Raw genomic sequence first — 115,343 nt, forward strand, 5'->3', positions numbered from 1 at the left:
GTTATTATCTACCTTAATTTCTGGAATGAAAACCTAAAAGCGACAGAAGAATTAAGTTACACCCTTGGCGGAAGTACGTTTCAAACCTTTAAAAAAGTACTTTTCCCATTATCGAAAAATGCCATCCTATTGTGTTTTTTCCAAGTGTTTTTAATCTCTTGGTTTGAATACGGCTTGACCAACTTAATAGGAATCGGGAAGGTACGTACCCTCACCGTGAGTGTGTTCAATTTTGTGAATGAAGCCAATATCTTTTACGCAGCATTAGCTTGCTGTTTATTGGTTGTTCCTCCAATGATACTAGTCTATATAAATAAGAAGTTTATCTTTTTTGTTGAAAAAAACGAAGCATGAAGCCAATTTTAAACATACAAGATGTGAGTAAATCGTTTGGCAAGGAACAAATCTTGTCGCACATAGATCTTACATTAGAACAAAATACTGTGTTGAGTTTAGTAGGCTCTTCGGGTAGTGGAAAAACAACTTTACTGAAAATTATTGCCGGACTCGAAACACAAGACAGTGGCACTATTTACCTTCATGGTGAAGAAGTTAGCAACATGAAGCCACAACACAGAAATAGCATTTATTTATACCAAGAAGCCTTGCTTTTTCCACACTTGAATGTTTTTGAAAACATTGCCTTTGGTTTACGACTAAGAAAAACTCCAGAAGCCCTTTTAAAACAAAAAGTGACTGAAATGGTATCGTTTTTAGGAATGGAAACACACGCCACCAAGATGTCGCATCAGCTTTCGGGCGGACAACGACAGCGCGTTTCTTTTGGGAGAGCCATGATTATCGAGCCATCGTTATTGTTGCTCGATGAGCCTTTCGGCGCTTTAGACAGTGTAACGAGAGAGAAAATGCAGGTGCTTTTTAAAGATTTGGCAAAGCAGATGCAAATTTCAGCAGTGTTTGTAACGCACGATTTGAAAGAAGCCATTGTGATGGGTGACAGTATTGGAAAAATTACCAAAGGAGAATTAACACAATTTTCAGATTTAAAATCTTTTTATAACGACAAAGATTCTGGAATTAAGAAAGAAGTTGAATTCTGGAAACAGTTTAATTAGAGAACAATTATGACGCAAAATTTTAACCACATGCAATCCATTTATTGGGTATTCACTCAATTATGCAACGACGACTGCGATCATTGTTACAATGATTCTAGTCCCTTCGGAAAGCGAATTAGTGAAGCAGATTGTTTGGCTATAATCGACAATCTTCCCGATAAAATAGATCGCCTTATTTTAAGTGGTGGAGAACCCTTGGCAGACCGGAAATTGCTCCACGCTATTTTAGACAAATTGAAGGAGCGGTATCAAGGGAATATTCAAATAATGATTCAGACCAACGGTGATCTTTTAAATCCGGAAAGACTTCAAACCTTAATCGACAAAGGCGTTTCTCGTTTTGATATTGCGAGTATCGATCGCTATCATAAAAAAGCCGGTGGACGTCTTATGGAGCTTGCCGATATTTTTGAAAGTTGCGGCGTAATTGGAACTGAAAAAGACCCGTTAATTGAAGGCGGACACTACCTTGCCGAAAACCCACTGAGTTGGGGGTATTGGGGTGCAAGTGAAGACATGTGGTTGGGTGGAAACTGGGCACGAGGTAAAGCGATGAAGCACGATATCTGGTTAAAAGATCCAGAGCATAATTTTTGCACCATTTTAAGTGGTGCTCGTAACTTTTTAGGCGGGTATGAGGACATTCCGCAGGAAATTAGCATTCAACTTTGGCGTATCAATCCGTGCTGTCCTGGAACGCATTTCCCGATGGGCGATGCCCGTAAACAAAAAGTTTCCGAAGTATTAGAAAGAGCTTCAAAAAATGCTGTTTTTAAAATGCTAAACGAAGGGAATCCCTTAGAAATGGGACTTAGCCTTGGGGTTACGAAAGAGGAAGCAACAGCTAAAAATGAAGAACTTAAGAATATCTGCTTATATTGCGATCATTTTTTAAAGTGCCATAAAGATGAAATTTTTGACAAAAACGGTGTGTTAGCAAATGAAGTTTAATAGTAAATACAGTATAATTCTCGTGGTGTTATTTCCTTTCTTTGCTTCAGGGCAAAATACAATTAACGATGTGCTTCAAAAGTACAATACGAGAAGTATCCCCTATATTTCGGTAGAAGAATTGCGAATGCTTCAGTTACACGATACGATTCAAATTTTAGACGCTCGAGAGCCCGATGAGTTTCTGGTAAGTCATATTGCTTCAGCGATAAACGTAGGCTTCAATACATTTTCTTCCGAAGAAATTTCAGAAAAAATAACGGACAAAACTACACCAATCATTGTATATTGTTCGCTCGGAATTCGTTCCGAAGAAATTGGCGAAAAACTGAAAAAAGCAGGGTTTACCAATATAAAAAATCTCTACGGTGGTATTTTTGAATGGAAAAACAAAGAATTTCCCGTTTTAGACACAACAGGAATAGAAACTGAAAAAGTACACACCTTTTCCAAGCCTTGGAGTAAATGGCTTTTAAAGGGTGAAAAAGTTTATTAATGGCATTATTAGCAAATAAAAATACAGACGGAGAAGATCGTTTTACTACAGATTTTCATTTTCCAACTTCCAAAAAAGCATTACTAATTTTTACACGAAATCCTGAATTAGGAAAGTGCAAAACACGCTTAGCCGCTACTGTTGGTGATGAAAAGGCGCTCGAGATTTATGTTTTTTTACTGAAACATACTGTTGAAATCACAAAATCACTCGCCGTAGATAAATTTGTATTTTATTCTGAAAACGTTCAAAAAGAAGATCTTTGGGATGCTGAAATTTTCAGAAAGAAAGCACAATCGGGTGACGATTTAGGCTTCCGAATGGAAAATGCCTTTGCCGAAATGTTTCAAGCAGGCTATGAAAAAGTGATCGTTATTGGAAGTGATATGTACGACTTATCTAAAACCGATATCGACAATGCCTTTGATGCGTTAAACACCAATGATCTTGTAATAGGTCCTGCTGAAGATGGCGGGTACTATTTACTAGGAATGAAACAAGTACACAAGGCTGTCTTCAAAAATAAAATTTGGGGAACCAATACTATTCTAGAAGACACACTTAAAGATTTACAAAACAAAACTGTGGCAATGTTAGAAGAGCGTAATGATGTAGATTATTATGAAGACATTAAAGATATTGCTATATTTAAGCAGTTTATTAACTAACCAAGCATACCAAATTATTTTATGATAAATTACATTGAAGAATCTGCCAACTTCCTAAAGGAACGCGGTTTTGGAACACCAGAAATCGGAATCATTTTAGGTACCGGTCTTGGACAAATACTCGATAAAGTTGAAGTTGAAGCGGAAATGAGTTACAATCACATTCCTAACTTTCCAACAGCAACCGTCGAGTTTCACAAAGGAAAATTGATTTACGGGTCACTTTCAGGAAAAAAAGTAATTGTCATGCAAGGGCGTTTCCATTTGTATGAGGGCTACACTTTACAAGATGTAACATTCCCAGTTCGTGTAATGCGCGCATTAGGAATTGAAAAACTATTGGTAAGCAATGCTTCAGGAGCCATTAATAGTACCTTTAAAAAAGGGGAAATCATGTTGATTGACGACCATATTAATCTACAGGGAGGTTCTCCTTTAGGATTTAGAGGTGTTGAAAAAATGGGCGAACGTTTTGTAGATATGAGCGCGCCATACGACCCTACAATGAATAAACAACTTGAAGATATTGCTTCAGAAAATAATATAAAATTACACAAAGGGGTTTACGTAAGTGTTTTTGGCCCACAGCTAGAAACCAAAGCAGAATACCGCTATTTAAAAATAATTGGAGCCGATGCTGTGGGAATGAGTACCGTTCCCGAAATTATTGTTGCCAATCATTTAGGCCTTCCTGTCGCGGCATTGTCTGTATTAACCGACGAGTGTGATCCAGAACGCTTAAAACCGGTAAACATTGATGATATTATTGCACAGGCCAAAAAAGCAGAACCCAACATGATTACCCTATTTACTGAATTAATTGGTCAATTGTAATACCTATTGGGCGTAAAAACACGTTCCCAATAGTAGAAGCTATTTTAACGGATCTACCTTTCATTACCATAAAGGTACTTGCAGTTAAATAATTAAAAAAAATGTAATTTTAAAGTCCGTAGTGCGACTAGTACAACAGACTTTTTTTATGGACAAGTATTTAGACATATTTAGAACCTCTCATTCTGGCTACTGGAATTATTTAGTAAGCGAAGTAACTAGTTTTCATTGGGAGAATTATTTCTACGGACTTATTATTGTCTCTTTAGTTGTTTGGGGATTAGAACTTCTTTTTCCGTGGCGAAAAAACCAGAAAGTATTTCGAAAAGACTTTTGGCTGGATACATTTTATATGTTTTTCAATTTTTTTCTTCTGAATTTAATTGTTCTTATTTTTCTTTCCAACACGGCTGAAGCATTATTTAATGACGTATTAAGTCTCGTTAATTTAAACGTTTCAGATTTTGAACTTATAGACATAAATGCGTTACCATATGGGTTAGGGTTACTTGTGTTTTTTTTAGTTTCAGATTTTGTACAATGGAACACACACAGATTATTACACAGATTCCCTTTTCTGTGGAATTTTCACAAAGTACATCATTCCGTAAAAGAAATGGGCTTTGCCGCGCACTTGCGATACCACTGGATGGAACCGATTGTATATAAGTCACTTCTTTACATTCCTATTGCGATTATTGGAGGCTTTAATGCTGAAGATGTAGCGATTGTCCACTTTTTTGCCTTAACGGTCGGACATCTTAACCATGCAAATTTAGGGTGGGATTATGGCGTATTACGCTACGTATTAAACAATCCTAAAATGCACATCTGGCATCACGCTAAAGAACTCCCAGAGCATACCAAATACGGTGTTAATTATGGAATTTCATTAAGCATTTGGGATTATCTTTTCAAAACCGACCACGTCCCTTACAACGGACGCGATATCGAATTAGGTTTTGAAAATGACGAAACATTTCCACACGATTTTATACATCAGGAATTATACCCATTAAAAACCAAGGAGTAATTCCTTTCGTATATATTAATACTTAATAAAAATACAATGAATTACTTATTAAAAACAGTAGCTGTTATCACGGCTGCATTTGTATTTCAAAGTTGCAATCTTCTTTCTGCCGCAGGCGTAAGCAGTCAAGGACAACCTACAAAATCTGTAAAAGGAGAATTGACTTCAACAACAGCGAATTCTAGCGTAAATTTAGACCATTCGAAATGGGATGCTTTACTCAAAGAATATGTCGATAGTAAAGGACTTGTTAATTATAAAGGTTTTGTCAAAAATCAGGAGGAACTGTCGAAGTACCTAACGTTTCTATCGTCTCAAAACCCTACAGACCAATGGAGTGTACAAGAGTTATTGGCATACTATATTAACTTATACAACGCATACACGGTTCAATTAATCGTGACAAATTATCCTACCAAAACCATTAAAGATATTGATGGTAATTGGACCAAAGGCTTTGTTCCTGTCGGTTCTAAAAATTTATCCCTTGGAGGAATTGAAAACGGAATTCTTCGAAAAATGGACGAACCTCGCATTCACTTCGCAATAAACTGTGCTTCTATTTCGTGTCCAAACTTATTAAATGAAGCTTTTACAGCTTCAAAAATAAACGAACAGTTAGATCGTGCTACAAAGCAATTTATTAATAGTGACAAAAACGATATTGATGCTAAAAACCCGAAATTGTCTTCCATTTTTGATTGGTATCAAAAAGATTTTAAGGTAAATGGAAGCCAAGATGTGATAGGCTATATTAATCAGTACTCTTCAGAAAAAATAAATAAAGACGCTGTCATTACCTATAAAAACTACGATTGGAATCTAAATGAGCAAAATTAATTTGTAAGTTTAACCTATGATAACCATTGTAATTCCAGTTTTAAACGAATCTAAATCTATTAACGATTTATTAATTCATATAACTGAAAATGCTTCCGAAAAGAACATTACTGATATTCTTGTTATTGATGGTGGAAGTACAGATGCAACGCGTTCTATTGTTGCCGAATGTATTGAGACGACTGCATTTCCCATTCGGTTGCTGTTTTCAGAAAAAGGGCGCGCTAAACAAATGAATACAGGAGCTCGTGCTGCCAAAGGAAGTGTTTTATACTTTTTACATGCCGATTCATTTCCTCCAAACAACTTTGACACCGATATCCTTTCCGAAGTAGCAAAAGGAAACTTAGCAGGCTGTTTTTCTATGAAATTCGACAGTACACATTGGTGGTTAAAACTGGTAGGTTGGTTTACAAAATTTAGCTGGAGAGCATGCCGAGGCGGTGATCAGAGTCAGTTTATTACCAAAAATCTATTTACAGAAATCGGCGGATTTGACGAAAATTATGGCATTTACGAAGACAACATTTTAATCAATGAATTGTATGCCAGAAACGAGTTTACTGTCATCCCAAAACGACTTACGACGTCGGCGCGATTGTACCATGAAAAAGGGGTTTGGAATATTCAGTATCATTTTTTAGTAATCTACTTTAAAAAATGGATGGGTGCCGATGCTACCGAATTACAAACGTATTATTGTGCTAAGGTTCGTGGAACTAAAAAAAATTCAAAAAGAAGTATCTCCAACGTGTTTTCAGACAAGTAAGCTTAGAAGAGCTTAGTTATTTCCATACATTTTAGTAATCGTTGCTTCAACAGGCTTGTTTTGTGGCGTAAATTGGCTGTTATTTATTCCACCAACTTCTGGGTGTGCTATAAACCATTTCCATAAAAAACCACCTGCAAACCACGACTCATTCCACACCTTATCAAACAACCCTTGCGTTAAATTGACTTGCGCTTCTAGATTCACATCTTTCATTTCACGATCGCTTACCCAAGGTTCTTTTCCAGCAAAATCGACACTTCGATAGCCGTATTCCGTAAAAATAATTTGCTTTTGTTCTTTTTCAGAAAAAAGCTTCAGTTCATCTTTCCATGGCTTCCAACCTGCTTTGGCATCTTCTAATGTCGGTGTTTTCTGATCTGAAATTGGAAAATACGCGTCCACTCCAATATAATCTAACTTGTTCCAAAAAGGAACGCGTTTGTACTCATCCCAATTGGCTGCATAGGTTAGTTTTCCTTTGTAAATCAATCTAATTTCAGCAATAAGTGTTTCCCAAAAAGCCGGGCGATGCATCACAAATTGTTCTAATTCGGTTCCAATACAGAATAAATCTACTTCAGCTTCCGCAGCCATTGCAGCGTATTCCAGTATAAAATTGCGATACGAATCTTCTAATAATTTCCAGTTTTCTTCCGAAGTCATTTTTAAATAGCCCGTAAATTCACCGCGCCACACCCAAATTTGAGGCTTTACCAGTACTTTTATGTTGTTTTTATGCAACAACTCGATGTATTGTTTGGCACCATTACGAGTTTCACCAAACCACTGCCGATCTGTGTTAAATATAATTTCAGGATGTTCTAAGGTCTTTATAAAACCAAAAGGCATAATAGCCGCATAATTCGTATGAATATTTAACACCGGAGTGATATGGTGCTGTTGAATCGTATCGCGAGAAGCTACAAAACTAATCCCATTCATTTTTCGGGGAGTTTCTTCTTTTTTAGCCTCGCCTTGTGCGCAACTATAAAAAAATGGAAGACAAAAAAGTGGTAGAAGAAAACGGAATTTCAAAAGCATAATCCTTTCAATTTTTACTGAAAAATACAACAATTACAGAAGGGTTAGCCTAATTAGTTTTGAGCGTTCAGTTTCCAATTGTACGGATAGTAAGTAACAGATGCAGTTACAGGTACTTTCTGATTTCGATAGGTATTTAAAAAATCGATTTCGGTCTGTCCGTTTCCCACAAAATCTTCTTTATACCATTTAAATATTTCTGAAAAAGCCACCGAACCTTCCGTCACTTTTATAAAAGTGGGATTGTTTAATGCAATTTCTGTTTGGTGTTGTAACTGCGCTTCTACCTTTGAAGGTGTATACGCTTCAGAAAGTAACGGCGGACACCCTTTTGCGCCACAAACCAATACAAAATGAAATCGTGGATCTTTAAAAACCGCTCGTAACTTTTTATTTTCAATATCGTTCAGTGTGATTTCAGTACCGCCCAAACTATAGGTTTTTGTGTCGAAAAACCCTTTGGTATCGAGTGGCGATGCAGTAGGATACACGTCTATAATTCCTTTAATCACAGCTAAATTATAAGCGTTGATCCAAAATGCTTGGTATTGTTTTGCTTCGGAAGCTGCTACCTTAGTGTTTTTAGCTATTTCTAATATTGAAAGTAAGTCTTCAGGATGCTTATGTATTTTATCGTACGCTACGTTTCCTTCTGAAACATACGTGGCGAAGAACGTGTCTGCTTTGTCAAGAAATGAAGTAAGCGATTGCGAAAAACTTTCCGAAGAAAAAAGAACAACAAAAACGAAAATAACTGAAAATTTAAAGCGCATAGGAGTAATTTATATTGCTTAGGTCGGACGATTGTGTATTAAACTTACAAAAGAAGTATAATAGATATTCGCTTCAAAAGACCCGAAATACTTAAAGTTTCCAAAATAATTTCTATAAAAAAGCGATTTCACTGTAATGTTAGTAACTTTAAGTGCGACAGACTTAGCAACCACATCAATTTATGGAACACATAGTTATTATTGGTAACGGAATATCGGGCGTTACAGCTGCGAGGCATATTCGGAAACTTTCAGACAAAAAAATTACAATTATCTCTGCGGAAACTGATCATTTCTTTTCGCGTACCGCGCTCATGTACATTTATATGGGACATATGAAGTATGAGCATACCAAACCGTATGAAGATTATTTCTGGAAAAAGAACCGAATAGAATTAAGACGCGGTTTTGTAGAAAAGGTCCATACCGATAAAAAAGAAGTTCAGTTTAGCGACAACACAACACTAGCGTACGACAAACTTATTATTGCGGCAGGTTCTAAATCGAATAAATTTGGATGGCCTGGACAGGATCTTAATGGCGTTCAAGGGTTGTACTCAAAGCAAGACTTAGATGCGTTAGAACAAAACGCACCCAATAATAAAATCTGTAAAAGAGCGGTGATTGTAGGTGGCGGATTGATAGGTATCGAGTTTGCCGAAATGTTGAGCACTCGTAATATTCCTGTTACTTTTCTAGTTAGAGAAAATAGCTTTTGGAACGGTGTTCTTCCGAAAGGCGAAAGTGAACTATTGAACCGTCATATAAAAAGTCATCACATTGATTTACGGCTTTCAACCAATTTAAAAGAAATTCTTTCCGACGACAACGAAAAAGTAAGAGCAGTCGTTATTGAAGAAACGGGTGAGGAACTACCATGTGATGTTGTTGGGCTTACCGCAGGGGTAACTCCCAATATTGATTTTTTAAAAGACAGTGGTATTGAACTTGGAAGAGGCGTAAAAGTAAATCGCTTTTTAGAAACAAATGTAGATTCTGTGTACGCAATTGGCGACTGTGCCGAACAACACGAACCCATTGGAAATCGCCGTCCTATTGAAGCCGTTTGGTACACAGGGAGAATGATGGGCGAAACATTAGCACAAACTATTTGTGGCAACAAACTCGAATACAAACCTGGACATTGGTTTAACAGCGCCAAGTTTTTTGACATCGAATACCAAACCTATGGCTGGGTATTTAGTGAAAGAAGCAAAAAAGATACAGAAGCACATTTTCATTGGAAACATCCCGATGACAAAAAGTGCATTACGATAGCTTACCATAAAGACTCTAAACTATTTTTAGGGATTAATACCTTCGGAATACGAATGCGACACGAAGTATTTGACCGTTGGCTTTCAGAAAAAAGAGGTCTCGATTATGTTATTGAACATCTCCCAGAAGCAAACTTTGACCCAGAATTTTACAGAAGCTTTGAAAAAGATATTTTAAAAGCTTTTCATTCTGAAACTGAAGTTACTGCCCATTAAAACAGTAACTAGTAATTGAGTCTTTATTCTAATTTACGAAACACCAAAATATGAGCACAGTACAACAAAATATATCACTTACCGGAGAACCACCAAAAAGTTTAAACGGCACACAAAAAATAGCGACGTTTATAGGCTTGTTTGGCTTAGTGGTGTTAGCCTTAGCAGGGTTTAACGTAAACTTTCCGAACAAAGGTTTGTGGCTTACAATTGCTTTACTTTCTATCACGGCAGGAATTATCTTGTTTGCAAAAGGAGCGTATGCCCAAAAGCAAGAAGGTATTAAAAATGACGGCGTTTGGTTTAAATCAATTTCAAGTCGTGGATTTGTAGCTTGGATTGCTGGGATACTTCTTACTAGTTTTTATATTGTTTTGTACTTTTTTCCTCAGTTTTTAGGATTAAATAGCGAAGGAAGTAATACGGGTGTAATCGCCCTTTTTGACCCCTTAAGCAGATTGTTAAGTGGGAATCCGGCGAGTCAATGGTTTGTGTACGGTACGTTATATACGATTGCCATCTTTGCCTTCGGAGTAAAGTTTATCTGGAAATACCGCCACAACAGGTACGAGCGTATTCGTACCATTAGTGTGATGGTTTTTCAAACCGCTTTTGCCTTTTTGATTCCTGAGTTTATGGCACGTTTAAACAGCGACTCTTTTAACCTTCCGTATTACGATCTTAAAAACATTTGGCCTCTTAATTATTATAATTTTGAACAGTATCGTGTCGATAGTTTTATCTCTTCGGGTTCGGTGGGTGTCGGACTTTTAATCTTCGGAGTGGTTTCTATTTTTGTCATTACCCCTATTCTAACTTACAAATACGGAAAACGTTGGTATTGTAGTTGGGTATGTGGTTGTGGTGGCTTGGCTGAAACAGCTGGTGATTCGTTTCGACAATTAAGCGACAAAAGCATGAATGCATGGAAGGTGGAACGTTGGGTAATTCACAGTGTATTAGTTTTTGTGGTAGTGATGACAACGGCTGTAATTTCTACATATTTAGGATACGACTCAACAAAATACTGGCTAACAAAGGATGTGTTTCTTATTGGTGTTGGTGTGTTTTTAACCTTGTTATTTGCTGGAATTTGGTATTTCAAAAAAGAAGAATTACAAAAAGATGCCCGTTACGGTGCTATTGGATATTTAGTGATTGTTATTTCTTTAATCGCTATGCACTATGCGACAGGAAAAACCTTATTTCTTTTTGAAGCAGAAACCCTTCGGAAAACCTACGGGTTTTTAATCGGTTCTATTTTTAGCGGTGTTATTGGAACAGGCTTCTACCCTATTTTAGGAAGTAGAGTTTGGTGTAGAATGGGTTGCCCTATGGCAGCTATTTTAGGAATGCAACAACGTTTGTTTTCAAAATTCAGAATTACAACCAACGGTGGTCAATGTATTTCTTGCGGAAACTGCTCAACCTATTGTGAAATGGGAATTGATGTTCGTGCATATGCACAAAAAGGAGAAAACATTGTTCGTTCTAGCTGTGTAGGCTGCGGAATTTGTTCTGCTGTTTGCCCAAGAGGGGTATTAAAACTTGAAAACGGACCTCTAGAAGGACGTATTGAAAGTAAAGATGTATTGTTAGGAAACGATGTTGATTTAATGAACTATGTGTCTAAAAACTAAAAACCGTTTCATTTAAAATCGGAAGTACTGTTAGGTCTTCGAGATTGTTCGTCTAAACCTTCAGAAACAGTAACCTATATTTTACCGACCTTTGCAATCTTATTTGCGATCCTAACATCATAATGAAGCACAACATAAAAGTTATTATCCCCGCGTACAACGAAGAAGGGTCTATTGGTAAAGTGATAGGCGATATTCCTGCGACTGTTTCCGAAGTAATTGTTGTAAGTAATAATTCTACCGACACGACTGAAGCTGTAGCCCAAAAAGCTGGAGCAACGGTACTTTCAGAAAAAAGAAAAGGATACGGCTATGCCTGTTTAAAGGGAATGGAATACATTGCCAACCAACAAGAAAAACCAGACATTGTCGTTTTTTTAGATGGCGATTATAGCGATTATCCCGAAGAACTTTCAAAAATTGTTGCGCCCATCCTTGAACAAGATATCGACTTTGTAATTGGAGCCAGAACTAAGGAGCTTCGTGAAGCTGGATCGATGACGATTCCGCAGGAATTTGGAAACTGGTTGGCCACAAACCTTATGAAATTGTTTTTTGGAGCCACATTTACAGACTTGGGGCCTTTTAGAGCCATAAAATACGACAAATTACTAGCCTTACAAATGGAAGACAAAACCTATGGCTGGACCGTTGAGATGCAATTAAAAGCACTTAAACGAAAATATACCTATATCGAGGTGCCTGTGCACTATCGAAACAGAATAGGTGTTTCAAAAGTTTCAGGAACGGTAAAAGGTGCTATCTTTGCAGGCGTAAAAATCCTAGGTTGGATCTTTAAATACAGCATAAAAAAATGATATTAGAGTGGCTTATTATTAGTGTTTATTCGATTGCCCTTATACTAATTTTCATGTATGCGCTGGCACAACTTAATCTTCTTTTTAATTATTTAAGTGCGCGAAAAAAAGAAGATACCTCTGAGACATTTGACTTTTCAAATTCTGAAGAAATTCCTTTCGTCACCATTCAGTTACCCGTGTATAACGAGCTGTATGTGATGGAGCGGTTGCTGAATAACATTGCTGAATTAGAATACCCAAAAGACAAATTAGAGATCCAAGTATTAGACGACTCTACCGACGAGTCTTTTGCTTCAACGGAAGCACACGTTAAGCTATTAGAAGCAACAGGACTTGACATTAAACACGTAAGCCGAAAAGACCGCGTTGGTTTTAAAGCAGGCGCGTTAAAAGAAGGTTTAAAAACAGCCAAAGGTGAGTTTATCGTTATTTTCGATGCCGATTTCCTTCCGAAGAAAAACTGGTTAAAGAAAACCATTCCGTATTTCAAAGACCCTAAAATTGGCGTGGTGCAAACCCGTTGGGGACATCTAAACCGAAACTATTCCATTTTAACCAAAGTACAAGCATTTGCTTTAGACGCTCACTTTACCTTAGAACAAGTTGGAAGAAACAGCAAAGGGCATTTTATCAACTTTAATGGTACCGCAGGTGTTTGGCGTAAAGAATGTATTCTAGATGCTGGAAACTGGGAAGGTGACACGCTTACTGAAGACCTTGACTTAAGCTACCGAGCACAATTAAAAGACTGGAAATTTAAATACCTAGAAGAAGTTGAAACTCCTGCCGAATTACCTATTGTAATTAGCGCAGCACGTTCGCAACAGTTTCGATGGAATAAAGGTGGCGCTGAAAATTTTCAGAAAATGGCGAAGCGCGTGCTGAAAAGTGAAAATGTTCCTTTTAAAACAAAAGTGCACAGTTTACTTCACTTACTGAATAGTACTATGTTTTTAAACATTTTTATTGTTGCTATTCTAAGTATTCCGATGTTGTACATCAAAAATGAATACGAACACTTAAAAATGTACTTCTACGTGATGAGCTTTTTTGTGTTTAGTACCATCATTTTCTTTATCTGTTATTGGGTGATGTACAAAATCATGTATGGCGGCGGCTTTAAAATGTTTGTGAAGTACACAGGTATGTTTTTTACTTTTTTCACCATTGCTATGGGCTTTGCGCTACACAATTCAATTGCGGTATTGGAAGGACATATGGGGAAAAAAAGTGATTTTATTAGAACACCAAAGTTTAACATTACTTCGCTGAAGGACAACTGGAAAGACAACAAATACTTAGCGAAAAATGTGTCACCGAATGTGATTATTGAAGGAATCTTAATGTTGTATTTCGGCTTCGGAATGTACAGTGCCTTCGTAGTAGGTGATCAAGGTGGCGATTTCGGATTGTTTCCGTTCCACTTGATGCTTTTTATAGGCTTCGGATATGTGTTCTTTAAAAGTCTTACCTCTAAAGTTTAGCGCCCTAATGAAAGTTTAAATTGCTGCGGCGTCATAAACTCCAACTTTTTAAACTGTCGGTTAAAGTAACTCACATTATTAAAACCTGATTTGAAAGCAATTTCAGAAATAAGCATTTTATTGTTTTGCTTCATTAGCTTCTTTGCAAACTTAATTTTTTCAGAATTAATAAAATCGATGGGCGAAATCCCTAAGGTATTTTTAAACTTTTTATGAAAGTTAGAAGTACTCATGTAGGCTTTTTCAGCCAACAAATCGACACTTATACTTTTATCGGTAAGATTTTCTTTTATGTATTTTACAACAAAGCCAATTCGGGTGTCGCTAAAAATTTCTAAGGAATCGTTTAAGATGCTATACTTCGCTTTTGTTTGCAATAAACGTACAATCAGCTCTTGAATCATTAAATCTAAAAGCACATCTTTTGAAGCGGTATTGTGTGTAAACGTTGTCACCAATCGCTCTATCAAATAGTTTACTTCTACTTGATTTGTTAAATGCGAGGCCAACCCTTCTTGTAAATTCCACTTGTTGTTTTCGTTTTCTATTTCAACCTGCTGGTTGAACTTAAAAGCGACTTCGTTTATTTTTTGAGGATCGATTCCTAAAGCAAGACACTGCGTTGGACTTTCCTTAGTAGCGATTGGAAAATCGATTACCATTTCTTCATAGGCAGGCATTACAACCGATTCGCCAGGCAAAAAATCGAATTGCGGTAAATCTTTTAAATGCATAATCTTCTTTCCTGTAAGCATGCTTGCAATGACAGGAAAATCAAACGTGAGCGAAATTTTATCGGCAACCTTATGTGTTTCAAAAATATTTAATTCTGAATACTCCGCGTTGTACGTAGTTCGATTCTCAACCAAGGTGAGGATTTTTCGACTCTCTTTATGTTTCGATAGGGAATGATTCATACCCAATAATACTAAAAATTAAACACATTAAAACAAAACAATAGAAATGTGTTATGTTTCTACAGGATTGTTCAAGATAATACATTATTAACATTAATACCTTTATAGAAATAAATTTTTAACAAAATAACTATTAAAATATTAGCATTATGAGCAATGTAGAGACTGCATCCGGAAAGGCCATCGAAAAGCCTAAATTTAAAGATCAATACGACAATTTTATTGGAGGAAAATGGGTCGCACCCGTAAAAGGAGAATATTTTGAAAGTATTTCGCCTGTTGACGGAAACACATTCACTAAAATTGCGCGTTCTACAAAAGAAGACATCGAACTTGCTTTAGATGCTGCTTGGATTGCTGCGGAATCTTGGAATGCCTCTTCGGCAACAACTCGTAGTAATGTTTTATTAAAAATTGCTGATGTCATAGAAAATAACATTGAAGTATTAGCAAGAGCTGAAACTTGGGACAATGGAAAACCAATTCGCGAAACCATGAATGCCGACTTACCATTGGCTGTAGATCATTTCCGTTACTTTGCAGGCGCTATTAGAGCGGAAGAAGGAGGTGCTAGCGAGTTAGACGAAAATACACTTTCATTAAATATTTGGGAACCTCTAGGTGTGGTTGGTCAAATCATCCCTTGGAACTTCCCACTTTTAATGGCTGCTTGGAAACTAGCTCCTGCGTTAGCTGCTGGTAACTGTGTGGTATTAAAACCTGCTGAACAAACACCCGTAGGAATCATGATTCTTGCCGACTTAATTAAAGACGTACTTCCAGACGGTGTTTTAAACATTGTAAACGGATTTGGATTAGAAGCAGGGAAACCATTGGCTTCAAACCCACGAATTGATAAAATTGCATTTACAGGTGAAACCACAACAGGACAACTTATCATGCAATACGCTTCAAAAAACATTATTCCTGTTACGTTAGAACTAGGAGGAAAATCTCCAAACATCTTCTTTAAAAGTATCATGGATGCCGATGACGATTTCTTCGATAAAGCGATTGAAGGTGCTGTCATGTTTGCCTTCAACCAAGGAGAAGTATGTACGTCACCTTCTCGAATTTTGATTGAGGAGAGCATTTATGACGATTTCATTAAGCGTGTAGTAGAACGCACCAATGCAATAAAAATTGGTCACCCATTAGATCCTGAAACAATGCAGGGAGCACAAGCTTCTAGCGATCAATATGAGAAAATTTTAAATTATATTAAAATTGGTAAAGAAGAAGGTTGTGAAGTATTAGCGGGTGGAGGTGCTGCCTATAACGAAGGATTAGAAGGTGGATATTACGTTCAACCAACTATCTTAAAAGGAAACAACAAAATGCGCGTTTTCCAAGAAGAAATTTTTGGCCCTGTAGTATGTGTGACCACCTTTAAAGATGAAGAAGAAGCTATAGAAATTGCAAACGACACACTTTACGGTTTAGGTGCCGGTGTTTGGACACGCGATACACACCAAGCATACCAAGTGGCTCGTAAAGTAAAAGCGGGTAGAGTTTGGGTAAACAACTACCACGCATATCCAGCACACGCTCCATTTGGAGGGTATAAAAAATCGGGAATTGGTCGCGAAAATCACAAAATGATGTTAGATCATTACCGTCAAACTAAGAACATGCTTATCTCTTACGATAAGAAAAGACTTGGTTTCTTTTAATAGATAAATGAGTAACCTTATAGGGTCAGAATATTGGTTTTCTGGCCCTATTTTTTTTAGAAAAAATTATGGAAAAGTCAAGAGTAACTATAACTGAAGATGCTGCAACTATTGTACGCAAAATGAAAGCAGAACACGGCGAATTAATTTTTCATCAAAGTGGCGGCTGTTGCGATGGCTCGGCCCCCATGCTTTTGACCAAAGATGATTTTTATTTAGATGATAGCGATATTCTCCTTGGAGAAATTGAAGGGGTAAAATTTTACATGAGCCAAGATCAATATGAATATTGGAAACACACCCATTTAACTATTGGAATCACAAAAGGGAGAGGTTCTAGTTTTTCGGTCGAAATTCCGTTGGGATTGCGATTCCTTACAGAATCTAGACTCTTCACCGATGAAGAAAACGCTTATTTTTCAGCAATAGAAAAAGAAAAAAACATCTAGAAAGTAACTTCTACTTCTAGTTGTTTGCCTTCTCTTTCCACAGTAACGATAGTTGTTTGCCCTTTATCAAACTTAGACAAAGCCTTCATATAGCTCATCATATCAAACGTTTCAAACGCTCCTAATTTAACAACCACATCCCCTTTTAATAATCCTGCTTTTTGAGCGGGCTTTTCTTCACTAACTCCATCAATTCGCATTCCCTTTCCTGCATACAGATAATCGGGAACAACGCCTAAAGCAACTTTAAACGCTGGCACATCTTCACTTTCATTTTTGGTTTTTCGGAAGGCTAATTTCCCCTTATCATTCAAGTCGGTAATAATCGCTTCAATGTAGTTAGAAATAGCTTGCATTCCTTCATAATTCAACTTTTCAGAATCGTCACTCGGCTTATGATAATCGCTATGTTGCCCTGTAAAAAAGTGTAACACTGGAATGTCCGACAAATAAAACGAGGTATGATCGCTAGGTCCAATACCCGATTCGTGAGACACAATGTTTAACGAATCTTTATTGGCAAACAAAACTTGCTTAAAAATTGGTGACGTCCCTACGCCGTGCACTGCAATAGTTCGCTCTTCATTTAAACGTCCCACCATATCCATATTAATCATGTAGCTCACCTTTTTAGTGTCTATGGTTGGATTTTTAACAAAGTAATTAGAACCCAAGAGTCCCATTTCTTCACCAGAAAAAGCGATAAACAGATAATTGTTTTGATTGTTTTTTTCGGAAAGTTTTTCGGCCAGTTGTAACAGGACTGCTACACCACTCGCATTATCATCTGCTCCGTTGTGTATTGCTTTTCCTTCGCGATACAAAGAACCTTCTCCCCCCATTCCTAAATGATCGTAATGTGCTCCAATGACTACGGTGTTTTCTGCTTTATTATCAATAAATCCAATAACGTTTCGTCCAGAAATAGTACTATCTCCTTCCGAAGCATTAAAAACAGCTTCTTCATGCGGATTTGAACTCGGTTTAAACGAAAATTCTTGGTAATACCCATTGCTTCCTTTGGGTTGCAATCCTAGACCTTCAAAACGTTGTTGTATATACGCTGCTGCCAAACGTTCTCCTTCCGTTCCCGTTTCTCTTCCTCCTAATGAATCGGATGCCAATATCGTAACATCATCTTCCATTGTATATACCTTTACTTTTTCAGAAGTACATGAAAAAAAGAGAACTAAAACAAAAACTATTATAACTGAACGCATATCCTTATTTTTGCGTAAAAATAACGAAATATGAGATTGATTACCACCCTTTTGCTACTTGTCGTTGTATATTCTTGTAAAAACACGTCTGAAGCAGAAAAAACAACTGAAAACACTTCCGAAGTAACTACAGAAATTCAGCAAGAAACAGTAACTGATAGTCTAATCTATCCTGAAGAAAAACACTTTAAAAGCATACGCCAAGTAACCTTTGGAGGCGACAATGCAGAGGCATATTGGAGTTTTGATGACAAACAATTGGTGTTTCAATCAAACTATAAAGATTGGGACGTAGAATGTGATCAAATGTTTTTAATGAATGCTTCGGAAAGTTTTCCAGAAAGCAAACCACCTATGATCAGTACCGGAAAAGGACGTACAACTTGTGCGTATTTTTTACCCGATAACAAACATTTTGTATATGCTTCTACCCATTTGGTAGACGAAAATTGTCCAGAAGTGCCGTTGCGATCTAACGGAAAATACGTTTGGCCTGTGTACGACTCGTTCGATATTTTTGTGGCCGACTTAGAAGGAAATATCACCGCACAACTTACGAATGAAAAAGGGTATGATGCAGAAGCAACCGTATCCCCAAAAGGTGATAAAATTGTATTTACATCAACTCGTAGCGGTGATTTAGAGTTGTACACCATGAATATTGACGGAAGCGATGTGAAACAAATCACCGACGAATTAGGTTATGACGGAGGCGCTTTCTTTTCGCCAGATGGCACCCAATTAATCTTCCGTTCGTCGCGTCCTAAAACACCCGAAGCGATTAAAGAATACAAAGATTTATTAGCACAAGGATTGGTACAACCTACCGAAATGGAACTGTATATCTGTAATGCAGATGGGAGTGATTTACGTCAGCTTACCAACTTAGGAAACGCCAATTGGAGTCCATTTTTTCATCCATCGGGAGAGAAAATATTGTTCTCAAGTAACTTTGAAGCCGAACGCGGATTTCCATTTAACTTATACTTAATCGATTTGGATGGGAAAAATTTAGAGCGTATTACACACGGAGAAACCTTTGATGCCTTTCCTGTGTTTTCAAACGACGGAAAATATTTAGCATTTTCTTCCAACCGAAACAATGGCGGCGGTCGCGACACCAACCTTTTTATTGCCGAATGGCAAGACTAATAGGTTTTGAAACTCTAATCCATGTCCCTAAACACCCTTGTAGGCCAACTTAAAGCACATAAAAACATACTTCTGTTTGCGTTGGCGGTCGGACTTTTATATTTTGTTTTTGGGCACTATTTAGAGCGTTCTAGTTTTACAAAACTCCTTTTTCTATGGAGTAGTTTATGTTTTAGTAGCTACTACTTAGTCAAAGTTGGCAAAAACCATTTTTGGTGGTTAGTAGGCATTGGAATTGCAGTTCGATTCATTTTCATAGGGGCTATCCCCAATTTATCGCAAGACTTTTATCGCTTTATTTGGGACGGACGGTTATTGATTCAAGGCATAAATCCGTATTTATTTACACCTCAACTATATGCTGCCAATCCTGAAATTGGCGTCACGGTTTCGCAAGCAACTGCTTTAATGAATGGGATGGGTGCGTTAAATGCGAGTCATTTTAGTAATTATCCGCCCGTTAATCAATTCTTTTTTGCCATTGCAGCACTATTTAGTAGTAAGAGTATTTTAGGCTCTGTAATGGTATTGCGTTGTATTATGATTGGTGCCGATATTGGTATTTTATACTTCGGAAAGCGATTGCTAGAAAAATTACAGCTTCCTCCCAATCGTATTTTTTGGTATTTCCTAAACCCGTTTATTATTATTGAATTAACAGGCAACTTACATTTTGAAGGCGTCATGTTATTTTTCATGATTTGGGGCTTGTATTTACTTCACAACAAAAAATGGATTTGGGCAGGAGTACTTCTCGGACTCTCAATTTCGGTGAAGTTATTGCCTTTATTATTGCTTCCGATATTCTTAAAATACTTTTTCAAGAAGGAAGCTTCATTCTTACAGAATCTAAAAATTCCAGTTGCTTTTTATTTGATTGTGTTAGGAACAGTTTTACTCACCTTCGCCCCTTTTTTATCTTCAGAATTTATCTCAAATTTCTTTGCAACCATTAGTCTTTGGTTTCAAACGTTCGAGTTTAATGCGAGTGTGTACTACCTCATCCGTTGGATTGGTTTTCAAACAGTAGGGTGGAATATCATTGCCGTTGCTGGCAAATCGCTTGCTTTTGTCGTTGTAACTATTATAATTTTGTTCGGCTTTTTCAGAAAAAATAAAACCACGCCACAGCTTATTACAACCCTCCTTTTGGGAGTTTCTTGTTACTTTTTATTAGCGACTACAGTGCATCCTTGGTATGTAGCTACGCCTTTATTGCTTTCTATTTTTACAAAATATAAGTTTCCGCTCGTTTGGAGTTTTATGATTGTATTTAGCTATTCAGCATATAGTATGGAAGGTTTTTCTGAAAACTTGTGGTTTGTTGCTCTAGAATACTTTGTAGTAATAGGGTTTGCTACTTGGGAACTTTTCAGAAAAGAAAAGGAAGATCTGAAGCCGGTAGAAATAATTTAAAATTCAGTAAAAAAACACCCTACAATCGTATTTTTAAATACAAGTGTAGGGTGTATACTTTATTAAAAAAATCGTTATTTAGATTTTACCCGAATCACATCGTAGACATCTTTTCTACGGTCTTTTAGGTTTTTAACAGCTCCAAATGAGTGTAGTTCACGTAACAAACTAATATCCACATCGGCTACCAAAATCATTTCAGTATTGGTGGTTGCTTCTGCTTTAATACCGTTGCTAGGAAACGCAAAGTCGCAAGGCGTAAACACAGCCGATTGTGCATATTGAATGTCCATATTTTCAACATTCGGCAGGTTTCCAACACTTCCAGCGATGGCTACATAACATTCATTTTCAACGGCTCTAGCTTGCGCGCACAAACGCACACGAGAATATCCGTTTTGTGTGTCGGTTAAGAAAGGTACAAATAAAATGTCCATTCCCTCATCAGACAGTAAACGCGATAATTCTGGAAACTCAGAATCGTAGCAAATAAGGATTCCGATTTTACCACAATCCGTCTCAAAGGTTTTTAGCTCACTTCCGCGTTGCATTCCCCAAACTTTTGCTTCGTCTGGAGTCACATGAATTTTTTCGTAACGCTCCACACTTCCATCTCTTCGACATAAATACCCCACATTGTAAAGAGTATCACCAACCAATTCTGGCATACTTCCAGAAATAATATTGATGTTGTACGAAATTGAAAATGCTGAAAGACGCTTCTTTATTTCTTCCGTGTATTTAGCGAGTTCACGAATGGCATCAGACTCTTTCAAGTGATTGTATGCTGCCATTAAGGGTGCATTAAAAAACTCAGGAAACACTGCAAAATCACAACGATAGCCCGAAACCGTATCAATAAAATACTCCACCTGTTGCATCAACTCTTCCAAGTCGGCATACGGGCGCATTTGCCACTGAATCAAGCCTAATCGTACAATTGTTTTTACTGAAGACGGTGATTTGGTGGGTTTGGTATAATAAATATTATCCCATTCCATCAACACCGCAAACTCTCCTGAATCTGAATCCCCTTCCAAATAGCCTTTAATCACTCGAACAGGGTGAAAATCGTTTGAGATCTGAAAATTTAGTACAGGATCACTAATTTCCTTGCGTTTTACAGCATCAATATACTCTTTAGGCGTATAATGCTCTTTGTATTTATGATAGTTCGGCATTCTTCCGCCAAACACAATACTCTTAAGATTTAGGTTTTCACAAAGCTCTTTTCGATAATCATACAGACGTCTTCCCAAACGCAAACCTCTAAAGTTTGGTTTGATAAATACCTCAATCCCATACAGCACATCACCATTCATTTGATGGTTTTTAAAGGTGCTTTTAGTAATGATATCGGCATAGGTATGATTGTCGTCAAACTGGGTGTAATCAACCACAATAGATAATGCACAGCCAGCAATTTCGCCATCAATTTTAATGAGTACTTGTCCTTCAGGAAAAATATCAATTAACTTTTGAATGGCAGTTTTTGGCCAATACGAGTTTTCCAAACCACTGTAAGATTCCTGCGTTGCTTCTTTAAGCTCTTGGTAATCTTGGATAGTTAAGTAAGAAAGCTCAATGTTTTCTATTTCTTTATCTTGCATTTTACATGCCTAACAAGTAGGCGAATATTAGAGGCGCCACTATGGTCGCATCACTTTCTATAATAAACTTAGGAGTATTAATATCTAATTTACCCCACGTAATTTTTTCGTTAGGTACCGCTCCTGAATAACTTCCGTAACTTGTAGTAGAATCACTTATCTGACAGAAATAACTCCAGAATGGTGTTTCTGTACGCTCCATATCTTGGTACAACATAGGCACCACACAAATTGGGAAATCACCTGCGATTCCTCCTCCTATTTGGAAGAAACCAATTCCGTTTTTAGAATTTTCGGTATACCAATCGGCAAGAAATGTCATGTATTCAATTCCGCTTTTCATGGTCGAAGCTTTCAATTCTCCTTTAAGCACATAGCTTGCGAAAATATTCCCCATCGTGCTATCTTCCCATCCTGGACAGATAATAGGTAGGTTTTTTTCAGCAGCAGCATACATCCAAGAATCCTTCAAATCGATTTCGTAATACTCTTCTAGCACCCCACTTAAAAGTAGTTTGTACATGTACTCATGTGGTAAATAGCGTTCACCTTTTGCTTCAGCATCCATCCAAATTTTCACAATATGCTCTTGAATTCTTCGGAAAGCTTCTTCTTCAGGAATACAGGTATCGGTTACACGATTTAATCCTTTTTCCAACAACTCCCATTCGTCTTGTGGTGTTAAATCGCGGTAATTCGGAACACGTTTGTAATGTGAATGTGCCACCAAGTTCATGATATCTTCTTCCAAATTGGCTCCTGTACAAGAAACAATTTGAACTTTATCTTGCCGAATCATTTCGGCAAAAATTTTCCCTATTTCCGCAGTACTCATTGCTCCTGCTAGCGATACTAACATTTTAGCACCGTTGTTTAATTGATCTTCGTATCCTTTCGCAGCATCTACTAACGCCGCAGCGTTAAAGTGTAAATAATACTTTTGAATAAATTCTGAAATTGCTCCTTTAGTACTCATCTTCTTCTTCGTTAGATTTAGTAATTCCTTTTTTAGTATCGTGAAAATTACTCTCGTACATATCTGCTTCTTCTGTTTCAGCAAATTTATAACTCAACATTTTATAGTATAATTTAGCCGCTAAGAAGTCTGAAGATTTATCAGCTTCATTAGGGCATAATTCAACGATATCAAACCCTACTACATTTCTTTCAGCAAACACTTGCTTTAAAAAATCTAATGTTTCGTACCAGAATAAACCTCCTGGTTCTGGTGTTCCTGTTGATGGCATAATGGAAGGATCTAACGCATCTAAATCGAAAGTGATAAATACATTTTCTCCTAATGCTTCAACCACTGTATCCATCCAGTACTCATCTTTTGCCATTTCGTGTGCAAAAAATGTTTTTTCAAGATCCATTACACGTGTTTCAGCAACATCCATACTGCGAATTCCAACTTGTACTAAATTGGTTGTTTGACTCGCTTCGTACACGGCGCAAGCGTGATTGCAAGTTGTTCCTTGGTATTCTTTTCTCAAATCTGCATGCGCATCGATATGCAATACAGTAAGGTTATCAAAACACTCATTAAACGCACGAATTGTTCCAATAGAAATACTGTGTTCTCCACCAAAAACAGTTACAAACTTGTTTTTAATAATGTATTCCTTAGTAGTTTTGTGTACTGCATCTACCATTGCTTCTGGCGATGAACTTTCAGTAATAGGTTCCGTTAAATGGATTCCCTGTTTGTAAACTTCACTTTCAGTTTCAATGTCGTAGAGCTCCATGTTTTCTGACGCATGTAAAAAAGCATCAGGACCTTTGTCTGCTCCTTTTTGAAAGGTACTTGTTCCATCGTAAGGAACTGGAATTAATACAATTTTTGAAGTTTCTAGAGCCGCATTTTTTTGCGGGATTCCAGCATACGTTTTAGTGCTCATAACCTAAAATGTTTAGCAATTGCTCGCTTGTTTGTTGATTTGAAAATAATTTAGTTGTGATGTTTCCATCAGCGTCTTTGTCAATTAATATATGCTTGGGTGATGGAATTAAACAGTGTTGTAAACCGCCAAATCCGCCTATTGTTTCTTGATAGGCACCCGTATTAAAGAACCCAATATACAAAGGTTTTTCTTTTTTAAACTTCGGAAGATAGATGGCCGCCATGTGCTGCTCACTATTGTAATAATCGTCACTATCACAGGTCAATCCACCTAACAAAACACGTTCGTACTCATCATTCCAGCGGTTAATAGCCATCATAATAAAGCGCTTATTAATCGCCCAAGTATCTGGTAATGTAGTGATAAAAGAAGAATTAATCATATTCCACTTTTCACGATCGTTTTGTTGCTTTTGGTATAAAACCTCATAAATAGCACCCCCACTTTCACCCACTGTAAAGCTTCCAAATTCTGTGAAAATATTCGGTACAGGCACATCTGCCTCATCACAAGTAATGTTTATTTGATTTACAATCTCATCGACCATATACTCATAATCGTAATCGAACGCTAAGGAGTTTTTAATTGGAAATCCGCCACCAATATTCAAACTATCTAATGTTGGACAAATCTTTTTAAGGTTTGTATATACCTTCAAACATTTTACCAATTCGTTCCAGTAATACGCCGTATCACGAATTCCGGTATTGATAAAAAAGTGAAGCATTTTAAGTTCTACATTTTTATTTACAGCGATCTGATTTTTATAAAAAGGAACAATGTTTTTGTATCCAATTCCTAATCGAGACGTATAAAACTCGAATTTTGGCTCTTCTTCGGAAGCAATTCGGATTCCAACTTTAAATTTCCCTTTAATTCCTTCTGAAAGCAATCCAATTTCCTCGTAATTATCGATAATTGGAATACAGTTTTTATGACCATTATTAATGAGTCGCGTAATGTTTTTTACATATTGATCGCGTTTAAATCCATTACAAATAACAAAGGTGTCATCGGTAATTTTTCCTTCTAACTTTAAATTTTCAACAATATCAATATCAAATGCTGAAGATGTTTCAATATGAATATCATTTTTTAACGCTTCATTCAAAACGTGTTTAAAATGAGAACTTTTGGTACAGTAACAGTAATTGTAATTTCCTTTATACTCGTGCTTTTTAATAGCTTCGGCAAACCAATTTTTGGCTCTGCCTATATTGTCAGAAATTTTTGGAAGGTATGTAAACTTAAGAGGAGCCCCATATTCTTCAACTAACTCCATTAAATCGATTCCGTGGAATTCTAGGGAAGCAGTATTTAAAGTAAATTCCTCTTGTGGAAAATCATAGGTTTGATTGATTAGATCAATATATTTGGTATTCATGATTAAATGTATGTGTGTGTTTTAATAAAAAAATCGAATAAAAAATCTACTTCAAGATACGAAGTATTTGGACATACCTATACTAATCAGATACGAATTGGGTTTAGCCAGTAGGCCAACCTTTGGAAAGGCTCTGAACTTGGAAGGTCAGAGAAAACGGAAGCTAGCTTTAAATTTCGGTTGTTTGCCTGGCAAACTGCTTTTGAATATGACTTCCTAATCCCCAAAAGCCCGAACACAGAAACTTGGTTCAATTTGTTCAGCTAAATGCATGACAAAAGAATGAAAAAAAACTGAATTGCAAATTAATTTAAAGTAAATTTTAAAAATTAAATAGTTTTCCTAAATAATTTCCATTTTCTGAAGTAAAAAAGAAGCGTTCATATTCTTGCAAACGCCCTGTTTAAAGGTATAGTCGAAATGTAGCTCGTTATTTATAATCTCAGCATCGAAGTAATAATTTTTAACTTCTGGAAGCTCTTCAGAGATCTCACAGAGGCTTAAATCGTGTGTTGCGATAATTCCAGTGGCGTTTGAACGCACCAAACGCTCTACAAATTTGCGAGAACCAATGGCTTTATCGGTACTATTTGTTCCTTTTAAAATTTCGTCCAAAATAATAAAATAGCGATCCCCTTTTCCGTCAGGATCAATCTCATCTACAATAAACTTAAGACGTTTTAATTCTGAAAAGAAATAACTCTCATCATCGGTTAACGAATCACTCGTTCGCATGCTTGTAATCAACTTAATAGGGTTGTATTCAAAGGCTTCAGCACAAACTGGCATTCCAACATTTGCCATGACAATACTTAAAGAAACGGTACGTAAAAAGGTGCTTTTTCCCGCCATATTGGCTCCCGTAATAATAAAAAATTGCTGCTGTTGAATGGTAAAATTATTATCAATCCGCTTTGCTTCAGTAAGCAATGGATGCCCTAAATTGATAGCCTTAACCGTGTTCTCAGTTTCAGAAATTACAGGAAAAACATAGGTTGGATGATTAAACGCATAATTTGCCAATGAGTTTTGTGCGTCGAAAAAGGCAAGCACCTCAAACCAATGTTCAATTTGATCTTGGTAGGTTGCAATCCATTGTTCAATTTTATAACACAATTGTAAATCTCGCAATGCAAACGCGTTTGAAAACACCCCTACCATCATGTTATTTCGCTGGTCGAAAGCGTCTAATATTTTTGAAAATTCTAAGAAAATTTCGGACGCTTTTTTATGTTCCGTTTTAATTTCTTGTTGTTTTTTCTGAAGTGCTTCGGAAGTAAACGTTTCTGCTTCAATCAAAGCTAGCAACTGATAATATTGCTTAAAGGTATCTTTCGCTTTACTCGCATTTTGATACAACTGATTGATACGTTTTACATAAACACCTGTAATCCCTAACCCTATAAAGAACCATAACGTGGTGACTGAAAGTGGCAGAATTGCAAAATAATTCAGTACAAAAATCCCTAAAGAAAGCGCCATGAACACCAACGGAAGGTATTTCATAACTCGAGGCACGAAAGATTTGTGTTGCTTCAGCCATTGGATAATTTGTGAAGCACTTGTTTCAACTTGTACCAAACTTGCGGTTGCCGAAAAATTTTGTCGCCATTTGGGTTTTTCAGAAAGCTCTTGAATGGCTTCTTGTTTCTGCGGAATGCCCTCAATTTCATTGGAAGTCAGCATCCAAGCAAGAAGTCGTTTCCCAGAAGCAATGGTCGTTCTATTTACGTTCTGAAAAAAGGAACCCTTTCCGAAGAGATCGATATCGTAACTAAAAGCATGTAACTGATCTTGAAACTCTAATCCGCTGCCTAATGCTGAAATATCCCCGTTTAAAACATCTATTTCAGTTTGATTAATCGCCAATAAAGTTTTCAATTTGTCTCTTTTTAACGCCAAATCGGAATGTTTTGACACTAAAAAAATGAAAATTATAATTCCAACAACAATGATCGGAATAACCACTTGTGTATTGCTGAAGAAATAATAAACCCCAAATAAAACGGCACATACCAAGACCAATCTAATAATGCTTGAACGCATTAATTTAGAATTGATTTCAGCTAGTTCCGTTTCAAAAAACTCTTTTTGTTGGGTATAAAACTGAAGCGGTTTAGACATACAAATGGGTACAGAAAATTTCAGAAATTATAAACGGCCAAACATATCGATATCCTGTTGCGTTAAATGTCTCCATCGTCCGCGAGGTAAATCTTTTTTGGTAAGCGCTCCAATGGTAACACAGTCTATGGCAGCAACATCGTATCCTAAATGATCAAAGATTGTACGTATTACGCTGTTTCCAGTGTGCTTAATTTTTAACCCTACTTCTTTTTTAGGTGCATTGGTAATGTAACTAACTTCTTCAACAGAAATTAGCTTATCGTCAATTTTAAAACCTTCTCTAATCTTTTTAAGATCTTCTCCTTTCAGATTTTTGTCTAACACAATGTGAAACAAACGATCCATTCCTTTTTTGGTAAACTTCTGGCGAAATTGCTCATCGTTTGTAAACAACAACAATCCTGTAGAGTTACGTCCAAGACGCCCAAAAGGCTTGATTTTAGCGGTGGTTGAATTGGCTACCAAATCCATCACGGTATGCCCTTTACTTTCACTATCGGTTGTAGAAAATCCTTTGGGTTTGTTTAATAACACATAGGTATTTGGCTCCGGATTTAAACGACGACCGTCAAAACGAACATCGTCTGTAAGTGCCACTTTGTACCCCATTTCGTTAATAATCTTACCATTTACAGTTACTAAACCTGTAGCGATATAAGTATCTGCCTCTCTACGAGAACAAACACCACTATTTGATATGTACTTATTAAGACGCACACCAGTTGCAGTGTTTTTCTGCGGTGCTTTTTTAACTACAGGCTTACTTTCTACATTGTTCTGTCTACCAGCCTGCTTGTTTGTATTTTCTTTTTTGAAAGGCGCATTCCCTCTTGCACTACTTCCTTTACGAGTATTATTACTTCCTCGCCCAGAAGGTTTTCCCTTTCCACTTGAATCTTGTCTGTTCATTGCCTAAAATTTTTGCAAAGATACATAAAGCCAACTGTGTTTCAAGCACCAAAAGGTGAAATTGCACAATCACTACAATCCCTTCAGTTACCCCGATTTTACACACTAAGTTTCAACAATAGAAGTACATACTAAATGAATATTCTTTTTTATTTCTGAAAAATTACAACTTCCGAAGCAAGCAACGAACAAAAATATGAAAGGAATGATTCAGAATTTATTTAAAATAAATCTAAATAAAACTTGTGAGATTAAACCATGCAATCTACTTTTGCGCTATATTAATTCATTCTAAATAAGAATACTAATGAAAAAAATTGTTTTTCCAATTTTAATAACAATAACAACTGCGCTATTTGTAGGTTGTTCTAGTGATGACGATAGCGGTACAACAGACCCTAACTTAGTTACAAAACAAGAAGTAGTTGAAAATTATGCAGCTATTGTATATCAAAACTACGTAGATGCTTATAGCGACGCTGTAGCATTACAAACGTCGCTTGCTACGTTCACAGCAACTCCTACTGAAGCTAATCATAACGCTGCAAAACAAGCTTGGAAAACCGCAAGAGAGTCTTACGGAACAACGGAAGCATTTCGTTTTGCTGCAGGACCAATTGACGATAGCGACGGACCAGAAGGTCTTTTAAATGCATGGCCATTGGACGAAAACTACATCGATTACGTAGAAGGTGCTTCTGATACTGGAATTATAAATAATGTTGGAGCGTATCCTGCAATCACAAAAGAATTGCTAGTTTCTTTAAATGAAGAAGGCGGAGAAACAAACATCAGTGTTGGTTACCACGCTATCGAATTTTTACTTTGGGGACAAGACAATACAGACCCTGAAGACAACCAAGCAGGTTTACGTCCTTACACTGACTTTGTAGATGGCGGTACTGCTCAAAACCAAGACAGAAGAAGAGATTACGTTACGGCATGTGCTTCATTACTATTAGATCATTTACAATTAATGATTGACGAATGGGCTGTTGGTGGACCATACCGCACTACATTTTTAGCCTTAAATGAAGATGTTGCTATTAAAAACATTTTAACAGGAATTGCTACCTTATCTAAATCGGAACTTGCTGGAGAACGTATGTTTGTAGCTTTGAGTAACCAAGATCAAGAAGATGAACACTCTTGCTTTAGTGATAACACACACAGAGACATTCGTTTAAACCTTGAAGGCATTAAGAATGTATATATTGGAACTTATGGTTCTATTTCTGGCGCTTCTTTAAGCGATTTAGTAACACAAGCTAACGCAACAACCGCTTTAGAAGTTACTGCACAATTAAATGAAGCAGTAACTACTGTAGAAGCTACTGGAATCCCTTTTGATATTGCTATTAGCGGAGGAAGTACAACTACCGAAGGTGCTAAAGTTTTACAGGCTGTTAATGCATTACAAGATTTAGGAGACCAATTTGTATTAGCGGGTTCTGCTTTAGGAGTTACTGTTGTTGCTGACTAATTAAATATAGTCTAAAACTAATTATTGAATTACCTTTGCAAAATGGCGATAGCGAACAGCTTTCGCCACTTTGCTTTTTACATAACTATGCGATACACTACAAAATACCTCTTCATTAGTTTTTTAGTAATTACTTTAGTTACGAGTTGCACTAAGGATAATGATGATGAATATGTTGGATTACTTGCCGAAACTGGTGAAGAATTTTCTGGTGGGCAAACTACTATTTTTGACGTTTCACAAAACGCATTTGGGTTTCAAGCTCCAAACCTAACAAACCAAGAAGGGTTAGATTTTTTTGTAGGGAACTCATTATTCAATCAAAATTGGGTTACGGCTCCTGCTTCTACTACAGCAAGAGACGGATTAGGCCCGCTATTCAATGCACGTGCTTGTGCAGGGTGTCATTTTAAAGATGGAAGAGGTCGAGCACCAGAATTTAACGGTGAATTTAGTCACGGTTTTTTATTGCGATTGGCAGTTGGCAATGATCCTTTTGGAGCGCCCATCCCAGACCCTAATTACGGTGGTCAATTGCAAGATCAATCTATTATGGGCATTGATACCGAAGCTGGTTTTGAAATTGCTTACAATGAAGTAACAGGAGCCTACGCCGACGGAACTCCATACAGTCTTAGAAAACCTACCTATACTATTATAAACCCAACACAAGGCGCCGTTACTGCAACACAAGTTTCGCCTAGAGTTGCCAACCACATGAGCGGAATGGGACTTTTAGAAGCGATTTCTGAAGCAACCTTACTTTCTTTTGCCGACGAAAATGACAGCAACAACGATGGAATTAGCGGAAAACCTAATTACGTTTGGGACATAGAATCGAACAGTCTTCAAATAGGGCGTTTTGGATGGAAAGCAAACCAACCAAGCGTATTACAACAGGTAGCAGGTGCTTTTGCAGGAGATTTAGGAATTACTTCTTCGCTATTTCCTGATGAGAATTGTCCACCAACCGTAAATTGTGAGGACATTCCTAATGGAGGAGCGCCAGAAATTGAGGACGATAATCTAAATAAAACAGTATTGTACTCTCAAACCCTAGCCGTTCCTGGAAGAAGAGATTGGGACACCCAAGATGTGTTAGAAGGAAAAGCCATTTTCAACCAATTAAACTGTGTGAGTTGTCACATTCCTAAAATGACGACGGGAACACACCCAACCGTTACCGCCTTATCCAATCAAACAATTTATCCCTATACCGATTTATTACTTCACGATATGGGCGATGGTTTGGCAGATGGAGCTACAGATTTTCTTGCCAATGGTAATGAATGGCGTACGCCACCACTTTGGGGAATCGGTCTTATTGAAAATGTAAACGGACACACCTTCCTTTTACACGATGGAAGAGCACGTAATGTAGAAGAAGCTATTCTGTGGCACGGTGGTGAAGCAGAAACTTCTAAAAATGAGTTCAAAAACTTAGCGGCTTCAGACCGTCAAAAATTAATTTTATTTCTTAATTCGTTATAATGATAAAAAAGCATCTTGTTAGTATTCTTGCCGTTTGTACACTCTTTGTTCTCTTCGGAATTACAAGTTGTGAAGATGAAGGTATTTCTGAAGATCAAGCACAATTACAATACAACAGAAGGGACCAATTAAACAATCTTGTTGTTAATAGAATCCTTCCGTTGCACGAATCATTTGCCACACAAACTACGACGCTCTTAGAAAAAGCAGAAGCATTTGCTCAAAATGAAACGGTTCAGAATCTTACCACTTTTCAGAATGAATGGAAAAACACAGCTATTCTGTGGAAACAATGCGAACTCTATAACATGGGCGACATTGAAGATAGTTTTATTCACACACGTATCGATACTTGGGCTACCAACGATGACAATATAGAAGGATTTATTGCAGGTTCAGAACCCATTGACATCGCTTTTATCAATTCAGTAGGGTCCTCTTCAAAAGGAATTGCAGCCTTAGAATATTTATTATTCAATGCCGATATAAGCACCACGCTAACCGATTTTCAAAATGATAGCAGACGTGTTGATTATGCCGTAGCACTTTCCGAAGACTTAAAAAATTTAGGAGCAGAAATAAATGGATTGTGGATTGGATACGGCCCTACTTTTATCGACGCCGTAGACAGCAATCTTGAAGGTGGACAAAATCAGACCAATAATGCGATGGTGACTTTGGTAGAAGAAGTTATTATTAGCAAACTAGGTCGTGCGCTAGGAGACACCAATGGCGGAACACTAAATGAGGAAGAGTTTGAAGCGTTCCGAAGTGATATTTCGCTTCAAATGATTAAAGCCAATCTTGAAGAAGTACAAAAAACGTTTACTGGTAATTTCGTAGAAGGCACTCGTAATATTGGCTTTGACGATTATATTGCAAATTTAGAAGGCAACGATTTACGAGACAGAATAAATGCATCTTTCGATGTTGTAACCTCGCAACTAGACACGTTTAGCCAGAGTTTAAACGAAACATTACAATCGAATCCTGAAAAAATTACAGCCCTTCAAAATGCCTGCAATGACTTGCTCATTATTTTGCGCGTAGACATGGCAAGTTTTATTGGCTCTACCATAACCTTTAATGATAATGACGGTGACTAAGTGTCTTTAAAAAAACAGCTATCCGCGACCACTTCTATTTTTCCTTTGGCTATCTACCGAATAGCCTTCGGGTTTCTACTGTGTTTTTCGTTGGTGCGTTTTATGGCAAACGGATGGGTTGAAGCCTGTTATTTAAGTCCCGAATTTCATTTTACTTATCAATATTTCGGTTGGATTCACCCGCCAGAAAGCGCAACACTTATGTACAGTATTGTAGTGCTTTCGGCACTTGCAGCCCTTTGCATTGGCTTAGGATTTCTCTATCGAATTGCTACGATTGTTTTCTTTGTATCGTTTACTTACCTAGAACTCATCGAGCAATCTTGGTATTTAAACCACTACTATTTTGTTTCCATAATCGCCTTCCTTTTATGTTTCATTCCGGCACACAAAGACTACTCCATTGATGCGATTTGGATGAAAAAATTACGTTCTAAAAGTGTGGCTTCTTGGACGGTTTTTATTCTGAAAATTCAGATTAGTATTGTCTATCTTTTTGCAGGAATAGCCAAACTGAAACCCGATTGGCTGTTGGAAGCAATGCCATTAAAAATATGGTTAAAAGCAAAAACCGAATTCCCTATTGTTGGTCCGTTGTTTCAGTATGAAAGTACCGCTTATGTTTTTAGTTACTTCGGACTTCTATACGATCTTTCCATTCCTTTTTTACTGTGGAATAAAAAAACGCGACCGTATGCGTTTATCGCGGTAGTTGCTTTTCACGCCTCTACCTATGCGTTATTTTCTATCGGAATGTTCCCTTGGATCATGATTGCAGGTTCTCTAATTTTTATTTCTTCGGAAGAGTGGCAAGCGTTGTTGAAACGGTTCGGAATTTCGCTAACTCCTTCTGAAGCTTCCGCAGAAACGCAGCCGCTTTCTAAGTTTTCACTAGGCTTTTTTGGGCTTTTCTTTGCTATACAAATTGCAATTCCGTTACAACAATATTTCTATGCTGAAAACGTGCTTTGGACAGAGCGCAACTACCGTTTCAGCTGGAACGTGATGTTGATGGAAAAAACGGGCTATGCTGTTTTTACCGTCATCGATTCGTCTTCAGGAAAGAAATGGGTGGAATATCCTAAAAATCATTTAACCGACATTCAAGAAAAACAAATGAGTTTTCAGCCAGATATGATTTGGCAATACGCGCGTTTCTTAGAAAAAAAATACAAGAATAATGGTCACGACACTATTGAAGTGTATGCTACGGTTTATGTTACGCTAAATGGGCGTCCTTCAAGAATATATCTTTCCGAAGAAATTAATTTGCTTTCCATTTCAAGAAATGAAGTGTATGATTATATTATAGATTAATCTTGCCCTCTTTATTGTAATCGTTCATTTTTTCCATTGATGAAAAAACGAACCAAAAAAATCTAGGCTGATGAAACTTTGTCTAAATGAATCGCTTGACTCCTAAATTTTAAGAACTCGCTAGAAAAACAGCAATAACCACAATAATTTTCCCGCTCAAACAGATTAAAATTTCACGGTGTCTTCACTTCACATTTTACGACAAACTTTCGATAGGCCATAAAAAGGTGCTTTAGTATTTTAAAATGTAATGTATACGACCTTAAACAGTGGTCTTTTAAAAATATATCTTTCCGAAGAAATTAATTTGCTTTCCATTTCAAGAAATGAAGTGTATGATTATGTTGTAGATTAATGCTGCCCTCTTTATTATAATCGTTCATTTTTTCCATTGATAAAAAAACGAACCAAAAAAATCTAGGCTGATGAAACTTTGTCTAAATGAATCGCTTGACTCCTAAATTTTAATACCTCGCTAGAAAAACAGTAATAACCACAATAATTTTCCCGCTCAAACAGATTAAAATTTCACGGTGTCTTCACTTCACATTTTACGACAAACTTTCAATAGGCCATAAAAAGGTGCTTTAGTATTTTAAAATGTAATGTATACGACCTTAAACAGTGGTCTTTTAAAAATATATCTTTCCGAAGAAATGAAGTGTATGATTATGTTGTAGATTAATGCTGCTCTAATTAGTGCAATTGTTCATTTTTTCCATTGATGAAAAAACGAACCAAAAAAATCTAGGGAAATTAAAGAATCTTACTAAGTACTACTTCTAGTTCAATCAATACAATACTAATAACCCCTGCCAAAATAATGAGCTTCAAAATATTGTGTAAAACCACATAATGTACCTTTTTAGCAGAACGCCAAAGTATAATGAGAAATACGATTAATGCTAGGATACTTCCGTAGAAAAAATAATACATATACCCTGTTTCAAACTTGGTCAATAACAAGGTAATTGGAATCAATGTAAGAAGACTTAAAATAGTGAGCATCCACTTAGATACCTTTTCACCATACACCACCGGAATTGTTCTGTAATTAAGCGCTAGATCTCCTTTTATGTTTTCTAAATCCTTCACAAGTTCACGCATCGAGATGATAAGGAATAAAAAGGTGGCATGTACAAAAATGACCAATGCAAAATTTCGGTAGTAAATAAAAATCGCGAAAAACGGAATGATTGCTAAAATAGCCGCTACAATATTCCCAATAAAAGGATACTTTTTAAGCTTGTGCGAATAAAACCAAAGCATAAAGATGTAAATCGAAAAAAACACAACGGCTCTAAAGGAAACGTAGCTTGCAAAAATGACGGACAAGAAATTAAGAACAAAATAGCTCGTTAATTTTGTGCGCTGACTTACAAGTTTATCGAGCATTGTTTTTCGGGGCCGATTGATTAAGTCCTTTTCGCTATCGTAAAAACTATTAATGATGTATCCTCCTGCTATAGCTGAAGCTGTAGCCAAAACTAACATCAATAAATTAGGGTCTAGCAATACTTTTTTAACCGGAAGTTGAGGCGCTAAAATGTAGATGGATGTTAAATATTGCGCCACTACAATTACCAAAATATTGTAGCCTCGTACCACAGAAAACAAACTGAAAAACTTTAATAAAAAGTGTTTTTGCTTTCGAGTGAACATGTGTTATGTGACTGAGAAATGGTGCTTAGAAATTGTAAACCACTTCGAGTTTATAATCTTTTAAAGCGGCGCGGGCGTCGTCAATGTTTTCGGTAAACCCTAACATATAACCACCTCCACCAGAACCGCAAAGCTTAAGGTAATATGCATTTGTTTCGATTCCTTTTTTCCAAAGGGTATGAAACTCTTTTGGAATCATAGGTTTAAAGTTCTCCAAAACAACTTTTGAAAGTTGCTTGATATTGCTAAAAAGAAGCTTTACATCGCCTTGCAAAAAGTTATCTACGCAGGCATCGGTATGTTTTACAAACTGATCTTTCAGCATATTTCTGAAGCCTTCTTGCTTCATATTCTCCATAAAAATTTGAACCATTGGAGCCGTTTCGCCGGTGATACCACTATCTAGTAAAAACACAGCCCCTTTTCCAACCTCTTCTGGTTGTGAAGGAATTCCTGCAGGTTCAATATTATCTTTTGAATTAATTAAAATAGGCAGACTTAAATAACTATTTAAAGGGTCTAAACCGGAAGAGGTTCCGTGGAAAAAAGATTCCATTTCACCAAAAATAGCTTTCAGTTGAAGTAATTTTTCGCGTGTTAAGTTTTCTAAAACTGTAATTTTATCACATGCATATTTATCATAAATAGCAGCTACTAAAGCACCACTACTCCCAACGCCATAGCCTTGAGGAATACTAGAATCGAAATACAAACCGTTTGCAACATCACTTTTAAAATCTTCTAAATTAAATGTTACTAGATTGGGTTTCTCCTCCTGTAATTTTTCTAAATAAACACTGAAGCGTCTTAAAGCATCGTTAGACTTATGCGTAGCCACTGTATGAAATTTGTCAATTTTTAAAGCACCTTTATAAAAACTATACGGAATCGATAATCCTTTAGAATCTTTTATAATACCGTACTCGCCAAAAAGCAAAATCTTAGAATAAAACAGGGGTCCATGCATAGGTTTGAGATAATAAACTTAAATATACCGCTTTTTTAAATATAAAAACGAAAATAATAGGACAAAGATACTGTTTCCGTAGGAATAAATATCGTCTAACTGTTCTTTTTTTGGACGAAACAACAATTTAGTAGTCACATAGTTAGCAACTTACACCAAAAGCGATTTAATTGAGAAATGCTACAGCATACAATTTAGTTTCTGAAAATAAGACAGATCCTTCTGAAAACTCTATTTTGTAATCTTAAATCGAAATAGCTCCAAACCCAGCGACATCACTAATGAATTCACCGTTTTTACAAAATGAAGAAAGTTCCTTTTCAATAAATAAAGCAACGGTTTCCTTTTCAGTTTCGGGATACAAAACGTGCACGTTAGCCCCCGCATCTAAAGTGAAACAAATATTGCTTTTGGTTTTGGCGCGATATTCCCAAATACGGTTAATGATTTCTAGAGTATTTGGTTTCATTAGAATAAAGTAAGGCATCGAAGTCATCATCATAGCGTGTAACGACAAGGCTTCACTTTCTACAATTTTTATAAATGCTGAAAGATCTCCGCTTTCTAGAATTGGAAGCAACTGAGACAAATTGTTATTTGCTTGCTCAAAACGCTGTTCGGCAAAAGGATGGTTGTGCATTAGATCGTGTCCAACGGTACTGCTTACTTGCTTTTCGCCTTTATCGACCAGTAAAATTGTGTCTTGGTAGTTTTTAAAATTTGCATGAACTGTATATGGATACTTTACTCCAAATAAGTTACTGCTTCCTTCAATATCGGGATGTTTTCCCCAAACAATTAGATCGCCTTCAATACTTCTACATGCACTTCCAGACCCCAAACGTGCTAAAAATGATGCTTTTTGAGAGTAATACTCTTTCGTGTTTTCGGAAGCACTCATTTGTTGCTCCATAGAAACCAAACACAATGCCAAGGCGCTCATTCCGCTAGCTGAAGATGCAATTCCGCTGCTATGTGGAAAACTATTGGAAGTTTCTATTGTAAATTGATACGCCTTCAAAAAAGGAATATAGGCTTCAATACGCTCAAAAAACTTTTGAATTTTAGGCTCGAAACTTTCTTCTCGTTTCCCGTCCAGAAACACTTGAAATGTAAAACTTTCCGAAGTGCTTTTCTTTTTAAACCTCAGACTTGTTTTGGTATTACAATTACTTAATGTGAAGCTAATAGAGGCATTTTTAGGCAATTGTTCGCCATATTTCCCCCAGTATTTTACCAGAGCAATGTTACTCGGCGATTGCCATGAAACTTGGCCGTTATCTAGGTTTTTAGAATAGCTTTTTGGAATAAACTGAGTGTCTGTCATAAGGAATACGCGAATGAGAGACAAATATACCTATTTCACAGAGGATGCGAAATACGTTGGTTTATAATTTATGATTTAGAGTTTGATAAAAACTAAATTAGTTATGTCGCTTAAAAGAAGCTCTCCGTTTTCATTAATTGAAAAACTGGTCCTTACCACTTCATCTCCATAATCCATAATTAGCGTAGTGTCTTCTGTATTCCATTCAAAACCCAAGGCGGTTGATGTGGATTGCCCTGCTAAATCCCCTTCTCGAACTGCACTGTATCCCATGTTTTCAGTATCAAAAACTAATTTGTACTCAAATTCGGTAGTAACATCACTTCGTTGCCATTCGCCAATTAAATTGTCTGACAAGGGCGTCTTGTCGTCCTCCGTTTTGCAAGACAAAACAGATAGTAGAACAAATAATAAGAAGATTACTTTATGAGGTTTTAAGGTTTTCATAGAAAACTCTGTTTAAGTTGTTTGTGATCGTAAATTATCATTTTATGCTTTAAAAGTAATTCTTTTTTTATGATCTGCAATTAAGAAAAAAATACGTTCCAGCATTTTGTGGGTATAGGTATTGTTTTTTAGTAAAGTTTTTAAAATGAAACTATTTTATAAAGACACATTATCATTACAATGTTATTCCTTGTTTTTAGACGAAGTGAAAACGTATTCAACTGTATTCGTATCCAAATCTTTAATGAAACCAACAAGTTTATTTTTTCATTAAAAGCTAGAAATGAGAGTTAAAAAAATTATTCTTATGACATTATTCTTCACCAAGCTGTGTTTCTGTTTTCTTTAAAATTTTAAGTGTATTGGCATCTACTTCATAATAGATATCTAAATTACCATTCCAAGGTCTAGACATGATGGTAATATACCAGACATCATTTTCATAATCTAAAGAAAACGCTCTCTACCTTTTCCTGTAGCAATATCTATCCACTCTTCTTGTTCTAAAAACTTCAACACTTCATGATAGTCATGTCCATCTAACTTTTTATCTTTATCTTTTTCTCTGTGTAATTTTCCTTTATCATCAAAAAATTGCCATATACCAATTTTCATACCTCCTAGTTCTTTTCCTGTATATTCTAAAGTATTCGTAGATTCAAAATACCCTTTTCTTATTTTATAAAAGCTTGGTTTTGGTGGTGTAATTATTTCTGTAGCTCCAGAGTTTTTCGTTAATCCAAATTGATGGATTTGTGTACTATCTTCTAAAATAATGAATCCACCTCGTGATGGATCTTTTTCCTTTCTAATTTTATATGCTTCTACATCAAATTTTTCTGTGGTCAAAATAGTATCTTTTTTTTGCCCATTACAACCAATTATTAGTACGCAGAAGATAAATAGTATTAATTTATATATTGATAGTTTCGTCAATTATACTTACTTTTCTTTTAGAGTTCCGCCCTTGTAATAAAGGGTTTGTTAAATTTCACCTTGTTTATTATAAGTACACCATTCTCCTTCTTTTTTACCGCTCTCATAATTTCCCTCTTCTTTTAATATTTCTGTTTTGTAATAAAAATCTTTGGGATGCTGTTTCATAAACTCAATTTCAAACTTGTCTAATAAACTCCCTTTAAAAGCACAAACAATAAAAAGATATAGAATATGACTGCTTTCATTTAGTCTTCAAGCTCTAATTCTATTTTTTTAAGCTCTTTACCTGTTTTTCCATCTAATGTTACTTCTATCAATTGCATTTTATCATAATCGTAATATGTAATTTTCCATACTTTACTACCTGATTCTTCATTTTTATAAATTTCAGTTTTTATTCCGCCTTGTTTTGGATATCCCTCTTCAAGCTTTATATTCTTTTTATCACAATATTCTAATATTTCTTTCCAACCAAAACTGTAACCATCATCTGTGTTTATTTCCTTAATAAGCTTGCCTTCTTCACTGAATTCATACCAAATCCCATATTCTGACCCATTATTAAATGAAGTTCCTTTTATTTCAATATTTCCATTTTTATAATAGTTTTTTGTTAAGTTAAAGTAACTATTTTTAGGATAAATTGCTTCACTAAAACCTTTTGAGTATTCTAAATAAATGTAGAATATTTCATTTTCACTCTTACGAAGTTCTCCATTTACCTGCTCTTTATTAAAACCCTTTACATTAAATGTTTCAAATTCATTTGTGATTTTCGGTATATCTATATCTTCATTCATTTTCGTTATTTTTTGCGCTTTACAGCTATTAAGATTAAATAGTACAATTGTTATGTAGACTAAATATTTCATATTTTTTAGGTTATTGATTTATTTGCTTTTATCCATTGCCAATAGTATAAACTACAGCGTTTATTGTTATTAGGATCACTAGATATATTATGCGAATAATCTAATAGGTTGTCTGTTTTTTTTGCTTCATAGGTAAATTCTGCCTTCGAAGTTGCCTCACTATTTGTAAAAGTGTGTGGTAAATTAAAAGAGTGTAAAAACTCGTGTGCAGCAGTTTGATCGTTTGCAGAAGCAAATACTACCACATAATCTGCCCCTCCAGCTGAATACCCACTTAAATTACCTACACCACTAGAAGGCATACCATTTTCAGCAAAATAAAAAGCTTTAAAAAAGGCAGCATATTTTTTATCTAGTTTAAGTTTTAAATAATCTACTAAATTCTGAATTGGTATTTCTGCTTTGGCAGGGATAGCTGGTGAATTTGCTGTTTTAGCTATTGCTGCTTTAGCTGGCACTAAAACACTCTTTTTTAAAATTTTACCATTTTTAACAAACCTTGAAAAATCAGTATCAGCAGTTAGATCTATATCAACAATTTTTGAGTCCGGGTGCAATTCTATATAAGCCTGAGTAAGATATTTATTTAATCGTACCATCTCATTAGAAGCGTCACTTTTTTTAGGCTTCGAAGTTTTAGAAAGTTTTGTAGTTAATTGCACAAACACCACTTTCTTCTGTTTGTGATTAGCTGCAGCATTACTCCAAACATTTAACTTACCAGACAATACTCCAGTAGGTTGTTTTTCTTTGTAGGCTTTAATTACAATTTCTTCATCCTTGGTAAATTCATTTTTACACTCAATTAAAACATCATCTTTTAATGTTTTTTTCCCTTTTTTATTTGAAATATCAATTTTATTGGGTGTAAATGTAAAATTAGTATTATCATCAAATTTTAAATAGTCAGCCTTTTCTGTAACATCAATCCTAATTTTTATCTTAGCACTTTCTCCTTTTTTTAAGCTTAACCATTCTGTAAAATGTTTGTCGTTAACTTGATTACCTTTGTCATCTTTTACTTTTTTCCAAGTTACTTCAAAAGGCTTATACTTTTCTTTTAATTTTTTTAATAATGTTGCATCCTTTTTAAAATGTCCTTTATAACTATTTTGCCCTTTTTCTAATATTTTAAAAGTACTGTCTGTATATTGTTTGCTTACAATATCTTCAAATTTATTGTCATTAAATAAGCTTGTATCGTCTTCTCTTATCCAGTCAAAACCAAAACTTCCATCCCAAGCATCGTTAGGCCTAAAGCTAACCAACACTTTAGGCGGAGGCACAACCTCTAATGCCTTACTCTTTTTACTAACTTCAGAATGCGCTACTTTGGCAACAAGTTTGTCAATATCGGCAGTTTTAAACTCCTCCCACTGCTCTTTAATTTCTAAAGCGGTTAACTCAACAGCGCCATCTTCGGTGACACTCTCTTCAAAAGTGAGCTCTTTTTGTCCGTTCTCGAACTCGGTACCGTCTTCTTTTGTAATTGTTATTGTAACAGAATTACCTTCTTGGTTTTCTATTTGCACTTGTAAAGCAACATTTTCTGTATAGGTTGTTTCTTCTAAAACTTCCTTCGTCTCTGGGTGTATCCAGTTTATAGTTGTTATTACAGGCGTAGGTTTTGTTATTACTGTTGGCGCTACAGCGACTGCATCAGGATCTGTAATCTTCCATTCTTTTGCAAAAATAGTTTGCCCATCTTGTATCATGGAAGCAGGAGAAAGCTCAATGTAAGTAGTCATGGGCTGACTGTCAATTCCGTTAAAATTATCCTCACAGGTAAGTACATGAATGTCGAGCAGTTCGATAACCCTGTTTTTTCCGTCTAAAATGGAAGGCTTAATGATTATCTCTAAGGATTTTATCATATTCCCATAAACCATATGCTCAAAAAACGGATCTTCTTTTCTAGTTTCAAAGGCAATTTTCCAAATTCCACCTATTGGTTTTGCTGAAGGTTTTCTATTAACATCAGTCTCTTGAGTAAAAGAATAATCAAACCGTAAAATATTAATACTTAAATCCTCGTACGCCAGCTTTGCAATTATACTCATCCGTTTTTTCTTGTTTCGTATTTTAGTTCATCATATATAGATTAACTATCCGTTTTTTTATTAAAACATAACTATTCCGCTCTTTTAGGAATGGACAGCACCTAATAAGATAGATATGGGGAAGCACTCTTACGAAAGTATAAATTTATGTTTATGTTCTACGTGTAAAATTTCATAAATTTTGTACGTATGTTTTTACACAGAAACACAATTAAGAGACAACTTTAACGGGACAACGATATGATTTTTACCATTGTTCGGTAATTTCGAGCCGTGGCATTTACGTTCAACTTTCGTTCAAAAAAATTGTTGGTGCATTTTGCTTTTCCCATTCCTGCTGAAACGTATAAATACACACAGGCATCCGTTATTATAAATTCTTCGGAAGGAAATATTTCTGGATTTATGGCTTTTTTTATTTCTTCGGAAGGAGCTTCAAAAAGAAGCACAAAGTAGCTTTTCAGCATTTTTTCTTCTGAAAATGGGCAGTTTGAAAGAATTTCTTCCACTTCTGAAGCTGTTTTCACCAAAACAGGCACTTTAAACTCATACTTCTTTTCAATTGCTTCCGAAATAGCTAAAGCATGCACGTCACTTTCCGAAGCCGAAAAAATCACATTTCCACTCTGAATATACGTCCGCACTTCTGTGAAACCGAGCGATTCGAACAGTACTTTTAAATCGGCCATCAAAATCTTTTTCCGACCGCCAACATTAATTCCGCGAAGCAATGCGATATAGGTTTTCATATTAAGTTTTTGTAAGTGCTTGCGCCGCCAAATACCCGCCTGTCCATGCGTTCTGGAAATTAAACCCGCCTGTTATTGCATCGATATTAAGCACTTCGCCAGCAAAAAATATGTTTTTCTGAATTCTACTTTCGAAGGTTTTAAAATCTACTTCTTTCAACTGAACACCGCCTGCAGTCACAAATTCTTCTTTAAAAGTGCTCTTTCCGTTTACCGCATAGGTTCCTTTTGTAAGTTGTTCGGCAAGTGCTGTAAGCTGCACATGGGTCGTATCTGCCCACTTCTCTGCTTCTGAAATATTGGATGCTTTTAGCAAACTTTGCCACAATCGTTTTGGCAATTCAAATTGCGTATACTTGGCAACCGTTTGTTTAGCATTTTCGAGTTTCAGCGTTTTTAAGGCTTCTACAATGTTCTCTTCGGAAGCATCGTACAACCAATTTACTTGAATCTTAAATTTGTATTGAGTCGCCTCTAAAAGTCGTGCGCCCCAAGCTGATAGTTTTAAAATTGCGGGACCGCTCATTCCCCAATGTGTAATAAGCAACGGACCTTCACTTTCTAATACAATTTTTCCTTTAGCATCAAGCACAGAGACTGAAGCCTGCGTTGCAACGCCTGGTAAATCGAGAATGCGTGCGTCCTTTATATTGAAGGTAAACAACGACGGAACTGGCGCTTCAATCGAATGCCCTAATTGTGCTAGTAGTTTCCATATTTTAGGATTGCTTCCGGTAGCGACGACTACTTTTTCAGCTAAAAAATCACCTTCAGAAGTAGTGATCAACCAACTATTTTCGTGTTTTGAAAGTTCTTTTACCGAATGGTTTTTACGTACATCAATCCCCAATCGTTTGGTTTCAGACATAAAACAATCGATAATGGTTTGTGACGAATCGGTAACGGGAAACATCCTACCGTCTTCTTCTATTTTAAGAGTCACACCGCGTTTTTCAAACCAATCGATGGTATCGCCTGTCATAAATTTATGAAAAGGCCCCAAGAGTTCTTTTTCGCCTCTTGGATAATTTCCAACAAGCTCTTTGGGTATAAATTCGGCATGTGTGACATTGCACCTTCCGCCTCCAGAAATTTTTACTTTGGTAAGCACTTCTTTCCCTCGCTCTAAAATTGCAATTTTAAGGGATTTGTTATTTTCAGCAGCATTAATAGCTGTAAAAAAACCAGCGGCACCACCACCAATAATTACGATATCATAGTTTGTAAACACGCTTCAAAATTAATGATTATTCCGCTAGCAAGGAGTGGTTTTGAGTAGAATTGAACAACACCAGAGTTTTCAACCATAATTTTCGTTGTTCGTTAACTATTCTAAATAACAAGGGTGCTTAAAAAATAAATTTTTAAGCACCCTTGTTGATATTCTATGGTAAGTACAACTTATTCTACGATAAGCTTACGTGTTACCTTTTGAGCATCATTACTAAATGTTGCAAGGTACACTCCTGCTGGATACTCAATACGTAGTGTATTTTCCCCTTCAGAGAGTGTTGTGGTGTTTATTAATCGTCCTTCAATAGTGTAAATAGACACTGTTTCGAAAGAAAGTGTGTTGTTAAAATGAAGCGTTTCCTTTACTGGATTTGGATAAAAACTGAATGTTTCCGCCAAAAATTCGTCTGTAGCGGCAACTGGACCACAGCTAACAGGATCAAAAATAACTTCTCCTAAAGAAGCATCGTCTACTTGATGAAAAATCACAGATTCAGCATCTGCTAAGGTGTTTATCTGACCTTCAATCCAGCAGTTGTGCTTTGCTTGAAGTACGTTAGGTGTATTGTTATAAAGCGCGTATACTTCTCCGTTGTTTCCATTTTCAGAAAAAACATTTAACCCTTCATTATCAACATCGTCTCCTAAATTAACGCTTGCTTGTCCAATTACCGTAATTCCCCAAAGGTTTCTTCTAATTTCATTTCCAGAAGCAATTACTTCCATTCCGCCACCTGACGAGTTTAATGAAATTCCACTTCCTCCTATACCAGGATTTCCTTGAGTGTTATTATCTTCAATTATATTGTCTCTCACATACGCAAATGAAGGTCCGACGATAGTCATTCCGTATCTATTTCCTTGAATAATATTTCCATCTATTTCAGCATTGATAGCACCACCAATAAGATTTGCAACTGCAATACCTCCAACTTGTGTTAATAAAGGATCTCCAATAATTGTGTTCTCAATAATACGAAGCGGCGTCGTTGTCATGGTAGACCCCATATTAATTTGAGGTCTGTTAGAGTTTGATTGGTTGTTTCCTTCCATATAATTATTCGCAATTAAAGGGGAAACATCTGAATTTGCTCCCGAACTTACCGCTGGAAGTTCGTTAAACGTAAAAGTATTGTTTGTAATTTCTGGCATCCCTCTAGACAATGAAACCACAGCACCTGTAGATACTCCTGAAACATTATTAGTTAGCGTGCAGTTATTTAGAGTGAATGTCTCGGTCAATACACGAAGTCCGCCTCCATATTGGATGGTTGCATTCTGAATATTAATTACTGAAAACTCTTCAAAACGGAATCCATCATACGGAGCCGCCTCATCAACAGCTGTAATAAGCACATCATCTGAAACTACTGTAAACGCACCAAAAACAGTGACCCGTAAATCAGCTTCTATAGAAAGCGTAAGATCTGTGGTAAATTCTACCGTGTCATTTTCTGCAATTTCTAGGTTTTCTAAGAGCGTATAATTATTTCCAGAAACCGTTATAGTTGAAGGACTATTAGTAGCTATGTCGTCTAAGGTCCAAGTTACTCCAGTATTAGGTGTAGTATAAGTTTGCGCCCACACAAAAGAGGTAACAAGTAGTAAGCAATAAGTAAATAAGGTAGTTCTTTTCATTTTTGTTTTTTTAAAGGTTAAAAATACAAAGAAGTTGAAAATCAAAAAAAGAACCAATCAATTAAAAGAAGGCGTACTTATTAAAGTTAACCCAAAAAATCAAATTATGCCGCGACAACATTCAACGGTGTTTAAAAATGTACTAATTTTATAGTATGATAATACTGTTGTACATTGTAAGCATCGTCTTTATAATTACCCCATTTTTGCCTGCAACAGGGCATCCTCATTGGTTTTTTAGGACTGCCGATTTTGTTCGTTTACAATCCATTGCCATTGAAATCATTTGCTGTTTTTTATTACTTACGCTCGATACCTCTTTAAGCAGTTTGCATTGGATTTTACTTTGTGGTTTGTTTGTTGCGATTGTATATCAAACCTTAAAAGTGTTTCGATACAGTTCTCTTTATCCTCGAAAAAAACCCAATTTTCCAAGCGGCGGAATGTTTTCAATTTTTGCGGCCAACGTATTGCAAACCAACTCGAGCTACGGAAAATTAATTGATATCATTAATGAATTTGATCCAGACATTGTATTGACAATGGAGGCTAATAAAGATTGGGAAACTGCCTTAAAAGAGATAGAATCGACGTATCCCTATTCAGAAAAAGTACCTTTAGAGAATTTCTACGGAATGTTATTGTATTCCAAACAGAAGCTTCACAACGTTACATCTAAATTTCAAATTGAAGATGATGTCCCTTCTATTTTTTTCGAATATGAAATCGAACCGAACACAAATGTATTTTTCGCTTGTTTACACCCCGCACCTCCTAGTCCGACAGAAAACGAAACTTCAAAGGAACGAGACGCAGAGTTAATGCTCACTGGCAAAATGATTCGTGAACTAGACATGCCTACCGTTGTATGTGGCGATATGAACGATGTGGTTTGGTCGCGTACCACACGCCTTTTTAAAAAAATGACCAACATGATCGATCCGAGAATTGGTCGTGGATTTTTCCCTACCTATCACGCAGGATACCGATTCATGCGCTTTCCATTAGACCATTTATTTCATACCAAAGACCTCTATGTTAAGGAAATGATGCGTTCGCGGAATTTTGACAGCGATCACTTTGGAATGTATTACGAGATTCACCACCGAAGAAATAAATCAACAACAACTTCGGGTAGCATCACTTCCGAAGAAAAAGGTGATGTTGACACATTAATTAAAAATGGTATTTCGTAAGCACTGAAACAAACTGCTTACTATTTAACACAAATACATATTAATATAATGACATAAAAAAAGCCTCTCGATTAAGAGAAGCTTTCTGCTGGTGCGGGCGGGGAGACTTACCGCAACAAGTGCGGCATAAACTTCTCGCCTCCCCAAGTTTTTATCAAAATACTGCATAAAAAAAGCCTCTCGATTAAGAGAAGCTTTCTGCTGGTGCGGGCGGGGAGACTTACCGCAACAAGTGCGGCATAAACTTCTCGCCTCCCCAAGTTTTCATCAAAATACTGCATAAAAAAAGCCTCTCGATTAAGAGAAGCTTTCTGCTGGTGCGGGCGGGGAGACTTACCGCAACAAGTGCGGCATAAACTTCTCGCCTCCCCAAGTTTTCATCAAAATACTGCATAAAAAAAGCCTCTCGATTAAGAGAAGCTTTCTGCTGGTGCGGGCGGGGAGACTCGAACTCCCACGCCGTGAAGCACTAGATCCTAAGTCTAGCATGTCTACCAATTCCATCACGCCCGCGGTAGTTTTTTACAAGATATAATCTGTAAAAGGAGTGCAAATATAAATAAACCTTTTATACCACAAACAACTTATTTTATATTTTTTATAAAATTTATGTTCGCACCCACATTTTCATTTTAGGGAACGACGCTTCACCCTCTTCTGAGTAGGCAAGTCCCATCCATTTCAATAACGGCAAACCAATATAATTTTTAGATTCAAATTGATCTATCAACCAAGTAGAGTCTCCTTTGTATCCATTTTCATGGAAAACGACCTTATTAGGCAATCCTATTTGTTGTGCAGCAGCATACGACCATAACAAAACAGCCAATTCATCCCCTTCTTTTTGTTTGTTCCCCTCCGCAACATTCGCATTCAATTGTGTTCTTTCCTCCGGAAGTGTAACTGCAATATGCCCTGCTTCGTGTAAAATATCTCCTGGATTTTCAAGTTTGTCGGTATCTATAACTAACAATCCGTTTTCAATAGTAAGTCCTGGTAAAAATGTTTCAATCTCAATACTTCGGAAAGCATATCGAATCGAAATAGAATCTAAGAATTCAAGGATGTTTTTAATTAGTATAGCTTCTGAAGGCATATCGTTCCATTCTAAAAAGTAGTTGTTCATTCATAGAAACAACGTCGATTACCCCTCTAAATTACTTCATTTTTAGTACTTTTAAGCAAAATTATTACGATTCTATGAAAAGTGCAAAACCTTATATTGAAGAACACAAAGACCGGTTCTTAAATGAACTAATTGATTTATTAAAAATACCTTCTATTAGTGCCGATTCGGCATACAAAAAGGATGTAATTGCTACTGCTGAAACGGTAAAAGCAAGTCTTGAAAAAGCTGGATGTGATGCTGTAGAAATCTGCGAAACACCAGGTTATCCTATTGTATATGGAGAAAAAATTATAGATAAAAAACTTCCTACGATATTGGTGTACGGACATTACGATGTACAACCACCAGATCCATTAGATTTATGGAACAGTCCGCCATTTGAACCTGTCATTAAAAAAACAGAACTACATCCAGAAGGCGCTATTTTTGCCCGTGGAAGTTGTGACGATAAAGGACAAATGTACATGCATGTAAAAGCATTGGAATACATGACCTCAACAGGACAATTACCGTGCAATGTGAAATTCATGATTGAAGGTGAAGAAGAAGTTGGAAGTAAAAGTTTGGGATGGTTTGTAGAAAGAAACAGAGAAAAACTTGCCAATGATGTCATCCTAATTAGTGATACGGGAATGATTGCTCCCGATGTACCTTCAATTACTACGGGATTAAGAGGATTGAGCTATGTTGAAGTTGAAGTAACAGGACCAAATCGCGATTTACACAGTGGTTTATACGGAGGCGCTGTAGCAAACCCAATCAATGTGCTTACTAAAATGATTGCTTCACTTCACGATGAAGACAATCACATTACCATTCCTGGTTTTTATGATGCTGTTGAAGAACTTTCAGCAGAAGAAAGAGCAAAAATGGGAGAAGCACCTTTCAGTAAAGAAGCTTACTTAAAATCTATTGATATTGACGATACGTATGGTGAAGCTGGATACACTACCAACGAACGCAACTCGATTAGACCAACGCTTGACGTAAACGGAATTTGGGGCGGCTACATTGGCGAAGGCGCTAAAACAGTAATCGCAAGTAAGGCTTTTGCGAAAATAAGCATGCGTTTGGTACCCGATCAAAATTGGGAAACCATTACCGATCTGTTTGTAAAGCATTTTGAAAGTATTGCTCCTGCTGGAGTTCGTGTAAAAGTGAATCCACATCACGGCGGACAAGCATACGTTACTCCAATAGATAGTTTAGGATACAAAGCTGCTGAAAAGGCGTATGAAGCGACCTTCGGAAAAACACCGATTCCACAACGAAGCGGGGGTAGTATTCCAATTGTTGCTTTGTTTGAAAAAGAACTAAAAAGTAAAACAATTTTAATGGGCTTTGGTTTGGATAGTGATGCAATTCACTCACCTAACGAGCATTTTGGAGTATGGAATTACTTAAAAGGAATTGAAACCATTCCGCAGTTTTACCATTATTTTACTGAAATGAGTAAGTAACCGTACGATTTATACATCAAAAAAGGTCTGAAGTACATTGCTGTAGTTCAGACCTTTTTTAATAGTTTTATTTAAAATGTACTTCTTATAATTTCTTTACGTATTCAGTAATGATGACAATTTGTTGTCCATCAACCTTCCCTTCAATATAAGTTTCATTTTCATGATCTAACGAAATTCTACGAACAGCTGTCCCTTGTTTCGCCACCATACTAGACCCTTTTACTTTCAAGTCTTTAATTAAAACCACACTATCGCCAGCTTGAAGAATTACACCATTACTGTCTCTATGTACTAACGCATCACTTTGATCTACGCCATCCCCTTCAGCCTCAGCCCATTCTTGCACATCTTCTTCAAAATACATCATATCTATTAGCCCTTGTGGCCAACCTTCCGCTTTTAAACGCTGTAACATACGCCACGCCATAACTTGCACAGGCAATTCTGGACTCCACATACTGTCGTTTAAACAACGCCAGTGATTTGGATCTACAGTCTCAGGATTTTCAATTTGCCCTAAACACGTTCCACATAGTAAAATAGCACCCTCTAAATCTCCTTTTGGTGATTTAGGCACTTCGTAAACTGATAATTTTTCGGGAGAAGCACAAAATTCACATTTAGAATCACTTCTTTGTTTTAGGCGTCTTTCTAAGCTCATGTAGTTGGTTTTAATTTTGCAAAGATAGAATAATCTATGAAATAAGCGCTTCGGAAATACCACTAGAAGAAAAGCAAATTGATTAGAACAAAGAATTAATACTCTACATTTGTAGAATATAAATATTTATTCTATGTTTGTAGAACACACTCTAACATTGTAGAAAAACATGCAACTCACAAACGCCGAAGAACAATTAATGCAAATTCTATGGAAAAAGGAACGCGCTTTTATGAAAGACTTAATCGACGCACATGAGGCTCCAAAACCAGCCACAACAACTGTTGCAACCTTACTAAAAAGAATGCAGGATAAAAATTTTGTAGATTACATACAGTATGGGCGTTCTCGCGAATATTTCCCATTAGTGAAGAAGAAAGATTATTTCTCAAAACATGTAAATAAGCTAATCAAAAACTTTTTCAACGATAGCGCCTCCCAATTTGCTTCTTTTTTTACCGAAGAAACCAATCTTTCTAAAAAAGAGCTACAAGAATTGAGAACTATTATAGACTCAGAACTTAAAAAGAAATAATTATGGAAGCGTATTTAATTAAATCGACGGCTTGCTTACTTATTCTTTTCCTATTCTACAAATTGGTGTTAGAAAACGAAACCATGCATCGATTTAAACGCTTTTATTTATTAGGATCAATACTTATTTCTGTTATAATTCCGTGGATTACTTTTACAACTTATGTTCCCGCACTAACAGCCAGTATGCCTAGTGTTATCTCTGACAGTGTAATTGTCATCTCTTCGGAAAGTAAGGAAACTACTCACTATCTTCCTGCTATTTTATGGACGTTATACGGTATTGGAGTTTTGTTCTTCAGTATCCGATTCTTCAGAAATCTGAAGGATCTGGTGCTAAAAATCAGAAATAATCCGAAGGTTAAACAAAACAACATCACGACTGTATTGCTTCAGAAAGAAATAACACCTCATACCTTTTTTAGCTACATTTTCCTGAATAAACGTCAATTTGAAGCACACACTATCCCTTCCGAAGTACTTCTTCACGAACAAACACACGCGCTTCAAAAACACAGTATCGACATCTTATGTATTGAACTTATTCAAATTGTTTTCTGGTTCAATCCATTGGTCTATTTTCTAAAACACGCCATTAAATTAAACCACGAATTCTTAGCAGACCAAGCAGTTATTCAGAAAGGAATAAAGCCCAATACGTATCAAAATTTACTTCTAGCATTCTCATCAAATGTGACGCCTTTATTGGCAAATTCAATTAATTATTCATCCATCAAAAAACGATTTACAGTTATGAAAACAAAAACTTCCAAACGTCAAGCCTTAATTCGAGCCTTCTTCCTGCTTCCTTTGGTAGCGTTACTAGTCTTCGGATTTAGTACGAAAGAAACAATTCAGAAAAAGACAACAACTACCCATTCAGAACAAATAAGCTCCCCAAATACCCCAGAAAAAGCAAGTCCGAAGCAACTCGCTGAATACAATAAATTGGCACGTAAATACAACGCAATGGATCTAGAAAACATGGTGGTAAAGAAAAAAGACATGAATCGGTTGCATGTTATTTACAACCTAATGACGACAGCACAACGAAAAAGTGCAGTAGCTTTCCCTAGATTTGCACCACTTCCTCCTGCTCCAGATGCTCCTGTGGTAAAAAAAGGGGTGAATGATACCGATAAAAACATTCCGCCGCCTCCACCAGCTCCAAAAACTTCTGGGCTTCAAAAAGCAACTGACGCAGAGATCGAAATTTACAATCGTCTTGCAAATAAATACAAGTTCGCAACTCAAAACAGAATGGCGGTACAAAAAGAGGAGGTAAATACTTTAAATTTAATTTATAGTAAAATGACTGTTTCACAGCAACAAAAAGCATTGCCGTACCCTACTTTTCCGCCGCCACCTCCAGGTGCTTTTCCTGCGCCAGATCCTGCTGGATATATTATTCAAATGGCAAAAAAAGGAGCTACGTTTTATATCGGAAACGAACTAATTACAACAGAAAAAGCCATTGAGGTTATTAGAGAAAACAACAGTTTTCAGTTTGAAGTGAAAAATGAGAATTCTAAAAATCCGATTGTAATATTTATTGGATGTTAGCAAAACGTACTGGAAATAGTACGCACAAAAAAATGCCTCGAAAATTCGAGGCATTTTAAATATTGTTTCAACTCGTTTTTTTAGTTTGCTACTAAATTTAACGAAACTGTTAATAAATTTGAACTCCCACTATAGCGTTGTGCCCAAACTTCTATAAAGTCACCGGGTGCTAATTGTACTGCTCCCATCGTAGTAACTGCTCCAATATCTGAACCTGTATCGAAACGACGATACACTTTTGTTTCAGAAATGATAGAAGCCGTTGCAGAACCGCTATTTCCTTTAGCGATGTAAAAAATATAAATTCCTGAACCTGATGACTGACATGATATGGTTGAAGACACATTAAAGTAGCGTGTGTTTTTTCCGTCGTAGATAATTCTGTTATCACCAGAGCTTTTAAATCTAAACAAGTTGTTATTTGAAGTTCCGCCCGAGATTTTAACTGGTGTAGAATTATTTGCAAAACTTGTTGTTTCTCCAACACCAACGGCAGCATCTAAGTTAATATCTCCCGTCGCCACTCCATCTTTTTCTACTAATATACCTTGACAATCTACATCCCAATCCTTTCCAAAATTATATCCAGGATATCCTCCTGATGAATACCCGTCCACAAAGGTTCCAGCTCCTACAAAACTAACTCCTGTTAAGGAAGCTGCATTGGTAATTGTGGGATTTGCACTTACATCAATACCTGTTTCAGTGGCATCTACCACTATTCTTCCATTGGCAATTTGCAAATTATCAAAAGTACCTGAAAACGTCAAAAAAGTGCCTTCATTCGTATCAGGCCAAAATATAGTTTGAGCAAAAAATGAATTAATATTTGAAACGGCAAGACCATCATCGTTATTTAGAAACTGAGCTACATCTATAAAAACAAGACCAAAGCCACTAAGTGTACCTATAGATGAAGCATCCATAGTTATAACACTATACATAACAAGATTATCAGCTGTTGACGCAGTTATGTTAAATACCTGAGCACCATTACCATTAATTAACACATCTCTAATATGTCCTCCTTTAGACCCGCTAAATAGGGTGCTTCCTGAGTTATTTACAATAACATCTCCTCCAGTATCTTGACCACGAATGTATGCGCCATTCAAATCGATAGGGTGATCAAAAAGAATAACCCCATTTATTTCATAAAGATAATCTTCGTTTAATACATATTTTGTGGTCCCTCCAACTGCTAACTCATCAGCTAAATCTGCCACACTTTGCACCAATTTATAATTTGTTCTTTTTTTGGCCCCTTCTAAAGCAAACCAAGCTCCATTATTAAAGAAATAAAAGGCATCTTCATCAATATCAAAAACCATTAGTCCGTCGGCAGGGCTTGAAATATCATTTCGCTGCGTTGTAGTCATTCTAGGAGTTAAAACTCCTTGGGTGGTGGACGACATATCTAAAATGGAAGACGAATCTGGATCGGTTGTCCCTATCCCAACTTGTGCATTGATGTGGATTGAAAAAAATAAAACTATTAAAAGTAATGGGAATTTATAAATTTTCATGGGGTAGGTTATTTAGTTAGGTAGTTTCTATTTTGCTGAGGAGCATTTCACCTTAAAATTTCCAAATCATAACTACCTGCAGGCCTCAATATTAACACTCAAGGACATAAGATACTGGTGCTGCTCCTCAACTAAATAATAATCTTAATATAGTAATAAGTTACTTTACTACTAAACAAAGATAGATTGATAACACACCTCTTTTTTCAAAATTTCGACAGCAGTATAATTCATATCGACGAAATACACTAAAAGAAGGTTGAAGTGTATTTCATCCTCCTTCTTTTGTGATAGAAGAGCTCCTCAGTCAATATCTGTTTAAATGAAATGCAACCACAACATATAGTAGAAATGCAACGTTATAGTATTTCAAACCCATTAAATATCAACAAATTGCTACAACGTTTTTTCATATTTTGCTCAGGAGCAGATACAGACATATTAGAAGAATGCTCTGCTGGAGAACAAACTAAATTTGCAGGTATAGGAGCAACCGTTTTCTTTACCGCAGTAATGGCCACTATTGCAGCTGCTTATGCACTTTATACTGTTTTTGACACCTATTTTACCGCTATTTTCTTCGGAATGATTTGGGGACTTCTTATTTTCAATTTAGATCGATTTATTGTTTCTACCATAAAGAAGAGAGATCATTTTTTTGACGAACTACTTCAAGCATCACCCCGTATTCTTCTAGCGATTATAATTGCAATTGTAATTGCAAAACCATTAGAAATGAAAATTTTCGAAAAGGAGATAAATCAGGTATTGTTAGAGCAGAAAAACGACCTAACCCTTGCGAACAAAGACCAACTTGCATTACAATTTACTCCAGAAAATATTGCTTTAACTTCGGAAATAGAAGCGTTAAAAAAAGAAATTACAACCAAGGAAGCTGAAGTAAACACACTTTATGAAACTTATATTTCTGAAGCAGAAGGACGCGCTGGCACAGAACGTTTAGGAAAAGGCCCTGTTTATAAAGAGAAAAGAGAAAAACACGACGCAGAATTACTTGCCTTAGAAAATCTACGAAAAGAAAATACTGAAAAAATAAAAGCTTCCGAAGAAAAACTGGAAGCACTTGCTGCCAACTACCAAACTAAAATTACCGAAACACAACCTATCATTGATGGCTTCGACGGTTTAATGGCCCGAGTAAATGCACTCAATGAATTGCCTTGGTTGCCTTCGTTTTTTATATTCATGTTATTTTTAGCTATTGAAACCTCTCCTATTTTAGCCAAACTATTAGCTCCAAAAGGGGTGTATGACTTAAAATTAGAAGAACAAGAAAGCGCTGTAAAATCATGGGTAGCACAACAAAAAGCACAACGTGATATTTTAAAAACTACAGATCGAGATATTAATAACAGAGTGTACGCAGATATTGCTGAAGAACAAGAATTGTATGATTACAAACGTAAAAAAGCGAGGGAGTTAATGCAATTACAAGCAGATGCTTTTTACAAAAAGCAAAAAACTATTTTATAATTACAAAACATAATAATGATATTTTAGGTTTTTTCTACCTAGATAATATTTTAAATTTAGAAAAATCTCCAAATCATTGGATTGGTATTCTATTGTATTTTTATCAAATATAATAGGAGCGATACTTTTAGTGAAAAGTTTCTTACCTCCTAAAGTGCCTAAAGAAACCCCAGTTCTAATTTTTAATATTCTTAGATTAAATTCTTCTTTCAATCTATCTATAACCCTTGATGATTTGCTCAAAGGCTTTATACGAGAATACAGCGCTAATGAAATAGTGCTATTATTTTGAATTAACTTTTTTAATAGATTAAAATCTTTTATATCCAGTGATTGATCTTCTCCAAGAAGTCCAATGTAAGCAATATCTTCTCGGCTATAAAAATAACGGACTCCTTTACGAGTTGCCCAAGATTTACTTTTTAAAGCATTGGTTTTTATTACATGAACATTTTCAGGGAATTTATTTTTTAGTGTTTTCAATTCGGCCATTCTTTCTTTTGAAAAACGGTTTAAAACAAAGCACAAATTGTAGTTGCTAGCTCCACACAACACCTTTTCCATCTTATTGAAGTCAATCCTATCATCATTTTTACTACAATAAATTACAATTCCTGTTTTCATATAACATAAAAAAATCAAAATTCAATCACTACAAACTTAATGAACAACTAAAAAGGAATGTAGATAATATCGACAAGCAGAAAATATCTGTAGTCGAATGGAAAAAAATAATGGTTTAATTAAAGAAAGGATTGTTTTTACCCCCTTTGAAGGAGTTTCAGAAATAGAACCTGCAACATCTAGCACTTATAATATTGATGCAAATTAGTTATCGAAAACCGAAGATAAGCGACACTTATTAATTGATTACAGGAGATTTAACCTACGCATTAATTCCGGGCGTTTAGAACGACTTACAGGAATAACACTTTTGCCAATTAACACACTATTATCTTCTATATCAACAATTTTATGAGTATTAATTATGTAAGATCTATGAACTTTCAGAAAGGTTTCTGTTGGTAATTTCTCCTCTATTTTTTTTAGGGTTGAATGTACTGTATAATTTTTATCGACAGTTCTTACTGTAATATAATCTCCTTTAGCTTCAATAACTGTTATTGAAGGCATATCAATTTTAATAAGCCGTCTGTCTATGTTTACAAATAATTCACTTCCTGTAGTCTCCGTATCGCTTTTTACAGTGCTTTGAGCAGGAGCCTCAAGCTTAAATGCTTCCGCTTTTTCTACTGCTTTTATAAATCTGGGAAGCTTGATAGGTTTTACCAAATAATCTACAATACAATTGTATTCAAAAGCTTCAATTGCATAGTCTTTATGTGATGTTGTAATAATTATTCTTGGAAGAACTTTTAGTGTTTGAATAAAATCGAAGCCTGTAAAATCGGGCATGTTAATGTCTAAAAATATCAAATCAACTTTATTTTGATTTAAATATTTCATCGCACTCATTGCATTCGAGAAACTTCCTTGAACTACGAGATTAGGGCTTTTAGAACAAAGCTGTTCTAGAATAATTCTAGCTGTTTCTTCGTCATCTACAATAATACAATTCATTCTTAATACTGTTTTAAAAAATTTATCATTACTTCAAGAACTGAAAGAAACCCCTGGTGTTTAGAATTGTTTTCTTCTCTTAATTCATTCTCATAATCTTCAACAAATTGATGGCTTTGCGCCATCCCTAAGATACTAATCTTATGTTTAATTTTATGTACAATGTTAGCACTTTCTACAAATTCTTTAGAATTATAATAGTTAGTATATGTTTCTATTTCTACTGGCAGTTCTTTTTTTATTACTCCTACCAATTTTTTTTCAAAAGAAACATCACCATCTGCTAATTGCTTCACTAGTAGTAAATTTGGTGTTTCTTTTATCATGTTTTCATTAGTAGTTCGTTATATTATATCCTACTTAACAAGTGTAAAATAGAAGGTTGTCCCTTTCCCCACTTCGCTATTTAACCAAATTTTTCCTTTGTGTAAATCCACAATTTTTTTCACAATTGAAAGTCCAATACCTGAAGATTTTTTGTCTTCATTTAAAGATTGAAAAATCATAAATATTTTTTCAAAATATTTTTCTTCAATTCCAACACCATTATCAGAAATAGAGAATTTGTAATACAATTCTTGTTCTTCAACATCAATTTCTATAAGTCCTTTTTCTTTATCTATAAAGCGAATTGCATTACTTATTAAATTTTGAAATAACTGCTGCAATCGCGTTTGATCACCTTGAATAGTTGGAAGTTTATTAATCACTCTCAAGTTAATATGATCTGGAAAATAAAGAATTTTATGCAAATCCTCTACGACCAAGTTTAAATCTACAGATTTAGCCTCTAAGGTATCAGAGGTAACACTAGAGTAATTTAACACATCCGAAATTAAAAGTTCCATTTTTTCTAAAGTCGCTTCGATTAGCTGAATATTTTCCAAACTAGTCTCTGTAAACACATCTTTATTGTCCTCCTTTAACCATGAAACCAATGCAAATATACTTCGCAAAGGAGACTTTAAATCGTGAGATACAATATGAGCATATTCTTGAAGCTCGGTATTACTCTGCTCTAATTTAGTTAATAATTGTTCTTTAGTTTTTTGAAGTGCTTTTAAGTCGGTAATATCTAACACAACTCCAATAGAACCAATTACAATACCGTTAATGTCATAGTTAGGCGCTGAACTAATGAGCCAATCTCGACGTTCTCCTTGTTTGGTGATAATTTGCCCTTCAAAAGAATTAGACCCATCTTTTACAGTTTCGTCTACTCTTTGATTAAAAAACAATTTCGCTTCTGTTGTATTTTGTAGTAAATCGTTAATACTTTCTCCTAATAATTCTGATTCAGAATAACCCGTAAGGGCTTCAAAACTATTGTTAACAAAAACAGCCTTCTTGTCGAGTGTAACCTCAACCAAGCCTAAATTCATGTTTGCAATTATATTGCTAAACTTTTGTTTTTGGGCTTCCAAACTTGCGCTGTACTTTTTAGTTACAGTTACATCCTTAAAGCTCCATAAATGCCCTTTAAAGACACCATCTCTAATAAAAGGGGTGTAATTACGCTCTAAAATTTTTCCATCAACCATTCGCAACTCATCACCTATAACTGGCTCTTTCTTCTCAAAAATTTCATGGATTCTTTGTTCAAATTTTTCAGGTTCTAAAAAAAGTGTTTTACTCTCTTTTTCGCCATTTGTTATATCGTTTCCAGGAAAAGTATCGATGGTATGCGGAATGTAAAACATTTCAAAAAGCTTATTATTCCCAATAACGGTGACTCTATTTTCGTCTTCCAAAAAGACTCCAGTGTCTAGATTTTGAATAATCAGTTTTAGCCTATCTTCAGATTCGATTAGTTCATTCTGCATTATTTTTTCTTGCGTAACATCTCTTGCAATCCCCTGTATAGCAACAGGGTCTCCGTAGCCATCTAAAATTAAACTCGCATTTATATGAAGATATTTAAACTCTCCTTGCCTAGAAATTATTTTCACTCTTAAATCTTGGTACGTTCCACTTTTAAGAATCTCCATCACAGCTTCCTGTGTCTTTACTTTCTCTTCAGGAGCTACAAATTCTAACAAATTTATGGTTTTACTACCTTTACTCACTCCTAAAAGGGAGTACGTAGCACTGTTCATTTCTAACACATTTCCGTATAAATCTAATACGCAATACGCATCTATAATATTTTTAAAAACACCTTCTAACTCAATGTTTTTTCTTGCAACCAAACTCTCTAATGCATAATTTGCTTCTTTAAATTGTTGCGCTAAATAGTATAGTTCAAGAGATTTTTGCTCAAGTATATTTTCAGCTTCTTTACGAGCCATACGCTCTCTAGCAAGAGCCCTTTCTAATATTTCTATTTTTTCGTTATCCATTCTTAGTAATAACGAATTTTACTTCAGTACCATCATCTTTGATTTTTTCCATTTCTATGGTAGCGTTCGCATTAAAGTATTCAAAAGTTTTATGCATAAGGCCTAATCCAAAGCTATACATTGCTTTGCTAGAGGAATAAATCATTATTAAATTTGTATCTGTTTTTTCTATAATTTGAAATTTAGGTAAATCTGCATCGGGATAGATTTTTAATACCTCCACATGAATATGCCCTTCAATTGACGAAAGCATTTCTAACGGGTCTGTGTATTTTTCTAATATATGAAGATAATCCCGTTTTAAAACAATGAAAAAATGTTCTGCATATGCAAGTAATAAGTCGTCAATACTCAATTTAGTATATTGACTTAAATTATGTAACAAGCTTAACATTTCAGAAAATTCATATCTCCCAACAGCAGTATAAGCTCCATCGGTAGATAGCTCAGATTTTTGGATGAGCTCATCGACAACAGCTAATCCATACTTATCTTCCACTAATTGCAAAAATTCTGTAAATAAAATTCCTTTCATATGGTTAATTAACTACTTATAAACTAATAGACATCCCATTACCTTTTGTATTAGCTATTATCTAAAAATCATTGCTTTAACTTAATAAAAAATTCCGTTCCTACACCTTCTTCACTTTCCAACCATACTTCCCCATCGTAAAGGTCTACTATTTTCTTTACAATTGACAAACCAATTCCTGTAGAGTCTATATCGTTTGTTAATTTACTAAACATTTTAAAAATTCTTTCATGAAATTGTTCGCTAATTCCGACACCATTATCTTTTACACTAAAAATATACCCATCTGTGTCTTTGCTATAACTTAAATAAATTTCGCCTCTGTCTTTATCATTGTACTTAATTGCATTACTAATTAAGTTCTGAAATAACTGCTGAATACGCACCTTATGGGCACTAATAATTGGAAAAACTCCAATCACCTCTATATTAATCGTGTTTGGAACATGAAGTGTTTTAAATATATCTTGAAATACTTCATTAATATCTACAGCTTCATTTGTGCCATTTTCTAAATCAATACTTGAATATTGCAAGATCCCTGTAATTAAGCCATCCATTAACTGCAACTTCGAATCTATCAAATTAAAGCTACTCATAACCTCAGCATTGATAGAAGCTAAATGATCTTCCTTTATCCAACTCATCAAACTTGAAATCCCACGAAGTGGCGATTTTAAATCGTGCGAGACTATATGCGCATAATCTTGTAATTCGCGATTACTATGCTCTAATCTAATTAAGAGCTTTTTATTTTCATCCTCAGCTTTAATCCGTTCAATATGGTTGATAGCGTTTTTTAATTGCATTGAAACAATTCCAGCTATATTCTCTAACACTTCTAAATTGTCATCTGTATAATAGTTTCGCTCTTTATCTTCAACATTGATAACGCCTATAATTTCCCCATTATTAATAATAGGCACGGCCATTTGAGACAATCGAACCTTATCGTTAAAAACGTAATTAGGATTTGCAGTTGTATCATTTTCTATAAAAGCGATTCCTGTTTTAACAACAGTTCCCACAATACTATTTTCCAATTCAATTTCTAAATCATCATTAATCGGACTGTTAAACTGCTCAACATAATCAAACCCCGTTATTTTCTTAAAAGTTCCTTTTTCCTTATTCACCAAGTACAACTCACAATAGTTTGTCTCTAAATAAGAAGCGATCTGACCTGTAATTATTTTAGCGATTTCATAAATATCTATCTTACCCAAAATAGATATTGCAATCGTATTAATATAGTCTAAAGCTAATGTTTTTTGACGGATAGAAGTTATATCCTCGACAATTCCTACATGATACTTAATTTTACCATCTTCACCTTTAATAGATTTAGCGTAGGTATTTGTCCATAAAATGGAACCATCCTTTTTCAAATACCTTTTTTCTAAGCGATATGAATCTACCTCACCCGAAGTAAGCATTTTTTGGTATTTATCGGTAATTTCTTGATCTTCAGGATACGTTAAATTTGTCTCCTCTACTTCAAAAAACTCTTCTCTAGTGTACCCAAGCATATCAAGAAGTGCTGGATTAATAACTAAAATGCCCTTGTAAAACTCTTTAAAAAGTGTGATCCCAACAGGAGAGTTTTTTATAATAATATCTAATTGTTCTTTCTGCTCTTCAATTTGATTTTTAATACTAACATCTTCCGTAACATCTCTCGCAATACCATGGGCTCCTATCGGATTTCCTTCAGTATCATAAATACCAATCCCATTAATTTGCAACAATCGTATCTCGCCATTTCCTTTGTAGATTCTAATCTTAAAGTTTTTAATGGCTCCTTCGGTAAGTACTTTTTTAAAGGCTTTTTTATAAAGTGCTAAATCATCGTAATAAATAACATCTTTTATATTTTTCTTTTTCGAACCTGCTCCTAAATTAAACAGCTCTGTCGCAAAATTATTCAGTTTTTTAAGATTTCCCTTTTCATCAACTAGAATATAGGCATCATTTACATTTTCAAAAACATTCTCTATTTCTGAATTCTTCTTTGCATCAAAAGAAGCAAGCTTAAAATTTGCATCTTTCAGTTCTTGACGCAAATTATGTACTTCTTTTGAAGCTTCAAGCGCTATACTTTCAGCTTCTTTTCTCGCTTGTCGCTCTCGCAAAAGCGCCTTTTGCATTATTTCTATAGATACTTCTTCTGTCATTTCTCACAACTAATCTTACGCCTTAATCAACTCGTTAACACTCCAATAGGCCAATAGCTTTTCCATTTTAGATACGTAATCCTCATATTTTAAAGGTTTTAATACATATCCAGCTATTCCTATTTCATAACACTCTAATAAATCTTTGTGATTATTTGAAGTCGTTAAAACAATCGTGGGGATATATCTAAGACGTTCATCGGCTTTTATAATTTTCAAAAACTCTAACCCATTTACTTTAGGCATATTTAAATCCAATAAAATGATATCGGGAAGATTCTCTTTTGTCATTAAAATTCGCAAGGCTTCTTCACCATTTTTGGCTTCCTGTATTGCATGAATAAGACCTAACTTGACTAATGTCCTATTCATTTTCATTGTTTCAACAACATCATCTTCTATAAACAGTATGGAGAGATTATTTACCATTTTTTAATGTATTTTCGATTGATTAATACGACACAAAAATGCGCGAATTTGACTCAAAAGGTAGTCAAATTCGTTTAAACCTGTTTTAGTATCGTTCAAAATTTGATTTGTGTCGGTGAATGGTTTCTCTAAAAATGAAGAAAATCGCAAATATCCCATTCATAGAAAGGCTTCAGGAATATTTACTCATAGTTTTTTAGTATTATTGTTTTAGCAAATTTTATGTATATGCCTACAACTATTTCTTCGGAAAAAGCATCACAACTTGTTAAACACTTCTTCGAAATCACTTCGGAAGCTTCAAAACTTCCAGGCGAAATAGATCAAAACTTTAAAATTACTTCGGAAACCAAGGCTGAATTCATCTTAAAAATATCGCATCCCGATACTTCTGAAGCTTACTTAGATTTTCAGCAAAAAATACATGAACATCTTGAAGGTTATGAAGAAATAGTAAAGGCCCCAACTTACATTCGAAACCGAGATGGAAAAGCCACTTCAACACACACAACAGAAACTGGAAAAGAAGTAACCGTCAGATTGCTAACTTGGATTCCTGGACGTTTATGGAGTCACGTAAATCCGCAATTAGACCCCTTACGCTTTAGCTTAGGGCAACAAGTTGGTTTACTAACAAAAGTACTTTCAGATTTTAACCATCCCGAAGCACATCGCATCTTTCAATGGGACATTGCACAATCGCTTTGGACAACCAAACACATTTCCTTATTTACTGCGGAAGAGACACAAATTCTAACACACTTTCAAACAAAATTTGAAACTGCACAACCTACCTACACCACCTTACGAAAAAGTGTTGTACACAACGATGCTAACGACAATAATATCATTGTTTCTCATGACTTACAAAGCCCAAAAGTGGAAGCCATTATCGATTATGGCGATGCCGTTTACACACAAATCATTAATGATGTTGCTATTGCATGTGCCTATGCCAGTATGGGGAAACACGACCCTTTAGAGGCTTCCTTAGCAATTGTAAAAGGATACCATCAATCATTTCCACTTCAAGAAGAAGAATTAAACCATTTATACATTGCCATTGCCATGCGATTGGTAATTTCGGTAACCAAATCGGTCATTAACAAGGTAGAAAATCCAGAAAACGAATACCTTCTTATTAGTGAAAAACCCGCTTGGGAATTGCTGAAAAAATGGTTTCAAATACACGAGGATTTTGCACACTTTAGCTTCAGAAATGCCTGCGGCTTTCCTGCAAATCCTTCCGAAGCACCCTTTAAAGAATTTATAAAAAACCAATCTTTCAGCTTTTCAGAATTATTCCCTTCCGAAGCAAAAGAAGAAATCCAACTACTCGATTTAAACATAGCGAGTACCTGGATAGGAAACACAACAGAGTTTAATAACCTCGATCTTTTTCAATATAAAATAACACAACTTCAGAAAGAACATCCCACCAAACTAATTGCGGGCGGATACTGTGAAGCGCGACCCCTTTACACGGCTTCTTCGTTCGACAAAGAAGGCAATAACGGTCCCGAGAGCCGATCCATACATTTAGGTGTCGATTTTTGGCTGCCCGAACAAACACCCGTACACGCGCTCTTGGATGGTGAAGTTTTTACCGCGACCAACAATGCGAAATACAAAGAATACGGCGGACTTATCATTTTAAAACACACAGAGGATAATCTAACTTTTTACACCCTGTACGGACATCTTTCTGTCGCAAGTGCTACACGTTACAATATTGGCGATCGCATCGCAAAGGGCGATTGTATTGGCTACTTAGGAAATAGTAGCGAAAATGGCGAATGGGTGCCACACCTACATTTTCAAGTAATGCTATCGATGTTAGACTATGAATTTGATTTTCCGGGTGTCACGTATCCAAACCAATTAGATGTTTGGAAAAGTATCTGTCCAGACCCAAACCTTTTCTTCAAAAACAAAGATTTAGGAACGCAGTATCCCACTGCCGATGAAACCATCATTACTTTCAGAAAAGAGCATTTAGGCAAAACGTTAAGTTTATCGTACAACAAACCTTTACACATTGTGCGAGGCGAAGGCGTTTATTTAATCGATACGCTTGGTAAAAAGTATTTGGACACGGTTAATAATGTAAACCACGTAGGACATCAAAATCCGAAAGTGGTCGCTGCGGGACAACGACAAATGTCGATATTAAACACCAACACGCGCTATCTACACGAAGAGATCGTTGCCTATGCGAATGCTTTATTAAAAAAGCTTCCGAAGGAAATATCGGTGCTGCATTTTGTGAATTCAGGAAGTGAAGCCAACGAATTGGCATTGCGAATGGCGAGAACCATCACTGGAAACACAGACATGCTCGCTATTGAAGCAGGTTACCACGGAAACACAACGTCGGTCATGGAAGTGAGTTCGTATAAATTTGATGGGAAAGGCGGTGCTGGAAAACCTGCCGACACACACATTTTACCCCTTCCAGATCCTTTTAGAGGACGTCATACTGGAGAAGATGGTGGCGTAGCCTATGCACGCTACGCTAAAAAAGCTATTGAACATTTAAAAGTGGTAGACGAAAATATCGCAGGATTTATTGGTGAATCATTGGTAAGCTGCGGCGGACAAATAGTTCCGCCGAAAAATTATTTTAAAGAAGTGTATAAGCACGTTCGAGAAGCGGGCGGAATTTGCATTGCAGACGAAGTACAAACAGGTTTTGGACGTATGGGAAAAACCTTTTGGGCGTTTGAGCTGTTCGATGTCATTCCGGACATTGTTACCATGGGAAAACCTGCTGGAAATGGGCATCCTCTTGCCATTGTAGCCTGCACACAACAAATGGCAGACGCCTTTGCAAACGAAATGGAATATTTCAACACCTTTGGCGGAAATCCTGTTTCTTCTGCCATTGGACGCTCCGTTTTACAATGTATTGAAGACGATAACCTGCAACAAAACGCACGAGAAGTCGGTTCCTTTTTAAAGGCTGAACTTAAAGCGCTACAACAACAGTTTCCTATTATTGGAGACGTTCGAGGAGAAGGCTTATTTTTAGGATTTGAATTGAACGACACTTCTAAAAAACCATTGGCACATCACGCGACCTATCTCGCCAATAGAATGAAAGATCTAGGTATTTTAATGAGTACCGACGGACCCGATTACAACGTGCTAAAGATAAAACCACCCATTGTTTTTAGCCTAGAAAATGCTAAAGAGCTTATCTTTAGACTGAAAACGATCTTTGCTGAAGATTTTATGTTGCAGTACCATCAACTTTAAACACAAAAACAAAATCATTATGAAAAAATTATTATTTCTCTTCATACTCATTACTACTTTAAATTGCTACTCACAAACCACCGAAGCAGAAGACATTGAAGCGATTAGAACTGTGATGAAGCTGCAAGAAAAAGCATGGTCTCACAACGACCTTGAAGGGTTTATGCAAGGCTATTGGAAAAGTGATTCCCTTAAATTCTATGGCAGTAGCGGACTTACAAAAGGATGGCAGCAAACCTTAGATAATTACAAAAAAGGATACCCTACCAAAGAACATTCTGGCACCTTAACTTTTAAACTGAATGATATTTCTAAAATTGATGAAGGTTCGTATTGGGTGATGGGCGAATATTTTCTGAAACGTACCGTTGGCGATGCAAATGGCGTTTTTTTAATAATATTCAAGAAAATAGACGGCGTTTGGAAAATTGTAGCAGACATGTCTTGTTAGAAGCAAATTCTTTTGAAAGCGAATAACAACCCAATAAAATACCAATTAGCAAATGCTTTATATAAAATTCAACATTCAGGATAATTCAAAGTATCCAGATTTTCAGACGCTGTATACGCATATGGTAAACATGAGAGAACCTGGTTTTGAATATGTAGACAACAGTCCTGAAATTGATTGGGACACCAAAAAAACACAAGAAGAAGTAGATGCTGCCGTAAAAGAGCTCTCCGATTATTTAGATGAAAAACCAGAAGTACATCGTTACAATGAACTAATCCCAGACTATGTCACGCTATTTCTAGAACAATTTTTAAAAGCTGATAACGAAAAATTAGCGTCACTTGGAATACAAGATATTGGTTCTATTTTTAATTATTTGGAATACGGTTTCGAAGTAGACATGGATGCTTTAGAAAAAATTAATGAGCAAGAAGGCATTGTAACATTTTCTACAGGAAATTACCCTTTTGGTGGAATAGAGCGCTTCTTAATTACAATGAAAGCATACGATTTAGTCCCTACGGAATGTTTTAACGGGTTTGAAATTTGTGAACTTAATTGGACGTCAAAGTTTGATTATGAAACCGCTGCATTTCCTGAACGGACAAAAGAATATATACAATCATACAAAACTTCAAAAGAAGCTAACAATCTAGAAAACATAACAATTACTACTCCGTCAAAGTTGAAACAACTGTATGCTTATTTTTTTAAATAAAGAGCGATTATTTTCTGAAACGAAGCACCTTACCTTTTTAATTCAGCTTATAGGTGAGTCCTATAGTGGGTCCAACTCCAGCGTATAAACTATTCTTGTTTTCCGAAGTGATATTTCTCGAACTGATGTATGGGATGATTACTTCAAGTCCAAATCTATCATTGAAATAATAATTTCCACCAATTCCAATCGTAAGTACAGAAATTCCACCACTTAATTGTTCGTGTTGATAAGTTCGAAAATTACTATCGTCCGCATCGTATTTAATGGTTCCAAATCCAAAACCAAATTCAGCAAAAACTCTTAACTTTTCCTTGTTTACAAAATTGTTTCTCACACTAGGAATAAACGCAAAAGAGTTATAATATGAATTTATGTTTCCAACTCTTAAATTATTTAGAGAAGCATACGAAAAGTTCAAATCGATGGAAGTTTTTTCTGAAATATAATACCCAATGGATGGTTTTAAAACAATTCCATTGATGCCAGAATCGAAGCTATCAGAAGAACCAAATAAAGGCAAGGCTGAAATAATGAGTTTTAGATCGTTTTTTTGTGATTGACCAAATCCATTTAAAATTGCTCCTATTAGAAATACGGTTACTACTAAAATTCTCTTCATTCAGATTCAATTTTATAATTCACACTAATAAAAGAAATGAACTGCAAGAATTATTCCGCTTTCTATAGATAGTATTAAAACAAGATATTCCTAACTAAAACGCTCGGGTAAAAACCGTTCAATTGCCATGGCCGTTTTTTTATTAGCAATTAATTGCGCCACCAATTTTCCCGTTCCTGGTCCTAAACTCCATCCCATCATCGCATGACCGGTTGCAATGGTAATATTTTTATGAGTCCCTAATTTTCCAATAAAAGGCAATCCGTCGGGCGAAACAGGTCGAAATCCGTAAGCTGCATTTTCTTTTTCTTCTTCGGAAAGTGATACGTTTTTATAGAATTTGGAGGCTGCATTCGCAATTGCTTCCACGCGTTCTTTACGTATATTTTCGCTCAATCCAGCCAATTCCATCGTTCCTGCAAAACGTGTAAATCCGCGCATGGGTGTTACCGCAACATTGGCTTCCATTAAAACAGTTGGATGCGTAATTTTTGTTGAAGCTTCCGTATTGATACTATATCCTTTCCCTGCCTGAACCGGAATATAAACACCAAATTGTTTTGCTATTTTTTCACTCCAAGCTCCTGTTGCCACCACAACCTCATCCGTTTGATAAGTGTTTTTAACTGTTTTCACTTCGATGCGCTCTTGTACGGGATCTATAGAAAGCACTTCTTCATTTGTTTTAAATGCCACGCCTTTCTTCTGAAGAAATTGCTTCATAGACGCCATAAATAACTGGGGAGTTGTATGTGAATCACTATAATAATGAAAAGCGCCTTCTGCGATTAAATTTGGCTCTAATTTTGCCAAACTCGTTTTGTCAACATACGCAATTTGAAGTCCCATGGCTGAAGCTCTATCGACCACTTCTTGTTCGTGCTTTTTTGAAGCTTCTTTCTGAAACGCCATCAACAATCCTTTGTGCTCAATATGAAAATCGACATCGCCAGATTCGTATATTTCTTTAAATAACTGCTGACTCAATAAATTAATGTCTAAAATCGTCTGTGTACTTTTTTCAACATTCTTTTTAGTACACGCTTTTTTAAACAACCAAGTCCATTTTAAAAAGTCTTTGTCCAAACGTGGTTTTACGAAAAAAGGACTGGACGAATTAAACATATACTTCATCCCTTTGGTAATCATTCCTGGAGCTGCTAACGGAATAATGTGAGAAGGAGTAATATAACCCGCATTTACAAATGAAGCACCACTTACAATGTCCGATTTGTCAATAACCGTTACTTCGTAGTTTTCCTTCAGTAAATAATACGCCGAGCATAAACCAATAATGCCGCCGCCAATAATTGTACAGTGTTTCATATTTAAATTACCTGAAATCCATGTGCATATGGATCGTCTTCATCATCAATAATAATGGTGTTATACCCATACACTTTTGCCCATCCTTGAATGCTAGGAATTATTGCTTTTTTCCCTGCCAGAGTTGTTTCTTCTTCAACACAACCCACAAAAGTACTTCCAATATAACTTTCGTGAAGATACGATTCTCCCACCTTCAATTTACCTTTTGCGTACAATTGTGCCAAACGTGCCGAAGTTCCCGTGCCACACGGACTTCTATCAATGGCTTTATCACCATAAAATACCGCATTTCGCCCTGAAGACTCTGGGTTTATTGGAGTACCCGTCCAAAGCATGTGTGTCACATCTCGAATGGTCGAATTTTCAGGATGCACAAATAGATCTGGATACTTTTCATTAATTCGATCCCGAACTACTTGCGAGTATTGTACAATCTTACTTGCTGTAAAATCGTGTACCCCAGAAAAATTTTGTTGCGGATCAACAATAGCATAATAATTCCCTCCGTAGGCAACATCAAACGTAATTTCACCTAATTCTGGACACACTACCGTTAGACCTTCGGCAGCCAAATAACTTTTTACATTTACCAGTTTTACCCAATCTACCTTTTTACCAGTTTGTTGGTAGTCAACTTGAATCAATCCCGCGGGAGCTTCCATTCTAATTTTCCCAGGCACTTTAGGGGCAATTAAGCCTTCTTCAATCGCGATGGTAATGGTTCCTATGGTTCCGTGACCACACATGGGCAAGCACCCTGAGGTTTCAATAAATAAAATAGCTACATCATTTTCGGGATCGTGTGGCGGAAATAAAATAGAACCGCTCATCATATCGTGTCCGCGAGGTTCAAACATCAACCCTTTCCGAATCCAATCGTATTCTTTTAAAAAGTGTTGGCGTTTCTCACTCATAGTTGCGCCTTCCAAATTAGGACCACCCGCTTTAATAACCCGAACTGGGTTTCCGCAGGTATGCGCATCGATACATTCAAAAACAGAACGCGCCATAACTTAGATTTTTGCAGATGTTACCGAACTATTCACCAATCTAGTAATCCCTAACGGATTTTCATTTTTAAGTTCTTCAGGCAATAAAGCATTTGGCCAATCTTGAAAACAAAAAGGGCGCACCCAACGCTGTATTGACGAGACCCCAACCGAAGTAAAACGACTGTCGGTCGTTGCTGGAAACGGTCCGCCATGTACCATTGCAGGACACACTTCTACTCCCGTAGGAACACCATTATACACAATACGTCCTACCCTATTTTGAAGCGCCTCTATTACATTTTTATAGTCTGGAAGTTCTGAAGGTTCTCCCAAAATAGTTCCCGTTAATTGCCCTTCCAATTTCGAAATAATGGTTTCTAATTGGGCTACATTGTCACATTGCACCACCATCGTAAACGGTCCGAAAACCTCCTGATGTAATTGCGTATTTTCTAAAAAAGTGCTTCCGTCAACAGTGGTTACTGCTTGTCGGGCGTAATTTTCTTTAATTTTAGTATCGTATTGTGCGGTGACTGTCACTCCTTCTTGATCCAACGCTTTTTGTTTGTTCGCTTCATAGGTAGTTGCAATATTAGGATGCAACATACAAGAAGGATCAATGGTTAGAATCGTTTCTGAAAGTGTTTTTACAAACTGTGTTAAGGCGTCACTTTTGATACCGAGTAACAACCCCGGATTGGTACAAAATTGTCCCGTTCCTAAAGTGACTGAACCTGCGTACGTTTTTGCCAAATCTGTACCGCGATTGGTTAGAGCTTCTGGCAATACTACGACAGGATTAATACTTCCCATTTCGGCAAATACAGGAATCGGTTCTGGACGTTTGGCTGCCAAATCGTATAAGGCTTTTCCACCTTTATAACTTCCTGTAAAACCAACGGCTTTTATCGCTGGGTGCGAAACCAATTGCGCTCCAACTTCAATTCCGCTGCTATTTACATTTGAAAAAACACCTTCGGGCATTCCTGTTCGTTTTGCAGCTTTTAAAATTGCACTTGCTACCAACTCACTTGTTCCGGCATGCATTGGATGTGATTTTACGATTACGGGACATCCTGCTGCCAAGGCTGCTGCGGTATCGCCTCCTGCAGTAGAAAACGCAAAGGCAAAATTACTAGCGCCAAAAACAACGACGGGTCCCATTGCGATTTGCATTTTCCGAATGTCCGATCTTGGCATGGGTGTACGTTCGGGTTGAGCCGTATCTATTACCGCATCTACCCAAGAACCTTCTTCTAGCAGTGCCGCAAAGGCTTTTAATTGCCCCATGGTGCGTCCGCGTTCGCCTATAGCACGTCCTTCTGGCAATCCAGTTTCTGAACAATAGGTTTTAACAGCTTCATCTCCTAAGGCTAAAATTTCGTCGGCAATAGCGTTTAAAAAGGCTGCTTTTTGGATTCCTGACACATTTCTATACGTTTTAAATGCTTCGGAAGCCAACGCTGCTGCTTCGTTTATTTCTTCTTGAGTTGCTTCTGAAAATGTGATGTCATTTTCAATATTCAATTGCGGATTGAAGGTTTTATAGGTTTTTGTTCCTTTGGAAGATAAGGTACTTCCGATATAGTTTTTTCCTGTAATCATAGTTTTTTAATCCTTTCTAGATGTGCTGCAACAGCCATGGGTTTAATTTTTATTTGTGTTAAGGATAGAGGCTTTGTTTAAGCTCTCCTCCAGCGCCAACGGCAATGGAGGAAGCGAGTGCCGAAAGCCTGCCTACCGGCAGGCAGGCCTGACCGTGTTTTTCAAGCGGGAACACCCGAAACGCTATAAATTTTTATAATCGGGCACTATAGGTCTTGTTTGCATCCCTTTTTCAATTACCGATAAAACATGGGTACGTTCGTCACCAAATAAAGGTAATCTTGGAGCGCGAACTTGCTCGGTTCCGATGCCTGTGGCAACCTCGGCAAGTTTTATATTTTGCACTAATTTAGGGTTTATATCCAACTCTAGCAAGGGTAAGAACCATCTGTAAATAGCGATGGCCTCTTGGATGCGCCCTGCTTTTTGAAGTTCGTAAATGGCTACAGTTTCTGCAGGGAATGCACAAACCAATCCGGCAACCCAACCGTCGGCGCCCATTAGCAGACTTTCGAGTGCGATGGTGTCTACACCTGTTAAGATTTTTAAACGATCGCCAAATCTATTTTTGATTCGGGTAACGTTTGAAATATCGCGGGTAGATTCTTTTACTGCTTGAATATTTGGGCATTTTAGCAACTCTTCGAACATGTCTAACGTGACTTCAATTTTATAATCTACCGGATTGTTGTAAATCATAATAGGCAAGGAAGTGCTGTTGGCAATAGCTTTAAAGTACTCGACCGTTTCACGATCTCCCGACTTGTAGCGCATCGGTGGAAGTACCATTAATCCGCTGGCGCCATCTTCTTTTGCGAATTGTGCCGCTTCGATTGCTTTTTTGGTGCTTTGCTCTGCTACATTGATCAATACAGGGATTTTTCCGTCAACAAAAGCTACAGTTTCTTGTGTTAAAGTACGTTTTTCGGAGTCGGTAAGTGTGCTTGCTTCTCCTAAAGTTCCGCCAAGTACAATTCCGTGAACACCTGCGTCTAATTGCGCTTGCAAATTAACTTTGAACATCGGTAAATCTAGTTCATCGTCGCTTGTAAATTTTGTCGTTACTGCTGGCATGATGCCTTTCCATTCTATTTTCATAGCAATTTTTTTATTGTAAATGTATGCTGAAAGGTGACTTGGTGAGTAATGCTGTTTTACCTGATACTTGTACTATTTTACCCTAAATTTAAAATTATTGTCTATTATTGAATAGTATTACAGCATTTATGAAAGTTCTTCCGTTTACAATACCTAAGTCAAAAAAGGACACCTTGCTTTTACAGGAAGACAAGGGTGCGTCTTTTTACGCATTGTTACACCAACATAAAGAGCTTCAAATTAGTTATATTAAAGAAGGAGAAGGCGCTTTAATTGTGGGTGACACAGTTACTTTTTACAAAGCGGGCGACATCCTTGTGTTGGGCGGAAATTTACCTCACGTTTTTAAAAGCGATACTTCTAAAGGAGCCTCTTCGCATATGCGAACTGTTTTTTTTACTGAAAACTCTTTCGGAGCCGACTTTTTTAAGGTTGAAGAATTAAAATCGTTGCAATCCTTTTTTAGAAAAGCCGCAAATGGGTTTCGAGTACTGTCGAAAAACACGAAGATTAAAACACAGTTAGAAGCACTTTTTACGGCTTCAAAACTAGATCGGTTTATACTGTTTCTTCAATTATTAAAGGAAGTGAATACTGCTACTTATGAATCCTTGTCTCTTTTTGTTTCAGAAAAGAAATACAACGATATTGAAGGACAGCGAATGAGTGCCGTTTTTGAATACACGATGAATCACTTTCAGAAGGAAATTACATTATCAGATATTGCTGCGGAAGCGGCGATGACCAAAAATGCGTTTTGTCGTTATTTTAAAAAGCGAACCAATAAAACCTATGTGACATTTTTGAACGAATTACGCATTGAAGAATCTTGTAAATTGATGCTTTCGAACAAGGATTTTTCTATTGCTGAAATCGCCGAGTTATGTGGCTTTCAGAATATTTCTAATTTTAATAGAATATTTAAATCTCAAAAAGGAAAAACACCTAGGGCTTTTCGGAAAGGGCAAGTGTTTATAAAGAATTAAGCGTCTAGATTGTTTAATTCTTCTTTTAGCTTTTTAGTGAGTTTGCTTACGACCAAATCGTACGAATGGTCTGTTAATTCAAGAAGTAATTTTGGCGGAATGCGATCTTCGATATGAATGGTATTCCAATGTACTTTACTCATGTGAAACCCTGGATAAATGGCATCTTCGTATGCTTCTCGAAGTAAAATAGACCGTTCTGGGTCACACTTTAGATTTACTTGAGGTGGTTTTCGCTCTAACGGGCACAAACAAAACATTTTGCCCATTACTTTAAAAACAAGAGTTTCACTATCGAAAGGAAAGGATTCGGTCACTCCTTTTTTCTGCAAACAATACATTCTGAAATCTTCTACATTCATCGCTATTCAATTATAAAACCCAACGCAGGTTGATCGTCAAAATAAATCAGTAGTGTTTCGGCTCCAAGCGCAAGCGGCACACTAAATCGGGTTCTGTTTCCAACCGTTTCAAGATTTTCAACAGGCAACTTTTCATCTCCAAACGTATAAAAAACTGCTTGCGTATTGCAATTTGTAAGACTAAAAGGTACTTCGCTAAGATACTGATCGGTGCTTATAATACCTTGCAATGGTGACTCTACATCGCCCATTTTTAGGTTTTCAGCAATAAGCAAGGGCATTGTTGAAAATACACGTTTGCTAATCACAACATCGATAAAAGCGTCTTCAAACATACTTGGATAGTGCGTCTTAAAAAACAAATCTGGGGGTGTTTTGTAGTAGAAATAGGAGGGTTCTTTTATAAATCCGCCATTGTAACGGCCTGCGCCCCAAGTAGGATCAAAGAGGTACGATTTTCCGTCGATAACAGCGACATTCCACATGTGGCTATTTTTAAAAGGACGACCAATATCGTTAAAGTTTGTTTTGATATCGCCTCGCACCAAATAGTTTGAAATGCCTTGTAATTCACATAATTTCTCAAACAACATGGCATAGCCTTCGCAGACGGCAACACCTTGTTGTAAGGTTCGTTTTATGACTTTATCCCGTGTTTTTTCTTCTTTGGTATTGCGTTCTCGGTAATCTTTAAAATTGTAATTAAACTGTTTGTATTCGTTAGGATCGTAGGCAACATTTTGAATAATCCAACTGTAAATAGCTCTCACTTTTTCTTCTTCGGAAGTAAAATCTCGGGTGATAAACTTAGAGAGTTCCTCTGGTGTATCAACACTTTCAGGATACAATAAAATGGTTGCATCTACGCGTTCGTAGTCTTGCGAAAAACTTTCCGAAGTAAAAAACAGCAACACGCAACACACCCAAAATTGTAGTATTGTACGAATCACATTTAGATTTGTTGGGGCGCGTCTCATTTCTTTTTTGAACCTAGCTTTAAAGGTACTTCTGAAATATTTAATGCTGAATAGTCTAACTTCCAATTAATGGTTTCTACTAAGGTTTCGATGAGATGAATGGTTTCCAATGCTTGTTTTGATGCTTCTAACAGCAATCCGCTATTGGGAACTTTATCTACAATATGTTGTTTGGCTTCGGCGGTAATCTCGGTTAAATCTGAAGCTGTAAAAGGGTTTGCCCACCCTTCTTTTTTATCGTAATATTTAAAATCTGTTTCGACCGTTAGTAATTCTGGCTTCGGAAAATTGGTAAGTGTTACGATGCGCGTTTTAGGGTCGGCGTTCATTTCAATTTTAGTAAGATCGAACCCTACATAAGCTTTGGCTTCAATTAGAATCAATGCTTTTTTCTTTCCAATGATTCTGCTAAGCCATTTGTCTTTTAAGTTCTCGTAGTGATAGATTTCAGAAAAATCGCCTTCCACCGTGATAAACTTACAAACGGTTCTAATTTTCTCCATTAAAATAACGGACTGTTGATTTGTTTTGTTTTTTTTCAGATTAACAGAAAATCGCGCGAACACGAAATACGCAACAACGGCGCCAACTGCTAAGCCTATAAAAAGTAAATCCATATGTTTTGTTATCCCATTGTTCCCAAATGGGTATTTTTAAAATTATCAGGGTATTTGAGTCCATAGCCCAAAAATCGGTCCATAGCCGAATGTGAAAATAGAATAATCCCAATTAGACTATATAATTCGCCTAAATATAACATTCCTGCCAACATAATAGCAATGGCTATTGCCTTATTATGAAACACATTATAGACCATCGCGCCTACTTTCGTGTTTACAAGGTATCCTAACATTCCAATATCTGGCAGTAAAAGCAATGTAGGAAAAAACCACCAACTATAGTGTAGTTGTGAAAATAAAAAGATTCCTAAACAAAATTGGGCGAGTTCTTCAATTTTTAGTGTTGTTTTCATCATCAATAAGTTTGTAAAGTACAGGTTTACTTGGCGATGCGTCATTGTGAAAAGAAGCAATTTGCAAGTTTAATAAATACCTTCCATCCTTAATTTTATTGGAAACATAGATAAACTCAGTAATTGTTGCATCTAAACGAGGTTCTTTTGGATAATTCCAAAAGGCCTTGTGAGCGGCTAACAATCCGTCGTCTTTTTCCTTATCAATCGACGGCAAATCGATTAATACATGTTTCACGCCAATTTCTCGTAAAAAACGAGCTGCTTTCTCGGTAAAATACGGCCAATTGGTATGCGAATATTTACGCGTTTTCTTGGAGGATATATTCGGCATTGTTCTAATTACAATGGCCTCAGGCTTTGTTCCATTTAATAATGATTTCAATTGTTTTGCTGAAATAACCTGATCATTTCCGCGTGTTTCAGGAGCTACAGTTACGAGTTCGGCTACGAAGAAAAACTTCTTTAACGAATCGTTTACAGAATGAAATGCTTCCGAAATATGCCCTACACATTCGGTGTGTGTTCCGTGTGCGTGCGGATTGAAATAAATGTCGTTAAAATTGACGGATGATCCCTCACTCACCTTTGCTACCCATTCCCCTATCTGAACAGGTTTAATGACTGGAGGTTCTAAGTACCAAGCTTCAGGATTCTTTTTGGAAGCTTTTAAAGTAATAGATATATCCAAAGGTTTGGCGAGATCTGCAGTTACGTTTTGTTCTTGAATTTTAATTGTTACTTTCACAAGACTAAGATACAAGAAACTTTTACAACCCACACAAAATTTAGTGTTGGCAAACCGTTAAAAATCGTTGGTTAGAAACAAATCGCTGGCAATTCCGTCGCTTAAAAACTTCCCTTTTTTGGTAACTAAAAGTGTGTTGTTTTCAAGAAGTAAATTGTTCTTTCTTAGATGATCTTTCGCTTGAGACAGTAAATAATCCCGTTGCTTTTCTCCAAACTGAAGTGCTATTTTCTCTAAAGAAACACCCCATTTGGTGCGCAGTCCCGTCATAATATACTCGTTGTACTTGTCTGTTTCTGAAAGTACTTCACTTTCCGAAGGAAGTTTGTTTTCTGCAATGCTTTTTATGTACTTCGTATTGTTATTTACATTCCAGCTCCTTCGTTTTCCATCAAAACTATGCGCTGAAGGTCCGATTCCTAAGTAGGATTTCCCCTGCCAATAGGCGGTGTTATTTTGAGAGTAATAGCCGTCTTTTCCGAAGTTTGAAAACTCGTAGTTCTCGTACCCTGCCTTTTCGGTAGCTTCCAGTAAATATTCATAATGAGAAGCAGCTTCCGCATCGTTTACAGGAGCCACAATTCCCTTTTTGATAAACATATCTAAGGCTGTTTTTGGCTCTACCGTAAGCGCATAACAGGATATATGAGGCACATTAAGCGATACTGCAATGTTCAGATTTTCCTGCCAACGTTCCAAAGTCATTCCTGGAACTCCGTAAATTAAATCGATGCTGATATTATCAAAATGCGTCATCGCTTCTTTGATAGAAGAAAGTGCTTCTTCAGCATTGTGCGCCCGATTCATGAATTTCAAATCGGCTTCAAAAAAAGATTGCACGCCAATGCTCAATCGGTTGATTGGACTCTCAGAAAGCTCTTGAATCACTTCTTTGGTTAAGTCGTCCGGATTGGCTTCAAGGGTGACTTCTGGATGTTCGGTAACTGTATAATTTTCAGTAATAGTATCAAAAATACGTTGCAATTCTTCCGAAGACAGTAAAGAAGGGGTTCCGCCGCCAAAATAAATTGTTTGCACAGCCTCTGGCAACTCCTCTTTCCGAAGTACCAATTCACGGCAAAGTGCTTCCACCAATTCTGTTTTCTTTTTCAAAGACGTTGAAAAATGAAAATCGCAGTAATGGCAAGCTTGTTTACAAAAAGGAATGTGAATATAGATTCCAGACATTGGCGTTATAAATTGCGGTGCAATTTTGTTTTATTTAATTCTGTTTTCGTTCTGTTTTACAAAAGCCGCCCAACCTGTATAGCTTTTTCCTGTATCAATTTTATTTCCATTGTAGAAATGACATACGGCTGCTGCCAAACCATCGGTACTATCGAGGTTTTTAGGAAGTTCTTTCAATCCCAATAAACTCTGAAGCATTTTTGCTACTTGTTCTTTCGAAGCATTTCCACTTCCTGTGATCGCCATTTTTATCTTTTTTGGCGAATATTCGGTAATCGGAATATCGCGTGAAAGTCCGGCAGCCATCGCAACCCCTTGCGCTCTTCCTAATTTTAGCATGGATTGTACGTTTTTACCGAAAAAGGGCGCTTCAATCGCAATTTCGTCGGGATGAAAGGTTTCAATAAGCTCGATGGTACGCTCAAAAATGTGTTTTAATCGCACATAATGGTTGTCATACTTAGACAATTGCAACTCGTTAAGTTGTAAAAATTGCATTTTTTTACCGACCACTTTGATTAGTCCGAACCCCATAATAGTAGTTCCAGGATCGATGCCTAAAATGATTTTTTCTGTTTTTGTTCCCATTCTTGAAAGATTCCCTGCTTCGCGAGAATTGCGTAATTTAGCCTTGTGATAACGCTATCCCACAAAACTAAACAATATCTACTAGCTGCCCTAAAAGTTTTGCTACTTGCGGCTACTTTTTGGTATATCTATTATAAAGTAACGCAAACAAACGCACAAACCCTCGCTGCATTCTTAAATGCGATTCAGCTTAAAAATGGATTTTCTATTTTGGTGTTTGTAGTGCTCGCGGGTGCCAATCAGTTTTTTGAAGTTTTAAAATGGAAAACCCTTGTTTCTAAAATCGAATCTATTTCTTTCAAAACTGCTTTGCAACAAAGTTTAGCATCGCTCACCATTTCTATGAGCACCCCCAACCGAATTGGAGAATACGGTGCCAAGGCGTTGTACTTTCCGAAGCACCAACGAAAACAAGTGCTGCTTCTTAATTTTTTCGGAAACATAGCGCAGCTTTTGGCTACTTTTTTCTTCGGAATAGTAGGCACACTCTATGTTGTGCAGCGCTACGGAATTGAAATTTCAACTACCAAACTTGTGCTTCTTTTGGTTGTACTTTTAGGAGTAGGCACACTCGGTTATTATTTTAAAGAGAAACAATTGCTACTGAAAGGACTTTCGATTGCTAAAGTCATGAAGTATATATCAAACATTGAAGGAGTTCGAAAACTGAAAGTCATGCTTTATGCCCTGCTTCGTTATGTTACATTTAGCTGCCTTTTTTACCTATTATTGACATTTTTTGGCGCAAAATTGCCAATTTTTGATGCTTTTTTACTCATTTTCGCCATGTACCTATTGGTTTCCATACTGCCTAGTATCTTTATTTTTGATGTGATTTTACGAGGTGGTGTTGCCGTTTGGTTGTTTACACTCGCAGGCGTTCCCGAACTGAGTATTCTTTGCACTGTTTTAGCGATGTGGCTCCTCAACTTTGTACTTCCCAGTCTTTTCGGAAGCTATTATGTAGTCACCTATAAACCTGTGGCAGCATGATTGTTTTGTTCGCGATTATAGGTGTTTTATACAGTTTTGCGATTGTCGGATTGCTTGTTGGGTTTACAAAACTTCCATTATTTTCTTCGGAAACTACTACAACACAGACAAGGTTCACGGTAGTGATTCCCTTTCGGAATGAAGAAAAAAACCTTGCAAATTTGATTGCCTCACTTCTGAAAATGGACTACCCAGCCAGTCACTTTGAAGTGCTTTTTGTAAACGATGCTTCTGAAGATGCTTCGGTAGCTTTCATAAAAAATAGCTTGCAAGAAGCGAATGCCTCTTTTGCAAATGCTTCTTTTAGCTTTAAAATTATTGACAATAAAAGGTTTTCAGAATCTCCTAAAAAAGATGCGATTACTACGGCTATTTCCGAAGCAAAACACCCTTGGATTATTACCACCGATGCAGATTGTACCCTTCCAAAAATGTGGTTAGCAACGTACGATGCCTATATTCAGAAAAACGATACGGTATGTATTGCAGGACCTGTTTTTTATTCGGCCGACACTACATTGGTGCAGCAATTTCAGCAATTTGACGGACTGAGTTTACAGTTGGTTACTATGGCTGGATTTGGATGGAAGCATCCGCTGCTTTGTAATGGTGCGAATCTCGCGTATACAAAAACTGCTTTTTTAGCCGTAAATGGATTTACCGACAACAATCATATTGCGAGTGGTGATGATATTTTTATGTTGGAAAAGTTAAAAAAACAGTTTCCGAAGCAAGTTCAGTATTTAAAATCGGAAGCGGCGATTGTTACGACACAACCACAACCTACATGGAACTCGGTAGTAACACAGCGCATTCGTTGGGCATCCAAAACATCGAAGCAAAACAATAACGCTTCAAAAGTGTTGGGAATGATTGTGTTCGCAACAAACTTATGTGTACTCATCGGTCTTACGTACGGAATCCTTCAGGAGGAATTCTGGCCAATTTTTGGGTTATTCTTCGTTGTAAAATTGTTTCTGGACTATCTAACCATTCGGTTGAGTGCAGGATTTTTCCGAAGTAAAACAAACCCCTTTCAGTATGTAAAAAGCACTCTTTTGTATCCAATAATTACTGTACTTGTAGTTGTAAAGAGCCTTTCGGGAAGCTACGAATGGAAGGGACGAAAGTTTGAAAAACACGCGTAACTTAAATAAATTTTCTACCTTTACCCTAACTAAATCAAGCCCTTATGAAAACCCTACTTTCATTCACTCTTGCGGTATGTTTTTTTATATCGACCGCCACTTTTGCGCAGCAACAATACACTGTTGACGGGAAGCAATACACATTACAAACCGAAATTGAAGGTCCGCTGACTCTTTTATGGAACACCATTGATGGTGAATACCGCTATTTTTCTAAAAAAGGAACCGAGATTTTAGAACTTACAAACACTAAAGTTGACGGAAAATACCAAGAAGAATATAAGGCAACCTTGCAATCGCAAACCCAAGACGCGAATGCTGGCGACGCTTCGAAAGTAAAATTTACACTTCCTAGTTTGACTTCCTTTTTTGTTAGCTACAACAAATTAAAAGACTCGAATTTCACCTACGAATCGAAATCGGTAGACATTCAAACGCGCTTGGGAGCGTATGTTGGTGTTACGAACAATGCGTACAACTCAAACCCTACCAATGCTATTGTTCCAACCTTAGGATTTGATCTTGAGATTTTGGACGAAGTCTATTTAAGAAGACATTCGGTAGTACTTCGATTTAAGCAATCGTTTAAAAATCCTGACAACAACTCTACGTCTTCTCAATTATCATTAAACTACCGTTTTAAATTTGTGAAAAGCGAAAAACTAGATGTATTTATCAATACTAAATTTGTAGCCTATACCTACGCTAAAACGGAAGATCTTGTTTTAGATTCTACAACTGGAGTTTCAACAATAGTTAGTAGTTCGGGGGGTAACTTAAATGCGCCGGCTGCTTTTGGAATTGGTGCCGATTATGCGGTAGGAAATGGTTTCATCACTTTTAATTACAACGATATTGTTGCGGTTGGTGTGGAGAATAAAGACGATAATTTTCCTGTAGATTTCAGTTTAGGATACCGATTTAACCTATAAATCCTCTGTTTTAATCACAATAGGTAAGGTAAATTGTGTGGCAACCGGAATGCCTCTTTTGTAGGCAGGAGCCACGGGATACAAGGTATCTATTCCTTCTAGCAACCAATCTTGAAGTAAAGGAAATTCTGTTTCGATGCTTGGTGGCATTACGATATTCGTCACCATTAGTTTCCCTTTGTTATTGATTGAAAACGCAAGCCTTACCGTATCGTTTAAATCGTGAAGCGCAATGGCATTGTGTTTGCGAAACGATTGCCGTAAATGATCAGACAACGTACGTTCGAAGCATCCTTTTTGACTGTTTTTTTCGGTAGTTGATTCACATTCTGAAAAAACAGGATATTGGTCCACTTCTTTCCAATCGATGGTTTTCAGTTCTTCTTCGTAAAAAGTCTCGGTAGAAACTTTTTCGGTTTCAAAGAACTGGCAAGAAGTGGTTACGACCAGAAGTATTATAATTTGTATGTATTTCATTTTCAGAAAAAATCCTTCCGAAAAATACAACTTTTACGGTTACTTCCCTGTTTAACCACTAAAGTTCTTCTTAAATGACAAAAAAAAAGCCAAAACATAGGATGTTTTGGCTTAAATGAACTGTTTTAAGTCTTTTCTCGACTTTTATTCTTGGATATTGAATAGGATGGGCAGCGCGTATAATACGCCCACTTCTTTTCCTTCTTGAACACCAGGTTCCATTTTTGGCAATTTAGAAACTACTCGAATCGCTTCTGTTTCTAATTCAGGATGGGCTGCCTTTGCTTTTACGTTTGCAATGCTTCCACTTTTGTCAATTTTAAATTGAACCATAATTCGTTGGCGCCCGTTAATGGCTTCAACACCCTCCACTTTTGTATTAAAATTATCGACAACAAAGTGCATTATTTTTTCAGACATACACTTTTTCGCCTCTTCGTTGGACGATAACCCTTCGCAACCAGGAAAGGTTGGAACCTTGTCGATTACTGCAAACGCTATGTCTTCTGACTCAGGTTCGTCCAAATACTCTTGTACCGACGTGTACACCTTATCGCCCGATTTTGCTGGTGTTGCTAAAAACTGCAATGCTTTTTCTTCTTCCGGCGTCAAATTCCCTTTTTTCATGATGGCTTCAGACAGTTCGTTGATTTTGTCCATGACTTCCGAGCCACTTTCTGAAATTGCTACTTCGGAAGGTTTCGTCTCGTCGGAGCAAGAAGTGTACACTAACATTGCGCAAACAACAGGTACCAATAATAAATACTTCAACTGAAAGATTTTCTTAGATTTTGATTTTTGTAACATACGAATTCGTTTTTTGATTAATGATTGATTGAAAAATGTATTGATGAATGAAATTGATTCGATTTTAAATATTTGAGCTAGTAAATCTTCGTAATACGCTCGTTTTCCGCTTTGCGCAACCACAACTGAATCTGCCGTAAACTCTTGTAATGTCACCATTTTATTCTGAAACACATACACCAACGGATTAAACCAAAACAGGATTCGAAGGAGTTCAAAATAAAGAAGATCGAGCGAATGTCGCTGCGAAATATGAACCTTCTCGTGTAGAATAATGTTTGTTTTTTGGGCTTCGGAAAGTTGATCGCCCAAGTAGATGGTATTCATAAAAGAAAAAGCAGTATCGGTATTGGGCAACGTTACTAATTGAAAGGCTTCAATTTGGGTGCGCTTTCCTGATGCTTTTAAGCTGTTAATTTTATACATTTTCATGCCCAACAATGCCAAACTACAAGCTGCGCCTAGCACCCAAATAAGTAAAATTATGGTGCTTACACTAATTCCACTTGAGGACATTATATAGATGGGATCTAATAGTTGGGAGGTTAAAAAGCCTTCCGGAGGAGTATTTCCAACAAAAACGGTAGGCAATTGTATAACGTAATTTTCAGGAATGCTTTGTCGTATTATGTCCAATTTTACAAAAGGAAGCACCAAACTTAACAAAGGAGTGATGAGTAAATAAACGCGGTTCCAGGTAAAGAAGGTTTCATTTTTCAGAAACAAATCGTACACTGCTAAAAACAGCAGTTGAAACACAAGTGTTTGTAGGATATAATGTATCATACCTCTTTGTTTTCTTTATTAATCTCCTTCATTATCGATTCCATTTCAGAAATACTGATGTCGTTTTTCTTCATAAAAAAAGACACCATACTTTTAAACGAGCCCTGAAAATATCCGTCTACCAACTTTGTAAGCGACTGATTGCTGTACTCCGATTTTTTAACCTTCGGAAAATAAATATGTCCGCGACCTTCTTTTCTGTAGGCTACAAAATCTTTACTTTCCAAAATCCGAACAATGGTCGAAATTGTATTATAAGCAGGTTTTGGTGCTGGAAATTCTTCCATAATTGCCGCGACATTCCCCTCTCCTAGGTTCCATAATACGTGCATAATATCTTCTTCTGCTTTGGTAAGTTGCTTCATAATAACTGATTTACAGATTCAATATTACAACTAATTTCTTAGTTGAACTAATTATTTAGTTATAAACTTGTAACATTTCAAAAAAAAAGGTGTCTTATGAAGGTATGGATACAATTTACATTATTAGTGGACTCCTTTTAATGCTCATCGGAATTGTAGGGAGTATTCTTCCTGTTTTACCAGGCGTACCCATTAGTTGGTTAGGGTTGTTGGCTCTTTATATGGCCCCATCCATCCCCTTTGATAGCTTTTTTATTACCGTTACAGGAATTGTAGCAATACTGCTTTATATATTAGATTACATCATCCCTGCCATTGGCACCAAACGCTTTGGAGGTAGTAAAGCAGGTGTTTGGGGCACCACTATCGGATTAATTGTCGGTATTTTAGCTCCCATCCCCTTCGGAATCTTAATCGGTCCTTTTTTGGGCGCTTTTATAGGTGAAACAGTATTTAATAAAACAGAAAGCCCACAGGCTTTCAAAGCGGCTGTGGGCTCTTTTATTGGTTTTTTAAGCTCTACTTTTATAAAGTTTATGGCTACTGCTGTGTATTTAGGCCTTTTTCTTTACAAACTGTTTGTGTATCGTGATGTCCTTTTTGCGTAAAAAATTACATCCACACTGTTTTGGCTTCAATATTAGATTTGCGGTATCCTTCCGACACTTTCTCGTCGTATTTCCCTACATAGAAAAAGCCTAGACAACGTTCGCCTTCTGCTAGGTTGATAAACTCACCCATATACTTTACAAGTCCTGGAGAACTCCAATAGGCACCTATAGAAAGTGATTCAGCAACCAACCACATGTTTTGAACCGCCATAGCTGTCGCTGCAATTTCTTCCCATTCTGGAATAGATTCATTCGGATCTCGTTGCATGCAAATAGCGATGATGCATCCTGCTTTTACTGGATTCTCTTTTAGTTTGTTGTATTTGAACTCGGAAAATGTTTGTGCCGTTTCTTTAAATTTTTCAGCTAAAAATAGTCCTAGTGCTGCTTGAGATTCTCCTTGAAACACTTTGAAACGCCACGGTTCAGTCTTTTTATGACTCGGGGCCCAATTAGCTGCTTCTAGTAATTGTTCTATTTCACTTTCTAAAATCGGTTCTTGATTGTATTGATCTGGAAAAACAGATCGTCTGTTCTTTATTATTTCTGAAATCATTTCTTTTTTTTGGACCTTAAAGGTACAAAACAACAAAAAAGAGTTTCCCAAATTTTCTTTAAAGTATGTTTAATTTTTTAAAAGAAAACATAGGTTTTATAATCGCTAAAAGAGGTTCGTTATAAGAGTAAAAAGACACGAGAAATAAAGGTGGAAAATCTAAAGTTAATTTAGAAAAAGTTCCGAAATGTTGTCGGTAATACGCTTCGGTTTCATTGTTTTTTTATCCAATAAACACCAAATAGTTTCCGAAGAAACAAGCAAAACATCATCTCTGTAAATAAGTACTTTTCGGGTAGATTTTACGCCTTCATTTTTTTCGACCCACGTAGAAATGGTAATGGTATCGCCTTCAAAAGATTGGTGTAGGTAATCAATTTTATGCTGCAGTACCATCCAAATCAATTGTTCTTTCATTTCAGAAGTGGCAAAGGTATTCCAATGCTTTTCTGAAATCTCTTGAATCCACTTTAAATACACTACATTATTCACGTGATTTAAAAAATCGGTGTCTTCAGCGGTAACTTGAAACGAATTGCTAAAAACTATTTTGTCGTCTGGAATCGTTACTTTCATTATTTTCTCTTCGGAAGGTGAGGTATTCAGTACAGACTACTAAATTACAACTGATGCCTTTATAATCCAAGGCGTTCGAGCACTTCTTTCTTGTAAGTTTCACCTATCGGAATTCTAAAATCTTCAATCACTATTTTCGTTTTCTGAAGGGATTTTATATACTTCACATTGACAATAAAAGATCTGTGAACACGTAAAAAAGAAGCTTCTGGTAGTTTGTCCAAAATTTCTTTGAAGCTTAACAAGGTAAGAATTGGTTTTGTTGAAGTAGTGGTATATATTTTAATATAATCTTTCAACCCTTCCATAAATTTTATATCTTGAATATTAATTTTAATATTCTCATATTCAGACTTTACAAAAATAAAATCACGTTCAATATCACTTTCTTGTAGTGACGAGGTTTCTTTAACTTCGGATGTGATTGGACTTATTCTTTCCGACTCAAATTTTTCTTTAGCGCGTGAAATGGCTTTCAGAAATCGATGAAAAGGAATGGGTTTTACTAAATAATCGGTCGCATTTAATTCGAAACCTTCCAATGCATATTCGGGATAGGCGGTTGTAAATATAAACTGAGGTAAGTTGTCTAATGACTTTACCAGTTCAATTCCTGTAATGTTTGGCATTTCAATATCTAAAAACACTAAATCTACTTGATGTTTGTTTAAAATCGTAATCGCAGCCAACGGATTGGTACACTTCCCTACAATCGTTACCCCTTCAACTTTCGTTAGGTACGACTCAACAATCTCAATTGCTAAAGGTTCATCATCAATTATGAGACATTTCATTTACTGTAGTGTTAAATTAAGGTCTACGATATATTTTCCTTCTTTTTCTGAAACTTCTAAGGTATGCATCCCTGGATATAGCATTTCTAAACGCTCTCTTGTGTTTACAAGTCCAATTCCAGAATTTTCAGTATCGGCTTTTCTATTTCCAATTAAATTGACGCACGTAAACGACAAATTGTTCTCTGACACTGTGATTACAATCTTAATTTCAGTATTTCCTTGATAGTCTGTACCGTACTTAAACGCATTTTCAATAAACGAAATTAAAAGCAAAGGACGCACTTTTTGAGCACCAACATTTCCTCTAATATTAATGGTTACATTTTCTGCATACGCCAATCGCAACCGTTGAAGCTTAATATAGTTACTAATATAGTCTAATTCTTCCTGTAATGGAACGTATTCGTTATTGGCGCGATACAACATATAGCGCATTAATTCTGAAAGTGTAATGACTGCTTCAGGAGCGTTGCTTGCCTTTTTAGTCGTTAAAGAATAAATGGTATTTAACGAATTAAACAGAAAGTGTGGATTGATTTGATTTTTTAAAAACTGAAGCTGCGTTGTGGTTCGAACAGATTCTATCTCTTTTTTTCGCGTTTCATTTTTGTTCCACTCCATATACATTCGTATAATGGTACCAATCAATATAAAAGAGACATTTAACGCGACTGGAATTCCTCTCCAAGAAGAAAATCTTGGGGGTTTTCTATCGCCGTTAAACGGTTTGAGATGTTGTTCAAATGGTTCGAACACCTCTCTATAGTATTGGAAAAAAACATATGAGATTATTAATATGAGTCCGATACTAACTAAATAAAGGGCTGTCTTTTTTTGAAGTAATAATTTTGGAACTAGAATAAGAAAGTTGATGTAAAAGAACAAAACATCTACGCCAAGTCTAACCCAATAAAAAAGTGGAACACTTCCTCTTTCAGAATACATCTGGAAAGAAGTAACAAACAAAAGTACACTCCAACATAAAATATGGATGATGATTTGTTTATTTCTTGTAAAAAAGGAGGACATGGAGAGTTGGGGCTATAATTAATTACAAAGAAAGGAAATATTATTCTCTTTCAATTCAGAAAGGGTTATGCTTGGGTTTTCTTTTTTTTCAATTTTACGTTTTATAAGAGTTCCTATGGTTTGGGCGTCTTCAAACGTGCAAAATGCTTTCTGTTCTTGAATTGCAGGAATAAAATCTTGTTTAATCACTGTTTTGTTTTTAACCGATACCGAATACCCATAGCCGTCACCCACAGGATGCACCGCTACATTGACTTCCGAAGGAATTAAAAAATAGAACAATAACGAAATTGTGGCTACTAAAAGGAAAGAATGAAAACAAAATTTAATTAACTTCATTAGGTGTGTCGTATTTTTTTAAACAAAAAGACCAAAGAAACCTATCTGTATTACCATCTTTATTAAAATACATCTAGGAGACTTTGGCTTACAAAGGGAGTTACAAAACAAAAAAATTAATCATCCTCATTGAGTTCTTCTTGCGGAAAAAATTCATAGGTATCGTCTAAATAAAGACTTCCCGACCTTCCTAACAAAACAAAAGCCTTGTTATTAGTACTTGTAAAACTGATTGCATCTTGTCTCGCGGTAGCTTCTAACGCGGTTAATTCTTCCCACGTATCGCTTACCGAATTATACTGCCAGGTACTTCCTAAAACGCCACCGCTATATCCGCAGGAAACATATCCAAGACCATTCAACGAAAAACCTAATGCATTAGAACGTGTTATGTAATAGTCTTCATCGTAGTCTAAGTCATTTTTCTTTTCCCATTCTCCAGTAGCAGGTGTAAATTCCCAAACATCGTCTACATACAATCCGTTGTTTACACCCGTTACTAAATACACTTTATCGCTAATGGTAAAGGTTGTTGCGTAACGTCTTTTAGAACCTCCATACCCAAAAACTTCTGTCCATTCGTCTGTGGTTGGACTGTATTCCCAAAAATCCTTACGATCATTGTCGCCATCAAAACCAGTACCTATATAGCCTTTTTCACCAACAGCAAATGCTACAGAACCTCTTCTGTTTCCGCCGCTAAAATCTGCTTTTTGCGTCCAACTATTACTACTTGGACTATACGCCCAAAAATCATTTAACTCTGAAGCCGCTTCGGCATCGTATCCTGTTCCTATATATCCTGTATTAGAAACAGAAAATCCAACCGCAGAACTACGTGCAATTCCGGGGAAATCTGCTTTCTGAACCCAAAAATCACCATCAATATCATACGCCCAAAAATCGGTAAGATAATCGTCTCCATCATATCCTGTTCCTACATATCCTATGTTATCAATGACAAAACTTGCAGCACTACTTCTTGGAGCACCATCAAAAATGGATCGTGAGGTCCAGTTTCCAATATCTGTATCGTCATCGTCTGAGGAACAACTTTGTGTAACAAGAGCAAGTGTCATTGCTGTTACTACCATTAAATAATTTACGCTTCTATTCATTTTACAATTTATTTTTTCAAAACTCTTTTGTGATGATCACTTTTCGCAAAACCACAAGGCAAACATACCTCGTTAGATGGCTGAAAAAAAAAGAAATGGACAGAGTGGCAAAATGTATCTACCAACACTTAGATTGTGCTGATTACTTGTATAACACGCTGTTTTTAGACACTTCTGAAGCGTTTGACGATACAATTTGGGCATTGGTATATAATATTTTAAACACGACTCCTCTTCGAGTAGGTTTGCTCAAAAAAGCGAATGAAATACCTATTGTGCATTCCGATACTACTTACCATTATTGCTTGTAGCAATGACGGAACTTCAGAAATTGGTAACGATTGGATAGACAGTGAAACCACTTTCTTATCAATAGACACCTTAACCGTAAGAGCAGCGACACTAAAGTTTGATTCTATGGTTGTTTCTGGAGAACGACTTTTAATTGGCTCGTATGCAGACCCTGTTTTTGGACGCACGAATAGTGAATCTTACTTTCAGTTAGAATCCCCTGGGTATGATATCGACAATGAAGCCATTTTCGATTCTATTGCCTTAATTTTAAAGTACGACAACTACTATTATAACGATACCATTTCACGTCAAAAATTCGATGTGTTTGAAGTGGTAGACAATATAAAACCGAGTAGTGATGATTACTTTTACAACACAACTACATTTAATTATAACACTTCAAGAATTGGGACTAAAATTTTTGACGCAAGACCTAAAGGAGCCGATTCACTTCATATTTCGATAGATGCTGCCTTTGGCAACGAGCTTTTTTCAAAAATACAAGACAATGACATTACGAATATTGATGAGTTTTTAAATGAGTATCGAGGATTGCTTGTACAACCAGACACTATAAACAATACAGCAGTCTTAGGATTTAGTAACGACAGTTATCTGCGAATTTATTACACCATTGAAGACGAAGAAGGAAACCTTGAAGAAACGTGGGATTTTCCAATAAGTAGCACCAATTCTTCCAATCATATTTCTAGTTCGCATGAAGGCACTGTATTAGAGAGCTTAACCGATCAGGAAATGATTCTTCCAAGTTCCGAAACTTCAAACACCGCTTTTATGCAATCGGGCGTGGGAGTGCTCACTAGAATTGAATTTCCGTATGTAAAATCACTTTACACTATTACTGGAACAGGATCTATTGTAGAGGCAAGCCTCAACATATCCATTAAGAAAAACGCTTCCACAATAAACCTGCACACTAAAGACTCATTGGCTTTATACATCATGGACGCCAACTCTGACGTCGTTTCTGATTTGTTAGATTATTCTGGATCTGCTGTGTATGGAACCATTACTGAAGAAAATTCAGAATTCAACATTACCCGATATAGCATTCCTATAAAAACCTTTTTAGACACAAAACTTAGTGAAACCACAAACAACGATAATTTGTACCTCGCTATTTATGCTCAAGATTATTACAATTCTGTAGACAGATATATTTTATATGGAGAAAATAATTCGGACCAAAACAAATTAAAATTAGAACTCACATACGCCATTTATAATGACAATTAAAGTAACATCCCTTTCCCTACTCTTTTTTATAAGTGTTAGTGCCTTTTCACAAACAAACGACTTGTCTAGTTCGCCATATTCATTATATGGATTAGGATTAAGAAATAATTTAAATACGGGGGAAGCAAATACCTTAGGAAAAACTGGAATTGCATCACATAGCACAAGTAGTATCAACGGTTTAAATCCAGCTTCTTTTGCTTCCTTTCACTCTAACAGCTTTCTGTATGACATCGGTGTTAAAGTGCAACAAGAAACCTTAGTAGAAGGCGGTGTAGATGAAAGTAGAACCAATGCAAATTTTTCAAGCCTTGCGTTTGCCTTTCCTGTTTCTAGTAAATTTGGGGTTGGATTAACATTACTTCCTTTTACCAATGTTGGATATTTCGTTTCAGGAGTTCCGAATGAAATTGAAGGATCTAACGAACAGTTCAATTCAGATATCTATGGTTCTGGCGGACTTAACGATATTAAAATAAATGCAGGGTATAAAGTAACAGATAAATTAAGCGTTGGGGTAAGCGGGTCGTATCTCTTCGGAAAGATTGAAGAAAACGAAACAAATTATTTTCAAGACAATGTTCTTTACGTGAATGAAGAAAATTTTTACAGTGGTTTTCAACTTAAAACAGGCTTGCAATATACCTTTAATTCGAACTTTTCTTTTGGAGCGGTAGCAAGCTTACCAACTAGCCTTAAAGGAGACCAAGAAAACACTGTGACCTTATCGGTTGCTGATGCTGTTGGAACGGTTGAAGAATCACAAAAAGACTTGGATGCCTTTAAACTTCCCTTAGAGATTGGTCTTGGAGTGGAAACCAAATTAAAAGAGAATCTCTCCTTCAACATCGATTATACAAGACGTTTTTGGAGCGCCACCAACCAAACAGATCAGAGTGGAACGTTTGTAAATCAGGATATCATTGGTTTGGGAACGAAGTATATTCCAAATAAAAACAGTACCAATTATTGGGATCGAATGAACTACAGAGCAGGATTAAATTTTGACAGCGGAAGTATCGAAATAAACAATACCAGAGTTAGTAATTACGAAGCTACAATTGGATTAGGAATCCCTTTCAGCAAGAAAAACAACTCCATGCTTAACGTAGGGTACTCGTATGGAGTACAAGGGCGTGTCGCTAATAATCTTATTCAGGAAAACTACCACCTTCTTACGCTCAACCTAAGTTTGGAAAACATCTGGTTTGTAAAACGATATATTGATTAAAGAAAAAAATTAAACACTAGGCATTATAAATAGTTTTTTAATGGCATCGGAAATTCGTTTAGGACGGAGTCAATTTTTATCCAACAAACACCATAGTGTTTCTGAAGCAACAAGCAACGTATCGTCTTTATAAATCTGAACCTTTCGAATCGATTTTACACCTTCATTTTTATCAACCCACGTATAAACTGTAACTTCATCACCTGCAAATGCTTAGTGTTTAAAATCAATTTTATGCTGCAGCACCATCCAAATAAAACTATTTCTCATCTCAAGAGGAGCTGTGGTAATCCAATGTTGTTCTGAGATATCCTGAATCCACTGCAAATACACAATATTATTAACGTGCTGTAAATCGTCAGTATGTTCTTTCGTGACCTGATAGGAATGACTAAATAAGATTTTATCGTCTAGAAGGGCTGTTTTCATTGTTTTTCTTTGGAATTAAAAAGTGATGTAAGGTAGGTAAGAAAGGCCCTAAAACAAAAAAAGCCCATCCATTTGGATAAGCTCTTCATCGGTTTACTACATAAACCCTCCGCCACATTTAAGACGGACAACACAACGCGTTTGCGCTCCCTTGCAGAAGGGAACCTCCTCATATAACCTGAGAAGTATTTCAAAATATCCCCACTTTCGTGGGGACGTTGGCGGTCTGGACGAGACTCGAACTCGCGCATTTAACTAACTAACAATTAATCACTTATACTATATAAATTAATTAAGTGTGCCGAATTGTATTCCTTTGAGGTAATTTTCTATACTAAGTTACCTAAATTGTTTAATTTTAAAATCTCCCCTTTGATTAATTTCAAATACAGTTTTTTTTAATGAAATTGCAGGCTAAACTTATTTCTAGCTAGCACATGAATTATAATACAGATATAAACATCCTTGGTGGCATCCCTAACTATCAATTATTGTATATAGGCTTACCTCTTTTGATAAGTAATGAAGCTAGCTTAAAACAGGTGTTAGTCAGTAAGAATGAATATAATTTTAGAACAGAAAGATCCCGCCAAAGATTTTTAACACTTTTAAAGTCTGCTCTAATTTCTGATAATGAAAAAATAAATATGCTTGCATCTAATCTATTTCAATTTCTAAAAGATGACGAACCTTCTCAGGCTTTATTATTCTTTTGGTTGTTTAGTTTAAATAACAAATTGTTCTATGAGCTAAATCGTGATGTATATCTAAAGTTTTATTTCCAAGGTAGAATGGAATTTCCCAAAGAAGATGTTATTGCATACCTCAAGGATTTAATTTCAAGAACTCCCGAATTGAAAGGAAGGTGGTCTGACAATACAATAGATACTATTGCTTACAAATATCTCTCTGTACTCAAAAAGCTTCATCTACTCAAAGGATCTAGAAAGAAGACTTTTGAACTTGTTAATGTAAATGACAAAATGCTTGCAGTCTATTTAAATCTATATAGCTATTTAAAGAATACAAAGTCTAACTTTTTGGATGATGAATTTTCTAGTTTCTCATTTACGCCAAAAGAAAATTTAGTTGAGCGGATAAAAAGAGTAGCAAAAAAGGATTGGATTATAATGAATTTTGCTGGCAGCAACTTGAAGATTGAAAACGCCTATGAACCTAATGATATAATAAATGGCATATTTGGAAGATCATAAAGTCAAGTTTGATGACTTGAAAATTAGTCTAGATTTAAAAAATAGGAATCAGCTCAGACGCGAAGCCAATGGTGGGAATAGTATTTTATTCACATACCCTCCTGTTGAAGAAAAACTTTACATACAAAAAGCTAAAGAATTATTATCAAATACAGAGTTTAAGTTTATTGATATTGCAGCATTACTAGTTGAGTTTATAGATTCCGATGGGTGGAATGATTTTAAAGATTACTATGAAGATTTTTCATTAACACCTCATATTGTATTTAATTCTGATGATGGAGCTATAGATTTAATGGACTTGATTATTCGAGAAATACTAGAAGCAGAGAACTCCAACTTAACACCTGTGCTAATGCGTACAGGATCACTTTATGGAACGGGAATAGAAAATGTAAACATCATGGAACACAATTCCGTTATGGGCCTTAAACAGCCTTTGATTATCTTCTATCCAGTAAAAATAGAAAATGATAATATTCTTTTTCTGAACTTTAAGCCAGCATCAAAATATCGATGTACTATAATTGATTAATTCAACCTATGACATTAATAAAAGACACTTTAGAACTAGACTTAAAAGAAGATATTAAAAATGTGATTGACTTGCAGGATCAGTCTGAAAATGCAATACAATCTGAAATTGAATCCTATATCGTCACTGATGGATTAGGACAACATATTTCAAAATTCATCACCCTTTATACCAGTAATATTAAAGAAACGGGTGTATGGCTATCTGGATTCTATGGATCTGGTAAATCTTATTTTGGAAAGATGCTTGGTTACTTAATTGATAACCCTAAGATTAATGGAACACCTGCAATTGATAGGTTCTTACCTAGATTGAATGGTGTAGAGAACCAAAGTCTTATTGAAAATGATATTAGGAAATTAAGTGCTATAAAAAGTAAAGTGATATTTCTTGATGTTGCTAAACAAAACACTGACAATGGTCTTGCTTTCACATTATTCGCCAATTTCCTTAAGACGTTAGGGTTCAGAGAAGATCTTTATGGGTATATGGAATACGAACTTTTTATAGATGGAAAGTACGAACTACTTCAAAGTAAATCTAAAGAATTGTTTGGAAAGGAATGGGACGAAATTAGAAGTAGTAATAGGGAAATAGCAAAGGCTATGCGCCGCTTTTATGCGTCTATAGATTATACGGATGCAGAGTATGAAGATACCAAAAAGACCTATGAGATTGCTATAGAGACATTCTCATCATCTAAATTCAAAGATGAATTAGAGAAATATCTAGTTAAGTGCCCAGAAGAAACTCTAGTATTTGTTTTTGATGAAGCTAGTGAGGCTATAAGTCAAAAGAAATTTACCCTGCTTGATTTAGAAGGGTTGAGTGAAAGTCTTTCAAGCATTAACAAAAAGGTTTGGACCATTGCTATTGCTCAAGAAAAGCTCGATGATGTAATAAGTAATTCAAATGTTAGTAGAGCTAACTTAAACAAAGTAACCGATAGATTTAAAAGTAAAATTCACCTAGAATCAACTGAAGTTGATGTGATTATTAGAAATAGATTACTTAAGAAAAATGAGAAAGATCATAAAGCATTAATTGACTACTTCAAGAAAAATGATGGATTAATTAGTGACACGACTAATCTAAAATCCAATTTCCCTACAAAAACAGAGTCAGCTGAACAATTTGCTACATATTATCCTTTTCATAAGTATCAATTCGCATTATTACAGAAATTTCTTTTCAGCTCCAATGCACTAGTACAAAACCAGATTGCAGCTCGAGGAATGATCATTACTACATTCGACATATTAAGGAGAGAGCTAAAAGACCAAGAGCTTTATAACTTCGCAACTGCACAAGACCTCTGTAGTGAGGCTCAAACATCTCCCCCAGCAGATCTAGTAGGCAAGTATGATACTGCAAGACAGATTATTAAGAATAAAGAAATAGATCTTGATGGTGAACACTTATTGAAATGTATTCATTTTATTAATGAGTCCATATTGGTTTTACCAACAGTTGAAAATATTACAAAATCCTACATTTCCGACAGTGCTAAATACTATGATATTAAACCATTCATTGAAGATGCACTTACTATCCTAGTGGAGTCAAAAATCTTATTGGTCTCAAATAACAATTATAAGATCACATCAAACCTGGAGGGCAAGCTACTTGAAGAAATGAAAGATTTCGATGTGGCACTATTTATTAAGAAGAGAGAACTTGTTACCTATCTTAAAAAAATTAGTTTGTTCCGTCAAGTAGGTGTTTTAACAGAAGACTCTGTAGCATATAATTTTAATATCATTACAGATCTTGATGATGAAATCATAAGTTCTAACAATAAGAATCTTAAGCTAACCGTATACAGTCTTTTTAATATTAATGAAGATCGTCAGGATTTTATTGAGAGCTTAAAATTGGACACTCAGTATTCAAAAGATACTATTACGCTTGTTCCGGACAATAACAACTTTAAAAAGATAGATAAGTTAATTGATGAAGTAGGACGCTTCGCTTTGATGGAAGAAAAGTATGGTAATGATAGTGACTCTGAGACAAGAAAAATTATTAGAGAATTTTCTACCATCAAAGATGAAAAAGAGAAAGATCTTATTTCATTAATAGATGCTTCCTATTCTAACGGATCTCTCATTTACTTGTTCGATGAAATCCTATTGAATAAAGATAATTTTAAAGGCAACGTTAATGAAGTTCAGCGTAAACTCATTAAAAACATTTATACCAAAAGGTTATCTAGTCAATTATCTGAAAACATTGGTTCCAAATTAATTAATGAGAGTAGTGATGAAAAACTCCATCGATATTTTTCAGGAGATGAGTTTAAGTTTTTTGACTCCAAAGGCAATTTTACGGGTGACCACTTAAAAGTAGTTGAAGAAATAACTTTAATAATCAACAATCGTTATATTGATGGGAAAAGTCTTGAAGATGAATTATCTATAGCTCCTTGGGGTTATTCTTATGGAACAATCTCTACTGCGCTAGCAACACTTTTCAGAGCAGGTAGGCTTGTTGTTAAGTTTAATGACACTGAGTACTTTTCATTTCGAGATAAGCCTTCCCACGAAGCATTTAATTCTAGTACTAAATTCAAATCAGCGCGTTTTAAATCAATAACTAAAACCCTATCAGCAGAGCAAAAGAATCAGCTAGTACAGGCTTTATTAGATCTAAAATATGAAACTCATACCGATCAAAAAATTAGTTGGACGTCAAGTGATTTTGATCTTGCAAACGCAGTAACACAGCTAGCAGAACATTTTATTAAATCAATCGACACACTCAGCAATACACTACCAGATTTCGATAAACTATTTAGCAAGGTGAAGCAACAGAAGGATATATTACAAAGCTACTCTTCAAAAACAACAGAAGGAAACTACATTGACAAGGCGGAGGATTTTCTGGATAACAAAGTTGAGTATAGCAACTCAATAGAAAGCATCGTTACAGCTGAAAAATTCATCAAGAAAAATCTAGAAAAAATTAAAGGGTTTAAGCGTTTTGTTATTCAAGTGAATGATGAATTACAAAAGGCAGGGATTACAGAAAACAATACTATTAAAACCAAAACATTCGAGTTTAATGAAGCTTACAAAAACGATGTAGTTGGAAATTTTTCTGAAGTTCAAAGTGCTGCTCAAGCTATTAAGGATGAATATTATCTATTAATGAGCTCAAACGCTAAGAAAATGACTAGCACGTACCAGGAACTGAAGGATAAAGCCTCTAAAGTAGTTCAAGATCTAAATAGCAATTATCCCAAGGATCTAAATACAGAAGCTTCTAGAAAATTGAATGATCTTATTCAGTATTGCAATTCGAAAATTGTAAATGATATCAAGCTTGAATACCATATTGAATGTCAAAACTGTAAATATTCACTATCTGATATATTAAATTATATTGATCTAGGGCCTATAAAAGAAACAGATCTGCAGATGATTGAAGGTAGTTTTGTTAAAGAAGCTCCTACTCCTACCGATCCAAAAAAGCCAAAACAACCTAAAAAGTTACAACTTAATATTACCAAAAAAGTAATGACTACATCTGAATACAGAAAATTACTTTCAGGGCAATTGCAGGCTATGTCAGGGATGGATAATGATGATGAGATAGAACTAACCATTAACAACTAAGTCTTTTGAAACTACACGATCACGTTGAACATATAAGAGCTCTAATTTATAAGTCTTTCAATAATCAATTTGCAAGACTAGGTGTAGGAGCTACTAAACTGGTGACTCTAGATAAAATACCTGAACCTCTTCATAATAAAAGAGAGAAAATTGAGGTGTTAATAAGAAGTCACGAAGGAGAAACAGGAAGTTATGAGAGTGCCAGAGAGAAAGCCTTAGATGAATTGTCATTTACCCTATTTAATCGCTTAGCAGCTATTAAAGTGATGGAGGCTCATCAATTATTTCCACCCATTTTAACAAAGCAAGCTGAACTAGGTGACCGCTCTTTTGGGCATAAAGTATGGCTAGAGCAGCACCCTCAGATGCGTGATGAAGAATTGGAGGGGCTGAGACACTACTTTAAGGACGAATTTAATACGTTGGGAGAATCCATCCCATTGTATCATAAAAGCTATCCTTACGCCCTCCTACCCTATGTTATTGATCTCAATGAGATTGTAGAAGCATTTAATTCAGTTGAAAAAGATGCTCAAATTGAAGACGCTATTTGGGAAAGTGATGATATTTTAGGGTGGTTATATGAAAGTTATAATAATGCTAAAAAACAAGCCCATAAGGACAGTGGCGATAAAACTGAATTTGACAAAGTAAGCTTGCAATCACAGGTATATACACCCAGATGGGTAGTAGAGTTTCTAGTGAATAATTCATTAGGGAAGCTCTATCTGGAAATGTATCCAGACTCTACTATTTCAACTAGGTATAAAATAGCTAATGCACCTACAGAGCAAGTACGAAAGATAAAACCTTTACATACGGTAAAGCTTATAGATCCTGCATCAGGATCTGGAAATTTCTTATTGTATGGTTTTAATTTCTTTTATGATTTATACCAGGACCAAATTGATAATTATGGGGCGGAATATAATGAAGATGATATCCCCCAACTCATTATTGAACATAACTTATATGGGATAGATCTAGATGATCGTGCCATACAGTTAGCACAATTAGGCTTGTGGATCAAGGCAAAACAAAAAGTGCGCACCACCGGACAACTTAACTTTAACATAGTTTCCTCAGACTTTTACTTACCTGAGTTTGAAGAAGTACAACCCATTTTTAAAAGTGGTACAACGAACTCAAAGCAGCTTCAGGTCATAGAGGAAATTTGGGGAGATCTACAGCAGGCTTATAAATTTGGTAGCTTGGTTAAAATAGAAGAAAAGCTGAGTCTACAATTTCACGGCTTGATCGCTCAACAAGGCACAACTCTTTTTGGAGAAGAAGAAGTAGAAGAATACGAGCGTTTTAAAGTTGAGTTCTTTAAAAACCTAGAAACAGCTGTTACTAAATTTGCAAGCCAACAAGGGAACTCCTTTTTAACTGATAAAACAAAGGATGCTATTACCTTTTTAAAACTTCTTACACAGAAGTATGATTTGGCTACGGCAAATCCTCCCTATACTGATAGTGGTGATTTTGGCCCAGAGCTAAAAAGGTTTATTGAGAGCAATTTCAAGAAACCCTATAAATTTAGTACAAATCTTTACGCATCCTTTATAAAAAGATGTTTTGAATTGACCAATTCAGATGGGAAAATAGCTATGATCCACCCTAATACATTTATGTTTATTAAAACTTTTGAAAATCTAAGGGAATATTTGTTAAGTCATTCGCAAATTGAATTACTTGTAGATTATGGACTGGATAGGGTTAACCTTTTTGGAGGAGAAATTTTATTGGACTCCAACTGTTGGTATGTCCTTGATAAAACTAATAAATGTGATGAAGGATTATTTTTTAACATTTCTATAAACCAGCAAGAAAAAACAAAGAAAAACTCCTTGTTAAAGGCGGTTGAAGATTCATTAAACAATAATCATAATGATCGATTATTTAAAATCAATCAAAATATTTTTAGAAAGATTGAGAATTACCCTTTTATTTATTGGATTAGTAAAGATTTCAGAAAAAAGTTCAGCCAAAATCCTTTAGGTTTAAAAAATAAAGTAGTGACAGGCTTGATGACTGGAAACAATTTACAACACCTAAGGTTTTGGTGGGAAGTTGACAAGGACAATTTGTCAGATTATTATCCAAAGGACAGAAAAAAGTGGGTTTTTTATCAGAAAGGAGGGCCATTCCAAAAGTGGTTTGGAAATAACTGGACAGTTGTGAACTACAGCAATGATGGAAGAGAATTAGCTACTACTGACAATAAAGAATATTACTTTAAAAATGGAATATCGTATTCAGCTTCAGGTCAAAAAGGAGCTAGTTTTAGATATATTGAAAATAAATTTTCCTTTGACAAAGGAGGTCCGTGTATCATTTGTTTAGATGAGAAAATAAATTTGAATTACTTATTAGGATTTTTAAATTCAAAACTAGCCAGCTATATTATTGGTTGTTTAAATCCAACAGTAAATAGGCAAGTTGGGGATTTAAGAAGATTACCAATTGCTTATCCAAATGAAGAAACATTATTGAATATTGAAACTTACGCAAAGAGAAATATTGATATTTCGAGAAGTATTGATGTGTTTTCATTATTTAGTTATTATAAGAACGATCAATATATAACCTCAAAATGGAATGAAGTCGGGAAGGGTATTAAACTAAGATTTTTTTATGAGAATCATATTATCACACAAACTCTTTTAAACGAATCCCTCATTAATGAAAAGGTATTTGAAGTATATGAATTGACTGAATCAGATAAAATATTGGTATTAGCAAAAGAAGGCGAAAGCATTGGTACTTTACCTGTAACCAAAGAAGCTAAGCAAGCATATTTAGAAAATGAAATTGAAGAATTTTCATTAGATAATATACGAGAATACATTCAAAACCTACCCGAAAAAAAATTCAGCTCAATTGAGAGGGAAACTATAGAAAAGAAGTTTCCAAGTTTATACCTAAACAACAACGATCTGGAAGAGTTTTGTATTCGCCACCAAATCAACCCTATAAATGTTTGGTATTGGTTTAAAGAAAGTAATGTAGTACCCAAGCAGCGTATGAATGATCTAGCTATGGAGTTTCTAGCAGATCTATTACGTGATATATTAATGGAAGATGATGATGGCATCATACCCTTGGTACCCAATGCAGGTGAAAAGGTACTGCTAGATCGCATTGAAGAAAAATTTATTGAGAAAGGGTTTACAATGGCTCAATACTCCAGTTTCGATAGTATTTTGGGTAGGGAGTTAAATGATTATGTCAACAATCACTTCTTTAAGGCATTTTCAGATCACCTTAATCTATTTATGTACTTACCTAAAACGCCATTTATCTGGCATCTAACCAGTGGTCCCGAGATGGGATTTGATTGTTATATCATAATATACAAGTGGTCCCGAGACAAATTGCTTCGCATACGATCTATATATTTAGAAAATAGAGAACGTTCCCTTATTAACCGTCAAAGTGACTTAGCTAATGACACCTCTGCTAAAGCACAAAATGAGAAAGAAATTATCTATCTTCAACTTAAAGAAATTGAATCTTTTAAGGAGAAAATAGACACCTTACTTGAAGAAGGATATAATCCTATCTTGGATGATGGTGTGGGTAAAAACATAGCACCCTTACAAGAAAAAAAGATGTTATCTTATGAGGTATTAAACAAAGGTCAATTGAAAAAATATTTAAATGCAGATTGGTAATATGACAGAGAAAGCTAGAAAATTTCAATCATTATTTAAACATAAAAGTTTTGCCCAATTACTAAATACTAGTGGTTCTTTAGAAGAATTATATAATACCTTAACCGAAGATGATGTAAATGACTTGTTTGACATAAATGTAATTTTTATTAGAAGTAGTTCGCCTTCTTCGAAGATAGAATTAGATGAAGTTAATATATCAGGAAGCTTAGTGCTCATCAATTTTGATGCTAACCAGTTTAAGTTATTACTCCCAAAGGAAGTGTTAGCCATTATATTACATGAAATTGGGCATGTATTTAATCCTGAAATTAAAGACATGGAGGGAGAATACGTAGCAGATGCATTTGTGAAATCTAAAGGATATGGCAAATGGATTATTTCAAGCTTAGAAAAGGGAGTTAAAAATAAGTGGCTTGGTTTTGATAAAATCGAATGTGATTTACGCATACAAAAACTCAAGGAATAAAATAAATTATGACACTTAAAGATACCATACAACAACTTGAAGGAAGACGTCTTGAATTTAAAGAGGTAATTCCTACTAAAGCTGAATTGGAGAAGACTATAGTAGCCTTTTCTAACGATGCTGGAGGAGTTTTGTACTTAGGGGTTAGAAATGAACCCAGAGAGGCTGTGGGCCTTCCTGAAGCTAATCTAATGGAGATAGAAGAACAAGTAAGTAATATTATTCACGACAGATGTACTCCTGTAATTATCCCTGATATTTCAGTGGTTAGTATAGATGACAACTATTTGCTAAAAGTTGAAATTTTTAGAGGTAATCAACCCCCCTATTATTTAAAAGCTTCTGGGAAGAATAAAGGTACCTATATAAGAGTAGGCTCGAGTAACAGGCTTGCCACACCAGAAATTATTGCTGAATTGGAAAGGCAAAGACGTAACATATCCTTCGATTCCGAATTAATTTTTGACAAAGCACTTTCGGATATTGACATAGCTAACTTTAAGGCATTTTATAAAGAAAAGACTGGAGAAAAACTTGATGAAAATAGTTTAAAAAAACTACATCTAGTTGCAGCTCATCAAGATCAAATGAAAGCCACTCAAGCTTTGTTATTTTTTTCTGATGATCCTTTAAGAAAGGAAATATTCCCTTATGCCAAAATAGAATGTGGGAGGTTTAAGGGAGAGACTATGGATCAATTTATCGATCAAAAGACTATAGATAGTAATATAGCTTTACAAGCTGAAGCTGCCTATGAATTTGTTTTAAGACATATTAACAGAGGAGCTAAAGTAAAAGGAGTATATACCGAAACTCGTTGGGAATATCCTATTACCGCTATAAGAGAAACTATAAGGAATTCCATAGTACACAGAGACTATTCATTATCTGGCAAGGACATTAAAGTGGCTATATATGACGATATGATAGAAATAACTAGTCCTGGAACACTTTTACCTTCTATTAATTTTACTGAAATGGAATCTAGACAGTCTGATATTAGAAATAAAGTAATCGCACCTGTTTTTAAGAAGTTAGGTATTATTGATCAGTGGGGTAATGGTTTAAAATTAATAGCTGAAGAATTAAAGGAGTATCCAGAAATAGAATTTAAATGGTTTGAAAAGGGACTTCAATTTCAAGTGCAGTTTATAAAGAAAAATTATGTAGCTCCTAAGCCAGATAAAGGATTTGGGTTCTTAGTTGATGAATTTGGTCTTGATATCGATGCAATAGAAAAGAATTTAGGAGAAAGAAGTTTAGTGATTCTTAAAATGATGTTTGAGAATAGTAAAATCACATCTATTGAATTAGCTGAAGTAATTGATGTTTCTGAAAGTACTATTAAAAGAGATATAAAAGAACTTACAGATAAAAAATACTTAGATCGTAAAGGATCTAAGAAAGCTGGTGATTGGATTATTATTAAACAAAAATAAGATTAGTTATAATGTATATTATAGAAGGTCTTAATGAACATTTTAGATGATACTTTATATGACCTTTTAAATGACACTTTAAAAGAACAATTAATAAACTCTTTAAAGTAGTTGATAGATAAGAGTTTAATAGAGTACTTAACACTCTAATTAACAATCAATTTAAATGACACTTTAAATGATACTTTAAATGACACTTTAAATAACAACTTAATAAACATCAAATAAGAGAATTACATAATACTCTTCTATAAATTGAATAGGATGATTGTTTAGAAGATAATTAATAAAGTGAATAATAGAATAGATATATGATTGATACTTGGTTTAATAAAGATTTAGAAAAAATATATGCCGATAACTCTATAACAGTTTTTATTGATGAATCTAAGGAAGCTGAATTCTTATTAAATACAATTGACAAACAAGTAACCATCTTTGAAGTTAATACAGATCTGGAAGAATTAAAGGTCAAATATGATATTGAGAAAGCAGGTGAAACAAACAAAAAGTACTTACTCTATACACACCGATCTAAGGATCAATTAAAGTTTATTAGAGAATACTGTGAAACCAATGGCAGTATAGAAATTAGGTACTTACAGAATTATGTCAAAGACAAAGTTCATAAACAACTTAATTTGAACTTAAACCTTGACAAAGATGAATTAATATCTGCTGCAAAAGTAAGTGTGGGAAAAGATCAAACCTATTGGATGGATCTAAGTCACAAAGGTTCTTCCGAGATTTTTGATCTTGAAAAAGAATTACTTCCCTTCTTAGATAATCCAAAGAGTCATCTCGTTAAATATGATACGAAAACTCAGGAAATATTCTTTAGAAGAATTAACGAGCTCATTGAACAAACCTATATAAAAAAACCACCAACAACTTTAGCGAATGAAGTTGTAAATTACCTTCTAGAAGGATTGGCAAACAATAACCCTAATAAGGTGTTGTTAGATGTTTACAAAAACTGGTTAGATAGCAACTCCTATCAAAAATCATTCTATGGATATCTCAAAAAATACAAACTAAGAGAGAAGTCGGACATCTTTGAAATTCATTCTTCGCATCCGTTTATAGCTATTGACGAACTATGGTTAAAAAAATTAGGAGAAAACATAACTAACAAAAGCTTTATATCTGATTTCATCCCAAAGATTAACCAACGAATCTCCGATGGTGTGGTGAAAAATTTAGATATTAAGTTTTGGACTCCAATCAAAGTACTATTAGAATTCGATGAGAAAAACATCAACCAGTTAGCTACATTAGATGAATGTATATCATTCTACACAAATCATTTTTATAAACTAGATAATGCTATTCGAAAACTCTACGCTGAGTTTTTAAACAAAAAGGACTTATTAGAACCCTTACAGGGCTATTATAAAAACATAGTAACACTCTTCTTAGATAAATGGTTTAGATATATTGAAGAATATGCTCCCAATCAATTAGGGACAATCCAAAATATACTAGATGAAAATACTGAAAAAACAGCCATCATTGTAGGGGATGGTATCTCTTTTGAATTCTCTAAAGACATTACAGTAAGAATTTCTAATGAATTTAAATTAGAAAAAGAACCACAATATATGTTTGCAGGACTTCCTTCGGAAACTGAGCATAATATGAGTCAACTCTACGTACAATCTGGGAAGATAATGTCTAAGAAAGCAGATAGAGAAGTCTACTTAAAGAATTCTAATTCTGATAAGGAAATAGGTTTTATAGATCTTGATACTGTAAATGAGCAAACAGATAATGAACACTATTTAATTTGTAGTCATAAAGACCCTGACAAATTAGGAGAGACATATCAGCAAAAAGCTTTAGTTTACTTTGATAAAGTGGCAGATCTATATGCTCTTAAAATAGAACAACTACTTAGAAATGGATATCGTAATGTTTACTTAGTAACAGATCACGGGTTTGTGCTTACAGGTATTTTAGAAAACTCAGATAAAATTGAAGTAGATTTTACTGGAAAGGTAAAAAAGAGTGAAAGATATATAAGAAGTGCTGAAAAGCAGTCTATTAATATAGATTTACTTCACGAAGAAGAATTGAAATACCATACTAATAACTATTGTTATTTTGCCAAAAGATTAGGACCTTTTAAGACCCCTGGAGTTTATGGTTTTAGTCACGGAGGACTTTCTCCACAGGAAACCATTATTCCCTTCTTAAAGTGGTCTAAAACGCATCAAGATGAAGATTCATTAGGTGTTTCAATAGCAAACAAAGCAAATCTCGCCGAAATAACTGGAGATCTATTTTCAATTCACTTAATGGCTGAATCGAACACGAAAAATTTATTTACTTCAGAAAGAAAAATCATACTTATGATGTTTGCTGAAGGTACTAAAATCAATGAAAGTGAAGTTCTATTAATTGAGCGAGATAAAGTTCTAAAAAGGGAATACAGTTTTGGTGCTCACTCCACCATACAAATTAAGCTTATTGATGCTTTAACCAAAGAACAATTAGGTAAGGTAACTATTAATCAAAACAAAGCCAGAGATCTTGGTGGACTACTGTAATAAAAAAAGACAATGATTGTACTTGATGACTTAGACAATAAATTACTAGAACACTTTAGAGGTTTTGTAGTCAAAAAAGACTTGGTTAGATCTCTAAAAGTTGGGGCAAATGTTCCCGTTTTTGTATTAGAGTATTTAATTGCTAATTCTTGTTCTACGGATAATGAAGAGAAAATAAAACAGGGAATGGAGAATGTTAAAAGTATTCTCTCAAAACATTATGTAAATCCGGAAGAAAGCAATCTTATTCAATCTCGAATAAGAGAGAAAGGGACCTATAAAATCATTGATAAAATATCAGTAAAGTTAGACACTAAAAAAGATGTCTATTGGGCACAATTACAAAACAGCAATATTAAAGATGGAGTAATTACCGATTCTATGGTAAGTGCACACGATAAAATGCTAATGGGTGGTATTTGGGCAATTATAGACGTTGAATACGACGCTTATAGTAAGGAAGGAGCTACTTTACACCCTTTCTTAATTAGAGACATTAAACCCATTCAATTGTCATCATTTGACAATTCAAAGCTAATTTCAAAAAGAAAAGAGTTTAGTAAAGACGAATGGCTAAATCTATTATTAAGGAGTTGTGGTTATGAACCCGAGTCTGAAGGTATGACAGACCGAGTTAAAATGTTGTTGCTATCGAGACTATTACCTATGGTAGAAGCTAATTTTAATTTTGTAGAACTAGGACCTAGATCTACAGGTAAATCTTTTGTTTTTAAAGAATTAACGCCTTATGCGGTACTCATTTCAGGTGGGCAAGGTACCATTGCAAAATTATTTGTTCACGGCTCTACGGGCAAGGTTGGTGCAGTAGGACAATGGGATGCAATCTGTTTTGATGAAGCAACTGACAAGATATTTAAAGAACGTGATGCAGTTCCCTTAATGAAAGACTACATGGAATCTGGATCTTTTTCCAGAGCTGGGTCGGGAGGAGAAATAACAGGTGTAGCATCAATCATTCTAAATGGAAATATTAATCAGCCCGTTGAAACTGTTCTACAAACAAGTCACTTATTCAGTGCTCTATCTGACGAAGTTAATAATGATACAGCCTTTTTGGATAGAATACACTTCTATCTTCCAGGATGGGAAATGATTAAGTTTTCACCAAGTAACTTCACCAACAATTTTGGATTTAGTACAGATTTCTTTTCGGAATGTTTAAAGTCCTTTAGAAAACAAACATATACAGATACTTTAGAAGATTATTTCACATTAGGCTCACATCTAAAGCAAAGAGACACTAAACCTGTAAAAAAAACTGTCTCGGGATTTATTAAGTTAATGCATCCAGACGGGAATTTCACCAAGGCTGACGTTAAAGAGTATTTGGTAATTGCTTTAGAAATGCGCAGAAGAGTAAAAGAGCAACTGAAACGGATTGGTGGAATGGAATTTTGGGACACCAACTTTTCATATATTGATAAAGAAACTCAAGATGAATATTATGTTGGCTTACCGGAAGAAAAAGGATCTCATTTAATAGAAAGCACACCCTTACAACCTGGAGTTTGTTATACTAGTACTAGTGATGGGGATAATATGGCACTTGTTAGAATTGAAGTTGTAACCACTGCAGGTTCTGGAAAAATAAATATTACTGGTGTTAGCAACAATCAAGTGAAAGAGAATATTAAAAACACTGTCCACTATATCAAAGCAAATGAAAAGACTATTTTAAATGACCAGCACTCTTTAAAGAATTTCGACATCTCTGTTCAAGTCACTACTCTATTAGGATCAAATATATCCTCTGGTATTGGGTCTGCCGTTTATATTTCAATTATATCATCTATTTACAAAAAGAATCTTAAGTCAGGATTAGCCGTATTAGGCAATTTATCAGTTGGAGGAGCAGTCGAAAGAGCAATTAATTTTGCAGATAAGATTACGATGCTTTCCGAAAACGGAGCTAAGACTGTTATAGTGCCAATGGACAACTTGACCGAGCTAGCTAATGTTCCTGCTTCAGTTCTAGGGAACACAGATGTCCCTTTCTATTCAAATAATCAAATGTTAATGCAAAAAGGTATACTTACAGATTGATAATAACATAGTATATCAACTATAATCTTTGACTAAAGAATTTAAATATTGAAAAAAAGCGGAAATGTGACTAAAATTAAAATTGATGACTATTTATCCGAACAAAAACCTCAACTTCAATCGATGCTTGACAAGCATCGAAGAGTTTTAATAGCCTCAAATCCTGGATCGGGAAAGACAGAGTTCTTTAAGAACATTTGTGAGGATATTCATTCTGGAAAAATAGAGGGGAGAATTGTTTTTATTGCGCCCTACATTATAATCCAAAGGCAGTTCAAGCAAGACTTAAAAAAAAAAGGTGTTAAAATAGATCTTGAACTAAATCACCTAACCACTATAAAAAAATTGAGTTCAAAAGACAAGATAATAACTTCCACTTATCAAAGTCTTGGTTTTATTATTGATGATTTAGATGACAAAGATATTATTGTAGTAGATGAAGCTCATACACTTCTTACCAATTATAATAAAGGATTCGGACAACGAGATTTTTATTTTTCAACAGTTCAAAACCTCTACCACTCTTGTTCTAAGTTGGTACTGTTAACTGGTACTCCTTACTCTTCGTTATTGGATATTTTGGATTTACATCTAATTGAAGTTGAAAAAGTAAATGAGAAACAGGCAGAGATAAGAATAAACTATTCTTGGGAGTCTAAAGAAAAAATAGTAAAGGTGTTTGCCGAAGAAACAATTTCAAACAACGGTGTCAATTCACTGAATATCATTTATAGAAAGAACGTAAAAGATTGTATCAATCTAGCTGAGATGTTGAATAAAATGGGCTATAAAGCTGAATCAATAACATCTTATCATAAGGATTCAGAAACCTATAATAGTATTGCTGAAAAAGAAACCATACCTAATACTGTCCAATTCTTAGTCACAACAAATGTCATAAGCACAGGTACCAATATAAAAAATTCTAATGTAGGATCTGCTTTGGTATTAGATGAATCCAATCCCAATGAAATCAAACAGTTTTCTAAAAGGTTTAGAAATAAACTAGATATTGCCGTCGATGTAGTTAATAGACCAATTGATAGAGCGCCTTCTCTATTAAAACTAAATGAAGTAGATGCACAACGAAAGTATTTAAATGATTCTCTTTCATTTTTTAAGCAAGCCAACATTAACACAACCTACCACTGGAGCCATAATGAAGGTTATCTAGCCGACTCAGAATTAGAATCAACCACTCCTAAGGACTCTATTAATAGACTTCTTAAACACTATGTGATGCGAGAAAGCTATATAAATGACGAAGAGGTTAAGGACATTTTTAGTGCGGATGACCTAGCAAGTCTATTAAATGAATATTCTGATATATCAGCCTCTGTTGAAACCACCTACAATCATTTACCAGACACTAACATTAAAAAAGACGACAATTATAATTCAAAAAAGCAAGAACTTATTGGTCATTTTGAAAAAAATGTTGAATCATATATATCTACATTACTTCTTAGCCCATCTCTTGACTACTACTCTAAAAAGAAAGTAACAAACATACTCAAACATGTTGTTTTTAAACCTGTTAGCTATTCACAAGAGATTACAGACAATATAGAAGATCCTATATTCAGAAAAGAAATCATTCCTGAATTAGTTTCGAATAGAGAACATTTTAAAACTACTCTAGATTTTCTTAAATATTTAAAAACACAAAATTCAAAGACTAAAAATCTAACCATACTGGCTTTAGAATTTAATGACTTCTTTAGCAACTATTTTGAAGTTAAAAAAGTGAAGGACGTTAAAGACAACTTTTTTAAATATAAATCTAACCTAATTCTAAAAGATGCAGTAAAGCTTAATGACCTGAGTCTTGAAAATCAATTAATACTAAAGTTGATCGAGCTAACTTTTGAATATTGTAAAAACAAAGAAGATGTCCAAATAAGTGAGTTGACGGACTATTTAGAAAGAAATAAAGAAATCAAAAAGCTAGTAATAAAAATTGACAGCTTAGAAATCACTCCTTCACATTACATCAAAATAATTGGAGGATCTGTTAAAATTCAAACTCAATCTCTAGCTAAAGCTTTAGTCCAAGCTATATTTTATATCAAAGTCAAGCGTAAGGGCAGTAAGAAAGTTACCAAAATTATATTTAGTGACAGCATACCTGAAGGGTTCACGAACGAATCTATCGAAGATGGAAATCAGCAATATTTATACAATAAGCATTCTAAGACAGATATATTGTTAGGCGGTGTTGACTCTGTGAATTTAAAATTTTTAAACTCTTATGAGTTAATATTAGATGGGCTTATATAGCATCTATGAAAAAATGGACTTTTTCATTATTTCAATGTATACGTATATAATAAACCTAGTTGATTGTGTCCACATTTTAACTTAGCTCCATCTAAAATACACAAAATAGCTATTTATAATAATACTAATTACAGTTAGCTAACTGTAATTTACATATAAACCCTACTATAAGGATGAGTGTGTACATGAGAAAAACTTATTATAGGTTTTTCTCAATGTACTTCTAGCACTCAATCTATCATTATTTCAAAATGATAATAGTAGTATGCCTTATCCTTTATGATAAACACAGTCTTTAGTTCAAGAGTAACTTTGATTGCTTCAACTTTCACTATCTGCCCCTTAGTTAAAGTCCCCACAGGATGGGATACAGAGGCCTTGAAAGGGCAAAAAAGCTGTTTCAGTAGATTGTTCCAAGTAACAACATACAACCACTCAGAAGAGCTATATTTCAGCTGTTCTGCTAAATCATTTTTTTTCATATGTTTTCAGAAATGTTCGAGATAGCTATTTTATATTAGAAACCAATTCTCACTTTGATTTTGCATTGAATCACTAAGTCCATTCACAAATTCAAATGCATTGACATTCCTTTCCAAATTTGAGTCAATATATGACGACTTATTTGCCCCTGTCATAAGATTATAAAAATTCCATAGGTTAATACTCTTCTCAATATCCTTAGAGAAATTTGGGTCGGAATGATAGTCACGGACCATTGCTCCTATTTGATTATCATTCACGGATAATGCCAACTTGCCTACTTTTTCTTCTGGAGAAAGATGCTGGTACATTTTCATTTTTCCGATGGTCTGAGCGAACTGTTGTTCATTCAAATAATGTTTACTCATACGTTCCATGTTCCCCAAAAACCTTTCCCTATCAAAAGACTGTATTAGTTCATTTATACGATCCTTTAATTCTGCTATGCTGCTAACTCTAATATCAGCCTTCAATCCATCAGTACTAATACATAAATTAGTACAAACAAGGTTCTTGAAACCTATAAACACCTTAAACTTTTCTATATTTCGCTTTGAATACAAATTCTCTTGATTAAGAGATCTTACTCCTCCAATTGTTAAGGACAATGAATTGTTGTTTACACTTTCGGTCAAACTAGGTATCTCAATTATAAATGCACAGCGCTGATAGTAAATGGTTTTTTCTTCTGGCATTAACTCCTTCACTGCCTTCCCAATTGCACTTGGTACTCTACCCCTGATAACATGAGAAATCCTAATGTTTGGTTCCAGGATTCTTACATCTGAAAAGTTGGCTTGAACAACTTCCTTTGTTGCATCGATAAATTGTGAATGAGCTATTGTACTCTCATTATCGCTGTACACAGGAATGATACAATCTCTTTTAAGATGAGACAATGATACTTCCTGAGTATTTGCCTCTATAAAGCTTCCTTTCGAAGTAGTTATATGCTCTTCAGATATTATCTGATTTTCTATGTTACTTACTGCTATCAATTCCATTTTCTTGATTTTTAGTTTGTTAAATTATTTGATTATTCGGAATAACTTGAGATTGAATTCGCTCTAGTTGTTCCTTCTTTTTGAGAATTAGAGGTTTAATTCGTTCTTGTAAATCTGGATACTTCGAGTATACGTGTCTAAGTCCTTCCATTGTCTCACAGGCATTAATCTCCAGTTGAATTTCTTCTCCTACCAACCCAATTCCCTCCTCACACCATTGCATTATCTTTTTACCAGTTGAAGCGTTGATTATAAACTCTGGTTTATCAATAAAGAGTCCTGTTCGATCCTTAGATGCTTTTACTTGGTGAGCAATGTCCACGTCAAATACAATAGTAAACTCATAGTCTAAATCATTCCGCTGAATAGCCTTTAATCCTACCTTTTCAGGCACCATTTTTCCATTCTTTTGATTTAACACATAGTCTTGTTTTACACGCATCGTCGAAATGATATGTGAATTAGACTGGAGTATCTTATTAACAAAAGCATTCTGTCTAGGTGTGATCTTACCCCAATTAGTAAAACTATTGCCTGGCATATTACTGTGTAGGTCTAATAGGTAATCCCAACAATGTGAGATACTGTCAATAATTATTACTTCCATCCCTGCTTTTTCGCAAAGAATAATAGCTTCAATGAATCTTTCAGGCGAATAAGGGGGTTTCATTGTCACAACATTGTAGTTCCCTAAATGAGCATATAAGTCAGCTGAACCATTTTCAGTATCTATTATAGCTGTTTTGGTGAATTCTCCACCGATTAAGCCCTTTGCTAAGAGCAATGCTGAGTATGTTTTACCACTGCCAGCACTTCCCTGCAGGGCTAATTTTATTTTTGCTTTTTTCCTTTCGGATTTTCTTAATTCCATTATAGCTGTTTTAAGTATTAATAAATAAAAAAGGACCTATACATAAATGCATAGGTCCTATTCGAGGTTGAATCAAAAGTGATTATTAAATCACTAAATCATCATCAATAAGTTGTTTCTTTGCCTGAAATAAACCTGCAAAGTCATTTGTGCTAGCCCTGTTGGCATTACTTAGATGAGACATTCTAATTTGAGGACTACCTTCCCCGTCAAAACTCAAGTTACACAGGTAAGACTTATCAACCTCAACTCCATGTATGTAGTTAGACGCATAGCACATTGCAGTACGTTCCACTTCTTCACCATCTGGCAAGTCAAATCTTAGCGTAACAATTTTATAGTCTTTATCATTACTATTAGTCAAGGTATTCTCTCCTATTTTCAAGAGAGTAGCATTAAAAAGAAACTCTGATTCACCAGAGATATCATTAGTAATTTCACGATACTCAGTCATAATTATTTATATTTTAGTTATGAGATAAGACACCCCTATCTCCCAAAATATAAAAAGGGTAGGGGTGAAGTTGAGTTTATCTAGCGTGCGGAAAAAAAATAAAAAAAATTAAATTGAAAAGTAACTATATGTTCCTTCATCACCCGCTAGTACTCCTTGAGTAATCTCATAAGATATTGGATAGCCTTCTAGCCCATATTCTAATAGAATACTAAATTCTGTAATTTCTGCTTCTTTTCTTTCAATAACATTATTAGCTAAAAATTCAATATTCTCTCTATACACCCCATCCACTTCTTTAGGCAGTAATATTCTATGTTTATCCCAAAGAAAATAAAACGGATTAACCTGTTCATCTAGAGTAATATTATAGGTATGTGAAGCCCCTCCAGAAGGAGTTTCATCAATAGTTAAGCTCATAACAATGTTATTACTATTATATTCATAACTAATAATACGACTTGATTGTCCTCCTGAATTAAACAGCTTTTTTTCTACAATTAAGTCATTAGCATATGTAAACTCTACATCGCCAAAACTACCGCTCCTTATTGCCATAAGTTTATTGTCCTGATATTCATAGTCATAATATGAACTTGCATTAGATATATCCCAATTGAAATTATTAAAATCATTTGAATTCTGAGAGAATCTATAAACTCTCGAAATAAGTCCATTTGAGTTATATACAAACTGCATCCTTCCAGGGAATGCGCTACTTGACCAAGCTTTCACAATCCTGTCTCCTTCATAACTTAACTTTAGGACAACCCCACCATTAGATTCATTTAAATATTTCACTTCTGTCGGGAGACCTATTGTAACAGAGTTATCATTAGATGAACACCCAATGAATAATAAGATTAAAAAAGTAAGTTTAATTGGTTTTAAAAATTTCATTTATTTTATTTTAGTAGTTAATAATAGTTATTATAATAAAAAGAGGCTATTAGCACCTCTGTCTAAAAAGTAGAACAAGTTAGTTCTATATAAAAGAGCAACCTATAAGGTTTCTCCACAAAATTCATAAATCACCTTCATCCGAAAAACTATAATACCCACTTTTAGTTATTATTATGTGATCAATAAGTTGAAGGTCTAAATATTCAGCTGCCTTTTTAATTTTCTTAGTTAATATTTTATCCTGAGAACTGTATTGTATGTTTCCCGAAGGATGATTATGAGCCACTATTATGGAAGAAGCGTTTGATTTTAAAGCAGCAGTTAAAAGTAATTTCATATCTACTACTGTTCCAGCCACACCACCTTTTGACATATGATAAATCCCAAGTACATTATTAGCTCTGTTTAAAAACAGTGCTTTAAACTCCTCTTGTAATTGAATGGTATTTACATTCCAATTATCTAAAAGAAGGTTATATGCTGTTTGGCTATTAGATATTTTTACAGTGCTATCTATTTCATTGGAATAGATAAGTTGTATTTCATTTATTGTATTCATTATTTATATTGTATTAAGATGAAAAGTTTAAGATTTGAAGAAATGCCAAGGGCGGTCGAAGAAATATTAGAAAAGCTTATTGTTATTGAGCAAAGACTGAATGATATTAAGAATCATTTTCAGCCAATAAAGCCTATAGAGTTAATGACACGAAAAGAAGTAGCATTATTCTTTAAAGTAGATATCTCTACAGTTCACAATTGGACTAAAAAAGGAAAACTCCAATCGTATGGGATTGGAGCTAGAGTTTATTATAAGAGAAAAGAAGTAGAAAATGTATTAATTAAATTATTTTAATTTTAACTTTATCATTTCCTCACTTACTCGCTTCTGAACAACCTTACCATAACTAGCTTGAGTAATCTTCATACTACTATGTCCTAAGAGCTCTGAAACTATCTCCATAGGAACATCATTATACAAAAGAACAGTTGAAGCAAATGTCTTTCTAGCCATATGGTGAGTTAGGTTCTTTTTTATCCCAACGAAATCAGCAATCTCTTTTAAATAGCTATTGAACCTCTGATTAGATATGTTATTAAAAATATATTCAGAATGGTCCTTGTCATATCTATATAGTATTAATAGAGCCTGAGGCAACAGAGGTACTTTATAAGTCTTCCCTGTTTTACTACGCCTAATACTTAACCAAAGGTTGTCATCAAACTCTTTAATGATATCTGATTTTTTCAGACTAGCCATTTCTTTATATGCTAATCCAGTATAACAACAGAAAACAAACAAGTCCCTAATCATACCAATTCTATCAATTCGGAATTGATACCTTTCCAATCTTCTAAGCTCTTCTTCAGAAAGAAAGATTATCTCTTTTCTTACTGTCTTATAGCTAAATAATAAGAATGGATCTCGATTTAAATATTCCTCTGCTATCGCGAACTTCAACACCTTCTTAAACCTTTGAATAGCCTTGTTTAAGGTGCTCTGCGCAAGCTTTTTCTCTGTTTTAAGATAGTATTCATA

The 115,343-nt window shown here is 35.5% G+C and carries 106 protein-coding genes and 1 tRNA gene (2 of these 107 running past the window's edge); 47 read left to right on the forward strand and 60 right to left on the reverse strand.

The window, feature by feature from the left end; genetic code table 11:
* The 9 genes from BLQ00_RS01850 to BLQ00_RS01890 form a co-directional block, all read left to right on the forward strand.
* Positions 1-354: the 3' portion of an ABC transporter permease gene (locus BLQ00_RS01850; protein WP_093139741.1), read on the forward strand. It extends 417 nt beyond the left edge of the window; 354 of the gene's 771 nt are visible here — the last part of the coding sequence; its start codon lies off the left edge, out of view; its stop codon occupies positions 352-354.
* Positions 351-1,076 (forward strand): ABC transporter ATP-binding protein, encoded by a 726-nt coding sequence (locus BLQ00_RS01855; protein ID WP_093139743.1) that lies wholly within the window; start codon positions 351-353, stop codon positions 1,074-1,076. Before BLQ00_RS01850 ends, BLQ00_RS01855 begins: the two co-directional genes overlap by 4 nt.
* Positions 1,077-1,106: 30 nt before the next feature.
* Entirely contained in the window at positions 1,107-2,030 is a 924-nt protein-coding gene (locus tag BLQ00_RS01860) for a radical SAM protein (protein ID WP_217629416.1), read from the forward strand.
* Entirely contained in the window at positions 2,020-2,526 is a 507-nt protein-coding gene (locus tag BLQ00_RS01865; RefSeq protein ID WP_093139747.1) for a rhodanese-like domain-containing protein, read from the forward strand. The genes BLQ00_RS01860 and BLQ00_RS01865 overlap by 11 nt, the downstream gene beginning before the upstream one ends.
* Positions 2,526-3,194: a TIGR04282 family arsenosugar biosynthesis glycosyltransferase gene (locus BLQ00_RS01870; RefSeq protein WP_093139749.1), complete on the forward strand. Its 669-nt coding sequence runs from the start codon at positions 2,526-2,528 to the stop codon at positions 3,192-3,194. The genes BLQ00_RS01865 and BLQ00_RS01870 overlap by 1 nt, the downstream gene beginning before the upstream one ends.
* A 21-nt stretch (positions 3,195-3,215) precedes the next feature.
* The gene (locus BLQ00_RS01875) at positions 3,216-4,028 is read left to right on the forward strand and encodes a purine-nucleoside phosphorylase (protein WP_093139752.1); all 813 of its coding nucleotides are present in this window, start codon (positions 3,216-3,218) and stop codon (positions 4,026-4,028) included.
* Positions 4,029-4,176: 148 nt separating this feature from the next.
* Complete coding sequence (locus BLQ00_RS01880) at positions 4,177-5,061, forward strand: sterol desaturase family protein (RefSeq protein ID WP_093139754.1); 885 nt, start codon at positions 4,177-4,179, stop codon at positions 5,059-5,061.
* A 36-nt stretch (positions 5,062-5,097) separates the two neighbouring features.
* Positions 5,098-5,901, forward strand: a complete 804-nt coding sequence (locus BLQ00_RS01885) for a DUF547 domain-containing protein (RefSeq protein WP_093139757.1) — start codon at positions 5,098-5,100, stop codon at positions 5,899-5,901.
* A 16-nt stretch (positions 5,902-5,917) separates the two neighbouring features.
* Positions 5,918-6,670: a TIGR04283 family arsenosugar biosynthesis glycosyltransferase gene (locus BLQ00_RS01890; RefSeq protein WP_093139760.1), complete on the forward strand. Its 753-nt coding sequence runs from the start codon at positions 5,918-5,920 to the stop codon at positions 6,668-6,670.
* 12 nt (positions 6,671-6,682) lie between these two features.
* Here the strand turns inward: BLQ00_RS01890 and BLQ00_RS01895 are convergent, their stop codons facing one another.
* Positions 6,683-7,615 carry a glycoside hydrolase family 113 gene (locus BLQ00_RS01895; protein WP_229792582.1) on the reverse strand — a complete coding sequence of 311 codons (933 nt, stop codon included), beginning with the start codon at positions 7,613-7,615 and terminating at the stop codon, positions 6,683-6,685.
* Between the two features lie 152 nt (positions 7,616-7,767).
* Positions 7,768-8,487, reverse strand: a complete 720-nt coding sequence (locus tag BLQ00_RS01900; RefSeq protein WP_093139765.1) for a DUF547 domain-containing protein — start codon at positions 8,485-8,487, stop codon at positions 7,768-7,770.
* Positions 8,488-8,669: 182 nt separating this feature from the next.
* On the opposite strand from BLQ00_RS01900, the gene BLQ00_RS01905 reads away from it, so the two are divergent.
* The 4 genes from BLQ00_RS01905 (at position 8,670) to BLQ00_RS01920 (ending at position 13,925) form a co-directional block, all read left to right on the forward strand.
* Positions 8,670-9,980 (forward strand): NAD(P)/FAD-dependent oxidoreductase, encoded by a 1,311-nt coding sequence (locus BLQ00_RS01905; RefSeq protein ID WP_093139768.1) that lies wholly within the window; start codon positions 8,670-8,672, stop codon positions 9,978-9,980.
* A gap of 50 nt (positions 9,981-10,030) precedes the next feature.
* Positions 10,031-11,620, forward strand: a complete 1,590-nt coding sequence (locus BLQ00_RS01910; RefSeq protein ID WP_093139770.1) for a 4Fe-4S binding protein — start codon at positions 10,031-10,033, stop codon at positions 11,618-11,620.
* Positions 11,621-11,742: 122 nt separating this feature from the next.
* Positions 11,743-12,438, forward strand: coding sequence for a glycosyltransferase family 2 protein (locus BLQ00_RS01915; protein WP_093139773.1), 696 nt, complete (start codon positions 11,743-11,745; stop codon positions 12,436-12,438).
* Positions 12,435-13,925, forward strand: coding sequence for a cellulose synthase family protein (locus BLQ00_RS01920; RefSeq protein ID WP_093139775.1), 1,491 nt, complete (start codon positions 12,435-12,437; stop codon positions 13,923-13,925). The genes BLQ00_RS01915 and BLQ00_RS01920 overlap by 4 nt, the downstream gene beginning before the upstream one ends.
* Here the strand turns inward: BLQ00_RS01920 and BLQ00_RS01925 are convergent.
* Positions 13,922-14,842: an AraC family transcriptional regulator gene (locus tag BLQ00_RS01925; RefSeq protein ID WP_093139778.1), complete on the reverse strand. Its 921-nt coding sequence runs from the start codon at positions 14,840-14,842 to the stop codon at positions 13,922-13,924. The genes BLQ00_RS01920 and BLQ00_RS01925 overlap by 4 nt on opposite strands.
* Positions 14,843-14,991: 149 nt before the next feature.
* On the opposite strand from BLQ00_RS01925, the gene BLQ00_RS01930 reads away from it, so the two are divergent.
* Both BLQ00_RS01930 and BLQ00_RS01935 read left to right on the forward strand, forming a co-directional pair.
* Positions 14,992-16,515: an aldehyde dehydrogenase family protein gene (locus tag BLQ00_RS01930; protein ID WP_093139780.1), complete on the forward strand. Its 1,524-nt coding sequence runs from the start codon at positions 14,992-14,994 to the stop codon at positions 16,513-16,515.
* 68 nt (positions 16,516-16,583) lie between these two features.
* A complete protein-coding gene (locus BLQ00_RS01935) occupies positions 16,584-16,964 on the forward strand; it encodes a DUF779 domain-containing protein (protein ID WP_093139783.1) in 381 nt (126 codons plus the stop codon).
* Here the strand turns inward: BLQ00_RS01935 and BLQ00_RS01940 are convergent.
* Positions 16,961-18,184 carry a M20/M25/M40 family metallo-hydrolase gene (locus BLQ00_RS01940; protein ID WP_093139785.1) on the reverse strand — a complete coding sequence of 408 codons (1,224 nt, stop codon included), beginning with the start codon at positions 18,182-18,184 and terminating at the stop codon, positions 16,961-16,963. The genes BLQ00_RS01935 and BLQ00_RS01940 overlap by 4 nt on opposite strands.
* A 30-nt stretch (positions 18,185-18,214) precedes the next feature.
* Between BLQ00_RS01940 and BLQ00_RS01945 the strand changes: the two genes are divergently transcribed.
* Complete coding sequence (locus BLQ00_RS01945) at positions 18,215-19,336, forward strand: TolB family protein (protein WP_093139788.1); 1,122 nt, start codon at positions 18,215-18,217, stop codon at positions 19,334-19,336.
* 21 nt (positions 19,337-19,357) lie between these two features.
* A complete protein-coding gene (locus BLQ00_RS01950) occupies positions 19,358-20,752 on the forward strand; it encodes an MptA/MptB family glycosyltransferase (RefSeq protein ID WP_093139792.1) in 1,395 nt (464 codons plus the stop codon).
* A gap of 74 nt (positions 20,753-20,826) precedes the next feature.
* Here BLQ00_RS01950 and BLQ00_RS01955 read toward each other — a convergent pair whose 3' ends face one another.
* The 6 genes from BLQ00_RS01955 to BLQ00_RS01980 form a co-directional block, all read right to left on the reverse strand.
* Positions 20,827-22,362: a bifunctional GNAT family N-acetyltransferase/carbon-nitrogen hydrolase family protein gene (locus tag BLQ00_RS01955; RefSeq protein ID WP_093139794.1), complete on the reverse strand. Its 1,536-nt coding sequence runs from the start codon at positions 22,360-22,362 to the stop codon at positions 20,827-20,829.
* A 1-nt stretch (position 22,363) separates the two neighbouring features.
* Positions 22,364-23,338: a deoxyhypusine synthase family protein gene (locus BLQ00_RS01960; RefSeq protein WP_093139797.1), complete on the reverse strand. Its 975-nt coding sequence runs from the start codon at positions 23,336-23,338 to the stop codon at positions 22,364-22,366.
* Entirely contained in the window at positions 23,328-24,263 is a 936-nt protein-coding gene (speB, locus tag BLQ00_RS01965; protein ID WP_093139800.1) for an agmatinase, read from the reverse strand. The genes BLQ00_RS01960 and speB overlap by 11 nt, the downstream gene beginning before the upstream one ends.
* The gene (locus BLQ00_RS01970) at positions 24,253-25,650 is read right to left on the reverse strand and encodes an arginine decarboxylase (RefSeq protein WP_093139802.1); all 1,398 of its coding nucleotides are present in this window, start codon (positions 25,648-25,650) and stop codon (positions 24,253-24,255) included. Before BLQ00_RS01970 ends, speB begins: the two co-directional genes overlap by 11 nt.
* A gap of 342 nt (positions 25,651-25,992) precedes the next feature.
* Positions 25,993-27,774 (reverse strand): MutS-related protein, encoded by a 1,782-nt coding sequence (locus tag BLQ00_RS01975; protein WP_093139805.1) that lies wholly within the window; start codon positions 27,772-27,774, stop codon positions 25,993-25,995.
* A 27-nt stretch (positions 27,775-27,801) separates the two neighbouring features.
* A complete protein-coding gene (locus BLQ00_RS01980) occupies positions 27,802-28,686 on the reverse strand; it encodes a pseudouridine synthase (RefSeq protein ID WP_093139807.1) in 885 nt (294 codons plus the stop codon).
* A 307-nt stretch (positions 28,687-28,993) separates the two neighbouring features.
* Between BLQ00_RS01980 and BLQ00_RS01985 the strand changes: the two genes are divergently transcribed.
* The 4 genes from BLQ00_RS01985 (at position 28,994) to BLQ00_RS02000 (ending at position 34,083) form a co-directional block, all read left to right on the forward strand.
* Positions 28,994-30,169 carry an imelysin family protein gene (locus BLQ00_RS01985; protein WP_093139810.1) on the forward strand — a complete coding sequence of 392 codons (1,176 nt, stop codon included), beginning with the start codon at positions 28,994-28,996 and terminating at the stop codon, positions 30,167-30,169.
* An 87-nt stretch (positions 30,170-30,256) separates the two neighbouring features.
* The gene (locus tag BLQ00_RS01990) at positions 30,257-31,660 is read left to right on the forward strand and encodes a di-heme oxidoreductase family protein (RefSeq protein ID WP_093141855.1); all 1,404 of its coding nucleotides are present in this window, start codon (positions 30,257-30,259) and stop codon (positions 31,658-31,660) included.
* Complete coding sequence (locus tag BLQ00_RS01995) at positions 31,660-32,766, forward strand: imelysin family protein (RefSeq protein ID WP_093139813.1); 1,107 nt, start codon at positions 31,660-31,662, stop codon at positions 32,764-32,766. Before BLQ00_RS01990 ends, BLQ00_RS01995 begins: the two co-directional genes overlap by 1 nt.
* Positions 32,767-34,083 (forward strand): HTTM domain-containing protein, encoded by a 1,317-nt coding sequence (locus BLQ00_RS02000; protein WP_093139815.1) that lies wholly within the window; start codon positions 32,767-32,769, stop codon positions 34,081-34,083.
* Between the two features lie 756 nt (positions 34,084-34,839).
* Here BLQ00_RS02000 and BLQ00_RS02005 read toward each other — a convergent pair.
* The 10 genes from BLQ00_RS02005 to BLQ00_RS02050 form a co-directional block, all read right to left on the reverse strand.
* On the reverse strand, positions 34,840-35,745 hold the full coding sequence (locus BLQ00_RS02005) for a geranylgeranylglycerol-phosphate geranylgeranyltransferase (protein ID WP_093139819.1): 906 nt from the start codon (positions 35,743-35,745) through the stop codon (positions 34,840-34,842).
* 25 nt (positions 35,746-35,770) lie between these two features.
* Positions 35,771-36,712, reverse strand: a complete 942-nt coding sequence (locus tag BLQ00_RS02010) for a mevalonate kinase family protein (RefSeq protein WP_093139822.1) — start codon at positions 36,710-36,712, stop codon at positions 35,771-35,773.
* A 244-nt stretch (positions 36,713-36,956) separates the two neighbouring features.
* On the reverse strand, positions 36,957-38,039 hold the full coding sequence (locus BLQ00_RS02015; protein WP_093139825.1) for a diphosphomevalonate decarboxylase: 1,083 nt from the start codon (positions 38,037-38,039) through the stop codon (positions 36,957-36,959).
* A 75-nt stretch (positions 38,040-38,114) separates the two neighbouring features.
* Entirely contained in the window at positions 38,115-38,486 is a 372-nt protein-coding gene (locus BLQ00_RS02020) for a hypothetical protein (RefSeq protein ID WP_093139827.1), read from the reverse strand.
* A 447-nt stretch (positions 38,487-38,933) separates the two neighbouring features.
* Positions 38,934-39,335, reverse strand: coding sequence for a hypothetical protein (locus BLQ00_RS02025; RefSeq protein ID WP_093139830.1), 402 nt, complete (start codon positions 39,333-39,335; stop codon positions 38,934-38,936).
* A gap of 335 nt (positions 39,336-39,670) precedes the next feature.
* Positions 39,671-40,225: a hypothetical protein gene (locus BLQ00_RS02030; RefSeq protein ID WP_093139832.1), complete on the reverse strand. Its 555-nt coding sequence runs from the start codon at positions 40,223-40,225 to the stop codon at positions 39,671-39,673.
* A 77-nt stretch (positions 40,226-40,302) separates the two neighbouring features.
* Positions 40,303-42,357 (reverse strand): type VI secretion system tube protein TssD, encoded by a 2,055-nt coding sequence (gene tssD / locus BLQ00_RS02035; protein WP_093139835.1) that lies wholly within the window; start codon positions 42,355-42,357, stop codon positions 40,303-40,305.
* A gap of 224 nt (positions 42,358-42,581) precedes the next feature.
* Positions 42,582-43,106: a DUF1697 domain-containing protein gene (locus tag BLQ00_RS02040; protein ID WP_093139837.1), complete on the reverse strand. Its 525-nt coding sequence runs from the start codon at positions 43,104-43,106 to the stop codon at positions 42,582-42,584.
* Between the two features lies 1 nt (position 43,107).
* On the reverse strand, positions 43,108-44,337 hold the full coding sequence (locus BLQ00_RS02045) for a BaiN/RdsA family NAD(P)/FAD-dependent oxidoreductase (protein WP_093139840.1): 1,230 nt from the start codon (positions 44,335-44,337) through the stop codon (positions 43,108-43,110).
* Between the two features lie 170 nt (positions 44,338-44,507).
* Positions 44,508-45,977, reverse strand: a complete 1,470-nt coding sequence (locus tag BLQ00_RS02050; RefSeq protein WP_093141858.1) for a T9SS type A sorting domain-containing protein — start codon at positions 45,975-45,977, stop codon at positions 44,508-44,510.
* A 155-nt stretch (positions 45,978-46,132) separates the two neighbouring features.
* Here BLQ00_RS02050 and BLQ00_RS02055 point away from each other — a divergent pair, with 155 nt between their 5' ends.
* Positions 46,133-47,173, forward strand: coding sequence for an endonuclease/exonuclease/phosphatase family protein (locus BLQ00_RS02055; RefSeq protein WP_093139842.1), 1,041 nt, complete (start codon positions 46,133-46,135; stop codon positions 47,171-47,173).
* A gap of 428 nt (positions 47,174-47,601) precedes the next feature.
* Here the strand turns inward: BLQ00_RS02055 and BLQ00_RS02060 are convergent.
* Both BLQ00_RS02060 and BLQ00_RS02065 read right to left on the reverse strand, forming a co-directional pair.
* A tRNA-Leu gene (locus BLQ00_RS02060) sits at positions 47,602-47,686 on the reverse strand.
* A 94-nt stretch (positions 47,687-47,780) separates the two neighbouring features.
* On the reverse strand, positions 47,781-48,299 hold the full coding sequence (locus tag BLQ00_RS02065; protein ID WP_093139845.1) for a hypothetical protein: 519 nt from the start codon (positions 48,297-48,299) through the stop codon (positions 47,781-47,783).
* Positions 48,300-48,373: 74 nt separating this feature from the next.
* On the opposite strand from BLQ00_RS02065, the gene BLQ00_RS02070 reads away from it, so the two are divergent.
* Positions 48,374-49,762: a dipeptidase gene (locus BLQ00_RS02070; protein WP_093139848.1), complete on the forward strand. Its 1,389-nt coding sequence runs from the start codon at positions 48,374-48,376 to the stop codon at positions 49,760-49,762.
* Positions 49,763-49,847: 85 nt separating this feature from the next.
* On the opposite strand, the gene BLQ00_RS02075 is transcribed toward BLQ00_RS02070, so the two are convergent.
* Entirely contained in the window at positions 49,848-50,426 is a 579-nt protein-coding gene (locus BLQ00_RS02075) for a PhnA domain-containing protein (RefSeq protein ID WP_093139850.1), read from the reverse strand.
* A 169-nt stretch (positions 50,427-50,595) separates the two neighbouring features.
* Between BLQ00_RS02075 and BLQ00_RS02080 the strand changes: the two genes are divergently transcribed.
* Both BLQ00_RS02080 and BLQ00_RS02085 read left to right on the forward strand, forming a co-directional pair.
* Positions 50,596-50,961: a BlaI/MecI/CopY family transcriptional regulator gene (locus tag BLQ00_RS02080; RefSeq protein WP_093139853.1), complete on the forward strand. Its 366-nt coding sequence runs from the start codon at positions 50,596-50,598 to the stop codon at positions 50,959-50,961.
* Between the two features lie 2 nt (positions 50,962-50,963).
* The gene (locus BLQ00_RS02085; RefSeq protein ID WP_093139855.1) at positions 50,964-52,523 is read left to right on the forward strand and encodes a M56 family metallopeptidase; all 1,560 of its coding nucleotides are present in this window, start codon (positions 50,964-50,966) and stop codon (positions 52,521-52,523) included.
* An 80-nt stretch (positions 52,524-52,603) separates the two neighbouring features.
* Here the strand turns inward: BLQ00_RS02085 and BLQ00_RS02090 are convergent, their stop codons facing one another.
* Positions 52,604-54,049 carry a hypothetical protein gene (locus BLQ00_RS02090; protein WP_093139858.1) on the reverse strand — a complete coding sequence of 482 codons (1,446 nt, stop codon included), beginning with the start codon at positions 54,047-54,049 and terminating at the stop codon, positions 52,604-52,606.
* 393 nt (positions 54,050-54,442) lie between these two features.
* Between BLQ00_RS02090 and BLQ00_RS02095 the strand changes: the two genes are divergently transcribed.
* Positions 54,443-55,543 carry a DUF4407 domain-containing protein gene (locus BLQ00_RS02095; protein WP_093141860.1) on the forward strand — a complete coding sequence of 367 codons (1,101 nt, stop codon included), beginning with the start codon at positions 54,443-54,445 and terminating at the stop codon, positions 55,541-55,543.
* Here BLQ00_RS02095 and BLQ00_RS02100 read toward each other — a convergent pair whose 3' ends face one another.
* From BLQ00_RS02100 to BLQ00_RS02130, 7 genes are all read right to left on the reverse strand, one after another.
* Positions 55,544-56,167: a glycosyltransferase family protein gene (locus BLQ00_RS02100; protein ID WP_093139861.1), complete on the reverse strand. Its 624-nt coding sequence runs from the start codon at positions 56,165-56,167 to the stop codon at positions 55,544-55,546.
* Positions 56,168-56,413: 246 nt separating this feature from the next.
* Positions 56,414-57,124, reverse strand: coding sequence for a LytR/AlgR family response regulator transcription factor (locus tag BLQ00_RS02105; protein ID WP_093139864.1), 711 nt, complete (start codon positions 57,122-57,124; stop codon positions 56,414-56,416).
* A gap of 2 nt (positions 57,125-57,126) precedes the next feature.
* On the reverse strand, positions 57,127-57,450 hold the full coding sequence (locus BLQ00_RS02110) for a hypothetical protein (RefSeq protein ID WP_093139866.1): 324 nt from the start codon (positions 57,448-57,450) through the stop codon (positions 57,127-57,129).
* Between the two features lie 30 nt (positions 57,451-57,480).
* The gene (locus BLQ00_RS02115) at positions 57,481-59,463 is read right to left on the reverse strand and encodes a PAS domain-containing sensor histidine kinase (protein ID WP_093139869.1); all 1,983 of its coding nucleotides are present in this window, start codon (positions 59,461-59,463) and stop codon (positions 57,481-57,483) included.
* On the reverse strand, positions 59,456-59,998 hold the full coding sequence (locus tag BLQ00_RS02120) for a heme NO-binding domain-containing protein (protein WP_093139872.1): 543 nt from the start codon (positions 59,996-59,998) through the stop codon (positions 59,456-59,458). Before BLQ00_RS02120 ends, BLQ00_RS02115 begins: the two co-directional genes overlap by 8 nt.
* Positions 59,999-60,066: 68 nt before the next feature.
* Positions 60,067-62,172 (reverse strand): PAS domain-containing sensor histidine kinase, encoded by a 2,106-nt coding sequence (locus BLQ00_RS02125; protein ID WP_093139875.1) that lies wholly within the window; start codon positions 62,170-62,172, stop codon positions 60,067-60,069.
* 15 nt (positions 62,173-62,187) lie between these two features.
* Positions 62,188-62,601: a response regulator gene (locus tag BLQ00_RS02130; RefSeq protein ID WP_093139878.1), complete on the reverse strand. Its 414-nt coding sequence runs from the start codon at positions 62,599-62,601 to the stop codon at positions 62,188-62,190.
* Positions 62,602-62,829: 228 nt separating this feature from the next.
* Here BLQ00_RS02130 and BLQ00_RS02135 point away from each other — a divergent pair, with 228 nt between their 5' ends.
* The 3 genes from BLQ00_RS02135 to BLQ00_RS02145 are packed head-to-tail and all read left to right on the forward strand — an operon-like array spanning position 62,830 to position 67,031.
* On the forward strand, positions 62,830-65,859 hold the full coding sequence (locus BLQ00_RS02135) for an aminotransferase class III-fold pyridoxal phosphate-dependent enzyme (RefSeq protein WP_093141863.1): 3,030 nt from the start codon (positions 62,830-62,832) through the stop codon (positions 65,857-65,859).
* A 19-nt stretch (positions 65,860-65,878) separates the two neighbouring features.
* Positions 65,879-66,310: a YybH family protein gene (locus tag BLQ00_RS02140; RefSeq protein ID WP_093139880.1), complete on the forward strand. Its 432-nt coding sequence runs from the start codon at positions 65,879-65,881 to the stop codon at positions 66,308-66,310.
* A 52-nt stretch (positions 66,311-66,362) separates the two neighbouring features.
* Positions 66,363-67,031, forward strand: a complete 669-nt coding sequence (locus tag BLQ00_RS02145) for a hypothetical protein (protein ID WP_139149347.1) — start codon at positions 66,363-66,365, stop codon at positions 67,029-67,031.
* 37 nt (positions 67,032-67,068) lie between these two features.
* Here the strand turns inward: BLQ00_RS02145 and BLQ00_RS02150 are convergent, their stop codons facing one another.
* The 5 genes from BLQ00_RS02150 to BLQ00_RS02170 form a co-directional block, all read right to left on the reverse strand.
* Positions 67,069-67,653 (reverse strand): porin family protein, encoded by a 585-nt coding sequence (locus BLQ00_RS02150; RefSeq protein ID WP_093139885.1) that lies wholly within the window; start codon positions 67,651-67,653, stop codon positions 67,069-67,071.
* Positions 67,654-67,743: 90 nt separating this feature from the next.
* Positions 67,744-68,979 (reverse strand): NAD(P)/FAD-dependent oxidoreductase, encoded by a 1,236-nt coding sequence (locus tag BLQ00_RS02155; RefSeq protein ID WP_093139888.1) that lies wholly within the window; start codon positions 68,977-68,979, stop codon positions 67,744-67,746.
* 2 nt (positions 68,980-68,981) lie between these two features.
* Positions 68,982-69,992, reverse strand: coding sequence for a 4-hydroxyproline epimerase (locus BLQ00_RS02160; RefSeq protein ID WP_093139890.1), 1,011 nt, complete (start codon positions 69,990-69,992; stop codon positions 68,982-68,984).
* 3 nt (positions 69,993-69,995) lie between these two features.
* Positions 69,996-71,579 (reverse strand): aldehyde dehydrogenase (NADP(+)), encoded by a 1,584-nt coding sequence (locus BLQ00_RS02165; RefSeq protein ID WP_093139893.1) that lies wholly within the window; start codon positions 71,577-71,579, stop codon positions 69,996-69,998.
* A gap of 183 nt (positions 71,580-71,762) precedes the next feature.
* On the reverse strand, positions 71,763-72,677 hold the full coding sequence (locus BLQ00_RS02170) for a dihydrodipicolinate synthase family protein (RefSeq protein WP_093139895.1): 915 nt from the start codon (positions 72,675-72,677) through the stop codon (positions 71,763-71,765).
* 107 nt (positions 72,678-72,784) lie between these two features.
* On the opposite strand from BLQ00_RS02170, the gene BLQ00_RS02175 reads away from it, so the two are divergent.
* Positions 72,785-73,663: an AraC family transcriptional regulator gene (locus tag BLQ00_RS02175; protein ID WP_308425256.1), complete on the forward strand. Its 879-nt coding sequence runs from the start codon at positions 72,785-72,787 to the stop codon at positions 73,661-73,663.
* Here BLQ00_RS02175 and BLQ00_RS02180 read toward each other — a convergent pair.
* The 7 genes from BLQ00_RS02180 to ruvC are packed head-to-tail and all read right to left on the reverse strand — an operon-like array spanning position 73,660 to position 78,499.
* Positions 73,660-74,025, reverse strand: a complete 366-nt coding sequence (locus BLQ00_RS02180) for an MmcQ/YjbR family DNA-binding protein (RefSeq protein ID WP_093139898.1) — start codon at positions 74,023-74,025, stop codon at positions 73,660-73,662. The genes BLQ00_RS02175 and BLQ00_RS02180 overlap by 4 nt on opposite strands.
* Before the next feature lie 2 nt (positions 74,026-74,027).
* Entirely contained in the window at positions 74,028-75,002 is a 975-nt protein-coding gene (locus BLQ00_RS02185; RefSeq protein ID WP_093139900.1) for a transglutaminase domain-containing protein, read from the reverse strand.
* Positions 74,999-75,619, reverse strand: coding sequence for a DUF4230 domain-containing protein (locus BLQ00_RS02190; protein ID WP_093139903.1), 621 nt, complete (start codon positions 75,617-75,619; stop codon positions 74,999-75,001). Before BLQ00_RS02190 ends, BLQ00_RS02185 begins: the two co-directional genes overlap by 4 nt.
* 8 nt (positions 75,620-75,627) lie before the next feature.
* Positions 75,628-75,975 carry a DUF4260 domain-containing protein gene (locus BLQ00_RS02195; protein WP_093139905.1) on the reverse strand — a complete coding sequence of 116 codons (348 nt, stop codon included), beginning with the start codon at positions 75,973-75,975 and terminating at the stop codon, positions 75,628-75,630.
* The gene (locus tag BLQ00_RS02200) at positions 75,953-76,723 is read right to left on the reverse strand and encodes a cyclase family protein (protein ID WP_093139908.1); all 771 of its coding nucleotides are present in this window, start codon (positions 76,721-76,723) and stop codon (positions 75,953-75,955) included. The genes BLQ00_RS02195 and BLQ00_RS02200 overlap by 23 nt, the downstream gene beginning before the upstream one ends.
* Before the next feature lie 57 nt (positions 76,724-76,780).
* Positions 76,781-77,911, reverse strand: a complete 1,131-nt coding sequence (gene hemW / locus BLQ00_RS02205) for a radical SAM family heme chaperone HemW (RefSeq protein ID WP_093139911.1) — start codon at positions 77,909-77,911, stop codon at positions 76,781-76,783.
* A 30-nt stretch (positions 77,912-77,941) separates the two neighbouring features.
* Positions 77,942-78,499, reverse strand: coding sequence for a crossover junction endodeoxyribonuclease RuvC (gene ruvC / locus BLQ00_RS02210; RefSeq protein ID WP_093139913.1), 558 nt, complete (start codon positions 78,497-78,499; stop codon positions 77,942-77,944).
* A 99-nt stretch (positions 78,500-78,598) separates the two neighbouring features.
* Here ruvC and BLQ00_RS02215 point away from each other — a divergent pair, with 99 nt between their 5' ends.
* Genes BLQ00_RS02215 through BLQ00_RS02225 form a run of 3 tightly spaced genes read left to right on the forward strand, consistent with a single transcriptional unit; the run spans position 78,599 to position 81,572 of the window.
* On the forward strand, positions 78,599-79,492 hold the full coding sequence (locus BLQ00_RS02215) for a lysylphosphatidylglycerol synthase domain-containing protein (RefSeq protein WP_175445398.1): 894 nt from the start codon (positions 78,599-78,601) through the stop codon (positions 79,490-79,492).
* Positions 79,489-80,640 carry a glycosyltransferase family 2 protein gene (locus tag BLQ00_RS02220; RefSeq protein ID WP_093139918.1) on the forward strand — a complete coding sequence of 384 codons (1,152 nt, stop codon included), beginning with the start codon at positions 79,489-79,491 and terminating at the stop codon, positions 80,638-80,640. The genes BLQ00_RS02215 and BLQ00_RS02220 overlap by 4 nt, the downstream gene beginning before the upstream one ends.
* Positions 80,641-80,684: 44 nt before the next feature.
* Positions 80,685-81,572, forward strand: coding sequence for a hypothetical protein (locus BLQ00_RS02225; protein WP_093139920.1), 888 nt, complete (start codon positions 80,685-80,687; stop codon positions 81,570-81,572).
* Here the strand turns inward: BLQ00_RS02225 and BLQ00_RS02230 are convergent.
* The 3 genes from BLQ00_RS02230 to BLQ00_RS02240 form a co-directional block, all read right to left on the reverse strand.
* The gene (locus BLQ00_RS02230; RefSeq protein ID WP_093139922.1) at positions 81,567-82,049 is read right to left on the reverse strand and encodes a hypothetical protein; all 483 of its coding nucleotides are present in this window, start codon (positions 82,047-82,049) and stop codon (positions 81,567-81,569) included. The two genes, BLQ00_RS02225 and BLQ00_RS02230, sit on opposite strands and share 6 nt — an antisense overlap.
* Before the next feature lie 144 nt (positions 82,050-82,193).
* Positions 82,194-83,642 (reverse strand): M56 family metallopeptidase, encoded by a 1,449-nt coding sequence (locus BLQ00_RS02235; protein ID WP_093139924.1) that lies wholly within the window; start codon positions 83,640-83,642, stop codon positions 82,194-82,196.
* Positions 83,639-84,007: a BlaI/MecI/CopY family transcriptional regulator gene (locus BLQ00_RS02240; RefSeq protein ID WP_093139926.1), complete on the reverse strand. Its 369-nt coding sequence runs from the start codon at positions 84,005-84,007 to the stop codon at positions 83,639-83,641. The genes BLQ00_RS02235 and BLQ00_RS02240 overlap by 4 nt, the downstream gene beginning before the upstream one ends.
* A gap of 104 nt (positions 84,008-84,111) precedes the next feature.
* Between BLQ00_RS02240 and BLQ00_RS02245 the strand changes: the two genes are divergently transcribed.
* A complete protein-coding gene (locus BLQ00_RS02245) occupies positions 84,112-84,615 on the forward strand; it encodes a DUF456 domain-containing protein (RefSeq protein WP_093139929.1) in 504 nt (167 codons plus the stop codon).
* Positions 84,616-84,619: 4 nt separating this feature from the next.
* Here the strand turns inward: BLQ00_RS02245 and BLQ00_RS02250 are convergent, their stop codons facing one another.
* From BLQ00_RS02250 to BLQ00_RS02275, 6 genes are all read right to left on the reverse strand, one after another.
* Positions 84,620-85,174, reverse strand: a complete 555-nt coding sequence (locus BLQ00_RS02250; RefSeq protein WP_093139931.1) for a nitroreductase family protein — start codon at positions 85,172-85,174, stop codon at positions 84,620-84,622.
* 165 nt (positions 85,175-85,339) lie between these two features.
* Positions 85,340-85,750: an acyl-CoA thioesterase gene (locus BLQ00_RS02255; RefSeq protein ID WP_093139933.1), complete on the reverse strand. Its 411-nt coding sequence runs from the start codon at positions 85,748-85,750 to the stop codon at positions 85,340-85,342.
* A 59-nt stretch (positions 85,751-85,809) separates the two neighbouring features.
* Positions 85,810-86,544 carry a LytR/AlgR family response regulator transcription factor gene (locus BLQ00_RS02260; RefSeq protein WP_093139935.1) on the reverse strand — a complete coding sequence of 245 codons (735 nt, stop codon included), beginning with the start codon at positions 86,542-86,544 and terminating at the stop codon, positions 85,810-85,812.
* Positions 86,545-87,303: a sensor histidine kinase gene (locus tag BLQ00_RS02265; protein WP_175445399.1), complete on the reverse strand. Its 759-nt coding sequence runs from the start codon at positions 87,301-87,303 to the stop codon at positions 86,545-86,547.
* 291 nt (positions 87,304-87,594) lie between these two features.
* Entirely contained in the window at positions 87,595-87,915 is a 321-nt protein-coding gene (locus BLQ00_RS02270) for a DUF4907 domain-containing protein (RefSeq protein ID WP_093139939.1), read from the reverse strand.
* A gap of 116 nt (positions 87,916-88,031) precedes the next feature.
* Positions 88,032-89,033 carry a Kelch repeat-containing protein gene (locus BLQ00_RS02275; protein ID WP_093139941.1) on the reverse strand — a complete coding sequence of 334 codons (1,002 nt, stop codon included), beginning with the start codon at positions 89,031-89,033 and terminating at the stop codon, positions 88,032-88,034.
* 95 nt (positions 89,034-89,128) lie between these two features.
* Between BLQ00_RS02275 and BLQ00_RS17435 the strand changes: the two genes are divergently transcribed.
* Genes BLQ00_RS17435 through bamG form a run of 3 tightly spaced genes read left to right on the forward strand, consistent with a single transcriptional unit; the run spans position 89,129 to position 91,815 of the window.
* The gene (locus tag BLQ00_RS17435; RefSeq protein WP_139149348.1) at positions 89,129-89,344 is read left to right on the forward strand and encodes a hypothetical protein; all 216 of its coding nucleotides are present in this window, start codon (positions 89,129-89,131) and stop codon (positions 89,342-89,344) included.
* Positions 89,295-90,584, forward strand: coding sequence for a DUF4270 family protein (locus tag BLQ00_RS02280; protein WP_093139942.1), 1,290 nt, complete (start codon positions 89,295-89,297; stop codon positions 90,582-90,584). The genes BLQ00_RS17435 and BLQ00_RS02280 overlap by 50 nt, the downstream gene beginning before the upstream one ends.
* A complete protein-coding gene (gene bamG, locus BLQ00_RS02285) occupies positions 90,574-91,815 on the forward strand; it encodes a BamG family beta-barrel-assembly machinery protein (RefSeq protein ID WP_093139943.1) in 1,242 nt (413 codons plus the stop codon). The genes BLQ00_RS02280 and bamG overlap by 11 nt, the downstream gene beginning before the upstream one ends.
* A gap of 213 nt (positions 91,816-92,028) precedes the next feature.
* On the opposite strand, the gene BLQ00_RS02290 is transcribed toward bamG, so the two are convergent.
* On the reverse strand, positions 92,029-92,244 hold the full coding sequence (locus BLQ00_RS02290; protein ID WP_093139945.1) for a hotdog family protein: 216 nt from the start codon (positions 92,242-92,244) through the stop codon (positions 92,029-92,031).
* Positions 92,245-92,681: 437 nt separating this feature from the next.
* Here BLQ00_RS02290 and BLQ00_RS02295 point away from each other — a divergent pair, with 437 nt between their 5' ends.
* The 9 genes from BLQ00_RS02295 to BLQ00_RS02335 all read left to right on the forward strand — a co-directional run bounded on the left by BLQ00_RS02295 (position 92,682) and on the right by BLQ00_RS02335 (position 110,088).
* Positions 92,682-93,458 carry a BrxA family protein gene (locus tag BLQ00_RS02295; RefSeq protein WP_093139947.1) on the forward strand — a complete coding sequence of 259 codons (777 nt, stop codon included), beginning with the start codon at positions 92,682-92,684 and terminating at the stop codon, positions 93,456-93,458.
* Entirely contained in the window at positions 93,445-93,993 is a 549-nt protein-coding gene (locus BLQ00_RS02300) for a hypothetical protein (protein WP_217629417.1), read from the forward strand. The genes BLQ00_RS02295 and BLQ00_RS02300 overlap by 14 nt, the downstream gene beginning before the upstream one ends.
* A gap of 8 nt (positions 93,994-94,001) precedes the next feature.
* A complete protein-coding gene (brxC, locus tag BLQ00_RS02305; protein WP_093139951.1) occupies positions 94,002-97,610 on the forward strand; it encodes a BREX system P-loop protein BrxC in 3,609 nt (1,202 codons plus the stop codon).
* 5 nt (positions 97,611-97,615) lie between these two features.
* Positions 97,616-101,287, forward strand: coding sequence for a BREX-1 system adenine-specific DNA-methyltransferase PglX (gene pglX / locus BLQ00_RS02310; protein WP_093139953.1), 3,672 nt, complete (start codon positions 97,616-97,618; stop codon positions 101,285-101,287).
* On the forward strand, positions 101,274-101,756 hold the full coding sequence (locus tag BLQ00_RS02315; RefSeq protein WP_139149349.1) for a M48 family metalloprotease: 483 nt from the start codon (positions 101,274-101,276) through the stop codon (positions 101,754-101,756). Before pglX ends, BLQ00_RS02315 begins: the two co-directional genes overlap by 14 nt.
* 8 nt (positions 101,757-101,764) lie before the next feature.
* The gene (locus tag BLQ00_RS02320; RefSeq protein WP_093139958.1) at positions 101,765-103,195 is read left to right on the forward strand and encodes an RNA-binding domain-containing protein; all 1,431 of its coding nucleotides are present in this window, start codon (positions 101,765-101,767) and stop codon (positions 103,193-103,195) included.
* Positions 103,196-103,506: 311 nt separating this feature from the next.
* Positions 103,507-105,744 carry a PglZ domain-containing protein gene (locus tag BLQ00_RS02325; protein ID WP_093139961.1) on the forward strand — a complete coding sequence of 746 codons (2,238 nt, stop codon included), beginning with the start codon at positions 103,507-103,509 and terminating at the stop codon, positions 105,742-105,744.
* 12 nt (positions 105,745-105,756) lie between these two features.
* Positions 105,757-107,808 (forward strand): protease Lon-related BREX system protein BrxL, encoded by a 2,052-nt coding sequence (gene brxL / locus BLQ00_RS02330; RefSeq protein WP_093139964.1) that lies wholly within the window; start codon positions 105,757-105,759, stop codon positions 107,806-107,808.
* Positions 107,809-107,874: 66 nt separating this feature from the next.
* Complete coding sequence (locus tag BLQ00_RS02335) at positions 107,875-110,088, forward strand: DEAD/DEAH box helicase family protein (protein WP_217629418.1); 2,214 nt, start codon at positions 107,875-107,877, stop codon at positions 110,086-110,088.
* Positions 110,089-110,318: 230 nt separating this feature from the next.
* Here BLQ00_RS02335 and BLQ00_RS02340 read toward each other — a convergent pair whose 3' ends face one another.
* The 6 genes from BLQ00_RS02340 to BLQ00_RS02365 form a co-directional block, all read right to left on the reverse strand.
* A complete protein-coding gene (locus BLQ00_RS02340) occupies positions 110,319-110,570 on the reverse strand; it encodes a hypothetical protein (protein WP_175445400.1) in 252 nt (83 codons plus the stop codon).
* A 30-nt stretch (positions 110,571-110,600) separates the two neighbouring features.
* Positions 110,601-111,575, reverse strand: coding sequence for a DUF3871 family protein (locus BLQ00_RS02345; RefSeq protein ID WP_093139971.1), 975 nt, complete (start codon positions 111,573-111,575; stop codon positions 110,601-110,603).
* Positions 111,576-111,594: 19 nt separating this feature from the next.
* The gene (locus tag BLQ00_RS02350; protein WP_093139974.1) at positions 111,595-112,446 is read right to left on the reverse strand and encodes an AAA family ATPase; all 852 of its coding nucleotides are present in this window, start codon (positions 112,444-112,446) and stop codon (positions 111,595-111,597) included.
* Positions 112,447-112,531: 85 nt separating this feature from the next.
* Positions 112,532-112,900 carry a hypothetical protein gene (locus BLQ00_RS02355; protein ID WP_093139977.1) on the reverse strand — a complete coding sequence of 123 codons (369 nt, stop codon included), beginning with the start codon at positions 112,898-112,900 and terminating at the stop codon, positions 112,532-112,534.
* A 108-nt stretch (positions 112,901-113,008) separates the two neighbouring features.
* On the reverse strand, positions 113,009-113,800 hold the full coding sequence (locus BLQ00_RS02360; protein WP_093139980.1) for a hypothetical protein: 792 nt from the start codon (positions 113,798-113,800) through the stop codon (positions 113,009-113,011).
* A gap of 124 nt (positions 113,801-113,924) precedes the next feature.
* Positions 113,925-114,362, reverse strand: coding sequence for a JAB domain-containing protein (locus BLQ00_RS02365; protein WP_093139983.1), 438 nt, complete (start codon positions 114,360-114,362; stop codon positions 113,925-113,927).
* A gap of 18 nt (positions 114,363-114,380) precedes the next feature.
* On the opposite strand from BLQ00_RS02365, the gene BLQ00_RS02370 reads away from it, so the two are divergent.
* Positions 114,381-114,659: a helix-turn-helix domain-containing protein gene (locus BLQ00_RS02370; RefSeq protein ID WP_093139986.1), complete on the forward strand. Its 279-nt coding sequence runs from the start codon at positions 114,381-114,383 to the stop codon at positions 114,657-114,659.
* Here the strand turns inward: BLQ00_RS02370 and BLQ00_RS02375 are convergent.
* Positions 114,651-115,343, reverse strand: the 3' portion of a protein-coding gene (locus BLQ00_RS02375; RefSeq protein WP_093139989.1) for a site-specific integrase. It continues 507 nt past the right edge of the window; only the last 693 of its 1,200 coding nucleotides appear in the window; its start codon lies off the right edge, out of view; the stop codon is at positions 114,651-114,653. The genes BLQ00_RS02370 and BLQ00_RS02375 overlap by 9 nt on opposite strands.

It is taken from the genome of Ulvibacter litoralis, from assembly GCF_900102055.1.
In the GTDB taxonomy this organism is placed as follows: domain Bacteria; phylum Bacteroidota; class Bacteroidia; order Flavobacteriales; family Flavobacteriaceae; genus Ulvibacter; species Ulvibacter litoralis.

Coding starts and splice junctions, on each gene's coding strand:
- BLQ00_RS01855 (WP_093139743.1), top strand. CDS start 351: ATGAAGCCAATTTTAAACATACAAGATGTGAGTAAATCGTTTGGCAAG.
- BLQ00_RS01860 (WP_217629416.1), top strand. CDS start 1,107: ATGCAATCCATTTATTGGGTATTCACTCAATTATGCAACGACGACTGC.
- BLQ00_RS01865 (WP_093139747.1), top strand. CDS start 2,020: ATGAAGTTTAATAGTAAATACAGTATAATTCTCGTGGTGTTATTTCCT.
- BLQ00_RS01870 (WP_093139749.1), top strand. CDS start 2,526: ATGGCATTATTAGCAAATAAAAATACAGACGGAGAAGATCGTTTTACT.
- BLQ00_RS01875 (WP_093139752.1), top strand. CDS start 3,216: ATGATAAATTACATTGAAGAATCTGCCAACTTCCTAAAGGAACGCGGT.
- BLQ00_RS01880 (WP_093139754.1), top strand. CDS start 4,177: ATGGACAAGTATTTAGACATATTTAGAACCTCTCATTCTGGCTACTGG.
- BLQ00_RS01885 (WP_093139757.1), top strand. CDS start 5,098: ATGAATTACTTATTAAAAACAGTAGCTGTTATCACGGCTGCATTTGTA.
- BLQ00_RS01890 (WP_093139760.1), top strand. CDS start 5,918: ATGATAACCATTGTAATTCCAGTTTTAAACGAATCTAAATCTATTAAC.
- BLQ00_RS01895 (WP_229792582.1), bottom strand. CDS start 7,615: ATGAATGGGATTAGTTTTGTAGCTTCTCGCGATACGATTCAACAGCAC.
- BLQ00_RS01900 (WP_093139765.1), bottom strand. CDS start 8,487: ATGCGCTTTAAATTTTCAGTTATTTTCGTTTTTGTTGTTCTTTTTTCT.
- BLQ00_RS01905 (WP_093139768.1), top strand. CDS start 8,670: ATGGAACACATAGTTATTATTGGTAACGGAATATCGGGCGTTACAGCT.
- BLQ00_RS01910 (WP_093139770.1), top strand. CDS start 10,031: ATGAGCACAGTACAACAAAATATATCACTTACCGGAGAACCACCAAAA.
- BLQ00_RS01915 (WP_093139773.1), top strand. CDS start 11,743: ATGAAGCACAACATAAAAGTTATTATCCCCGCGTACAACGAAGAAGGG.
- BLQ00_RS01920 (WP_093139775.1), top strand. CDS start 12,435: ATGATATTAGAGTGGCTTATTATTAGTGTTTATTCGATTGCCCTTATA.
- BLQ00_RS01925 (WP_093139778.1), bottom strand. CDS start 14,842: ATGAATCATTCCCTATCGAAACATAAAGAGAGTCGAAAAATCCTCACC.
- BLQ00_RS01930 (WP_093139780.1), top strand. CDS start 14,992: ATGAGCAATGTAGAGACTGCATCCGGAAAGGCCATCGAAAAGCCTAAA.
- BLQ00_RS01935 (WP_093139783.1), top strand. CDS start 16,584: ATGGAAAAGTCAAGAGTAACTATAACTGAAGATGCTGCAACTATTGTA.
- BLQ00_RS01940 (WP_093139785.1), bottom strand. CDS start 18,184: ATGCGTTCAGTTATAATAGTTTTTGTTTTAGTTCTCTTTTTTTCATGT.
- BLQ00_RS01945 (WP_093139788.1), top strand. CDS start 18,215: ATGAGATTGATTACCACCCTTTTGCTACTTGTCGTTGTATATTCTTGT.
- BLQ00_RS01950 (WP_093139792.1), top strand. CDS start 19,358: ATGTCCCTAAACACCCTTGTAGGCCAACTTAAAGCACATAAAAACATA.
- BLQ00_RS01955 (WP_093139794.1), bottom strand. CDS start 22,362: ATGCAAGATAAAGAAATAGAAAACATTGAGCTTTCTTACTTAACTATC.
- BLQ00_RS01960 (WP_093139797.1), bottom strand. CDS start 23,338: ATGAGTACTAAAGGAGCAATTTCAGAATTTATTCAAAAGTATTATTTA.
- speB (WP_093139800.1), bottom strand. CDS start 24,263: ATGAGCACTAAAACGTATGCTGGAATCCCGCAAAAAAATGCGGCTCTA.
- BLQ00_RS01970 (WP_093139802.1), bottom strand. CDS start 25,650: ATGAATACCAAATATATTGATCTAATCAATCAAACCTATGATTTTCCA.
- BLQ00_RS01975 (WP_093139805.1), bottom strand. CDS start 27,774: ATGTCTAAACCGCTTCAGTTTTATACCCAACAAAAAGAGTTTTTTGAA.
- BLQ00_RS01980 (WP_093139807.1), bottom strand. CDS start 28,686: ATGAACAGACAAGATTCAAGTGGAAAGGGAAAACCTTCTGGGCGAGGA.
- BLQ00_RS01985 (WP_093139810.1), top strand. CDS start 28,994: ATGAAAAAAATTGTTTTTCCAATTTTAATAACAATAACAACTGCGCTA.
- BLQ00_RS01990 (WP_093141855.1), top strand. CDS start 30,257: ATGCGATACACTACAAAATACCTCTTCATTAGTTTTTTAGTAATTACT.
- BLQ00_RS01995 (WP_093139813.1), top strand. CDS start 31,660: ATGATAAAAAAGCATCTTGTTAGTATTCTTGCCGTTTGTACACTCTTT.
- BLQ00_RS02005 (WP_093139819.1), bottom strand. CDS start 35,745: ATGTTCACTCGAAAGCAAAAACACTTTTTATTAAAGTTTTTCAGTTTG.
- BLQ00_RS02010 (WP_093139822.1), bottom strand. CDS start 36,712: ATGCATGGACCCCTGTTTTATTCTAAGATTTTGCTTTTTGGCGAGTAC.
- BLQ00_RS02015 (WP_093139825.1), bottom strand. CDS start 38,039: ATGACAGACACTCAGTTTATTCCAAAAAGCTATTCTAAAAACCTAGAT.
- BLQ00_RS02020 (WP_093139827.1), bottom strand. CDS start 38,486: ATGAAAACCTTAAAACCTCATAAAGTAATCTTCTTATTATTTGTTCTA.
- BLQ00_RS02030 (WP_093139832.1), bottom strand. CDS start 40,225: ATGAATGAAGATATAGATATACCGAAAATCACAAATGAATTTGAAACA.
- tssD (WP_093139835.1), bottom strand. CDS start 42,357: ATGAGTATAATTGCAAAGCTGGCGTACGAGGATTTAAGTATTAATATT.
- BLQ00_RS02040 (WP_093139837.1), bottom strand. CDS start 43,106: ATGAAAACCTATATCGCATTGCTTCGCGGAATTAATGTTGGCGGTCGG.
- BLQ00_RS02050 (WP_093141858.1), bottom strand. CDS start 45,977: ATGAAAAGAACTACCTTATTTACTTATTGCTTACTACTTGTTACCTCT.
- BLQ00_RS02055 (WP_093139842.1), top strand. CDS start 46,133: ATGATAATACTGTTGTACATTGTAAGCATCGTCTTTATAATTACCCCA.
- BLQ00_RS02065 (WP_093139845.1), bottom strand. CDS start 48,299: ATGAACAACTACTTTTTAGAATGGAACGATATGCCTTCAGAAGCTATA.
- BLQ00_RS02070 (WP_093139848.1), top strand. CDS start 48,374: ATGAAAAGTGCAAAACCTTATATTGAAGAACACAAAGACCGGTTCTTA.
- BLQ00_RS02075 (WP_093139850.1), bottom strand. CDS start 50,426: ATGAGCTTAGAAAGACGCCTAAAACAAAGAAGTGATTCTAAATGTGAA.
- BLQ00_RS02080 (WP_093139853.1), top strand. CDS start 50,596: ATGCAACTCACAAACGCCGAAGAACAATTAATGCAAATTCTATGGAAA.
- BLQ00_RS02085 (WP_093139855.1), top strand. CDS start 50,964: ATGGAAGCGTATTTAATTAAATCGACGGCTTGCTTACTTATTCTTTTC.
- BLQ00_RS02090 (WP_093139858.1), bottom strand. CDS start 54,049: ATGAAAATTTATAAATTCCCATTACTTTTAATAGTTTTATTTTTTTCA.
- BLQ00_RS02100 (WP_093139861.1), bottom strand. CDS start 56,167: ATGAAAACAGGAATTGTAATTTATTGTAGTAAAAATGATGATAGGATT.
- BLQ00_RS02105 (WP_093139864.1), bottom strand. CDS start 57,124: ATGAATTGTATTATTGTAGATGACGAAGAAACAGCTAGAATTATTCTA.
- BLQ00_RS02110 (WP_093139866.1), bottom strand. CDS start 57,450: ATGATAAAAGAAACACCAAATTTACTACTAGTGAAGCAATTAGCAGAT.
- BLQ00_RS02115 (WP_093139869.1), bottom strand. CDS start 59,463: ATGGATAACGAAAAAATAGAAATATTAGAAAGGGCTCTTGCTAGAGAG.
- BLQ00_RS02120 (WP_093139872.1), bottom strand. CDS start 59,998: ATGAAAGGAATTTTATTTACAGAATTTTTGCAATTAGTGGAAGATAAG.
- BLQ00_RS02125 (WP_093139875.1), bottom strand. CDS start 62,172: ATGACAGAAGAAGTATCTATAGAAATAATGCAAAAGGCGCTTTTGCGA.
- BLQ00_RS02130 (WP_093139878.1), bottom strand. CDS start 62,601: ATGGTAAATAATCTCTCCATACTGTTTATAGAAGATGATGTTGTTGAA.
- BLQ00_RS02135 (WP_093141863.1), top strand. CDS start 62,830: ATGCCTACAACTATTTCTTCGGAAAAAGCATCACAACTTGTTAAACAC.
- BLQ00_RS02140 (WP_093139880.1), top strand. CDS start 65,879: ATGAAAAAATTATTATTTCTCTTCATACTCATTACTACTTTAAATTGC.
- BLQ00_RS02145 (WP_139149347.1), top strand. CDS start 66,363: ATGCTTTATATAAAATTCAACATTCAGGATAATTCAAAGTATCCAGAT.
- BLQ00_RS02150 (WP_093139885.1), bottom strand. CDS start 67,653: ATGAAGAGAATTTTAGTAGTAACCGTATTTCTAATAGGAGCAATTTTA.
- BLQ00_RS02155 (WP_093139888.1), bottom strand. CDS start 68,979: ATGAAACACTGTACAATTATTGGCGGCGGCATTATTGGTTTATGCTCG.
- BLQ00_RS02160 (WP_093139890.1), bottom strand. CDS start 69,992: ATGGCGCGTTCTGTTTTTGAATGTATCGATGCGCATACCTGCGGAAAC.
- BLQ00_RS02165 (WP_093139893.1), bottom strand. CDS start 71,579: ATGATTACAGGAAAAAACTATATCGGAAGTACCTTATCTTCCAAAGGA.
- BLQ00_RS02170 (WP_093139895.1), bottom strand. CDS start 72,677: ATGAAAATAGAATGGAAAGGCATCATGCCAGCAGTAACGACAAAATTT.
- BLQ00_RS02180 (WP_093139898.1), bottom strand. CDS start 74,025: ATGAATGTAGAAGATTTCAGAATGTATTGTTTGCAGAAAAAAGGAGTG.
- BLQ00_RS02185 (WP_093139900.1), bottom strand. CDS start 75,002: ATGAGACGCGCCCCAACAAATCTAAATGTGATTCGTACAATACTACAA.
- BLQ00_RS02190 (WP_093139903.1), bottom strand. CDS start 75,619: ATGGATTTACTTTTTATAGGCTTAGCAGTTGGCGCCGTTGTTGCGTAT.
- BLQ00_RS02195 (WP_093139905.1), bottom strand. CDS start 75,975: ATGAAAACAACACTAAAAATTGAAGAACTCGCCCAATTTTGTTTAGGA.
- hemW (WP_093139911.1), bottom strand. CDS start 77,911: ATGTCTGGAATCTATATTCACATTCCTTTTTGTAAACAAGCTTGCCAT.
- ruvC (WP_093139913.1), bottom strand. CDS start 78,499: ATGGGAACAAAAACAGAAAAAATCATTTTAGGCATCGATCCTGGAACT.
- BLQ00_RS02220 (WP_093139918.1), top strand. CDS start 79,489: ATGATTGTTTTGTTCGCGATTATAGGTGTTTTATACAGTTTTGCGATT.
- BLQ00_RS02225 (WP_093139920.1), top strand. CDS start 80,685: ATGAAAACCCTACTTTCATTCACTCTTGCGGTATGTTTTTTTATATCG.
- BLQ00_RS02230 (WP_093139922.1), bottom strand. CDS start 82,049: ATGAAATACATACAAATTATAATACTTCTGGTCGTAACCACTTCTTGC.
- BLQ00_RS02235 (WP_093139924.1), bottom strand. CDS start 83,642: ATGATACATTATATCCTACAAACACTTGTGTTTCAACTGCTGTTTTTA.
- BLQ00_RS02240 (WP_093139926.1), bottom strand. CDS start 84,007: ATGAAGCAACTTACCAAAGCAGAAGAAGATATTATGCACGTATTATGG.
- BLQ00_RS02245 (WP_093139929.1), top strand. CDS start 84,112: ATGGATACAATTTACATTATTAGTGGACTCCTTTTAATGCTCATCGGA.
- BLQ00_RS02250 (WP_093139931.1), bottom strand. CDS start 85,174: ATGATTTCAGAAATAATAAAGAACAGACGATCTGTTTTTCCAGATCAA.
- BLQ00_RS02255 (WP_093139933.1), bottom strand. CDS start 85,750: ATGAAAGTAACGATTCCAGACGACAAAATAGTTTTTAGCAATTCGTTT.
- BLQ00_RS02260 (WP_093139935.1), bottom strand. CDS start 86,544: ATGAAATGTCTCATAATTGATGATGAACCTTTAGCAATTGAGATTGTT.
- BLQ00_RS02270 (WP_093139939.1), bottom strand. CDS start 87,915: ATGAAGTTAATTAAATTTTGTTTTCATTCTTTCCTTTTAGTAGCCACA.
- BLQ00_RS02275 (WP_093139941.1), bottom strand. CDS start 89,033: ATGAATAGAAGCGTAAATTATTTAATGGTAGTAACAGCAATGACACTT.
- BLQ00_RS17435 (WP_139149348.1), top strand. CDS start 89,129: ATGGACAGAGTGGCAAAATGTATCTACCAACACTTAGATTGTGCTGAT.
- BLQ00_RS02280 (WP_093139942.1), top strand. CDS start 89,295: ATGAAATACCTATTGTGCATTCCGATACTACTTACCATTATTGCTTGT.
- bamG (WP_093139943.1), top strand. CDS start 90,574: ATGACAATTAAAGTAACATCCCTTTCCCTACTCTTTTTTATAAGTGTT.
- BLQ00_RS02290 (WP_093139945.1), bottom strand. CDS start 92,244: ATGAAAACAGCCCTTCTAGACGATAAAATCTTATTTAGTCATTCCTAT.
- BLQ00_RS02295 (WP_093139947.1), top strand. CDS start 92,682: ATGAATTATAATACAGATATAAACATCCTTGGTGGCATCCCTAACTAT.
- brxC (WP_093139951.1), top strand. CDS start 94,002: ATGACATTAATAAAAGACACTTTAGAACTAGACTTAAAAGAAGATATT.
- BLQ00_RS02315 (WP_139149349.1), top strand. CDS start 101,274: ATGCAGATTGGTAATATGACAGAGAAAGCTAGAAAATTTCAATCATTA.
- BLQ00_RS02320 (WP_093139958.1), top strand. CDS start 101,765: ATGACACTTAAAGATACCATACAACAACTTGAAGGAAGACGTCTTGAA.
- BLQ00_RS02325 (WP_093139961.1), top strand. CDS start 103,507: ATGATTGATACTTGGTTTAATAAAGATTTAGAAAAAATATATGCCGAT.
- brxL (WP_093139964.1), top strand. CDS start 105,757: ATGATTGTACTTGATGACTTAGACAATAAATTACTAGAACACTTTAGA.
- BLQ00_RS02340 (WP_175445400.1), bottom strand. CDS start 110,570: ATGAAAAAAAATGATTTAGCAGAACAGCTGAAATATAGCTCTTCTGAG.
- BLQ00_RS02345 (WP_093139971.1), bottom strand. CDS start 111,575: ATGGAATTGATAGCAGTAAGTAACATAGAAAATCAGATAATATCTGAA.
- BLQ00_RS02350 (WP_093139974.1), bottom strand. CDS start 112,446: ATGGAATTAAGAAAATCCGAAAGGAAAAAAGCAAAAATAAAATTAGCC.
- BLQ00_RS02355 (WP_093139977.1), bottom strand. CDS start 112,900: ATGACTGAGTATCGTGAAATTACTAATGATATCTCTGGTGAATCAGAG.
- BLQ00_RS02360 (WP_093139980.1), bottom strand. CDS start 113,800: ATGAAATTTTTAAAACCAATTAAACTTACTTTTTTAATCTTATTATTC.
- BLQ00_RS02365 (WP_093139983.1), bottom strand. CDS start 114,362: ATGAATACAATAAATGAAATACAACTTATCTATTCCAATGAAATAGAT.
- BLQ00_RS02370 (WP_093139986.1), top strand. CDS start 114,381: ATGAAAAGTTTAAGATTTGAAGAAATGCCAAGGGCGGTCGAAGAAATA.